The organism is Stenotrophomonas sp. 22LJNL06-5-1, assembly GCF_056861455.1.
In genome coordinates, this window is record NZ_JBSPUE010000003.1 from 169,784 (window position 1) to 282,302 (window position 112,519).

105 protein-coding genes and 2 tRNA genes (1 of these 107 only partly in view) are annotated in these 112,519 nt (G+C 66.6%); 52 read left to right on the plus strand and 55 right to left on the minus strand.

Features of this window, described 5'->3' with window-relative positions:
- From AC13GF_RS09040 to AC13GF_RS09060, 5 genes are all read left to right on the plus strand, one after another.
- Positions 1-90, plus strand: the final stretch of a protein-coding gene (locus tag AC13GF_RS09040; RefSeq protein ID WP_483004406.1) for a GNAT family N-acetyltransferase. The gene continues 807 nt to the left of window position 1, outside the view; the window shows 90 of its 897 coding nt (coding positions 808-897); its start codon lies beyond the left edge, outside the window; it ends in the stop codon at positions 88-90.
- Between the two features lie 186 nt (positions 91-276).
- Positions 277-3,108, plus strand: a complete 2,832-nt coding sequence (locus AC13GF_RS09045; RefSeq protein ID WP_126930598.1) for a 2-oxoglutarate dehydrogenase E1 component — start codon at positions 277-279, stop codon at positions 3,106-3,108.
- A 40-nt stretch (positions 3,109-3,148) separates the two neighbouring features.
- Positions 3,149-4,351, plus strand: coding sequence for a dihydrolipoyllysine-residue succinyltransferase (sucB, locus tag AC13GF_RS09050; protein ID WP_014037775.1), 1,203 nt, complete (start codon positions 3,149-3,151; stop codon positions 4,349-4,351).
- 63 nt (positions 4,352-4,414) lie between these two features.
- On the plus strand, positions 4,415-5,851 hold the full coding sequence (gene lpdA, locus AC13GF_RS09055) for a dihydrolipoyl dehydrogenase (protein ID WP_126927574.1): 1,437 nt from the start codon (positions 4,415-4,417) through the stop codon (positions 5,849-5,851).
- A gap of 158 nt (positions 5,852-6,009) precedes the next feature.
- Positions 6,010-6,438: a hypothetical protein gene (locus tag AC13GF_RS09060; RefSeq protein WP_483004407.1), complete on the plus strand. Its 429-nt coding sequence runs from the start codon at positions 6,010-6,012 to the stop codon at positions 6,436-6,438.
- On the opposite strand, the gene AC13GF_RS09065 is transcribed toward AC13GF_RS09060, so the two are convergent.
- Complete coding sequence (locus AC13GF_RS09065) at positions 6,439-7,326, minus strand: LysR family transcriptional regulator (protein ID WP_483004408.1); 888 nt, start codon at positions 7,324-7,326, stop codon at positions 6,439-6,441.
- Positions 7,327-7,449: 123 nt separating this feature from the next.
- On the opposite strand from AC13GF_RS09065, the gene gstA reads away from it, so the two are divergent.
- Positions 7,450-8,052, plus strand: a complete 603-nt coding sequence (gene gstA / locus AC13GF_RS09070) for a glutathione transferase GstA (protein WP_483004409.1) — start codon at positions 7,450-7,452, stop codon at positions 8,050-8,052.
- A gap of 25 nt (positions 8,053-8,077) precedes the next feature.
- On the opposite strand, the gene AC13GF_RS09075 is transcribed toward gstA, so the two are convergent.
- From AC13GF_RS09075 to AC13GF_RS09125, 11 genes are all read right to left on the minus strand, one after another.
- The gene (locus tag AC13GF_RS09075; protein ID WP_483004410.1) at positions 8,078-8,338 is read right to left on the minus strand and encodes a hypothetical protein; all 261 of its coding nucleotides are present in this window, start codon (positions 8,336-8,338) and stop codon (positions 8,078-8,080) included.
- Positions 8,335-8,547 carry a hypothetical protein gene (locus AC13GF_RS09080; RefSeq protein WP_005410275.1) on the minus strand — a complete coding sequence of 71 codons (213 nt, stop codon included), beginning with the start codon at positions 8,545-8,547 and terminating at the stop codon, positions 8,335-8,337. The genes AC13GF_RS09075 and AC13GF_RS09080 overlap by 4 nt, the downstream gene beginning before the upstream one ends.
- 168 nt (positions 8,548-8,715) lie before the next feature.
- On the minus strand, positions 8,716-10,305 hold the full coding sequence (locus AC13GF_RS09085; RefSeq protein WP_483004411.1) for an alkaline phosphatase D family protein: 1,590 nt from the start codon (positions 10,303-10,305) through the stop codon (positions 8,716-8,718).
- Positions 10,305-12,548, minus strand: coding sequence for a TonB-dependent receptor family protein (locus tag AC13GF_RS09090; protein ID WP_483004412.1), 2,244 nt, complete (start codon positions 12,546-12,548; stop codon positions 10,305-10,307). The genes AC13GF_RS09085 and AC13GF_RS09090 overlap by 1 nt, the downstream gene beginning before the upstream one ends.
- Before the next feature lie 173 nt (positions 12,549-12,721).
- Positions 12,722-14,152, minus strand: coding sequence for a replicative DNA helicase (locus AC13GF_RS09095; RefSeq protein ID WP_010486827.1), 1,431 nt, complete (start codon positions 14,150-14,152; stop codon positions 12,722-12,724).
- A 212-nt stretch (positions 14,153-14,364) separates the two neighbouring features.
- Positions 14,365-14,925 (minus strand): NADPH-dependent FMN reductase, encoded by a 561-nt coding sequence (locus tag AC13GF_RS09100; protein ID WP_483004413.1) that lies wholly within the window; start codon positions 14,923-14,925, stop codon positions 14,365-14,367.
- Positions 14,926-14,991: 66 nt separating this feature from the next.
- Positions 14,992-16,935, minus strand: a complete 1,944-nt coding sequence (gene asnB / locus AC13GF_RS09105) for an asparagine synthase (glutamine-hydrolyzing) (RefSeq protein ID WP_483004414.1) — start codon at positions 16,933-16,935, stop codon at positions 14,992-14,994.
- A 3-nt stretch (positions 16,936-16,938) separates the two neighbouring features.
- Positions 16,939-19,218 (minus strand): thiamine pyrophosphate-dependent enzyme, encoded by a 2,280-nt coding sequence (locus tag AC13GF_RS09110; protein ID WP_483004415.1) that lies wholly within the window; start codon positions 19,216-19,218, stop codon positions 16,939-16,941.
- Between the two features lie 77 nt (positions 19,219-19,295).
- Positions 19,296-19,952 (minus strand): glutathione S-transferase family protein, encoded by a 657-nt coding sequence (locus AC13GF_RS09115; RefSeq protein ID WP_483004532.1) that lies wholly within the window; start codon positions 19,950-19,952, stop codon positions 19,296-19,298.
- Between the two features lie 176 nt (positions 19,953-20,128).
- Positions 20,129-20,671: a GNAT family N-acetyltransferase gene (locus AC13GF_RS09120; protein ID WP_483004416.1), complete on the minus strand. Its 543-nt coding sequence runs from the start codon at positions 20,669-20,671 to the stop codon at positions 20,129-20,131.
- Positions 20,672-20,797: 126 nt separating this feature from the next.
- Positions 20,798-21,643 carry a glycine zipper 2TM domain-containing protein gene (locus AC13GF_RS09125; RefSeq protein ID WP_142806354.1) on the minus strand — a complete coding sequence of 282 codons (846 nt, stop codon included), beginning with the start codon at positions 21,641-21,643 and terminating at the stop codon, positions 20,798-20,800.
- A gap of 163 nt (positions 21,644-21,806) precedes the next feature.
- Between AC13GF_RS09125 and AC13GF_RS09130 the strand changes: the two genes are divergently transcribed.
- Positions 21,807-22,025 carry a DUF6116 family protein gene (locus tag AC13GF_RS09130; RefSeq protein ID WP_483004417.1) on the plus strand — a complete coding sequence of 73 codons (219 nt, stop codon included), beginning with the start codon at positions 21,807-21,809 and terminating at the stop codon, positions 22,023-22,025.
- Positions 22,022-22,795 (plus strand): TatD family hydrolase, encoded by a 774-nt coding sequence (locus AC13GF_RS09135; protein ID WP_483004418.1) that lies wholly within the window; start codon positions 22,022-22,024, stop codon positions 22,793-22,795. Before AC13GF_RS09130 ends, AC13GF_RS09135 begins: the two co-directional genes overlap by 4 nt.
- A 77-nt stretch (positions 22,796-22,872) precedes the next feature.
- Here AC13GF_RS09135 and AC13GF_RS09140 read toward each other — a convergent pair whose 3' ends face one another.
- The gene (locus tag AC13GF_RS09140; protein ID WP_483004419.1) at positions 22,873-23,700 is read right to left on the minus strand and encodes a tRNA threonylcarbamoyladenosine dehydratase; all 828 of its coding nucleotides are present in this window, start codon (positions 23,698-23,700) and stop codon (positions 22,873-22,875) included.
- An 80-nt stretch (positions 23,701-23,780) separates the two neighbouring features.
- Between AC13GF_RS09140 and AC13GF_RS09145 the strand changes: the two genes are divergently transcribed.
- Together AC13GF_RS09145 and AC13GF_RS09150 are read left to right on the plus strand one after the other, a co-directional pair.
- Entirely contained in the window at positions 23,781-24,215 is a 435-nt protein-coding gene (locus tag AC13GF_RS09145; RefSeq protein ID WP_483004420.1) for a hypothetical protein, read from the plus strand.
- Between the two features lie 136 nt (positions 24,216-24,351).
- Positions 24,352-24,846 (plus strand): glycine zipper 2TM domain-containing protein, encoded by a 495-nt coding sequence (locus AC13GF_RS09150; RefSeq protein WP_010486804.1) that lies wholly within the window; start codon positions 24,352-24,354, stop codon positions 24,844-24,846.
- Positions 24,847-24,918: 72 nt separating this feature from the next.
- Here the strand turns inward: AC13GF_RS09150 and AC13GF_RS09155 are convergent, their stop codons facing one another.
- Positions 24,919-25,128 (minus strand): cold-shock protein, encoded by a 210-nt coding sequence (locus AC13GF_RS09155; RefSeq protein ID WP_010486802.1) that lies wholly within the window; start codon positions 25,126-25,128, stop codon positions 24,919-24,921.
- A gap of 235 nt (positions 25,129-25,363) precedes the next feature.
- Between AC13GF_RS09155 and AC13GF_RS09160 the strand changes: the two genes are divergently transcribed.
- The 3 genes from AC13GF_RS09160 to arsC all read left to right on the plus strand — a co-directional run bounded on the left by AC13GF_RS09160 (position 25,364) and on the right by arsC (position 27,464).
- On the plus strand, positions 25,364-25,849 hold the full coding sequence (locus AC13GF_RS09160) for a DUF456 domain-containing protein (RefSeq protein WP_295557283.1): 486 nt from the start codon (positions 25,364-25,366) through the stop codon (positions 25,847-25,849).
- A 119-nt stretch (positions 25,850-25,968) separates the two neighbouring features.
- Complete coding sequence (locus tag AC13GF_RS09165) at positions 25,969-27,123, plus strand: phospholipase A (RefSeq protein ID WP_483004421.1); 1,155 nt, start codon at positions 25,969-25,971, stop codon at positions 27,121-27,123.
- Complete coding sequence (gene arsC, locus AC13GF_RS09170; RefSeq protein WP_483004422.1) at positions 27,123-27,464, plus strand: arsenate reductase (glutaredoxin); 342 nt, start codon at positions 27,123-27,125, stop codon at positions 27,462-27,464. Before AC13GF_RS09165 ends, arsC begins: the two co-directional genes overlap by 1 nt.
- A 70-nt stretch (positions 27,465-27,534) precedes the next feature.
- On the opposite strand, the gene AC13GF_RS09175 is transcribed toward arsC, so the two are convergent.
- The 4 genes from AC13GF_RS09175 to AC13GF_RS09190 all read right to left on the minus strand — a co-directional run bounded on the left by AC13GF_RS09175 (position 27,535) and on the right by AC13GF_RS09190 (position 30,670).
- Positions 27,535-28,170 (minus strand): glutathione S-transferase family protein, encoded by a 636-nt coding sequence (locus tag AC13GF_RS09175; protein WP_483004423.1) that lies wholly within the window; start codon positions 28,168-28,170, stop codon positions 27,535-27,537.
- 57 nt (positions 28,171-28,227) lie between these two features.
- Positions 28,228-28,563 carry a hypothetical protein gene (locus tag AC13GF_RS09180; RefSeq protein ID WP_483004424.1) on the minus strand — a complete coding sequence of 112 codons (336 nt, stop codon included), beginning with the start codon at positions 28,561-28,563 and terminating at the stop codon, positions 28,228-28,230.
- Between the two features lie 76 nt (positions 28,564-28,639).
- Positions 28,640-29,035, minus strand: coding sequence for a hypothetical protein (locus AC13GF_RS09185; RefSeq protein WP_483004425.1), 396 nt, complete (start codon positions 29,033-29,035; stop codon positions 28,640-28,642).
- A gap of 117 nt (positions 29,036-29,152) precedes the next feature.
- Positions 29,153-30,670 carry a fumarate hydratase gene (locus tag AC13GF_RS09190; protein ID WP_006377486.1) on the minus strand — a complete coding sequence of 506 codons (1,518 nt, stop codon included), beginning with the start codon at positions 30,668-30,670 and terminating at the stop codon, positions 29,153-29,155.
- A gap of 147 nt (positions 30,671-30,817) precedes the next feature.
- Here AC13GF_RS09190 and AC13GF_RS09195 point away from each other — a divergent pair, with 147 nt between their 5' ends.
- The 4 genes from AC13GF_RS09195 to AC13GF_RS09210 all read left to right on the plus strand — a co-directional run bounded on the left by AC13GF_RS09195 (position 30,818) and on the right by AC13GF_RS09210 (position 35,217).
- A complete protein-coding gene (locus AC13GF_RS09195) occupies positions 30,818-31,714 on the plus strand; it encodes an RNA polymerase sigma-70 factor (protein WP_483004426.1) in 897 nt (298 codons plus the stop codon).
- 36 nt (positions 31,715-31,750) lie between these two features.
- Positions 31,751-32,200 (plus strand): carboxymuconolactone decarboxylase family protein, encoded by a 450-nt coding sequence (locus AC13GF_RS09200; RefSeq protein WP_126927550.1) that lies wholly within the window; start codon positions 31,751-31,753, stop codon positions 32,198-32,200.
- A 285-nt stretch (positions 32,201-32,485) separates the two neighbouring features.
- Positions 32,486-34,357: an ABC transporter ATP-binding protein gene (locus tag AC13GF_RS09205; RefSeq protein WP_483004427.1), complete on the plus strand. Its 1,872-nt coding sequence runs from the start codon at positions 32,486-32,488 to the stop codon at positions 34,355-34,357.
- Positions 34,358-34,437: 80 nt separating this feature from the next.
- A complete protein-coding gene (locus AC13GF_RS09210; RefSeq protein WP_049434844.1) occupies positions 34,438-35,217 on the plus strand; it encodes a ferredoxin--NADP reductase in 780 nt (259 codons plus the stop codon).
- 81 nt (positions 35,218-35,298) lie between these two features.
- Here the strand turns inward: AC13GF_RS09210 and AC13GF_RS09215 are convergent, their stop codons facing one another.
- A complete protein-coding gene (locus AC13GF_RS09215) occupies positions 35,299-35,778 on the minus strand; it encodes a glutathione peroxidase (protein ID WP_483004428.1) in 480 nt (159 codons plus the stop codon).
- Positions 35,779-35,953: 175 nt separating this feature from the next.
- Between AC13GF_RS09215 and AC13GF_RS09220 the strand changes: the two genes are divergently transcribed.
- The gene (locus AC13GF_RS09220) at positions 35,954-38,122 is read left to right on the plus strand and encodes a M3 family metallopeptidase (protein ID WP_483004429.1); all 2,169 of its coding nucleotides are present in this window, start codon (positions 35,954-35,956) and stop codon (positions 38,120-38,122) included.
- Between the two features lie 173 nt (positions 38,123-38,295).
- Here the strand turns inward: AC13GF_RS09220 and cfa are convergent, their stop codons facing one another.
- Genes cfa through AC13GF_RS09235 form a run of 3 tightly spaced genes read right to left on the minus strand, consistent with a single transcriptional unit; the run spans position 38,296 to position 40,652 of the window.
- Positions 38,296-39,411, minus strand: a complete 1,116-nt coding sequence (gene cfa, locus AC13GF_RS09225; protein ID WP_483004430.1) for a cyclopropane fatty acyl phospholipid synthase — start codon at positions 39,409-39,411, stop codon at positions 38,296-38,298.
- Between the two features lie 19 nt (positions 39,412-39,430).
- Positions 39,431-40,312 (minus strand): DUF3298 and DUF4163 domain-containing protein, encoded by an 882-nt coding sequence (locus AC13GF_RS09230; protein ID WP_483004431.1) that lies wholly within the window; start codon positions 40,310-40,312, stop codon positions 39,431-39,433.
- 37 nt (positions 40,313-40,349) lie between these two features.
- Positions 40,350-40,652, minus strand: coding sequence for a GNAT family N-acetyltransferase (locus AC13GF_RS09235; protein ID WP_006455911.1), 303 nt, complete (start codon positions 40,650-40,652; stop codon positions 40,350-40,352).
- A gap of 209 nt (positions 40,653-40,861) precedes the next feature.
- Between AC13GF_RS09235 and AC13GF_RS09240 the strand changes: the two genes are divergently transcribed.
- Positions 40,862-41,023 (plus strand): hypothetical protein, encoded by a 162-nt coding sequence (locus AC13GF_RS09240; RefSeq protein WP_165929939.1) that lies wholly within the window; start codon positions 40,862-40,864, stop codon positions 41,021-41,023.
- Between the two features lie 43 nt (positions 41,024-41,066).
- On the opposite strand, the gene AC13GF_RS09245 is transcribed toward AC13GF_RS09240, so the two are convergent.
- Together AC13GF_RS09245 and AC13GF_RS09250 are read right to left on the minus strand one after the other, a co-directional pair.
- Positions 41,067-41,693, minus strand: a complete 627-nt coding sequence (locus AC13GF_RS09245) for a rhomboid family intramembrane serine protease (RefSeq protein WP_010486760.1) — start codon at positions 41,691-41,693, stop codon at positions 41,067-41,069.
- Between the two features lie 7 nt (positions 41,694-41,700).
- A complete protein-coding gene (locus tag AC13GF_RS09250; RefSeq protein ID WP_483004432.1) occupies positions 41,701-43,266 on the minus strand; it encodes a POT-type proton-dependent oligopeptide transporter in 1,566 nt (521 codons plus the stop codon).
- 163 nt (positions 43,267-43,429) lie between these two features.
- On the opposite strand from AC13GF_RS09250, the gene AC13GF_RS09255 reads away from it, so the two are divergent.
- On the plus strand, positions 43,430-44,278 hold the full coding sequence (locus tag AC13GF_RS09255) for an endonuclease/exonuclease/phosphatase family protein (RefSeq protein WP_483004433.1): 849 nt from the start codon (positions 43,430-43,432) through the stop codon (positions 44,276-44,278).
- 118 nt (positions 44,279-44,396) lie between these two features.
- Here the strand turns inward: AC13GF_RS09255 and AC13GF_RS09260 are convergent, their stop codons facing one another.
- A complete protein-coding gene (locus AC13GF_RS09260; protein ID WP_005410310.1) occupies positions 44,397-45,008 on the minus strand; it encodes a superoxide dismutase in 612 nt (203 codons plus the stop codon).
- 220 nt (positions 45,009-45,228) lie between these two features.
- Between AC13GF_RS09260 and AC13GF_RS09265 the strand changes: the two genes are divergently transcribed.
- Complete coding sequence (locus tag AC13GF_RS09265) at positions 45,229-45,681, plus strand: guanyl-specific ribonuclease (RefSeq protein ID WP_483004434.1); 453 nt, start codon at positions 45,229-45,231, stop codon at positions 45,679-45,681.
- Entirely contained in the window at positions 45,681-46,094 is a 414-nt protein-coding gene (locus tag AC13GF_RS09270; RefSeq protein ID WP_032129660.1) for a barstar family protein, read from the plus strand. Before AC13GF_RS09265 ends, AC13GF_RS09270 begins: the two co-directional genes overlap by 1 nt.
- Before the next feature lie 143 nt (positions 46,095-46,237).
- Here the strand turns inward: AC13GF_RS09270 and AC13GF_RS09275 are convergent, their stop codons facing one another.
- Both AC13GF_RS09275 and AC13GF_RS09280 read right to left on the minus strand, forming a co-directional pair.
- Positions 46,238-48,004: a hypothetical protein gene (locus tag AC13GF_RS09275; RefSeq protein ID WP_483004435.1), complete on the minus strand. Its 1,767-nt coding sequence runs from the start codon at positions 48,002-48,004 to the stop codon at positions 46,238-46,240.
- 10 nt (positions 48,005-48,014) lie between these two features.
- Positions 48,015-48,614, minus strand: coding sequence for an NfuA family Fe-S biogenesis protein (locus AC13GF_RS09280; RefSeq protein WP_010486746.1), 600 nt, complete (start codon positions 48,612-48,614; stop codon positions 48,015-48,017).
- A 90-nt stretch (positions 48,615-48,704) separates the two neighbouring features.
- On the opposite strand from AC13GF_RS09280, the gene AC13GF_RS09285 reads away from it, so the two are divergent.
- The 3 genes from AC13GF_RS09285 to zupT all read left to right on the plus strand — a co-directional run bounded on the left by AC13GF_RS09285 (position 48,705) and on the right by zupT (position 50,376).
- Entirely contained in the window at positions 48,705-49,055 is a 351-nt protein-coding gene (locus AC13GF_RS09285) for a 4a-hydroxytetrahydrobiopterin dehydratase (RefSeq protein WP_006377739.1), read from the plus strand.
- On the plus strand, positions 49,052-49,468 hold the full coding sequence (locus AC13GF_RS09290) for an energy transducer TonB (protein ID WP_126927539.1): 417 nt from the start codon (positions 49,052-49,054) through the stop codon (positions 49,466-49,468). The genes AC13GF_RS09285 and AC13GF_RS09290 overlap by 4 nt, the downstream gene beginning before the upstream one ends.
- Before the next feature lie 98 nt (positions 49,469-49,566).
- On the plus strand, positions 49,567-50,376 hold the full coding sequence (zupT, locus tag AC13GF_RS09295; protein WP_483004436.1) for a zinc transporter ZupT: 810 nt from the start codon (positions 49,567-49,569) through the stop codon (positions 50,374-50,376).
- An 84-nt stretch (positions 50,377-50,460) separates the two neighbouring features.
- Here the strand turns inward: zupT and AC13GF_RS09300 are convergent, their stop codons facing one another.
- The gene (locus AC13GF_RS09300; RefSeq protein WP_029550681.1) at positions 50,461-51,435 is read right to left on the minus strand and encodes an RluA family pseudouridine synthase; all 975 of its coding nucleotides are present in this window, start codon (positions 51,433-51,435) and stop codon (positions 50,461-50,463) included.
- 407 nt (positions 51,436-51,842) lie between these two features.
- Here AC13GF_RS09300 and AC13GF_RS09305 point away from each other — a divergent pair, with 407 nt between their 5' ends.
- Positions 51,843-55,124, plus strand: a complete 3,282-nt coding sequence (locus AC13GF_RS09305) for an Rne/Rng family ribonuclease (RefSeq protein ID WP_483004437.1) — start codon at positions 51,843-51,845, stop codon at positions 55,122-55,124.
- Between the two features lie 176 nt (positions 55,125-55,300).
- Here AC13GF_RS09305 and AC13GF_RS09310 read toward each other — a convergent pair whose 3' ends face one another.
- The 10 genes from AC13GF_RS09310 to AC13GF_RS09355 all read right to left on the minus strand — a co-directional run bounded on the left by AC13GF_RS09310 (position 55,301) and on the right by AC13GF_RS09355 (position 69,179).
- Positions 55,301-56,188: an endonuclease/exonuclease/phosphatase family protein gene (locus tag AC13GF_RS09310; protein ID WP_483004438.1), complete on the minus strand. Its 888-nt coding sequence runs from the start codon at positions 56,186-56,188 to the stop codon at positions 55,301-55,303.
- Between the two features lie 2 nt (positions 56,189-56,190).
- Positions 56,191-59,358, minus strand: a complete 3,168-nt coding sequence (locus tag AC13GF_RS09315) for a discoidin domain-containing protein (protein WP_483004439.1) — start codon at positions 59,356-59,358, stop codon at positions 56,191-56,193.
- On the minus strand, positions 59,355-60,191 hold the full coding sequence (locus tag AC13GF_RS09320; protein WP_006378064.1) for a carbohydrate ABC transporter permease: 837 nt from the start codon (positions 60,189-60,191) through the stop codon (positions 59,355-59,357). Before AC13GF_RS09320 ends, AC13GF_RS09315 begins: the two co-directional genes overlap by 4 nt.
- Entirely contained in the window at positions 60,188-61,069 is an 882-nt protein-coding gene (locus tag AC13GF_RS09325; protein ID WP_006378065.1) for a carbohydrate ABC transporter permease, read from the minus strand. The genes AC13GF_RS09320 and AC13GF_RS09325 overlap by 4 nt, the downstream gene beginning before the upstream one ends.
- Entirely contained in the window at positions 61,066-62,406 is a 1,341-nt protein-coding gene (locus tag AC13GF_RS09330) for a sugar ABC transporter substrate-binding protein (RefSeq protein ID WP_483004440.1), read from the minus strand. Before AC13GF_RS09330 ends, AC13GF_RS09325 begins: the two co-directional genes overlap by 4 nt.
- 4 nt (positions 62,407-62,410) lie before the next feature.
- A complete protein-coding gene (locus tag AC13GF_RS09335) occupies positions 62,411-64,015 on the minus strand; it encodes a glucoamylase family protein (protein WP_010486724.1) in 1,605 nt (534 codons plus the stop codon).
- 248 nt (positions 64,016-64,263) lie between these two features.
- Complete coding sequence (locus tag AC13GF_RS09340) at positions 64,264-67,344, minus strand: TonB-dependent receptor (RefSeq protein ID WP_483004441.1); 3,081 nt, start codon at positions 67,342-67,344, stop codon at positions 64,264-64,266.
- 76 nt (positions 67,345-67,420) lie between these two features.
- The gene (locus AC13GF_RS09345) at positions 67,421-68,458 is read right to left on the minus strand and encodes a LacI family DNA-binding transcriptional regulator (RefSeq protein ID WP_032129774.1); all 1,038 of its coding nucleotides are present in this window, start codon (positions 68,456-68,458) and stop codon (positions 67,421-67,423) included.
- Positions 68,459-68,607: 149 nt separating this feature from the next.
- Positions 68,608-68,883, minus strand: a complete 276-nt coding sequence (locus AC13GF_RS09350) for a BolA family protein (RefSeq protein ID WP_295557213.1) — start codon at positions 68,881-68,883, stop codon at positions 68,608-68,610.
- Positions 68,880-69,179, minus strand: coding sequence for a YciI family protein (locus tag AC13GF_RS09355; protein WP_483004533.1), 300 nt, complete (start codon positions 69,177-69,179; stop codon positions 68,880-68,882). Before AC13GF_RS09355 ends, AC13GF_RS09350 begins: the two co-directional genes overlap by 4 nt.
- Positions 69,180-69,554: 375 nt before the next feature.
- On the opposite strand from AC13GF_RS09355, the gene AC13GF_RS09360 reads away from it, so the two are divergent.
- Genes AC13GF_RS09360 through AC13GF_RS09370 form a run of 3 tightly spaced genes read left to right on the plus strand, consistent with a single transcriptional unit; the run spans position 69,555 to position 72,949 of the window.
- A complete protein-coding gene (locus AC13GF_RS09360) occupies positions 69,555-70,460 on the plus strand; it encodes a segregation and condensation protein A (protein WP_088026563.1) in 906 nt (301 codons plus the stop codon).
- A 13-nt stretch (positions 70,461-70,473) separates the two neighbouring features.
- Positions 70,474-71,349 (plus strand): SMC-Scp complex subunit ScpB, encoded by an 876-nt coding sequence (gene scpB, locus AC13GF_RS09365; protein ID WP_088026564.1) that lies wholly within the window; start codon positions 70,474-70,476, stop codon positions 71,347-71,349.
- Positions 71,342-72,949 carry a pseudouridine synthase gene (locus tag AC13GF_RS09370; RefSeq protein ID WP_483004442.1) on the plus strand — a complete coding sequence of 536 codons (1,608 nt, stop codon included), beginning with the start codon at positions 71,342-71,344 and terminating at the stop codon, positions 72,947-72,949. Before scpB ends, AC13GF_RS09370 begins: the two co-directional genes overlap by 8 nt.
- Positions 72,950-73,065: 116 nt before the next feature.
- Here the strand turns inward: AC13GF_RS09370 and AC13GF_RS09375 are convergent, their stop codons facing one another.
- Positions 73,066-73,854, minus strand: a complete 789-nt coding sequence (locus AC13GF_RS09375; RefSeq protein ID WP_197584967.1) for an AraC family transcriptional regulator — start codon at positions 73,852-73,854, stop codon at positions 73,066-73,068.
- A gap of 90 nt (positions 73,855-73,944) precedes the next feature.
- On the opposite strand from AC13GF_RS09375, the gene AC13GF_RS09380 reads away from it, so the two are divergent.
- Complete coding sequence (locus AC13GF_RS09380; RefSeq protein ID WP_483004443.1) at positions 73,945-75,072, plus strand: MFS transporter; 1,128 nt, start codon at positions 73,945-73,947, stop codon at positions 75,070-75,072.
- A 113-nt stretch (positions 75,073-75,185) separates the two neighbouring features.
- On the opposite strand, the gene AC13GF_RS09385 is transcribed toward AC13GF_RS09380, so the two are convergent.
- Positions 75,186-75,593 (minus strand): hypothetical protein, encoded by a 408-nt coding sequence (locus tag AC13GF_RS09385; RefSeq protein ID WP_010486702.1) that lies wholly within the window; start codon positions 75,591-75,593, stop codon positions 75,186-75,188.
- A 354-nt stretch (positions 75,594-75,947) separates the two neighbouring features.
- On the opposite strand from AC13GF_RS09385, the gene AC13GF_RS09390 reads away from it, so the two are divergent.
- A complete protein-coding gene (locus AC13GF_RS09390) occupies positions 75,948-76,241 on the plus strand; it encodes a hypothetical protein (RefSeq protein WP_483004444.1) in 294 nt (97 codons plus the stop codon).
- On the opposite strand, the gene AC13GF_RS09395 is transcribed toward AC13GF_RS09390, so the two are convergent.
- The 3 genes from AC13GF_RS09395 to AC13GF_RS09405 all read right to left on the minus strand — a co-directional run bounded on the left by AC13GF_RS09395 (position 76,228) and on the right by AC13GF_RS09405 (position 78,735).
- A complete protein-coding gene (locus tag AC13GF_RS09395; RefSeq protein ID WP_032129781.1) occupies positions 76,228-76,662 on the minus strand; it encodes a hypothetical protein in 435 nt (144 codons plus the stop codon). The genes AC13GF_RS09390 and AC13GF_RS09395 overlap by 14 nt on opposite strands.
- A 103-nt stretch (positions 76,663-76,765) precedes the next feature.
- The gene (locus tag AC13GF_RS09400; RefSeq protein ID WP_483004445.1) at positions 76,766-77,572 is read right to left on the minus strand and encodes an amidohydrolase; all 807 of its coding nucleotides are present in this window, start codon (positions 77,570-77,572) and stop codon (positions 76,766-76,768) included.
- A 14-nt stretch (positions 77,573-77,586) separates the two neighbouring features.
- Positions 77,587-78,735 (minus strand): pyridoxal phosphate-dependent aminotransferase, encoded by a 1,149-nt coding sequence (locus AC13GF_RS09405; protein WP_005410338.1) that lies wholly within the window; start codon positions 78,733-78,735, stop codon positions 77,587-77,589.
- A 187-nt stretch (positions 78,736-78,922) separates the two neighbouring features.
- Here AC13GF_RS09405 and ccmA point away from each other — a divergent pair, with 187 nt between their 5' ends.
- The 11 genes from ccmA to AC13GF_RS09460 all read left to right on the plus strand — a co-directional run bounded on the left by ccmA (position 78,923) and on the right by AC13GF_RS09460 (position 87,243).
- On the plus strand, positions 78,923-79,552 hold the full coding sequence (gene ccmA / locus AC13GF_RS09410; RefSeq protein ID WP_019336398.1) for a heme ABC exporter ATP-binding protein CcmA: 630 nt from the start codon (positions 78,923-78,925) through the stop codon (positions 79,550-79,552).
- Positions 79,549-80,244: a heme exporter protein CcmB gene (ccmB, locus tag AC13GF_RS09415; protein WP_006456616.1), complete on the plus strand. Its 696-nt coding sequence runs from the start codon at positions 79,549-79,551 to the stop codon at positions 80,242-80,244. Before ccmA ends, ccmB begins: the two co-directional genes overlap by 4 nt.
- Positions 80,245-80,287: 43 nt before the next feature.
- Complete coding sequence (gene ccmC / locus AC13GF_RS09420) at positions 80,288-81,058, plus strand: heme ABC transporter permease CcmC (protein ID WP_142806387.1); 771 nt, start codon at positions 80,288-80,290, stop codon at positions 81,056-81,058.
- Entirely contained in the window at positions 81,055-81,243 is a 189-nt protein-coding gene (locus AC13GF_RS09425) for a heme exporter protein CcmD (RefSeq protein ID WP_483004446.1), read from the plus strand. Before ccmC ends, AC13GF_RS09425 begins: the two co-directional genes overlap by 4 nt.
- Entirely contained in the window at positions 81,240-81,701 is a 462-nt protein-coding gene (gene ccmE, locus AC13GF_RS09430) for a cytochrome c maturation protein CcmE (RefSeq protein ID WP_459001436.1), read from the plus strand. Before AC13GF_RS09425 ends, ccmE begins: the two co-directional genes overlap by 4 nt.
- Positions 81,702-83,621 (plus strand): heme lyase CcmF/NrfE family subunit, encoded by a 1,920-nt coding sequence (locus tag AC13GF_RS09435; RefSeq protein WP_483004447.1) that lies wholly within the window; start codon positions 81,702-81,704, stop codon positions 83,619-83,621. It abuts the gene before it with no gap.
- An 8-nt stretch (positions 83,622-83,629) separates the two neighbouring features.
- Positions 83,630-84,247, plus strand: coding sequence for a DsbE family thiol:disulfide interchange protein (locus tag AC13GF_RS09440; RefSeq protein WP_107431713.1), 618 nt, complete (start codon positions 83,630-83,632; stop codon positions 84,245-84,247).
- Positions 84,248-84,251: 4 nt separating this feature from the next.
- Complete coding sequence (locus AC13GF_RS09445) at positions 84,252-84,701, plus strand: cytochrome c-type biogenesis protein (RefSeq protein ID WP_483004448.1); 450 nt, start codon at positions 84,252-84,254, stop codon at positions 84,699-84,701.
- Positions 84,695-85,684: a tetratricopeptide repeat protein gene (locus tag AC13GF_RS09450; RefSeq protein ID WP_483004449.1), complete on the plus strand. Its 990-nt coding sequence runs from the start codon at positions 84,695-84,697 to the stop codon at positions 85,682-85,684. The genes AC13GF_RS09445 and AC13GF_RS09450 overlap by 7 nt, the downstream gene beginning before the upstream one ends.
- Positions 85,685-85,785: 101 nt before the next feature.
- Entirely contained in the window at positions 85,786-86,898 is a 1,113-nt protein-coding gene (metX, locus tag AC13GF_RS09455) for a homoserine O-acetyltransferase MetX (RefSeq protein WP_483004450.1), read from the plus strand.
- Complete coding sequence (locus tag AC13GF_RS09460) at positions 86,899-87,243, plus strand: DUF1294 domain-containing protein (RefSeq protein ID WP_329761390.1); 345 nt, start codon at positions 86,899-86,901, stop codon at positions 87,241-87,243. It begins immediately after the preceding gene.
- A 91-nt stretch (positions 87,244-87,334) separates the two neighbouring features.
- Here the strand turns inward: AC13GF_RS09460 and cydC are convergent, their stop codons facing one another.
- Both cydC and cydD read right to left on the minus strand, forming a co-directional pair.
- A complete protein-coding gene (cydC, locus tag AC13GF_RS09465) occupies positions 87,335-89,008 on the minus strand; it encodes a thiol reductant ABC exporter subunit CydC (protein WP_483004451.1) in 1,674 nt (557 codons plus the stop codon).
- Positions 89,005-90,750: a thiol reductant ABC exporter subunit CydD gene (cydD, locus tag AC13GF_RS09470; protein WP_483004452.1), complete on the minus strand. Its 1,746-nt coding sequence runs from the start codon at positions 90,748-90,750 to the stop codon at positions 89,005-89,007. Before cydD ends, cydC begins: the two co-directional genes overlap by 4 nt.
- Positions 90,751-90,978: 228 nt before the next feature.
- On the opposite strand from cydD, the gene AC13GF_RS09475 reads away from it, so the two are divergent.
- The 10 genes from AC13GF_RS09475 to pgaD all read left to right on the plus strand — a co-directional run bounded on the left by AC13GF_RS09475 (position 90,979) and on the right by pgaD (position 101,703).
- Positions 90,979-92,562: a cytochrome ubiquinol oxidase subunit I gene (locus tag AC13GF_RS09475; protein WP_295557174.1), complete on the plus strand. Its 1,584-nt coding sequence runs from the start codon at positions 90,979-90,981 to the stop codon at positions 92,560-92,562.
- Positions 92,563-92,577: 15 nt separating this feature from the next.
- Positions 92,578-93,732: a cytochrome d ubiquinol oxidase subunit II gene (gene cydB, locus AC13GF_RS09480; RefSeq protein ID WP_049401140.1), complete on the plus strand. Its 1,155-nt coding sequence runs from the start codon at positions 92,578-92,580 to the stop codon at positions 93,730-93,732.
- Positions 93,733-93,827: 95 nt separating this feature from the next.
- Positions 93,828-93,941 carry a cytochrome bd-I oxidase subunit CydX gene (gene cydX, locus AC13GF_RS09485; protein WP_032129411.1) on the plus strand — a complete coding sequence of 38 codons (114 nt, stop codon included), beginning with the start codon at positions 93,828-93,830 and terminating at the stop codon, positions 93,939-93,941.
- A 56-nt stretch (positions 93,942-93,997) separates the two neighbouring features.
- A tRNA-Pro gene (locus AC13GF_RS09490) sits at positions 93,998-94,074 on the plus strand.
- 140 nt (positions 94,075-94,214) lie between these two features.
- Positions 94,215-94,291, plus strand: a tRNA-Pro gene (locus tag AC13GF_RS09495).
- A gap of 222 nt (positions 94,292-94,513) precedes the next feature.
- The gene (locus tag AC13GF_RS09500) at positions 94,514-95,719 is read left to right on the plus strand and encodes a CynX/NimT family MFS transporter (RefSeq protein WP_126927512.1); all 1,206 of its coding nucleotides are present in this window, start codon (positions 94,514-94,516) and stop codon (positions 95,717-95,719) included.
- A 343-nt stretch (positions 95,720-96,062) separates the two neighbouring features.
- Positions 96,063-98,090 carry a poly-beta-1,6 N-acetyl-D-glucosamine export porin PgaA gene (gene pgaA / locus AC13GF_RS09505; RefSeq protein ID WP_483004453.1) on the plus strand — a complete coding sequence of 676 codons (2,028 nt, stop codon included), beginning with the start codon at positions 96,063-96,065 and terminating at the stop codon, positions 98,088-98,090.
- A gap of 1 nt (position 98,091) precedes the next feature.
- Positions 98,092-99,978 carry a poly-beta-1,6-N-acetyl-D-glucosamine N-deacetylase PgaB gene (gene pgaB / locus AC13GF_RS09510; protein ID WP_483004454.1) on the plus strand — a complete coding sequence of 629 codons (1,887 nt, stop codon included), beginning with the start codon at positions 98,092-98,094 and terminating at the stop codon, positions 99,976-99,978.
- Between the two features lies 1 nt (position 99,979).
- Positions 99,980-101,236, plus strand: a complete 1,257-nt coding sequence (gene pgaC / locus AC13GF_RS09515) for a poly-beta-1,6-N-acetyl-D-glucosamine synthase (RefSeq protein WP_126927509.1) — start codon at positions 99,980-99,982, stop codon at positions 101,234-101,236.
- Positions 101,233-101,703, plus strand: coding sequence for a poly-beta-1,6-N-acetyl-D-glucosamine biosynthesis protein PgaD (gene pgaD / locus AC13GF_RS09520; protein WP_126927508.1), 471 nt, complete (start codon positions 101,233-101,235; stop codon positions 101,701-101,703). Before pgaC ends, pgaD begins: the two co-directional genes overlap by 4 nt.
- 75 nt (positions 101,704-101,778) lie before the next feature.
- Here the strand turns inward: pgaD and AC13GF_RS09525 are convergent, their stop codons facing one another.
- The 10 genes from AC13GF_RS09525 to AC13GF_RS09570 form a co-directional block, all read right to left on the minus strand.
- On the minus strand, positions 101,779-103,050 hold the full coding sequence (locus AC13GF_RS09525) for a glutamate-5-semialdehyde dehydrogenase (protein WP_483004455.1): 1,272 nt from the start codon (positions 103,048-103,050) through the stop codon (positions 101,779-101,781).
- Positions 103,047-104,204, minus strand: coding sequence for a glutamate 5-kinase (gene proB / locus AC13GF_RS09530; protein WP_054172184.1), 1,158 nt, complete (start codon positions 104,202-104,204; stop codon positions 103,047-103,049). The genes AC13GF_RS09525 and proB overlap by 4 nt, the downstream gene beginning before the upstream one ends.
- A gap of 11 nt (positions 104,205-104,215) precedes the next feature.
- The gene (locus tag AC13GF_RS09535; RefSeq protein ID WP_483004456.1) at positions 104,216-104,479 is read right to left on the minus strand and encodes a YciI family protein; all 264 of its coding nucleotides are present in this window, start codon (positions 104,477-104,479) and stop codon (positions 104,216-104,218) included.
- Complete coding sequence (argH, locus tag AC13GF_RS09540) at positions 104,479-105,774, minus strand: argininosuccinate lyase (protein WP_483004457.1); 1,296 nt, start codon at positions 105,772-105,774, stop codon at positions 104,479-104,481. The genes AC13GF_RS09535 and argH overlap by 1 nt, the downstream gene beginning before the upstream one ends.
- A 20-nt stretch (positions 105,775-105,794) precedes the next feature.
- Entirely contained in the window at positions 105,795-106,748 is a 954-nt protein-coding gene (gene argC, locus AC13GF_RS09545) for an N-acetyl-gamma-glutamyl-phosphate reductase (protein ID WP_483004458.1), read from the minus strand.
- The gene (locus tag AC13GF_RS09550) at positions 106,745-107,347 is read right to left on the minus strand and encodes a GNAT family N-acetyltransferase (protein ID WP_483004459.1); all 603 of its coding nucleotides are present in this window, start codon (positions 107,345-107,347) and stop codon (positions 106,745-106,747) included. The genes argC and AC13GF_RS09550 overlap by 4 nt, the downstream gene beginning before the upstream one ends.
- A 3-nt stretch (positions 107,348-107,350) precedes the next feature.
- Positions 107,351-108,679 carry an acetylglutamate kinase gene (locus AC13GF_RS09555; RefSeq protein ID WP_483004460.1) on the minus strand — a complete coding sequence of 443 codons (1,329 nt, stop codon included), beginning with the start codon at positions 108,677-108,679 and terminating at the stop codon, positions 107,351-107,353.
- Positions 108,680-108,704: 25 nt separating this feature from the next.
- Positions 108,705-109,793: an acetylornithine deacetylase gene (locus AC13GF_RS09560; protein WP_483004461.1), complete on the minus strand. Its 1,089-nt coding sequence runs from the start codon at positions 109,791-109,793 to the stop codon at positions 108,705-108,707.
- Between the two features lie 87 nt (positions 109,794-109,880).
- Positions 109,881-111,077: an argininosuccinate synthase gene (locus AC13GF_RS09565; RefSeq protein WP_483004462.1), complete on the minus strand. Its 1,197-nt coding sequence runs from the start codon at positions 111,075-111,077 to the stop codon at positions 109,881-109,883.
- Between the two features lie 119 nt (positions 111,078-111,196).
- Positions 111,197-112,207, minus strand: coding sequence for an N-acetylornithine carbamoyltransferase (locus tag AC13GF_RS09570; protein WP_014037861.1), 1,011 nt, complete (start codon positions 112,205-112,207; stop codon positions 111,197-111,199).
- Between the last annotated feature and the right edge of the window lie 312 nt (positions 112,208-112,519).

A 112,519-nucleotide genomic window follows, 5' to 3' on the forward strand; every position in this document is an offset into this window, starting at 1 on the left:
CCAGCACGTTCGCAGCCGTTCGAGCAGCAATTGCAGCGCGTCTGGGACCGTTCGCGCGATTGCAGCGAACTGCGCGCGCTCGGCATCTGAGCGCGCGCCACGGCGCCAACCTGTCTGGAAGCGGCACCGGGGGACGCGCGATGCCTCTGGTGGTGCCCCTTCGTGTCCGGTTGGGGGTACAATTTGGCTGTTTGAACGCGCCCGTGCATGGCTATTCATCTTCGTGCCGGGTCCTTCTGAAGCCATACCCCACAAAGCGAATCAGCACCCTCCATCGTGGACAATCAACTGAAGCAGTTTGCGCAATCTTCGCAACTCGCCGGCGGCAACGCCTCCTATGTCGAGGACCTGTACGAGCAGTACCTGGTCTCCCCGGATAGTGTCGATCCCAAATGGAAAACCTACTTCGACGGCTTCAAGGGCCGCGAAGCAGGTGACATCCCGCACTCGGCTGTCATCTCCCACATCGCGGACGCGGCCAAGGATGCGCTGAAAGCCGGCACCGGTGGCGGTGCGGGCGACGAGCGTGAGCGCAATGTCGGTCGCCTGATCACCGCCTACCGCTCGCGTGGTCACCTGGACGCCCGCCTCGATCCGCTGGGCCTGGCCGCACCGGTCAACACCCCGGACCTGGGCCTGCCGTTCCACAGCCTGTCCGATGGTGACCTCAACAGCGAGTTCAGCACCGGCGGCGTCGGTGGCCAGCCGCGCATGAAGCTGCGTGACCTGCTGGCGCGCCTGAAGGCGACCTACACCGGTTCGATCGGTGCGGAGTTCATGCACATCTCCGAGGTCGAGCAGCGCCAGTGGATCTACAAGAAGCTGGAACTGGCCGGTGGCAACTACCAGCTGGACGCTGACACCCAGCGCCGCACCCTGGAGCGCCTGACCGCCGCCGAAGGCCTGGAGCGCTACCTGCACACCAAGTACGTCGGCCAGAAGCGCTTCTCGCTGGAAGGCGGCGACTCGCTGATCCCGATGATGGACACCATCATCCGCAGCGCCGGCAAGGATGGCGTCAAGGACGTGGTGATCGGCATGGCCCACCGCGGCCGCCTGAACGTGCTGGTCAACACCCTGGGCAAGAACCCGCGCAAGCTGTTCGACGAGTTCGAAGGCAAGTTCGAGCACGACGAGCACGCCTCGGCCGGTGACGTGAAGTACCACATGGGCTTCTCCGCCGACGTGGCTACCGACGGCGGCCCGGTGCACCTGGCGCTGGCGTTCAACCCGTCGCACCTGGAAATCGCCGACCCGGTCGTGGCCGGTTCCGTGCGTTCGCGCCAGGAGCGCCGCAAGGACACCGCGCGCAAGCAGGTCATGCCGATCCTGATCCACGGCGACGCGGCCTTCTCCGGCCAGGGCGTGGTCATGGAACTGTTCCAGATGTCGCAGGCCCGCGGCTTCGCCGTCGGCGGCACCGTGCACATCGTGGTCAACAACCAGGTCGGCTTCACCACCTCCAACCCGCTGGATACGCGTTCCACGCGCTATGCCACCGACGTGGCGAAGATGATCGCCGCCCCGGTGCTGCACGTGAACGGCGATGATCCGGAAGCCGTGGTGTTCGCCGCGCAGCTGGCCTTCGAGTTCCGCCAGAAGTTCGCCAAGGACGTGGTCATCGACCTGATGTGCTACCGCCGTTGGGGCCACAACGAGGCCGACGAGCCGGCGATCACCCAGCCGCTGATGTACCAGGTGATCCGCAAGCACGCCACCACCCGCGAGATGTACGCCGAGCAGCTGGAAAAGGCGGGCGTGATCGCCGCCGGTGCCGGCAAGGCGATGGTCGATGCGTACCGCGAGAAGCTGGATGCCGGTGAAGTCACCACCGAGCTGGCCAAGGTCGAGAAGACCCCGCCGACCAGCCCGCTGTTCGTCGATTGGCCGAAGCTGCTGGAAGGCAAGCTGTCCGACCCGATCTCGACCAAGGTCGAGAAGAACAAGCTGGTCGAGCTGGCCAAGCTGATCAACACCATCCCGGACGAAGTGCAGCTGCATTCGCGCGTGGCCAAGGTCTACGACGACCGCCGCAAGATGGCCGCCGGCGAGATCCCGGGCGACTGGGGCTTTGCCGAGAACCTGGCCTACGCCACCCTGCTCGACGAAGGCAGTGCCCTGCGCCTGGTCGGCCAGGACGTGGGCCGCGGTACGTTCACGCACCGCCACGCGATCCTGCACGACCAGAAGACCGACAACTACTACATGCCGCTGCGGCAGCTGGTGGATTCGCCGGAGAAGGCCACGGTCATCGATTCGCTGCTGAGCGAAGAAGCGGTGATGGCCTACGAGTACGGCTTCTCCACCACCGATCCGAACACGCTGTGCATCTGGGAAGGCCAGTTCGGCGACTTCGCCAACGGTGCCCAGGTCGTCATCGACCAGTTCATCGCCGCCGGTGAAGCCAAGTGGGGCCGCATTTCCGGCCTGACCCTGCTGCTGCCGCATGGTTATGAAGGGCAAGGCCCGGAACACAGCTCGGCGCGCCTGGAGCGCTTCCTGCAGCTGTGCGCGCTGGAGAACATGCTGGTGGTGGTGCCGTCGACCCCGGCGCAGGCCTTCCACATGCTGCGTCGCCAGCAGCACCTGACCACCCGCAAGCCGCTGGTGGTGATGTCGCCCAAGTCGCTGCTGCGCCACAAGCTGGCCGTGTCGACCCTGGACGAGCTGGCCAACGGCGAGTTCCAGCACCTGATCGGCGACGCCAACGCGGATGCCAAGAAGGTCAAGCGTGTGGTGCTGTGCTCGGGCAAGGTCTACTACGACCTGCTGGAAGACCAGACCAAGCGTGGCCAGGACGACGTGGCGATCATCCGCGTGGAGCAGCTGTATCCGTTCCCGCGTGCGCTGCTGGCTGCCGAACTGAAGAAGTACGGCAAGGCCACCGACGTGGTGTGGACGCAGGAAGAACCGCAGAACCAGGGTGCGTGGTACCAGATCCGCCACCACCTGCAGTTCTGCCTGGCCGATGGCCAGAACCTGCACTACGCCGGTCGCGCACGTTCGGCTTCGCCGGCTGCCGGTCACATGGCTGACCACGTCCGCGAACAGCAGCAGCTGGTCGCCGATGCGCTGGTCAACCCGTTCAACGACACGTTCGCTGAATAATCCTCCCCCTATTTAGAAGACAAACCAGGAAGCTCCCGCAATGGCCACCGAAGTCAAAGCCCCGGTACTGCCCGAATCCGTCGCCGACGGCACCATCGCCACCTGGCACAAGAAGGTGGGCGACGCCGTCAAGCGCGACGAAAACCTGCTTGACCTGGAAACCGACAAGGTCGTCCTGGAAGTGCCGTCGCCGGTCGACGGCGTGCTCAAGGAAATCAAGTTCGCCGAAGGCTCGACCGTGACCTCCAGCCAGGTCGTGGCGATCATCGAAGAAGGCGCCGTGGCTGCTGCCCCGGCCCCGGCCGCTGAAGCCGCTCCGGCTGCAGCCGCTGCCCCGGCCGCCGCTGCGCCGGCCGCTGCCGCCGCTCCGGCCCCGGCTGCCAAGTCGGCCGCCGACGCGCTGCCGCCGGGCGCCCGCTTCACCGCCATCACCGAAGGCGTGAACCCGGCCGACGTCGACGGCACCGGCCGTCGCGGCGCGGTGACCAAGGAAGACATCGTCAACTTCGCCCGCAACGGCGGCGCCGGCAAGGCCGGTGGCGCACGTCCGGAAGAACGCGTGCCGATGACCCGCATCCGCAAGCGGATCGCCGAGCGCCTGATGGAGTCGAAGAACTCCACCGCCATGCTGACCACCTTCAACGAAGTCGACCTGTCCAAGGTCTCGGCGGCGCGCAAGGAACTGCAGGACGAGTTCGTCAAGGCACACGGCATCAAGCTGGGCTTCATGAGCTTCTTCGTGAAGGCCGCCGCCAACGCGCTGCAGCGCTTCCCGCTGGTCAACGCCTCGATCGACGGCGACGACATCATCTACCACGGCTACTCGGACATCTCGATCGCCGTGTCGACCGAGAAGGGCCTGGTCACGCCGGTCCTGCGCAACGTCGAGCGCATGTCGTTCGCCGACATCGAGAAGACCATCGCCGACTACGCCAAGAAGGCCCGTGACGGCAAGCTGAGCCTGGAAGAACTGCAGGGCGGCACCTTCACCGTGACCAACGGCGGCACCTTCGGTTCGCTGCTGTCGACCCCGATCATCAACCCGCCGCAGAGCGCCATCCTGGGCATGCACGCCATCAAGGAGCGTCCGATCGCCCAGAACGGCCAGGTCGTGATCGCGCCGATGATGTACCTGGCGCTGTCGTACGACCACCGCATCATCGACGGCAAGGATTCGGTGCAGTTCCTGGTGGACATCAAGAACCAGCTGGAAAACCCGGGCCGCATGCTGTTCGGCCTGTAAGAAACCTCCCGCCCCTCCGCGCCTGCGCGGAGGGGTTCTGGTAATGCATCAAGGAATAATTCAATGGCTGAACAATTCGACGTCGTCGTCATCGGTGCCGGCCCGGCCGGTTACCACGCTGCCATCCGCGCGGCCCAGCTGGGCCTGAAGACCGCCTGCATCGACGCAGCGCTGGGCAAGGACGGCAAGCCGGCCCTCGGCGGCACCTGCCTGCGCGTGGGCTGCATCCCGTCCAAGGCGCTGCTGGATTCCTCGCGCCAGTTCTGGAACATGGGCCACATCTTTGGCGACCACGGCATCAGCTTCAAGGATGCCAAGATCGACGTCGAGGCGATGGTTGGCCGCAAGGACAAGATCGTCAAGCAGTTCACCGGCGGCATCGGCATGCTGTTCAAGGCCAACAAGGTCGCTGCCTACTACGGCTTCGGCGAACTGCAGCCGGGCAACGTGGTCAAGGTCACCCAGCATGACGGTTCCATCGTCGAGCTGAAGGGCACCAACGTCATCATCGCCGCCGGTTCGGATTCGATCGAACTGCCGTTCGCCAAGTTCGACGGCGACACCATCGTCGACAACGTCGGCGGCCTGGACTTCACCGAAGTGCCGAACCGCCTGGCCGTGATCGGCGCCGGCGTGATCGGCCTGGAACTGGGCAGCGTGTGGAAGCGCCTGGGCGCTGAAGTCACCATCCTGGAAGCACTGCCGGAGTTCTTGGCCGTGGCCGACGCCGAAGTGGCCAAGACCGCTGCCAAGGAATTCAAGAAGCAGGGCCTGGACATCCGCCTCGGTGCCAAGGTCTCCAAGACCGAGATCACCGGCAAGGGCAAGAAGAAGGAAGTCGTTGTCACCTACACCGACAGCGAAGGCGAAAAGACCCTGACCGTGGACAAGCTGCTGGTGGCCGTTGGCCGTCGCGCCGCCACCAAGGGCCTGCTGGCCGAAGGCACCGGCGTCAAGATCAACGAGCGCGGCCAGATCGAAGTCGACGCGCACTGCCACACCGGCGTCAACGGCGTGTGGGCGGTCGGCGACTGCGTGCGCGGCCCGATGCTGGCGCACAAGGGCTTCGAGGAAGGCATCGCGGTGGCTGAGCTGATCGCCGGCCTGCCGGGCCACGTCAACTTCGACACCATCCCGTGGGTGATCTACACCGAGCCGGAACTGGCCTGGGTCGGCAAGACCGAAGCGCAGCTGAAGGCCGAAGGCATTCCGTACAAGGCCGGCAGCTTCCCGTTCGCCGCCAACGGCCGTGCCGTGGCGATGATCGAGCCGGCAGGCTTCGTGAAGATCCTGGCCCATGCCGAAACCGATCGCATCCTCGGCATGCACCTGGTCGGCGCCAACGTCTCCGAGCTGGTGCACGAAGGCGTGCTGACCATGGAGTTCAGCGGCTCGGCCGATGACCTGGCCCGCATCTGCCACGCCCACCCGTCGCTGTCGGAAGTGATCCACGACGCGGCGATGGCGGTCAGCAAGCGCGCCATCCACAAGGCGAACTGATCGACCTTCCGGGTGGGTGCCGACCGTTGGTCGGTACTCCCCTGCAAACAGAAAACCCCGCCTCGGCGGGGTTTTTTGTTGCCTGCAACGGCGCCGCGTGACTTGACGCTGCAATACTGCGGTTCAATGATCGCGGCATCTACCAAGGAAGGAACGCCATGCGATCGATCCCCCTCGCCCGCACATCGCGCACAGCCGCAATGGTGTTGATGGCCGCACTTGTTCCGCTGCTGGCCTGCGCCGCCGAACCTCTCGAAGGCGACTACCGCAGAGCCCCAGTCCAGCCGATCGAGGTGAGCCCGCTCGGCGCCAACCAGATCAGGATCCGCTACAGCATGCCGGGCGAAACCCTGTTCCACTCACCCGGGGTCGATTACCGCTCCGCCGACGGCACCCTGCAGGTCGCCATCCGCCGCTGCGGCGTCAAGGACAGCGGCTGTACCGCCATGGCCAAGGCCACCGCGCCCAAAGGCAACCCGTGGCGTCCGGAGGTCGTGCTGCCCTACCGCGGCGAGAAGATCATGATGATGTACAGCGATGGCCAGCAGCAGGTCGTCCCTGCCCCGCCGGTAGCGGGTTCACGCTGATCAGGACGCACGGCCGGCAACGGCCGTCGCCAGCTCCTGCATGAACACCTGCGTTGCACGCGAAGCGCGTCCCGCCTGCGAACTGACCAGGCCAAACACGCGGCGGATGGCCGGCTTCACCGGCAGCACGCGCAGGCCGTGCAGATCGTCCGGCAACGTCGATTCCGGCACCAGCGAGACGCCCAGGCCCTCGCGGGCCAGCACGCACGCGCTGGCCCAGTCGCGCACGGTCACCCGTACATCGCTCAGCTGCAGACCGGCGTCCGCCATCAGGCGCTGACCGTTCACCGCACAGCCCCCTGTTGCGAGGATGAAGGGCTCGGCCGCCAGCTCGCTCAGCGCCACCCCGCTCCTCGTAGCGCGCCGTGCCAGCGGATGGATCTGTGCAAGCACCGCCATCCACCCGTCGCTGCCCAGCATCAACGGGGCGCGATCGGCAGCGGGGTTCATCACCACGCCGGCGTCGACCGCGCCTGATTCGAGCCAGCACTCCACCTCCTCGTCAGTACCCTCCACCACCACCACCTCGATGCCCGGGTGACGGCGCTGGAAGTCACGCAACAGCGCAGGCAGCACGCTGGAAACGAGCGACGGGAAGCTCGCCAGGCGGATGCGTGCGCCACTGAGCCCCTGGCTGTCATCGGCCAACGCGCGGATCGCCTGCAGGCTGCCCAGCATGATGCGTGCGTGTTCAATCACCCGCTGCCCAAGCGCGGTGATCTCCACCTGACGCCGCTCGCGCACGAACACCGCGAATCCCAATGAGGATTCCAGCTGAGCCAGGGCCTGGCTGGCACCGGACTGGCTGATGCCGATGCGATCAGCGCCGCGCGAGATGGTTCCCTCGTCAGCCACCGCAACCAGCAGGCGCCAATGGGCAAGATTCATCATGACTGGCAGTAGCCCAGCTTATGGCAAGGAAATCGAAGAGTGATTTTACCGGATGCCGCGCGCACAGCAGACTGCCTCGCATCGACCGGCCCAGCCGTCCTTTCTCCCTCGAGACCGTCCATGAAGCTGTACTACGCGCCCTACACCTGCTCGCTGTCACCCCATATCGTGCTGCGAGAGCTCGGCCTGCCCTTTGAGCTGGTCAAAGTTGACAACATCACCAAACAGACCGCCGATGGCCGCGATTTCCGCACCATCAACCGCAAAGGCTACGTCGCGGCGCTGGAACTGGATGACGGGCAGGTGCTGACCGAAGGCCCGGCCATCGTCCAGTACCTGGCCGACCTGAAACCCGGATGCGTGCTGGCCCCGCCCGCCGGCAGCTGGGAGCGGGTGCGACTGCAGGAGTGGTTGAACTTCGTGACCAGCGAAATCCACGCCGGCTCGGCACCGCTGTTCAACGCCGATCTGCCGGACGCGGCCAAGGCCTTCTTCCGGCAGAAGCTGTTCAAGCGCCTCGACCTGCTGCAGGACACGCTGGCAACGCAGGACTTCCTGACGGGACCGGACTTCAGCGTTGCTGATGCCTATCTTTTCACGGTGCTTGGCTGGTGCCGCTTCTTCTCCATCGATCTGGCAGCGTGGCCGGCGCTGCCCGCCTACCTGCGCAGGATCAACGCGCGACCGGCCGTGCAGGCGGCGCTGCGTGCCGAGGCAGCGTGATGCGGAGCCGAGCATAGGCTCGGCCCTACACCTTTCCAGCGGGCTTCTTCGGCGGATCCTCACAGACCCTGTGCTGCACAACCGTATCGCCAACCTTCCATTCCTTGGCGACCCTGCAGCGCTCCTTGGCTTTCGGCACAGAGACCGCTGCAGCATTCGCCTCGTCAGCCGCAGCGGTCTGCTGGCGCTCGAGCCACACTGATGGCGGTGCTGGAGGTGAAGCCACGGCGGGCGCAGCGAGCAGTGCCAGTGCCAGTGCCAGTGCGGTCAACAGCATGACCCTCATGCGGCAACCGGCCCGCCGCCGAGCAACCGAGCCGGCAGCATGAACAGCGCACGCAGGAAGGCGAACAGCGCCGAGAAGGTGATGCCGACCAGGCGGAACGGCAGGCTCAGCAGCCAGACGAACGGCCAGGCGATCAGGGCGAGGATCGCCAGCGGCCAGCACAGCACGAACAGCAGGCACCACACACCGAGCGCGAACAGGGTCTTCATCACGATCTCCTTTTGGCGGCACCCTGCCGCCTGCGGACACCTTGGCGCCCTGCCCTTACCGCGCGCAAACGGTTTGCGACGAAACCGGGCTGGGGGCGATGAAACCGGTGGTGGGGAAACCGGAGATTCAGGAGGTTGCCGGCCAGCGGCCGGCACTACCGAACGGATTCACACCGGAACTGCGCCCGGGCGGCCGTGGCTCACCTGGAAGCGCGCCGCGGTGCGCACCGCGGCATCCGCGCGCAGCACGCTGTCGGCGAAGCGCAGTTCGGCGTCCACGGTCTGCCGGTTCAGCTGCAGCCTCCACCAGCCACGGCGGTCGCCGTCGAAATAGCGGATGTGCGGGTTCTGCGCTATCGACGGTCCATAGTACGGACCGTACGGCGTGTCATCGCCGCCACTGCTGATCGCCGGGGCGATGAATTCGGTGGCGACGACCGGCGCGCTGGCCGCGTCGAAATCCAGCTTCAGGTCGTTGACGAAGGTGGAATGCCAGTCACCACCGAGCACGATGGCATTGCCCTGCCCGCCCGCCTGCATCGCCTGCAGCAGGCGGTTGCGAGCCGCCGGATAGCCGTCCCAGGCGTCGTTCCAGAAGCGCTCGCGCGGCGTGCCACCATCCAGCCGCAGCTGCGCCATCAGCAGCTGCTGCACCACTACATTCCAGCGCGTGCCCTGCGCGGCGGCCATCGACTGCGTGAACCAAGTCTCCTGGCCCACGCCCAGCATGCTCATGCGTGGATCCAGTGCCGCCTCGCAGCGTGGTGACTCGCCCACACCGCAGGGATTGGCCGGGCGGAACTGGCGGCAGTCCAGCAGCGTCAGCTGCGCCAGATCGCCATAGCGCAGCCGTCGATGCACGCGCAGGCCACCATTGCCCGCAGGCATGCTGCGCATCGGCAGGTGTTCGTAGAACGCGCGATAGGCTGCCGCACGACGCACGATGAAGTCTTCGGTCGAGACGCCGGGCTTCTCCGGATGGATGCCGGAGTAATCGTTCTGCACCTCGTGGTCGTCCCAGATCACCGCGAACGCGTGGGCGGCGTGCGCGGCCTGCAGGTCTGGATCGAGCTTGTACAGCGCGTACTGGTCACGGTAGCGCTCCAGGCTCACCGTCTCGCCACTGAATCGCGCCGCATCCAGCATGCTGCCGCGCGCGTTCTGCAGCGGGCTGTACTCGTACAGGTAGTCACCGGCATGCAGCACCAGGTCGACATCACTCTTCGCGATATCGCGCAGCACCGGGTAGTAGCCACTGTTCCAGGCCTGGCAGGTGCACAGTGCCAGCCGCAGCTCCTGCAGCTGCGTGTCCAGCAGCGGCGCGGTGCGGAAATGGCCGACCGCACTTTCCTCATCGCCATCGCAGGCGAAGCGGTAATAGTAATCGCGGCCGGGACGCAGGCCGTTGACCTCCACGTGCACCGAATGGGCCAACTCGGGCACAGCGGCAGCGACACCCCGTTGCACCAGCCGGCGCATGCCTGGGTCTTCGGCCACGAACCAGCGCACCGGCACTGCCCGCGACGGCATGCCGCCGCCGTTGAGCGGGTCCGGCGCAAGTCGCGTCCACAGCACCGCACCCTGCGGATCCGGATCACCGGCGGCGACACCGAGGGTGAACGGATCACGCCCCAGCCGCGGCCGTGGGCCGGCCGTGGCCAGCCCCGGCATCGCCGCCAGTGCGATCGCCGCCCCCGTGCCCTGCCACGCCATGCGCAGCAGGCGACGGCGGCTTTCCGGATCCACAGGCCCGCGCATCAGAAGCGCACGGTGGCGGTGGCCATCACCTGCCGCGGCGCGCCGACCTGCATGGTCGCCAGGCTGCGGGTCGGATCGGCGGCGTAGGTGCCGTTGGTGTTGATCGAGGACAGATAACGCTTGTCGGTCAGGTTGGTCAGGTTCAGCGCCACGGTCAGGTTCTGCGCCGGGCCGAGCTTGCCGAAGTCATAGGCCACCGAGGCGTTGACCAGCCAGTAGCTCGGCACCGACACATCGTTGGTATAGGTCACGAACCGCTTGCCGACGTGGTTGGCCGACAGGCGCAGGTCCCACGCGCCCGGGGTCCAGGCCAGGGTGCTGGCGAACATCCATTCCGGGGTGTCGACGGTCTTCTTGCCGCGGGTCGGCACCACACCGTTGTTCACGTAGTCGTTGTCGTAGGTGCTGTCATTCCACGACAGCGCGTTGGACCAGGTCAGGTCCTGCATCGGCTTCAGCTGCAGGGTCGCCTCGGCGCCGCGGCTGGTCACCGAACCAACGTTGGAGAACAGCGCCGGGCAACCGAGGATGCCCACGCACTGCGCGATGGCCAGCAGGCGGTTGTCGAACTTGACGTCATACACCGCCACCGAGGCTTCATAGCCCTGGCCATAGCCGCGCCAGCCCAGTTCGATGGTGCGCGACTGTTCCGGCTTCAGGTTCTTCGCGCTGGAGTCGAAGGCCGCCTGCGGCACGTTGAACGGGCTGCCCACGCCCAGCGCGTAGGCGGCCACGTTCTTGGCGAACGAACCGAAGATCTCGTTGCCTTCGTTGAGCTTGAAGTTGAAACCGGCCTGCGGCAGCAGGCCCTTCTTCGAGGTCAGGCTGCTGTTGTTGGCGTAGCTGCCCAGCGGCGTGCGCACGCTGGTGCGGGTGTGCGGCGACTTCGCGCCGATGTCGATGGTCAGGCGGTCATCGAACAGGCGGAAGCGGTCCTGCACGTAGAACTGGCGGGTGATGGTGGTGTAGCGCTGGTGCCACACGCGCTGGTCCGGGTTGCGCAGGAAGAAGTCGTCGGTGATCGGGCCGTCGATGTAGTAGAAGTTGCGCTGCACGCTGTGGCCGTTGTCCTCGTACCAGAGGCCGGCTTCCAGTTCGTGGCCACCGACGTTCCAGGTGAACGCCGAGGTCACGCCGGTGCGGTCGATCGCGTACTCGGTGGTGCGGATCGAGATCGGGATCTCGCGGCTGGTGCCCGGGTTGGATGGATTGGACGGGCTGAACCAGTGACCCTGGCCGCGGTTGCTGTGGTTGTAGACATTCACCTTCAACCGCATCGAATCGTTCAGGCCGAAATCGCCGGCGATGCTGGACAGGTCATCGTTGCGCAGGCCGTGGCCAGAGTAGTACGCATCCCACGGGCTGTTGACGCCACCCGTGTATTTTCCGCGTGCCGCGGCAACCGCGCGATCCCAGTCCGGCGCGTAGTTGTCCCAGTCCCAGCCGAGGCGATCGATCATCTCCAGCGACAGGTCCTGGTAATCGGCCTCGACGCGGCGCGAGGCGTTGAACAGCGCCGTGATCCTGCTGTCCGTTCCGAAGTTGTAGGTGGCCTTGCCGTTGAACTGCTTCAGCTCCTGCGAGCCCTTGCCCTTCCACTTGTCACCTTCCGAGTACGCGCCGGACAGGTAGGCCGCAAAGCCCTGGTGGTCGCCGGTATCGAGGCGCGCATAGCTGCGGCGCGCGTTGTCGCTGCCGAAGCCCTGTGCCAGGACCACGCCGTATTCGGTGGACGGATCGATCGAGTAGAACTGGAACACGCCGCCAAGGTTGCTGGTGGACGGCGTACCCAGCGCGCCAATGCCGGTGGAGACCTCCGCACCGCCCAGGTTCTCGCTGATCACCGCGCGGCTGATGTGCAGGCCGTTGCTGTTGCCGTAGGCCATGTTGCCCAGCGGGATGCCATCGAGGGTGTAGCCCAGGCGGTTCTGGTTGAAGCCACGCAGGCTGATGCTGGTGGACCATTCGTAGGCGCCGGTGGCATCGGCCGATTCGAAGTGTACGCCCGGCTTGCTGGCCAGCAGCTTCAGCGGGTTGGCACCCGGCGGCAGGATCTTCATGTCCTCGGCGGTCACGCGCTGCACCTGGCGGGCTTCGCCGCGGCCGATCACCGAGATCGAATCGAGGGTGGTGGCCGACGGCGCGTCGGTCGCGGGGGCAGTTTCAGCGACAGCCAGCGACGGCAGCGAAGCACAGACCAGCAGGGCCAGCAGATTGCGGCGGAGCGGAGCGTGGGACGGCATGAGGGCGGATTCCTTGGGCACGCTGGACGCCGAAGGGCGGCGTCGAAGGGCAGCAGCGGCGGAATCGTAGAAGCGTCGCGTTACATGTCATTTACACGCCACATACGGACGTTTGGCGTTTCGAATGGTTTGCCGGCCTGGAGGTGGTTGCCGGCCAGCGGCCGGCACGCCCGTTACTCGAACGAGCCGACCGAATCATGGGCCAGGTTGTCGAAGCGGGTGTACTCGCCGAAGAACTTCAGCTTGCACGACCCGGTCGGGCCACCACGGTGCTTGCCGATGATGATCTCGGCCAGGCCCTTGTCCGGCGAATTTTCCTTGTTGTAGTAATCGTCGCGGTAGATGAAGACGATCATGTCCGCATCCTGCTCGATTGCGCCTGATTCGCGAAGGTCGGCCATCACCGGGCGCTTGTCGGTACGTGTTTCCAGCGAGCGGTTGAGCTGCGACAACGCGATCACCGGCACATGCAGTTCCTTGGCCAGGCCCTTCAGCGAACGCGAGATCTCCGAGATTTCGGTCGCGCGGTTTTCGCTGTTGCCCGGCACGCTCATCAGCTGCAGGTAGTCGATCACCACCAGGCCCAGGTCATGCTCGCGCTTGAGGCGACGGCACTTGGAGCGCAGCACTTCCGGCGACACGCCGGGCGTATCGTCGATGAAGATCTTGGTTTCCTTCAGCATCTTGATCGCGCTGGTGACGCGGCTCCAGTCCTCGTCTTCCAGCTGGCCGGTACGCAGGCGCTGCGCGTTGATGCGGCCGTTGGAGGAAATCAGGCGCATCGCCAGCTGCGATGCCGACATTTCCATCGAGAACACCGCCACGCCCTTCTTCGACTTGATCGCCGCGTACTCGGCGATGTTCAGTGCGAAAGTGGTCTTGCCCATGGCCGGGCGCGCGGCAAGGATGATCAGGTCGGTCGGCTGCAGGCCGGAGGTCATCGCATCGAAATCGTTGTAGCCGGTCGGCAGGCCGGTGATGTTGCCGCCGTTCTCGAAGCGGCTGCGCAGCTCTTCGAAGGCATCCTTCAGTGCACCGGGCATCGCCACGAAATCGGTACGGCCGCGTGCGCCCTGTTCGGCGATGGCGAACACGCTCTTTTCCGCCGATGCCAGCAGCTCGCTGCTCTCACGGCCCTCGGGCTGGAAACCGTCGTTGACGATGTCGGTACCCACCTGGATCAGCTGCCGCAGCACCGCCTTGTCACGCACGATCTCGGCGTAGGCCACGATGTTGGCCGCCGACGGCGTGGTACTGGCCAGCTCGATCAGATAGGCACCATCGCCCACCAGTTCCATCTTGCCCTGCGATTCGAACCACTCGCCCAGGGTCACCGCATCGAACGGCCGCTCGCGCTCGGACAGCTCGCGGATCGCGCGATAGATCATCTGGTGGTCGCGGCGGTAGAAATCGCCTTCGGTCAGCTGGTCATTGACCCGGTCATAGGCCTCCGGGGCCAGCATCAGGCCACCCAGCACCGCCTGCTCGGCTTCCACCGAATGTGGCGGTACCCGCAACTGGTCGATGCGCGACTCGTCGCGATCGCGATCGAAGCCATCACCGCGCTCTCTGCGGTTGGAACGGAAGCCGGGGCGAGCGGACATGCTGCGGTGTTTCCTGCAAAAGTGGGCCGGACGAGTGTAGGCATGCGCCGACCCCGGCGGCCATGGACAAGCCTGTGGATAAGCCGTGGAGAAACGGGGGATATCCGCCGGTGCCTGGCCAGATTGGCGTGGGGGCGTCGCACTGCCTGCGACGGGCGCCGTTGCGGCACCCGAGCGGGCATTATCGCAGATGGGGGTGGCAACCGCTGGCGTCAATCGCCCTTGACGTGAACCGCGATCAGCGCCAGGAACCGGTCCACATAGCCCTGCAGGAATTTCTGCGTGCCTTCGTTGTGGACCGTGCCGTCGGCATCGATCAGGCCGTCCTTGAAATGAATGAACGCCTCGGGCTGGCCGAGCACGTGCATGTCCAGGAAGGCCAGGCTGTTGCGCAGGTGCTGCTGGGCCACGGCGGTGCCGATCTGGCCGATGGAGGCGCCGATCACCGCCGCCGGCTTGCCGGCAAACGCGCTGTCGCCATACGGGCGCGAGCCGATATCGATGGCGTTCTTCAGCACGCCCGGCACCGACCGGTTGTATTCGGGGGTCACGAACAGCACCGCGTCGGCGGCACGGACCTGGTCCTTCAGCCGGGTACCCTGCGCCGGATAGTGGCCATCGAAGTCCTGGTCGTACAGCGGCAGATCACCGATCTGCACATACTGGAAGCGCGCGCGGTCGCCGGCGATCTTCTCCAGCGCATGGGCCAGTTTGCGGTTGCACGATTCCTTGCGCAGGCTGCCGACGAACACGGCGATGGTGGGTACGGACATGGGGACAGACTCCTCACGGTGCGGGAGGCCCAGCCTAGTCGCCGGGCCCTTGCAGGCCGGTGAAGATCAGCTGCCCGTCACGCCCGCACGCACCTGCCGCCAATGCGCCTGCCAGGCCTGGAACATCAGCACGTTCCACAGATGGGTATGCCACTTGCGCTGGCCGCCGAGGAACTGCTGCCACAGCGGCTGTACCGCGGCCGCCGACAGCACGCCCTCCTGCTCCAGCCGTGCGGGCTGCAGCAGGTCTTCGGCCCACGGCCGCAGGTCGCCCTTCAGCCAGTCGCTGACCGGCGCGCCGAAGCCACGCTTGGGCCGGTGCACCATCGACTGCGGCACATAACGGCCCAGCACGCGCTTGAGCAGCACCTTGCTGGTGGTTTCACTGCGCTTGAAGCCCAGCGGCAGCGACCAGGCGAACTCGGCCACGCGTGAATCCAACAGCGGCGCGCGTGCTTCCAGGCTGACCGCCATCGAGGTGCGGTCGACCTTGCACAGCAGGTCATCCGGCAGGTAGGTCACGTAATCGGCCAGCATCATCGCGTCAGCCGGTGTGCCGGCTCCGTGCAACGGGTCGGCCAGGTCATAGAAGCTGCCCGCGGCCTGCGCCCCGGGCACTGCCGCCGCCGGGTCGCGCCAGCGCGAGATGCGGTTGCGGTACACGTCGCCGATGCCACGCGCGCCGGACTCGGCCAACAGCGCGGCCAGGCCGCCGGTACGCGAGGCCTCGCCCTGCTGCTGGGCGCGCGCGCCCATCCAGCGCCGCAGCGGTCCCGGCACACGGCCCAGCATCTGCCAGTTGCGCAGCGCGCGCACATAGCGGGTATAGCCGAAGAACAGCTCGTCGCCACCGTCGCCGGACAGCGCCACGGTCACGCCCTGCCGCGCCAGCCGGGCGACCAGCGCGGTCGGCACCTGCGAGGCATCAGCGAAGGGTTCGTCGAACATCGCCGGCAACTGCGGCACCACCGCCAGTGCGTCGGCACCGCTGACGTAGAGTTCGGTGTGGTCACAGCCCAGATGCGCGGCCAGTTCCTTGGCCAGCGGCGCCTCGTCGTGGCCCGAACCGGTGAAGCCGATACTGAAGCTGTGCACCGGCTGACCGCTCTGTGCCTGCATCAGCGCGGCCACCAGCGACGAATCGGTGCCGCCAGACAGGAACACCCCCACCGGCACGTCGGCCACCATGCGCAGCGCGACCGCGTCGCGCAGCAGCCCATCCAGCTGCTCCTCGGCCTCCTCGATGCGGCCCTGGAACGGCGCGGCCAGCGCCGCCTGCATGCGTGCACGCGCATCCCAGTAGGGGCGCTGCGCCTGTTCCGGACGATGCGCCGATGCACCCGCCGCTACGGCTTCGGCATCCAGGCGCAGCACGCGGCCCGGCATCAGCTTGTAGCAGCGCTGGTGGATGCTGTGCGGGGCCGGAATGTAGTCCAACCGCAGCAACAGGGTCAGTGCGTCGCGGTCGATGTCGTTGTCGAAGGCCGGGTGCTGCCACAGCGCCTTCAGTTCGGAACCGAATACCAGGGTGTCACCCGCCCAGCCGTAGTACAGCGGCTTCTTGCCGACACGGTCGCGGGCCAGCCACAGGCACTGCTCCTGGCGGTCCCACAGCGCAATGGCGAACATGCCGTTGCAGCGCTGCAGGGTGTCTTCCATGCCCCATTGCAGGATCGCTGCCAGCAGCACCTCGGTGTCGGAGTGGCCACGGAAGGCGTGCCCCAGCGGCTCCAGTTCGGCACGCAGGGCGGCGAAGTTGTAGACCTCGCCGTTGTAGGCCATCACGTAGCGACCATCGGACGAGGCCATCGGCTGGTGGCCCAGCGGCGACAGGTCGAGAATGCTCAGCCGACGGTGCGCCAGCGCGACGCCTGCCCCGGCATCGGCCCAGCTGCCGCCATCATCCGGCCCGCGGTGATGCAGCGCCTCGCCCATGGCCAGCACCTGCGCCTGCAGCACCTCGGCCGACGCCACAGGCGCCGGCAACAACATTCCCGCCAATCCACACATGCATCAAGGTTCCTGCGCCAGTTCAAGGGCGGCGCCAATCACCGCATTGTCGCTTGGAAGCCCGAACATTGCTGCCCCCGCCAGCGGGGTATAGGTATCGGCACCGCAGACCCGGCGCAACGGCAGGTGGCCGAAACCGGCCTCGACCAGTGCGGTGACCACGCCCTCGCCCACCCCGCCACTGTGGCGGCCCTCGTCCAGCACCAGCACCCGCCGTGCACTGGCGGCCTGGCTGGCGATGAAACCGGCATCCAGCGGCACCAGCCAGCGCAGGTCGACCACCCGCACCTGCCAGCCCAGCTGCTGCTCGATCGCCCGCGTCGCGCGCAGCGCCATCGGCACGCCGTTGCCATAGGTGTAGACCACCAGGTCGCCTGCCTCCGGCGCATAGACCCGGCCCTCGCCCGGTACCAGCGCCTGGCCCTGGGCCGGGTAGTCGAACAGCCACTGGCCATCGCCCGGCTCATGCAGGTCCTTGCTCATGTACAGCGCGATCGGCTCCAGGAACACCGCCACACGTCCGTCCACCCGGGCCAGCGCCGCCAGCGTGCGCAGCATCATCACCGCATCGTCGCCGCGCGACGGGCAACCCACCACCAGGCCGGGAATGTCGCGCAGCGCGGTGATCGAATTGTCGTTGTGGAAGTGGCCACCGAAGCCCTTCTGGTACCCCAGCCCGGCCACCCGCAGCAGCATCGGGTTGCGGTACTGGTCGTTGGAGAAGAACTGCAGCGAACACGCTTCGCCGCGCACCTGGTCGATGGCGTTGTGCAGGTAGGCCAGGTACTGGATCTCCGGGATCGGCAGCATGCCCATGTTGGCCAGGCCCTGCGCCATGCCCAGGATCATGGTTTCGTCCAGCAGGGTGTTGAACACCCGGCGCGGGCCGAAGCGGCGCAGCAGATCCTTGGTGACGGTGTAGACACCGCCCTTCTGCGCGACGTCCTCGCCGAACAGCAGGCTCTGCGGATACTTCGCCAGCAACTCCTGCAGGCCGTGGTTGATCTGGATGGCGAGGTGTCGTGGTGCCTGCCGTTCGGGCAGGGTCTCCGCACCGCCATACAGCGCTTCGCGCGTCTCGGCGGGCACCTCGCGCCGCGCTTCGACCTGCACCGCCGCTGGTGTGTACGGCGCCAGCGGCGCCATCACTTCCTGCAGCGACTGCAGCGTCGGGCGGCCTTCGGCGTCGGCCGCCGCCGCCATGCAGCGCGCGCGCAGGGTCTCGTAGGCCACTTCGATGGCGGCCGCATCCATCCAGCCCGATTCCATCGCGATCTGCGCCGAGCGCAGCAGCGGATCCTGCGCCTCGGCCGCGCACAGCTCCGGCAACGCGCGCCATTCCACTTCAAAGTCGGTGCCGGCGTGGCCCATCAGGCGCGTGGTACGCAGATGCAGGAAGGTCGGCCGCCGCGTGCGCCGGCAGTGTTCCACCGCGGCCTGTACCTGGGCGTGTCCGGTGGCCAGATCCAGCCCATCGGCGAAGAAATAGTCGAGCCCCGGCTGGCGGCTGAAGCGCTCGGCAATCCAGCCTTCCGGGGTCTTCACCGAAATGCCCAGCCCGTTGTCCTCGCAGACGAACAGGATCGGCGCCGGCAGCTTCTGGTAGGCCGACCACATCGCGGTGTTGAATGCGGTCTGCGCGGTGGCATGGTTGGCCGAGGCATCACCGAACGAGCACAGCACGATGCTGTCGGTGGGAATCGGCAATGCCTGCCCCAGCCGTTTGCCACTCTCGATGGCCAGCGCGGTGCCCAGCGCCTTCGGCAGGTGCGAAGCAATCGTCGAGGTCTGCGGCAGCACCCACAATGGCTTGCTGCCCCACACCTTGTGGCGGCCACCGCTGGCCGGATCATCCGCGCTGGCGGCGAAGGACAGTGCCGCATCGCGCAGCGGATCGATACCCGGCACCTGGCGCGAACGCTCGGCCATGAAGGCACCGGAGCGATAGTGCAGGAAGGCTGGATCGGTATACCGGCAGGCCCGCGCCAGCAGCGCATTGCCTTCGTGGCCGGAAGAACCGATGGTGTAGAAGACCTTGTTCTGCACGCGCAGCACGCGTGCCATCAGGTCCAGCTGGCGGCTGGCCAGCTGCGAATCGAACAGTTCACCGAAGGCCGCAGCGCTGAGCGTGCTGCCCGGCAGGATCGGCGCATCCGGTGCCGGGCGCGGGCGCGGGGTGCCGCGCCAGCCACGCACCGCATCAAGGAAGTTGACGTCGCACACTTCGGCGCGGTTGAGCACGCGCATGCGTGCGGGAATCGGATCTGGAACCACAGCGAACATCGAACACCCTCCGTGTCGTTGTTGCATTCCGCCGGGCATGGCCCGGCGCTACCCTGTGGGGGTCACCTTGTTGAGAGTCACGCGGCCTCGAATCGCGAGCGCACTTCGGCGGTCACTGCCGGCATCGGCAGGAAGCGCGGCTGCTCACGCACGCGCTGCAGCCAGGCGCGAACTTCCGGGAAAGGCTCCAGGCTGATACCGCCCTCGCCCGCCACATCGGTATAGGCAAACAGGGCGATATCGGCGATGCCGTATCCGCTGCCGGTGAACCATTGCGCCTGGCGCAGGTGCTGCTCCATCACCGCCAGCGCGGTGGCGGCGCGCTCATACAGGCGCGGCAGTTCGGCGCGGCGCGACGAATCGGGCGCGGTCCAGCCGCGGATGAAGCGCGCCACTGCCACGCACGGCTCGTGCGTGTACTGCTCGAAGAACATCCAGCTCAACGCCTGCGCGCGCTCCCAACCATCGGTGGGCAGGTACGGCGTGCCTTCGGCCAGCCAGAACAGGATCGCGTTGGATTCGGTCAGCACGCGGCCATCGTCGCGGACGATCAGCGGCACCTTGGCATTCGGGTTGAGCGCCAGGAATTCGGGCGTATGGGTCTGGCCGTGGGCACTGTCCACCTCCACCCAGCGGTAACGGCTGCCGAGCTGCTCCAGCAGCAGGCGGACCTTGTGGCAATTGCCCGAGACCGACATGCCATGCACCGTCAGCGGGACGCGCTCTTCCACCATTGCCTGCTCCATCACATCCGGCCGGCGGCCGGCTGCGTGCAGTCTGGCAAGCACGCCGGTGAATGCCAAGCGCGAGTGCAGCATGGCGACCCGCTAGTGCCGGCCGCTGGCCGGCAACCGCATGAATCCTGCTGCAACGAGGTTGCCGGCCAGTGGCCGGCACTACCGGGCAACGCTCAGCGTGTGCGCTGCCGCCACTGCGCGCGCGACTGGCCCCAGATCTGCATCGGCTTGTCGTTGTACGGTGGCGGCAGTTCGCCCATGCGCAGCATCGTGCTGCCGAGCTTGCGCGCGACCGCCCGCGAGTTGTCGTTGTTCTCGGCGATGGTGTGGATCACCTCATCCCATCCGAGCGTGTCGAACGCCCAGTCGATCGCGGCGACCGCGGCTTCCGGCGCATAGCCCCTGCCCCAGCTGGCATGGCGGATGCCCCAGCCAACCTCGGTACCGGGCCAGTCCTGCGGTTGCCAGGGACCCATGCGCCCGATCCAGTCACCGCTGGATTTCTCTATCACGCTGAACATCGAGAAGCCGAACAGCTGCCAGGCGCCAGCCAGGCTGCAGAAGCCACGCCAGGCCACCGAAGGCGGCTGCACGCCACCGAGGGTGCGCATCGTTTCCTCGTTGGCGCAGAACGCCAGATAGGGTTCGTAGTCCTCGCGCAGCAGCGGGCGCAGGATCAGGCGCTCGGTTTCAATGCGCAGGTCGAAAATGCTCATGCCGGCTCCATGTCGAAGGAAGCGTCCATGATGGTGGATTCGCGCCCCGCGCGGATGAATTCCGCCGGTCGCAACGAAACGGGCCGGCATGAGCCGGCCCGTCGAGTACTGCATGCTGCACCTGGATTACTGGCGCGTGGTGGCCGCAGTGGCACCGGCGGCAGCGGTCTGCGTGACCAGCTGGCCATCGACCACCGGCAGGCGATCGCTGGCCGGCTTGTTGTCCATGCGCACGGTCTTCTCGGCGCCGTCGTAGCGGTAGGTCACGTTGTAGCCCTTCACCACATCATTGGTGCCCATGGCGATGCGGTTGCCCGGCTTGCTGGCCATGCGCATGGTGCCGGTGGTGCCGTCCTCGTTGCGATAGGTCACGTTGTAGCCGGTGACGCGGCTCGACTCGGAGGTTGCGGTCTCGGTGTGGCACTGGCGCTCGGTACGGTTGACCACGCGGCCACCCACATGGCGCTTGTCGATCTGGTTGCCGATGAAGCCACCGGCCACGGCACCGGCTGCGGTCGCGGCCTTCTTGCCATTGCCGCCGCCGACCTGGTTGCCCAGCAGGCCACCCACCACAGCACCGACCACGGTGCCGCCCACATTGCCATCACGTTCCGGCAGGCGCTCCTGCACCGTCACGTCCTGACAGACTTCATGCGGGGTCTGGGTGGTGGAGGTCTCGCGCACCGCATCGGTGCCGATCACGGTGGCGTAGGCCTTCTGCTTCTCGGTGATCGGGTCGACCTTCAGCACATCGGCATATTCCAGCCCACGCGGTGCCGACGGGTCGAGCGTGTCACCACGCGCGCCATCGTCAGTGGCGTTGCCATCGACCAGGCGCGATTCACCGTTGGGGGTTCCGGCGCTGATGGAATCGGGCGAGGTGCCGCCACTCTTCATGAAGGCGGCGGTGGCGATACCACCGACCAGCAGCGCGCCCGCTGCGACCAGGACAGTTGTAGTTGTGCTTTTCATGACCTGCTCCTTGCGGACCATCCGCAACGTTCTCGGACCAGATTGCAGCATGCGCTGCCTGAACGGAATCTCCACATTTCCTGCTCATTCCCGTAACCCATTCAGCATCGGGAAATGCTGGGCCCGTGGTAGCGTTTGCATATTCCCCAGGAGGACCCCCGCCATGGCCAACCCGATGCTGCTGCCGCTACTGCAATGGGCGCGCCGGCTGCGCTACCCCACCCTGTTCAAGCTCACCGCAGGCCTGTTCGTGCTGACCCTGTTCATCCCCGACCCGATCCCGTTCGTCGATGAACTGGTGCTCGGCTTCGGCACCCTGCTGCTGGCCAACTGGAAAAGCCGCAACGCCGCCACGGCGCCGCCGTCGCTGGAACAGCGTTGAGCCTGCTGGTCGACAGCCACTGCCACCTCGATGCCGGCGAGTTCGACAGTGACCGCGCTGCGGTGATCACGCGCGCGCAGGCCGCTGGCGTGCGCCTGCAGGTGGTGCCGGCGGTGACTGCCGCCAGCTGGCCGAAGCTGCGCGAAGTCTGCCAGCAGGCGTCGGGGCTGTACCCGGCCTACGGCCTGCACCCGATGTTCCTGGCCGAGCACCAGCCCGGTCACCTGCCGCTGCTGCGCGAGTGGATCGAGCGCGAACGCCCCTGCGCGATCGGCGAATGCGGCCTGGACTTCTTTGTCGAAGGCCTGGATGCAGAGACGCAGCAGGCGTACTTCATCGGCCAGCTGCAACTGGCCCGTGAATTCGACCTGCCGGTGATCGTGCATGCACGGCGCGCGGTGGATGCGGTGATCGCCGCGATCCGTCGCGTCGGCGGCCTGCGCGGCGTGGTACACAGCTTTTCCGGCAGTCCGGAACAGGCCGCGCAACTACACAGGCAGGGCTTCCTGCTGGGTCTTGGCGGCCCGTTGACCTACGAGCGGGCGCAGCGCCTGCAGCGGCTGGTGCGCGAGATGCCGCTGGAACAGCTGCTGCTGGAGACCGACGCGCCCGACCAGCCTGACGCCGGCATCCGCGGCCAGCGCAACGAACCGGCGCGGCTGGCGACCATTGCCCGCCACGTGGCCGCGCTGCGCGGGATGGAGCTGGACGCGGTGGCCCAGGCCACGACGGAGAATGCACGGCGCCTGTTCGCGCTGCCGGCGAACTGAGGGTAGTGCCGGCCGCTGGCCGGCAACTGCGGAATGATTCGATCAGCGCAGATGCCGGCCAGCGGCCGGCACTACCGTCACGCGTCGGCGTGATCCTCGACCACTTCGGCCTTCACCTTCTTCGGCTCCAGCAGCATTTCCAATGCCTTGCCCACCGCCGCGAAAGCGAAGGCGCCGGTGATATGGGTCGCCGCACCCAGGCCGGCGCCGCAGTCCAGCTTCAACGCTGCATCGGCACCGAGGTTCGGGCGGATGCCACAGACGCTGCCATCGGCCTGCGGATACTTCACGTTCTCCAGTGAGTACACCGCCGGCACGCCGAAGTAGCGCTTGGCGTTCTTCGGGAAGTTGAACTCGCTGCGCAGCTTCTTGCGGATCAGCGCCAGCATGGCGTCGTGCTCGGTGCGCGAGACGTCGCGGATGCGCACCAGGGTCGGATCGGTACGGCCACCGGCGGCACCGACGGTCAGCAGCGGCAGCTTGCGGCGACGGCACCAGGCAATCGTCTCGACCTTGACCCGGAAGCTGTCGCAGGCATCGATCACCAGATCGAACCCACGGTCCAGCAGTTCGGCCATGTTCGACACCGTCAGGAACGCCTGTACGGCATCGACCTCGGTGTCCGGGTTGATCGCGCGGCAGCGCTCGGCCATCGCCTCGGCCTTGTTGCGGCCGTAGTTGCCTTCCATCGCCGGCAGCTGCCGGTTGGTGTTGGACACGCAGATGTCATCGGCATCGATCAGGGTCAGGTGGCCGACCGCCGAGCGGGCCAGCGCCTCCACCACCCACGAGCCGACGCCGCCCATGCCCACCACCGCCACGCGGCTGCCCTGCAGGCGCTCGAGCGCACCCACGCCATACAGCCGTTCGATGCCGGCAAAGCGTTGTTTGACCTGTTCGTTCATCCGGCTATTTTAACGTGCAGGCGCCAGCGCCTACAGCGCGCCGGCATCGAACCCACCGTTGCACGCCCGGAGAGCCCGCCATGAACGCCAGCCCGCCCCGCCGCCCGTCCACCGCCTACCGCTACCTGTTCGTGCTCGGCCTGGGCCTGTTGATCGGCCTGATCGCCACGGTGATGGTGGGCCGCGCCCTGCAGGCCCGCCGCGACCCGTTCCCGGACAGCCTGATGCAGGTGATGCAACGGCAATCGCAGCTGCTGCTGCAGGCCCAGCAGCAGAACCGCTGCAGCCTGGCCGACAGCGTGCCACGGTTGCAGGCGATGCGCCTGCTGTCCAACGACCTGGACCTGGCTTTCCCCGGTTTGAAGGACAGCGCGCAGTTCCAGCAGCATGCCAGCCAGCTGCGCGGCAACCTCAACGCCGCTCTGGCCGCGCCGCCCAGCGACTGCACGGCCCTGGCCCAGGTGGTGGAAACCGTGCAGGCCGACTGCCGCGCCTGCCACCAGGACTTCCGCTGAGCCGCATTCATCCTGCAGCCGGACAAGGGTCGCGTGGTTGGCACCTTGTTCACGTTCAAAAGAGGACGATTCGTCCACCCTGCTGCATGACGCAGTACCACCCAACGCACCCGCCTTCACGGCCAGGAGACGCCCCATGAAGATCCAGCTCATCGCCGCCAGCGCCATCGCGACCCTCGCCCTGGCTGGCTGTGCCACCTCGCCCGGTTACGGCGGTGGTGGTTACAACAACGGCTACAACAATGGCGGCTACGGCAACAACGGCGGTTACAACCAGGGCCGCTGCGCCGACTGCGGCATCGTCACCCGCATCAACACCGTGCAGTCCGGCCGTACCGCGCCCAGCGCGACCGGCGCGATCCTCGGCGGCATCGTCGGCGCGGTGGCCGGCCACGAGATCTCCGACCACACCGGCGGCAGCCGTGGCAACAAGAACATCGCCGCCGCTGCAGGCGCGGTCGGTGGCGCGCTGGCCGGCAACCAGATCCAGAAGAACGTCACCAGCGACACCTACGACATCAGCGTGCGCATGGACGATGGCCGCACCATCGTGGTCAACCAGCGCGACCTCGGCGGCATCCGTGAAAACACCTACGTGCGCGTAGTCAACGGCAAGGTCATCCTGCGCTGATCCGCACCGGGCCATGCGCAAAGAAAAAGGCCCGCTTGCGCGGGCCTTTTTCATGCCGACAGGCGGCGGGTATTACACCGGCTGCACCTTGTCAGCCTGCAGACCCTTCTGGCCCTGCACGACTTCGAAGCTCACAGTCTGGCCTTCCTTGAGGCTCTTGAAGCCCTGGGTCTCGATGGCGCGGAAGTGCACGAACACATCCTCGCCATTCTGCCGGCTGATAAAGCCGAAGCCCTTCGCATCATTGAACCACTTTACGGTACCGGTCTCGCGATCAGCCATCTCACTAACTCCCTTTGACTCTCTCTTGTTGTTGGAAACGCCTGGTGGGCGGCTGACAAGCAAGGGGGAAGCGAGGTGCATCGATGCAGCGGATCGGGAAGATCTTGCTTCATCAGGCCACGATCCACGGTGACCTTGCCAAGCTCAGCGACTGCAACTTAACCCGCCCAAAACGAAAAATCAACTGGCAAAATCTTTCACTGTCAACCCCAAAACGGCCACCATACGGGACAGCATGGGACTCTCATTCATCTTATATCTGCTAGCGGTCATTTTTGTCCTGGTCGGCATCGCCGGGATCATCCTTCCGGCCCTGCCCGGCATCCCGCTGGTGTTCATCGGGCTGCTGCTGGCGGCGTGGGCCGACGGCTTCGTCCATGTGGGCTGGCCAACCCTGGTCGCGCTGGGTGTACTGACCGTGCTCTCGCTGGTGGCGGACGTGCTGGCCACAGTGGTGGGCGCACAACGGGTGGGCGCGAGCCGGAAGGCCCTGTGGGGCACGTTCGTCGGCAGCATCGTCGGCCTGTTCTTCATGCCGATCGGCCTGTTCGCCGGTCCGTTGATCGGTGCCCTGCTCGGCGAGTACTGGCACACCCGCGAGCTGGGCCGCTCGACCAAGGTCGGCCTGGCCACCTGGCTCGGCATCCTGCTCGGCCTGGCGTTGAAGCTGGCGGTGGTGATCGCGATGCTCGGCCTGTTCGCCTTCGCCTGGTTCCTGTGACTGGCGCAGCCTTCACGCCACGCGCACGTGGTGGCCGTGCATAAACCGTGGGGGCTGGCCGCGATCCGGTACAGCCGCCACACTGTGCGATTCCCGTATTCACCGAAGGGCCTGCTGGAATGACCCTCCCCCCGCTGCTTCCCCGCCTCGCGCCGCTGGCGCTGGCCCTGGCCAGTGCGCCGCTGGCCGCGCAGGAGTTCGTGCCCAGCACCGACACCTCGCCTGCTGCGTGTGCCGCCATCACCACCGACGCGGCGCGCCTGGCGTGCTATGACCGGCTGTTCGCACACACTCCGCAGGCCACAGCGGCGGCCGACGCTGCCGCCGAGGCAGCCGCGCAGGCCCGTCGCGAAGAACGACAGACCGCACGCGTGAGCCAGGGCGAAGAGAAACTGCGCGAACGGGTCAGCGACCTGTTCCGTCCGGCAGCACCGGACAACGCGCTGGCCAACGCCGGCCGCGGTTCGCTGCTGGACAGCCGCTGGGAACTGGCCGAGGACTCCAAGCTGGGCCCATTCCAGCTGCGTGCCTACAAGCCGGTGTACCTGCTGCCTGCGTTCTGGACCAGCGACCGCAACACCACACCGCATTCGCCGAATCCGGCCAACACGGTCACCACGCCGCAGGTGCTGGACAGTGCCGAACTGAAGTTCCAGATCAGCTTCAAGACCAAGATCGCCGAGAACCTGTTCGGCGACAACGGCGACATCTGGGCCGGCTATACCCAGAGCTCGCGCTGGCAGGCCTACAACAGCGAGGATTCGCGCCCCTTCCGCGAAACCAATTACGAACCGGAAGTGATGATGGTGTTCCGCAACGGCTACTCGATCGGCGGCTGGCGCGGGCGCATGACCGGCATCGCGCTGAACCACCAGTCCAACGGCCGCGCCGATCCGCTGTCGCGCAGCTGGAACCGGGTGATGCTCAACATCGGCCTGGACCGCGAGAACTGGGCGCTGGTGCTGCGCCCGTGGTACCGCATTCCCGAGACCCGCAGCGAGGACAACAACCCGGACATCGAGGATTACATGGGTCGCGGTGACGCGACCCTGACCTGGAACCGCAACGGCCATGAAGTCTCGCTGATGGCGCGCCATTCGCTTCGCACCGGCAGCCGTTCGCACGGTGCCCTGCAGCTGGACTACGGCTTCCCGATCAGCAACCTGCTGCGCGGCCATGTGCAGGTCTTCGACGGCTACGGCGAAAGCCTGATCGACTACAACCACAAGGCCACCTATGTGGGCGTGGGCGTGTCCCTGCTGGAGTGGTTCTGATGGACGTGACGATCTGGCACAACCCGGCCTGCAGCAACTCGCGCGGCGCACTGAAGCTGATCCGCGATGCGGGCTTTGATCCCGTGGTGATCGAGTACCTCGGCAATCCACCCGATGTGGCCACACTGCGCCAGGTGCTGGCCGAATCCGGCCTGGACGCGCAGGCGCTGGTGCGCAGCAAGGAAGCGCAGTTCGCCGAACTGGGCCTGGAAGGTGCGGACGAGGCCACGCTGCTGGCCGCGATGGCCGAACACCCGCGGCTGATCAACCGCCCCGTGGTGCGCACGCCCAAGGGCACCCGGCTGTGCCGCCCACCGGAAACGGTGCTGGAGATCCTGTAACAGAAAAGGGGACGGAGGGGATTAAGTCGTTTGTGCACAAACGACTTAATCCCCTCCGTCCCCTTTTCTGTTACCGCCAGTCGGTGATGCCTTCGCGGCGGTACACCTCGGCGAACGCCGGGCGCGCCTTCATCGACGTGGCATGCGCCTTCAGCACCGGCCAGGTGTCGCTGGGCTTCGGCATGTTGCGCGACCAGCGCATCAGCATCACCAGCATGTAGTCGACCACGCAGGGCGTGGTGCCCAGCAGGTAGGGGCCATGCACCTGCAGGTGCGTGGCCACATGCTGCCAGGCTGCTTCCAGGCGTTGCCGCGCCATCTCGCGGCTGGCCTCCATGTTTGCCTCGCCCGCCATTTCGTGCGGGTAGAACCAGGCACGATAGGCCGGCTGCAGCGTATTGGCGCACCAGAACATCCATCGGTAGGCATCGGCGCGCTGCGGCGTGCCCAGTGCAGGCAGCAGATTGGCGTCCGGATGGCGATCAGCCAGGTACAACGCAATGGCCGCCGCTTCGGTCAGTACCAAACCATCGATCAGCAGCGTCGGCACCACACCGGCCGGATTCAGCGCCAGGTACTCTTCTGACTTGTGCTCGCGCGCATCGAAATCCAGCAGCACCAGTTCGTGCTCGATGCCCAGCTCGATCAGCAGCCAGTGCACCACCAGCGCGGCGGTACTGGTTGAACCATACAGCGTGGTGCTCATGCGCGGCTCCTGTGTGGATGGATCGGCCGATTATGCGCCTGCACGGGCGGTCGTTGCTCAGCCGCAGCGGCTCATGCAGGTATCGCGGCCTTCGCTACAGGACATGATCGGCGTGCGTATCGCGCAGTCGTGCGTCTTCAGTTCACAGGAACGGCGCAGCTCGGGGTTGGCAACGTCCTTGCAGCGTTTGTCCGGCGCCGGCACCATCTGTTGTTCGCAGCTGAAGTCGTTGCTGCCGATACTGCCCCGCGCCATGCAGCTGCGATAGTCGGCCTGGCACTGCATTCGGCACTGCGAGGACGCGGAGAAATCCGCACCTTCGTAGGATGACGTTGTGCTGCAGCCGGCCAGGACCAGCAGGAACACAGCCGCGACGGATCGATGCAGGCGCATGGGCACATCCAGTGCAGGGGTGTGCCGACCCTAGCAGACTACGGTTGCTCGTGCAGGCACCGACACGCGCCCCTGATCAGTACACGGGAATACCAGTGTCGGTACGGACGTCATTGACGGTGCCGCCGCAGGAGAGCAGGCACTGGGCGTAAGGAGCACTGCATGAAGGAAGCGCCGGGTAACCGCAGTAGTTGCCGGCACCGTTGCCCCCTTCGCAGTTGTGCCGCTGCTTGTCGTCGGCAATACCACTACAACGGCTGATGACCCGGCTCTTCTCGCTTTCGCAGCTCTGCTGATCCGACTCGGCACGGGCGCGGTTGTGGAAGTCGCACGTCGCCTTCTGGCTCTCGCAGACCGACGCGCAGATCTTCCCCGCTTCGTGGGTTGGTGGCTCGACGAAGTAACGCGGACCACAGGCACTGCACGCCAGCGCAGTGACCAGCAACACGAAAACACGCGACCACTGCAGCACGATGGACTCCCTTCCAGTACGCCGACCAGTACGTTAGCAGAGCGGGCCGCGCGCGAGCAGGCTGCATACAACAACGGCGCCACAAGGGCGCCGTTGTCTCGACCGGAACGGGAGGAATTACTCCACCACCACCGGAATCTTGCCGATGCGGGCCTGCCATTCGCGCGGGCCGGTCTTGTGCACCGATTCGCCGGTGGAATCCACCGCCACGGTCACCGGCATGTCCTGCACGGTGAACTCGTAGATCGCCTCCATGCCCAGGTCGGCGAAACCGACGACCTTGGCCGCCTTGATCGCCTTGGACACCAGGTAGGCCGAACCGCCGACCGCCATCAGGTAGGCCGACTTGTTGTCACGGATCGCCTCGATGGCCGCCGGGCCACGCTCGGCCTTGCCGACCATGCCCAGCAGGCCGGTCTGTTCCAGTACCTGACGGGTGAACTTGTCCATGCGGGTGGCGGTGGTCGGGCCGGCCGGGCCCACCACTTCGTCGCGCACCGGATCGACCGGACCGACGTAGTAGATGAAGCGGCCCTTCAGATCGACCGGCAGTTCCTCGCCCTTGTTGAGCATGTCGACCATGCGCTTGTGCGCGGCGTCGCGACCGGTCAGCAGCTTGCCGTTGAGCAGCAGGGTCTGGCCCGGCTTCCAGCTGGCCACGTCTTCCGGCGTGATCGTGTCCAGGTCCACGCGGGTGCCCTTGGACGAATCGTAGGTCAGCTTCGGCCAGTCTTCCAGCGACGGCGGGTCCAGCATCACCGGGCCGCTGCCATCCAGGGTGAAGTGCGCATGGCGGGTGGCCGCGCAGTTCGGGATCATCGCCACCGGCAGGTTGGCCGCATGGGTCGGGTAGTCATTGATCTTGATGTCGAGCACGGTGGTCAGGCCACCCAGGCCCTGCGCACCGATGCCCAGCGCATTGACCTTCTCGTACAGCTCCAGACGCAGCTCTTCGATGCGGTTGGACGCACCACGGGCCTGCAGCTCGGTGATGTCGATCGGCTCCATCAGCGCTTCCTTGGCCAGCAGCATCGCCTTCTCGGCGGTGCCGCCGATGCCGATGCCGAGCATGCCCGGCGGGCACCAGCCGGCACCCATGGTCGGCACGGTCTTCAGCACCCAGTCGACGATCGAGTCGGACGGGTTGAGCATGGCGAACTTGGTCTTCGCTTCCGAACCACCGCCCTTGGCGGCGACGATGACGTCGACGGTGTTGCCCGGCACCACCTTGACGTTGACCACGCCCGGGGTGTTGTCCTTGGTATTGATGCGCTTGCCGGCCGGATCGGCCAGCACCGAGGCGCGCAGCTTGTTGTCCGGGTGCATGTAGGCGCGGCGCACGCCTTCATTGGCCATGTCTTCCACGCCCATCGTGGCGTCATCCCAACGCACGTCCATGCCGATTTCCAGGAACACGGTGACGATGCCGGTGTCCTGGCAGATCGGACGGTGGCCTTCGGCGCACATGCGCGAATTGATCAGGATCTGCGCCATCGCTTCCTTCGCGGCCGGCGACTCCTCGCGCTCGTAGGCGGCGGCAAGGTTCTTGATGTAATCGACCGGGTGGTAGTACGAGATGTACTGCAGCGCGTCGGCGATGGACTGGATGAGGTCTTCCTGCTTGATCGATGTCACGTCTTGCTCGCTTGCTCGAGGCTGGCGGGGGTAATCCGCCCATTTTACCCCCTCCCCCGGCCGCAGGGTGGTAGTGCCGGCCGCTGACCGGCAATATCCACGCAAGCCCTCTGTCACGCCACGCGCCACTGCGGCGTCCTTGCCCACATGAACGCCGAAACCGCTTTCCAGACCCACCGCCCGCGCCTGATGGCCCTGGCCTACCGCCTGCTCGGCAGCCGCGCCGACGCCGAAGACGTGGTCCAGGATGCCTGGCTGCGCTGGTCCGGTGCCGATCCGGCGGCCGTCCGCGACCCCGAAGCCTGGCTGGTCACCACCACCACCCGGCTCGGCCTGGACCGGCTGCGCGCGGCCAAGCGCGAGCGCGTGCACTACGTCGGCCCGTGGCTGGCCGAGCCGCTGGCGGTCACCCTGGAGCCCGACCCGGCGCCCGGCCCGGCCCAGCTGCACGCGCTGGCCGACGACGTCTCGGTCGCCTTCCTGACCCTGCTCGAACAGCTCGGCCCCGAGGAACGCGCAGCCTTCCTGCTGAAGGAGGCCTTTGACCACGACTACCGCGAAATCGCCGACCTGATCGGCCACAGCGAGGCCAACTGCCGGCAACTGGTGCATCGCGCCCGGCAGCGGTTGCAGGCCGGACGACCGCGCTTCAACGCCGATGCCAGCCAGCACCGGCAGCTGCTGGCGCGCTTCATGGATGCCTCGCAGCGCGGCGACAGCGGGGCGATCCAGGCCCTGCTGCACGCCAACGCGCTGCTGGTCTCCGACGGTGGCGGCGTGGTTACCGCAGCGATCCGCCCGCTGCTGGGCGCCGAGCGCATCGGCCGCCTGTTCTGGGCCATCGCCCGCCGTGGCGCGGCGCATCCGGCGCAGCTGGGCTATGTCAACGGCGAGCCGGCGATCCTGCGCTTCCAGGGCGATCGCCTGCACTCGATCACCACGATCGAAGTGGTCGATGGCCGCATCGCCAACGTGTACAGCGTGTTGAATCCGGAAAAGCTGCCGAACGTTGTCACGCACGGTGACGGTGCGGCGTCCTTGTAATGAAAGGCGGCCATCGTGGCCGCCGTGGAGCCCACGATGTCGAACCATGCCTCTCCCCGCGTTCCTTACACCCGCCTGGCCGCCGAGGCCTTCAAGGGCCTGCTGGCCACCAGCCAGGCGGTGCATGACAGCTCGATCGATCCGACCCTGATGGAACTGGTGTTCCTGCGCGTGTCGCAGCTCAATGGCTGCGGCTACTGCATGGACATGCACGGCACTGCGCTGCGCAAGGGCGGCATCGAGCCGCGCAAGCTCGATACCCTGCCCGCCTGGCACGAAAGCCGCTTCTTCGATGCCCGCGAACGTGCGGCGCTGGGCTGGGCCGAGGCGCTGACCCGGCTGACCGACGGTGCGCCGTCGCAGGCGGCGTTCGATGCACTGGCACCGCACTTTGATGAGAAGGGCATCAGTGACCTGAGCATGGGGATTGCGGTGATCAATGCCTGGAACCGGCTGGGTGCGGGCCTGCTGCCGCCGCTGCCGTAAAGGGGGGCTGGCCGGGCTGCCGCCCGGCACCCGCAGAGGCAACAGCCGAAACAGCAGCAACGTCAGAAGCTGGCTCTTCTGCGGGTTGGCAGGGTGGGTCAGGTCGCCCTCGACAGACTTCTACTGCTGTTGGTAGGTGTCGACCTTGGTCGACACGGCGGATCCACGCCATGCGTGGATGCGGGAGGGCCGGATCCCGTCGCTTTGCAAAGGGATCTGACCCCGATGCCGGCCACACGGCTGCACTGACCCCATCTGCACGTATCAGGCGCGCACAATACGCGCATGCCTGCTACCCCCACCGCTGGCGCTGCCGCCGCGAAGAAACCCAGCCTGCGCCAGCGCTTCAGGGCGATGCGCAACCTGCCGCCGTTCCTGCGCATGGTCTGGAAGACCAGTCCCGCGCTCACCCTGGCCAGCCTGGGGCTGCGCCTGATCCGTGCGCTGCTGCCGGTGGCGATGCTGTACGTCGGCAAGCTGATCATCGACAGCGCCCTGCACCTGAGCCAGCACGACGCCGGCTTCCCGCCGCTGGGCGAAGCGCTGTCCAGCGGCGTGCTGAATCCACTACTGGGCCTGCTGGCGCTGGAATTCGGCCTGGCCATCGCCTCGGACCTGCTCGGCCGGCTGGTCAGCTACGCCGATGCCCTGCTCTCGGAACTGTTCGCCAACGTCACCAGCATCCGGCTGATGGAGCACGCGGCGACGCTGGATCTGGAGGACTTCGAGGACCCGGACCTGCAGGACAAGCTGGACCGTGCGCGGCGCCAGACCATGGGCCGGATGAACCTGATGAGCCAGCTGTTCGGCCAGGTGCAGGACGCGATCACCGTGGCCAGCCTCGCCGTCGGCCTGCTGGTCTACGCGCCGTGGCTGATCCTGCTGCTGGCGCTGGCACTGGTGCCGGCCTTCATCGGCGAATCGCACTTCAACGCGGCCGGCTACAGCCTCAACTTCCAATGGACGCCCGAGCGCCGCCAGCTCGACTACCTGCGCCAGCTCGGTGCCAGCGTGGAAACGGCCAAGGAAGTGAAGATCTACAACCTGCACCGCTTCCTGGTGGAGCGCTACCGGCGCCTGTCGGTGGCGCTGTTCCAGGCCAACCGGGCGCTTGCACGGCGCCGCGCGTTCTGGGGCACGCTGCTGGCTGCACTGGGAACGCTGGGGTATTACACCGCCTACGCCTACATTGCCTGGCGCACGGTGCGCGGCGACTTTTCAATCGGCGACCTGACCTTCCTCGCCGGCAGCTTCCTGCGCCTGCGCCAGCTGTTGGAGGGCCTGCTGATCGGCTTCTCGCAGGTGGCCAGCCAGGCGCTGTACCTGGATGACCTGTTCTCGTTCTTCCAGATCCAGCCGGAAATCCACTCGCGCGAAGGTGCGGTGCGCGTGCCGCAGCCGATCCGCCAGGGCTTCGTGTTCGAGAACGTCGGCTTCCGCTATCCCGATGCAGAGCAATGGGCGGTGCGCCACCTTGATTTCCAGCTGCAGGCCGGCGAAGTACTGGCCCTGGTCGGTGAGAACGGCGCCGGCAAGACCACCCTGGTGAAACTGCTGGCGCGGCTGTACGAACCGGACGAAGGCCGCATCCTGCTCGATGGCCGCGACCTGCGCGACTACGATCTGGACGACCTGCGCGCCAACCTCGGGGTGATCTTCCAGGACTTCGTGCGCTACAACCTCAGCGCCGGCGAGAACATCGGCGTCGGCCAGGTCGAGGCGATGGATGACCAGGCACGCATCGCCGACGCCGCGCGGCGCGGCATGGCCGAGGAAGTGATCGACGACCTGCCCGGCGGCTACGACCAGCTGATCGGCCGCCGCTTCAAGCAGGGCGTGGACCTGTCCGGCGGCCAATGGCAGAAGATCGCCATCGCCCGCGCATGGATGCGCAATGCGCAGGTGATGATCCTGGATGAGCCAACAGCAGCGCTGGATGCGCGCAGTGAGTTCGAGGTGTTCCAGCGGTTCAGGGAACTGGCGGATAATCGCACCGCAGTATTGATTTCCCACCGTTTTTCCTCGGTACGCATGGCCGATCGCATCCTGGTGCTGGCCGATGGCCGGATCGAGGCCAGTGGCACCCATGAGCAACTGATGGCCGAAGGCGGCCGTTATGCCGAGCTGTTCGAGCTGCAGGCGGCCGGCTACCGCTGAGAACGCCTCTCGTTCCGCCTAATGAGAACCTGTCTCATTTGAGATAGAATTACCCCCGACGACTTTCGATAGATACGCCCATGTCCTCCGCTTTTGGCGCCGAAACGGTGCTTGAGGTCCGCCACTGGACCGATGCCTACTTCAGCTTCACCCTCACCCGCGACAGCGGTTTCCGCTTCGAGAACGGCCAGTTCGTGATGATCGGCCTGGAAACCGAGGCGCGGCCGCTGCTGCGTGCGTATTCCATCGCCAGCGCCAACTGGGAAGAGCATCTGGAGTTCTTCAGCATCAAGGTCCAGGACGGCCCGCTGACCTCGCGCCTGCAGCACATCAAGCCGGGCGACAAGGTGCTGGTCGGCAAGAAGCCCACCGGCACCCTGCTGATCAGCGACCTGCACCCGGGCAAGAACCTGTACCTGCTGGGCACCGGCACCGGCATGGCACCGTGGCTGTCGGTGATCAAGGACCCGGAAACCTACGAGCGCTTCGAGAAGGTGATCCTGTGCCACGGCGTGCGCTACGAAAAGGACCTGGCCTACCGCGATTACTTCGAGAAGGAACTGCGCGAGCATGAGTTCCTGGGCGAGATGATCGGCGACAAGCTGCTGTACTACCCGGCGGTCACCCGTGAGCCGTTCGCCAACCAGGGCCGCCTGACCCAGCTGATGGAAAGCGGCGAGATGCAGCGCACCCTCGGCCTGCCGGAGCTGAGCCCGGAAAACGACCGCGCGATGATCTGCGGCAGCCCGCAGATGCTGGCCGACCTGCGCACCGTGCTCGATGCCCGTGGCTTCCAGGTTTCGCCGCGCATCGGCCAGCCGGGCCACTACGTGTTCGAGCGCGCGTTCGTCGAGAAATGATCCAAAAAGGGGACGGAGGGGATTAAGTCGTTTGTGCCACAAACGACTTAATCCCCTCCGTCCCCTTTTTTGGGCACCACCTCACAGCAGCGCTTCGATCTCGTCGCGCAGCTGCTCCGGCCTGGTGGTGGGCGCATGCCGCGACACCACCCGCCCCTGGCGATCGACCAGGAACTTGCTGAAATTCCACTTGATGCGGGCGCTACCCAGCAGGCCGCGCTTCTCGCGTGACAGCCATGCCCACAACGGATCAGCCCCCTCGCCGTTGACCTCGATCTTCTCCGACAGCGGGAAGCTGACCGGATAATCCAGCGAACAGAACTGGCGGATCTGTGCGGCATCCCCGGGTTCCTGCGCACCGAACTGGTTGCACGGGAAGCCGATCACCACCAGGCCACGCTCGCGGTAGTCCTGCCACAGCTGTTCCAGCCCGGTGTACTGCGGGGTGAAGCCGCACTTGCTGGCCACGTTGACCAGCACCAGCGCCTTGCCGCGGTACTGCTCCAAGGCCTGCGGCTGGCCGTCCAGGTCGTTGAAGCTGAAATCGTAGGCGGTGGTCATGGAGGTGGCCCGGGGAGATGACACCGGCATGGTACCGGGGTAGCCACGTACCCGGCAGCCACCCATGGGGTGGCTCTACCGCCGTCGGCATTGCCAGCATGCCTTTTGACACAAGTGCGGGCGCGGCCAGCCGGGTTACCCTCGGGCCCTTGTTTGCCTTACCGGAGTTCCTACCTTGACCACTCGCCTTGCCCTTGCCGTGGCCATGTCCCTCGGCCTTGCCCTGCCCGCCTTCTCGGCCGGCGCCGCCACCCCGGCTGCCAGCACCAATGCCCAGCAGGCCAATCCGTTCTTCGCCGAAAGCCCGCTGCCGCTGCACTTCCCGCAGTTCGACAAGATCAAGGACAGTGACTTCGCCCCGGCCTTCGACGCCGGTATGGCGCAGCAGCTGAAGGAAGTGGAGGCCATCGCCAACACCAAGGCCAAGCCGACCTTCGACAACACCATCATCGCCCTGGAAAAGAGCGGTGACATCCTGGACCGTGCGACCACCGTGTTCTTCAGCCTGGTCGGCGCCGATACCAACGACACTCGCAAGAAGCTGCAGGCCGACTACTCGGCGAAGTTCGCCGCGCACAGCGATGCGATCGCGCTGAACGGCAAGCTGTTCGCGCGCATCCAGGCACTGTATGACAGCCGCACCACCCTGGGCCTGGACGCAGAAGGCGTGCGCCTGGTCGAGAAGTACTACGACAACTACGTGCGCGCCGGCGCCAAGCTGTCCGAGGCTGACAAGGCCACGCTGAAGGAGATGAACGCCGAGCTGGCCAACCTGGGCACCAAGTTCAGCCAGAACGTGCAGTCGGAAGTGAACGCCTCGGCGATCACCGTCGACGACGTCAAGGAGCTGGACGGCCTGTCCAAGGAACAGATCGCTGCCGCCGCCGAAGCCGCCAAGGCTCGTGGGCAGGAAGGCAAGTATGTGATCACCCTGCTCAACACCACCGGCCAGCCGCCGCTGACCAACCTGGCCAACCGCGCCCTGCGCCAGAAGATCTACGAAGCTTCGACCACCCGCGGCAGCCGCGGCGGTGAGTTCGACAACACCGCGCTGGTCTCGCGCATCATGCAGCTGCGTGCCGACAAGGCCAAGCTGATGGGCTTCCCGAACTTCGCCGCCTACAACCTGACCAACCAGACCGCCAAGACGCCAGAAGCGGTCAATGCGATGCTGGGCAAGCTGGCCCCGGCCGCCGTGGCCAACGCCAAGCGCGAAGCCGCCGACCTGCAGGCGATGATCGACAAGGAACAGAAGGCCGCACGCAAGCCGACCTTCCAGCTGGAACCGTGGGACTGGGCCTTCTACAGCGAGAAGGTGCGCCAGGCCAAGTACAACTTCGACGAGTCGCAGCTGAAGCCATACTTCGAAATGAAGAACGTGCTGGAGAACGGCGTGTTCTACGCCGCGGGCCAGGAATTCGGCCTGACCTTCAAGCAGCGCACCGACCTGCCGGTCTACCACGATGACGTCACCGTCTACGACGTGTTCGACGCCGACGGCAGCCAGCTGGCGATCTTCATCTTCGACCCGTATGCACGCGCCTCCAAGCGCGGTGGTGCGTGGATGAACTCCTACGTCTCGCAGTCCAAGCTGACCGGCTTCAAGCCGGTGGTCGCCAACCACCTGAACATCCCGAAGCCGCCGGCCGGCCAGCCGACCCTGCTGACCTGGGATGAGGTGAACACCACCTTCCACGAGTTCGGCCACGCCCTGCACGGCATGTTCTCCAACGTGAAGTACCCGTACTTCTCGGGCACCTCGGTGCCGCGTGACTTCGTCGAGTTCCCCTCGCAGGTCAACGAGATGTGGTCGGACAACCCGGTCATCCTGAAGAACTACGCCAAGCACTACCAGAACGGCTCGGCGATGCCGCAGGCGCTGCTGGACAAGGTGCTGGCGGCGGCCAAGTTCAACCAGGGCTTCGCCACCACCGAGTACCTGGGTGCGGCCATGCTTGATCAGCGCTGGCACCAGATCGGCGCCGACCAGGTGCCGGCTGCCAAGGACGTGATGGCCTTCGAGCGCGCGGCGCTGGAGAAGGACGGCATCTACTACGCGCCGGTTCCGCCGCGCTACAAGACCCCGTACTTCAGCCACATCATGGGCGGCTATTCGGCCGGCTACTACGCCTACATCTGGTCGGAAGTGCTCGACGCCAACACCCAGAAGTGGTTCAAGGACAACGGCGGCCTGAGCCGCAAGAACGGCGACCACTTCCGCGCCACCCTGCTGTCCAAGGGCGGCAGCGTGGATGCCATGCAGCTGTTCCGCGATTTCGCCGGCCATGAGCCGCAGATCGAACCGCTGCTGGAAAAGCGTGGCCTGACCGGCGCCGGCAACTGATCGCCCGCGCGGTAGCCTGAAACGAAAACTGCCCGGGAGACCGGGCGGTTTTTTGTTGGGTCATCCACGCATGGCGTGGATCTACTACTGGGAACCATCCACGCATCGCGTGGATCCACCATACGATTGCGTGATCGCAGTAGATCCACGCCATGCGTGGATGATCCTCCAGATCAACGCGGCGCCACGTACCCACCCGGCACGCCTTCCGGCGACAGCACCAGCTGCCACAACTGCGCATGCCGGCAACGGAAGGTCGCCATCGACCCGGCCAGGTAGAAACGCCACATGCGCCGGAAATGCTCGTCGTAACCCGCGTCCAGCCGTGGCCACGCCGCTTCCACGTTGCGCCGCCAGGCCTGCAGGGTCAGGTCGTAGTCGGTGCCGAAGTTGTGCCAGTCCTCCAGCACGAAACGGCCTTCGAACGCCTTGCTGATCTGCACCGCCGACGGCAGCATCGAGTTGGGGAAGATGTAGCGCGCGATCCACGGATCGGTGCGATGCCGCGAGATGTTGGTGCCGATGCTATGCAACAGCAGCAGGCCACGCGGCGACAGGCAGCGCCTGGCCACCTCGAAGAAACTGGCGTAGTTCTTGTCACCGACGTGCTCGAACATGCCGATCGAGAAGATCGTATCGAACGGTTCGTGCAGTTCGCGGTAGTCCTGCAGGCGGATCTCGATCGGCAGGCCGGCGCACAGTTCGCGTGCGAACTCGGCCTGTTCCTGCGAGATGGTCACGCCGACGCCGCTGACGCCGTAACGCTCGGCAGCGAACTTCAGGGCTTCGCCCCAGCCACAGCCGATGTCCAGTACGCGCTGTCCCGGGCGCAGGCCCAGCTTGCGGCAGACCAGGTCCAGCTTGGCTTCCTGCGCGGCGTCGAGATCATCGGCATTGCGCCAATAGCCGCAGCTGTAGACCAGGCGCCGGCCCAGCATGGCTTGGTAGAGATCATTGCCGAGGTCGTAGTGGCGGCGGCCCACCTCGTAGCTGCCCTGCCCCACCTGCAGGTTGAACAGGCGCGCCTTCAGTGCATCGGCCACTTCGCGCCAACCGTGCACCCGCTCGTCCAGGTGCGCCTGCATCAGGTGGACGAGGAATTCATCCAGGACGTTGGCATCCCACCAACCGTCCATGTAGCTTTCGCCGAGGCCAAGCGAGCCGTGCGCCATGACCCGCGCGAAGAAGCGCGGTTCATGCACCTGGATGTCCTGTGGCTGGGTGCCGCCGATGCGGACCCCGGCTTCGTGGAGCAGGCCGGCGACCCGCTCCTGCAACCCTGTATCCACGCCACCTCCTCGACTGCGGTCAACCGCGTGCGAACAGCTCCACGTAGTCCTTGGCCACGTGCGGCAACAGCACCGCCGCCGGGACATCGGCGGTCTGGGTGCCGTCCGAGTATGGACCCACCTGATACGGCGGGAAAACAAAGCGCAGCGCGGTGATCTGCCCCTTGTCGTCGGTCAGCGGCTGGAACTGGCTGAAATTGTCGGCCTGCGGGCCGGTACCGTCGGCGATCATGCGCGATGCGTTGCGCAGCGATTCCTGCAGCTGGGCCGGATCCATGTCCTCGCCGCTGAGGCGAGTGGCCACGCGTTCGCGCAGCTGGTCGGCTACAAAATCACTGATCGCCTTCCAGCCCTTGGCATCGGCCACCAGCTTGTCGGCACTGAGCATCTGCTGCTGCGCCGGCAGCCACACGAAGCGCGCGACCAGCGGTTCACCGTGGGCGCCACCTGTGTAGCGGCTGCCATCGGCACTGACCACCACCAGCTGCGGCGTTTCCAGCAGCTTCTCGAAGCTCAGCGACAGTTCGTAGGGCATGGTCGGCTTGTCATTGCCCAGCCCGTCCAGCGCCTGCTGCAGGTCGCCGCGTGCACTGGTGGCGTAGCTCTGCAGCGCGCGTGCCAGGCCCGGGTAACGGTCGATGCCGGCCGGGTAGCTGATGCCCACCACTTCGCGCTCGTTGTTTTCGATCACATCGCGCAGGTCCAGCGGCGCTTCCGTGGCCGGCGTTTCGCCTGCAGCAGTGGCCTCGGCGGCGGGTGCCGCGTCGGTCGCCGGTGCCGGCTCGCTTTCACGCTGGCAACCGGCCAGCAACAGCACGCCCACCACGCCGGCCAGCACGCTGCCGTGCAATGGCCGGTTGTTTCCAATCTTCATCGGGATCCCCTGTTCATGTTTGTACATCATCGCCTGCCATGGCTGAAGCGTGGCCCGCTGGTATTCAGCCAACGAGCAGGTCGTGGTACTCCTCATGCCGCTGCAGGAAGGCCTCGGCGTAGGAACACGCCGGCACCACCTTGTACTTCTGCTCACGGGCAAAACGCAGCGCCACACGGGTCAGTTCACCGGCGATGCCTCGGCCGGCGATCGGCTCGGGCACCTCGGTATGCGTGATGACCATGCGCCTGCGTTTGATCTGGTAATCCAGCACCGCCAGCTGTCCGCGCACACGGGCGGTGAAGCGATGGTTGGCCAGGTCGTGTTCGACCTCGTAGGCCAGACCGGGGGGCGTGACCGAAGCCATGGAACTGTCTCCTGCGGCGACTGCGTGGATGGTGCGCAGCCGGGCGCCATGATCGCGTGAAGCCTGAACAGGGGCAAGTCCGATCCATTCACGTCAGATTGCGGCCCTCAAGCTGGAGCGCTGGCGGCCGCTATCGCCTGTGGAGGGGTACAGCCAGGCTGGCACGACCCTTGCGACCGTTGATCATGCGCACCACCGCGGAGGCTCCGATGCACCCCAGCGATTCCCATTCAGATACCGACCGCGCCCTGCTGGAGGGCCTGCTGCAACTGGCGGTGGAAGGGCAGACCCAGGACCAGGATTTCCAGCGCATCGGCGAAGAAGTGTTCGCCCGCCTGCTGGATACCTACGGTCAGCAGCCCACGCTCTGAAACAGCGGGGGCGGATCGCTGCCGATCCGCCCCGCTCCCGTCATCAACCGCCGCCGAGGCGGAAGGTCGGGTTGGAGAGTTCGCGCAGGAAGTGAGTGAAGATGCTCGGCTGCATGGCCAGCATGAAGATCACGCCGAACGCCGCGCCCGCCAGGTGCGCGCTGTGGTTGATGCGGTCACCGCCGCGCTTGTCCATCCAGATGCTGTAGCCCACGTAGAACGCGGCATAGACAATCGCCGGCGCCGGGATGAAGAACACCAGGATGATCGACCACGGCTTGATCAGGATGAAGGCGAACAGCACCGCCGACACCGCCCCGGACGCACCCAGGCTGAGGTAGTTCGGGTTCTTCTGGTTCTTCAGGTAGCTGGGCAGGATCGAGACCAGCAGCGCACCGATGTAGAACGCCGGGTAGGTCAGGTAGCTGCCGGTCAGCTGCACCATCACGCTCTCGATGAATCCCCCGAAGAAGAACAGGGTGATCATGTTGAAGATCAGGTGCGACCAGTCGGCGTGGATGAAGCCATAGGTCACCAGCCGGTCGTACTGGCGGTGACGGTCGATGGCCGGCGGCCACAGGATCAGGCGATCGGCCAGCTTGCGGTTGTTGAACGCCATCCACGACAGGATGGCGGTGATGGCGATCAACAGCAGATTGACGGGGGTCATGTCAGGCTCAGGCGCTACGGTAGTTGTCGACCATACGATAGCGTTTCGCATACCAACCGAAGGCCAACGCCGCGACGAAGGCGAAACCGGCGAAGAAGAACATCAGGAATGCCGCTTCGCTCAGGCCCGTACTGGCGATCTTGTGGGTCACCGCATCGTTGCGCACGGCAGCGTTGGACAGCAGCACCCACAGGTTGCCGATGGTGGTGGTCAGGTTCCAGAAGCTCATCACCACGCCCTTCATCGCCTGCGGCGCCTGGCTGTAGGCGAACTCCAGGCCGGTGGCCGAGACCAGTACCTCACCGAAGGTCAGCAGCGCGTACGGCAGCATCTGCCAGAAGATCGACATGGCGTTGCCACCGTCCATCACCACCTGGATGCCGCCCACCACGATCCAGGCCAGGCCGCTGAAGGCGATGCCGGCGGTCATGCGGCGCAGCGCGGTCGGCTCGAAGCCGAAGCGGCGCAGGGCCGGGTACAGCACCAGGTTGTTGAACGGAATCAGGATCATCACCAGCAGCGGGTTCAATGCCTGCATCTGCGAGGCGGTGAACCAGCTCGGCATCTGCATCTGCTGGCCCTGCAGGACCCAGGTCGAGGCCTTCTGGTCGAACAGCGAGAAGAACGGCGTGGTCAGCGCGAAGATCACCAGCACGCGCAGCACCGAGCGCACACCCTCCACGGCTTCGGCCGGATGCTGGCCACGGGCGCGATCAAGCTGCAGCCAGGTGCCACCGCCGATGCCCGCCAGGATCGACACCAGCGCCAGGCACAGGCAGATGACGATGCCCAGCGAGCCGACCAGGCCGAACGAGGCCGCTGCCAGCACCAGGCCGAGCACGGCGATCACCAGGCCCGGACGGCCCTGGCCGGCCACGCGCGTGGTCAGTGCGGTACGCACCACGTTGGCGAACGAATGCGGATCCTTCGGCGGCAGCGGCACCAGCACGTAGCGCTTGCGGCCCAGCCAGAACACGAAAGTGGCGATGAACATCAGGATGCCCGGGATGCCGAACGCCCACTGCGGGCCCCAGTTCTTCAGCACCAGCGGGATCAGCAGCGAGGCGAACAGCGAGCCGAAGTTGATGATCCAGTAGAAGGCGTCGAAGACGATCTTGGCCAGGTGCTTGTTGCTCTGGTCGAACTGGTCGCCCATGAACGAGGCCACCAGCGGCTTGATGCCACCGGCACCCAGCGCGATCAGGCCCAGGCCGAGGAAGAAGCCCTCGCGGCTGTTCTCGAACAGCGCCAGGCACAGATGGCCGGCGCAGTAGACCAGGCTGAACCAGAGAATGGTGTGGTACTTGCCGAAGAACTTGTCGGCCAGCCAGCCACCGAGCAGCGGGAAGAAATACACGCCGATCATGAAGCTGTGCATGATGTCCTTGGCTTCACCGGCACGGCCTTCCGCAGTAATTTCCTGCAGCAGCAGCGAGGTGATCAGGAACTGCACCAGGATGTTGCGCATCCCGTAGAAACTGAACCGCTCGCAGGCCTCATTGCCGATGATGTACGGGATCTGGCGCGGCATCTTTCCCTGGCCGGCGATGGGGGCAACTGCGTCGTGGCTCATCCTGTAAGGCAATCCTGCAAAGCGAAAGGCGCAAGATTACCGGAAGCAGGGCTTGCGAAGCACGCTGCAGGGCTGCATGACAACGGTGCCAATCCATGGCAGGCAGCGACACTCCGTGCCGGAAGTCACGGCACCTGCACGACAAAAGCGTAAACTTATCGTTATGCGCCCCCTCGCCCCCGCCCGCCTCCTGCTCAGTTGCCTGGTGCTGCTGATGGCGCTGCAGGCACAGGCACGGCCGCAGGCACCGACCACGACGGCCAGCGAAAGCGAGCCCCGCCAGCTGACCGTGGCCGCGCTGGAGCTGCCCAGCCGCGATGATGCGCAGTGGAAGTTGCGCCGCGAGCAGGTCGCACAGTTGCTGACCGATCTGCAGCCAGACGTGATCTCGGTGCAGCAGGTGCTGCAGCAGCAGGGCCGCAACCCGGCCTGCTGGCTGGCCAGCCGGCTGCGCTACAGCTGCGACTTCGTTACCGCCGATCCGCCCAGCCAGCCGTTGCGGCATGGCAACGCGATGCTGACCCGGTTGCCGGTCAGCGAGGATGGCGTGACCCTGCTGCACCCACCCGGCACCTTCAGCGCCGCCGGCATGATGCGGCTGAAGCTGGGCGAGGCACTGGTCAACATCTATGTGGCACGGCTGCGCCCGGACCCGGACGAGGCCACCGCCCGCCAGCATCAGACCAGCGACCTGATGACCTGGATCGGCGCCACCGCCGAGGGCATGCCCAGCCTGATCGCCGGCGATTTCTCGGCAACCACCGTCGAGCTCGTGCGCAGCACCCCGGGGTTCCAGCCGGCCCGGCGCAATCCCGGCGGTCGCGTCGAGGCGCCTGCGGCCAGTGGCGGCGGCAGCAGCGGCCATGGCCTGGATGTGCTGTTCCAGGTCAAGCACTTCGGCGGCATCCGCCAGCAGCCGATCCTGCTGCCGGCCGACGGCGACCTGCCCGGCCTGCGCCTGGGCGTGATGGCCACCCTGCGCCTGCAGGGCGATACGGCCACCGCCGAATAGGTAGTGCCGGCCGCTGGCCGGCATTCCAGGGCTGCCGGCCAGCGGCCGGCACTACCAATGCGGAAAACAAAAAGGCCGGGGTCTCCCCCGGCCTTTTCAGTTCATCCCATTACCGCGATCAGGCGATCGCTTCCTGGTAACGGCGTTCGACTTCGTTCCAGTCGATGACGTTGAAGAACGCGCCGATGTATTCCGGACGACGGTTCTGGTACTTCAGGTAGTACGCGTGTTCCCACACGTCCAGGCCGAGGATGGGGGTGTTGCCTTCCATCAGCGGGCTGTCCTGGTTGCCGGTGCTCTCGACCACGACCTTCTTGTCCGGGGTCACGCTCAGCCATGCCCAGCCGCTGCCGAAACGGGTCAGCGCAGCCTTGGTGAAGGCATCCTTGAACTTGTCGAAGCCACCCAGGTCCTTGTCGATGGCCTTGGCCACGTCGCCCACCGGGTTGCCGCCAGCATTCGGAGCCATCACGGTCCAGAACAACGAGTGGTTGGCATGGCCGCCACCGTTGTTGCGCACCGGACCCTGCAGGTTCTCCGGCAGCGACTTGAGCTTCTTCACCAGTTCTTCGACCGGCAGGTCAGCGTACTCGGTGCCTTCCAGCGCCGCGTTGACGTTGTTGATGTAGGTCTGGTGATGCTTGGTGTGATGGATTTCCATCGTCGCCGCATCGATATGCGGTTCCAGCGCGTCGTAGGCGTAGGACAGCTTGGGCAGGGTATAGGCCATGATGCATCTCCTGATTGCGAGGGCACCCGACGGTGTCGGGCGTTGCGCGGTGAATGATGGGGACAGACCGCCAGATTACCAAGGGGGATGTAAAGGAAATTGCGTCCTGCCAGTGAGCACGACGGCAATTGTTACGCAGCAGTGACGCGATGCCATCCTCATGCACCGTGCAGCGCACAGGCGCTACAGTGCCTGCACCGCCCTCGCCCGCTCCTTGCCCATGCGCAACCCCCGGCTGCTGATTACCGCCATCGCCCTGCTGCTGCTCGGCCTGGTCGTCAACCATTTCATGCAGCGCCCGCCGGCGCCGCAGTTCGCGCCGGACCTGCAGGGTGCGCCTGCCGCGCGCGCACCGGCCACGGCCACGCCCGGCAAGGACAACGGTCTGCCCGCGTTCCTGCCCGCCGAAGCCCGGCAGACCATCGCGCTGATCCAGCGCGGCGGGCCGTTCCCGCACCGCCAAGATGGCAGCACCTTCGGCAACCGCGAACAGCAGCTGCCGCAGCGTCCGCGCGGCTACTACCGCGAATACACCGTGGACACCCCCGGCGCACGCACCCGTGGCACGCGCCGCATCGTCACCGGCGGCGATCCGCCGGAGGCGTGGTACTACACCGACGATCACTACGAATCGTTCCGCAGCTTCACCGTACCGGCCCAGGGAGCGCAGTGATGAGCCACGATGATTTCGGCCTCGGCCTGCATGACATCAACAATGCCGGCGTCTACGCCATCGACAGCGACGACATCGGCGCACTGGCCGCAGCGATGCGCGATGCCGGACTGAAGGTGATCCGCATCGATCTGGAAGGCGTGGCCGACAAGCGCACCCTGCTCGCGCGGCTGGCTGCACAACTGGATTTCCCTGCCGGCTTCGGCGGCAACTGGGATGCACTGTCGGACAACCTGCGCGACCTGCAGTGGCTGCCGGCCAACGGTTACGCGCTGTTCCTGGCCGACGTGGATACGTTGCGCGCCTCCACGCAGAAGGATTTCGACACGTTGCTGGACGTGATGGACGAAGCCAGCCGCGACTGGGTTGGCCGCGACGTGCCGTTCTGGGTGTTCCTGTCGCAGAGCGCGTGAGGTCGCTGCCCTGGTGGATGCCGCCCCTGGTCGGCATGCGCTGATGCCTTGGTAGAGGCCGACCTTGGTCGGCGCTTCTGTGCCAATCAAGGTTGGCACCTACCCAAGCGCGAGCCGGTCAGCGTGTGGCGCGCGCGCCTTGCCTAGCGGCTGCCGTTATCTTCCTGCAGGTCTTTCTTGAACGGAATGTCCGGCGGCGGCCGCGCCACCGCCGGCTGGTCCTGCATGTTCGGATTGGTCAGGCCGCAGCCACCACCGGCCTGCAGGATCGAGATCACGCAGGAGATCTTCGTACTGGTACCCGGCAACGGAATCTCCATTGCCTTGACCCCCTTGCGCACCCACTCGGCCAGCAGCGATTCCTGCGGGACCCAGTACTTGTCGAACGAAGTGGGCGTGTAGTCGTACGGCGGTCGCTTCAGCCAGGTGCCCGATTGCGCGATGCGTTCCTTGCTCCAGCCATCGTTGGCACCACCGGGTGCACCGCGCTCGGCACCACCCTCGCCTTCCTGGCCCGGCACGCGGACACTGCCATCGGCATTGAACAGACCACTGCCCTTGCCGGTGGTGCTGGCCTGGCGGGCGCCGTTGTCGGCGCCGTCATGGTTGCGGCTCGATGCACCCCAGTCGTCGCCCTTGGTGGGCGTGGCCCAGTTGCCCGGATTGGGGGCCGGGCGCGCTCCGGCCTGGGCCGGGGTCGTGCTGGATGCAGCAGGCCGCGCAGTGCTGCTGCTCGCCTGCGCCGCACTGCCATTGGCTGCCGGCGCGGGCGTTGCCGTGGATGAATTCCCACTGGAAGACGAAGGGGCTGCCGCCGCTGCCGAGGCCACTTCGCGCTCGCGCACCTGTACGTCACGCCCCACTGGCGCACGCACCGCCGGTTCACGACCGGCGACGGTTGCCATCCGCACCTGCGGATCGACCACCGCCTGCACTTCACGCTCGCGCACCTGCACGTCGCGCTGCGGCACGCGCACCTGCACATCGGCCGTGCGCAGCGGCTGCGACACCGCCGGTACATCGACCGTACTGACTTCGCGCTCCTGCACCGGGATGTCACGCAGCTGCGGTGTCCGCACCGTAATCTCCGGCGCACGCGGTGCGGTTGGGGTTGGCGGCGCCTGCACCGCCTGCACGCTGCGCTCGCGCACCGCGGGTGTGGTGTCACGCGGCACGATGCTGACCTCGGTGCGCGGCACGCTGACCGGCGGCACCACGAAATCCGTGCTGGCCTGCGCCACTTCGGTGGCCTGCACCGGCGACGGTGGCGGGGCCGCAAGCGGAGCCGGCTTGGCTTCGGCCGGCGGCGACGGCACGGCGGCTGTCGGTGCTGGGGCCGGTGCGGGCGCAGGCGACGGTGCGGCCGCAGGACGCGGCTCAGGTGCCGTCGCTGCCCCCGCTTCCTGGCCGGCGGCAACCTGCCCGGCCGGTGCAGCGGCAGCCGCTTCGGCACCGGGCTGATCACCCCCGCCTTCCTGGCTGGCGCGACCGACGAATTCCACCTGCACACGCTCGCCTTCGGCGCCCTCTGCTTCCGGTGCCGTGGTGCGGATCACCGCAACCCACAGCAGCAGCATGAAGAACAGCAGGTGCAGCAGCGCGCTGGCCAACGCCGAGGTCCAGCGCATCCAGCGCTGATCGCGCGGCGCAGCGTCCCAGTCCTGCCACAACAACCGGCGCAGCGCCTGCAATGGTGACAGACGGGGCAACTGGCCCGGCGGTCCAGGCAGCGGGCGTGGCAGCAATACCGCAATCACTTCGCGGGCGTGGAACGGCCGCGGCAGCGGGCCCAGCGAGCGCAGCCACAGCGCCCAGCCATAGGGCAGGCGCGTGGACTTCTCGAGGACGGCGCGTGGCTGCTGGCGGGCCAGCAGCAGATCAATGAGTTGCTCGGCCCGGGTCAGAGGCACGCGTCAGCGGTCAGGCGACGTTGCCGCGCGGGATGTACGGCGCGTGGCCGCTGTCGTGGTCGGTCGCGTCGCGCACGGCGGTCACGCCCGGCACGCGGCCCATCAGGGTCTTCTCGATACCCTGCTTGAGCGTCACGTCGGCCATGCCACAGCCCTGGCAGCCACCACCGAAGCGCAGCAGCACCACGCCGTCGGCCGAAACTTCCTGCACGGCCACCTTGCCGCCATGCGAGGCCAGCTGCGGATTGACTTCGTTCTCCACCACCCAGTGCACGCGCTCGACCAGCGACGCGGCATCGCCGGGGGCCTCGCCCTTGATGCGCGGTGCCTTGATGGTCAGCTGCTGGGTACCGGCGGTGCCGGCGACGATGTCGATCTCGGCGCCGTCGAGCCAGCCGACGCTGCTCGCATCGACGTAGAGGGTGAAGCCATCGCAGTCCACCGCCCACTCGTCACCGAGCAGGTCGGTCGGTTCGGCGAATTCCAGCCGGGCATCGGCGCGCGGGGTACCGGGGTCGACCGCGCTCAGGCGCACGCCCATGCCGGGCACGCCCTCGCGTTCGATCAGCTTGCGGAAATGGGTCTGGGCAGTGTCGGAGATCTGGATCATCAGGCTATTCTAGCCAAGTAAGCGTCAGCCGCTCATTCGGTTTATACACCGTCCGGCGCATTGTTCAGTCAACACGAGGTGGAGATTCCCATGGCCGACCTGATTCCACTGGCCCAGGCCCGTTGCGTGCCGCGCAAAGGCAGCGACCACAAGCTCGGCGAAGCCCGCCTGGCCGAACTGCTGCCGCAAGTTCCCGGCTGGGAGCTGAGCGAGGGTGGCCAGGCCCTGCTGCGCACCTTCCGCTTCAAGAATTACTACGCCACGATGGCCTTCGTGAACGCGCTGGCCTGGATCGCCCATCACGAGGACCACCATCCGGACCTGGGCGTGCACTACGACCGCGCGGTCGTGCGCTTCTCCACCCACGACGTGGGTGGCCTGAGCGAGAACGACTTCATCTGCGCGGCAAAGACTTCGGCCCTGACGGAGCAACTGCCATGAACGTACGATTGCTGAGCCTGTCCCTGATCGCTGCGACCGGCCTGGCCGGCTGCGGCACGTCGGAACCGCCGGCACCACCACCGCCGCCGCCGACCGAAGTGGCCGCGGTGAAGACGCCGCCGCCGCAGTACCCGCTCGAGCTGGCCTGCATGGGTGTAGGCGGCACCAGCACCTTCAAGGTGACCATCGGCACCGACGGCAAGCCAAGCGAGGTCGCCCTGTTGACCGGCGCCGGCAACGCGCAGCTGGACGAACTGGCCAAGACGGCCGTTCAGGGCTGGCAGTTCAAGGCCGCCACCCGCAACGGCGCTGCCGTGCCGGCCACCATCCAGGTGCCGGTCAGCTTCAACCCGCCGCAGCCGAAACCCGACCAGTGCTTCGCCATCGAAGAACGCCTGCGCCGCGGCGGCTGATCGCGCGCACCCCGACGAGGCCAGCCGACGCCCGCCTCGCCCTCCCCGCCCCGGGTTCATCCGGGGCGGCTGTCTGTTGACCAGGACCGCGTCGGTACATGCTGCAGATTCCCCCCGAAAATGTCTGGATCGCACTGGCGGTCACCCTCGCGGCCGGCCTGGCCACCGCCATCGGCAGCCTGCTGGTGCTGTTCTCGCGCCGCCCCAACCCGCGCCTGCTGGCCTTCGGCCTGGCTTTCGCCGGCGGTGCGATGGTCTATGTGTCGCTGTCGGAGATCCTCAACAAGTCCATTGCCTCGTTCGCCCTGGCCTATGGCGAGCGCACCGGCTTCACCTACGGCACCCTGGCCTTCCTGCTGGGTGTGATCGTGATCGTACTGATCGACCACTTCATTCCCAACCCGCATGACAGCCTGGACAAGCAGGATCCTGCGTTCCGCGAGAACAGCCGCGAGTACCTGAAACGGGTCGCGCTGCTGACTTCGATCGCCATCACCGCGCACAATTTCCCGGAAGGCCTGGCGACGTTCTTCGCGACGCTGGAAAGCCCTTCGGTAGGCATGCCGCTGGCCTTCGCCATCGCCATCCACAACATTCCCGAGGGCATCGCCATCGCGGTGCCGGTGTACTTCGCCACCCAGAACAAGCTCTACGCGTTCACCGCCAGCCTGCTGTCGGGCCTGGCCGAACCGGTCGGCGCGGCACTTGGCTACTGGCTGCTGTCCGGATCACTGTCGCACGCCACCTTCGGCTGGGTGTTCGGACTGATCGCCGGCGTGATGGTGTTCCTGGCGCTGGATGAACTGCTGCCGGCAGCCAAACGCTATGCCAAGGGCCACGAGACGGTGTATGGCCTGGTGGCAGGCATGGGCACGCTGGCGATCAGCCTGGTGCTGTTCAAGTGGTGAACGGCCCAGAAGGGCGCATCCACGCATGGCGTGGATCTACCGATCGGTCGGGTCACGCGGAAAGCCAGTCGAGCAAGCTCGACGCTACTTCAGGCGGTCCAGCGCCTCGACCAGCTCATCCGCCAGCGGCGCGTTCAGCACATACGGGCTCTTGCCGTCGTCCAGCGCGAACTCCAGCGAGGCCGCGTGCAGGAACAGGCGCTTCAGCCCGATCTGCTCACGAAGCCGCTTGTTGACCGCAGGATCGCCGTATTTGTCGTCACCGGCCACCGGATGCCCCAGATGCTGGGCATGCACGCGGATCTGGTGGGTGCGGCCGGTTTCGATGCGCACCTCGCAGTACGAGTGGCCACCGCGGCGCTCCAGCACCCGGAAGTGGCTGATCGATTCCTTGCCGATCGCATTGACCTGCACATGGCGCTCGCCGCCCTGGCGCAGGCCCACGTGCAACGGCGCATCGACCGTCATCACGCCGTCGGGCATGCGCCCGGCCAGCAGGGTCAGGTAGCGCTTGCGGATGCCGGCGCCGTGATCTTCACGCAGCAGCGCCTGCAGTTCACTCAGCGCAGAGCGCTTCTTGGCCACGATCAGCAGGCCCGAGGTGTCGCGATCCAAACGGTGGACCAGCTCGAGGGTCTGGCCCGGGCGGAGCGCGCGCAGGGTCTCGATGGCACCGAAGCTGATGCCGCTGCCGCCATGGCTGGCCACGCCGGTCGGCTTGTTCAGGGCCAGCAGGCGGGCATCCTCGAACACGATGGCCTGCTCCAGGCGGCGCATGAACGCCTCCGGCGGACCGGCCTTGTCTCCTTCTTCACTGAGACGGACCGGCGGTACACGCACCTCGTCGCCCGCCTCCAGCTTGCGCTCGGCCTTGGCGCGGCCGCCATTCACCCGTACCTGGCCGCTGCGCACCAGCTTGTAGACCAGGCTGCGCGGGGCACCCTTCAGCTGGCCGAGCAGGAAGTTGTCCAGGCGCTGGCCGGCGCGGTCGGCGGGAACGGTGATCATGCGCACGGAAGGCTTGTCGCCAGCGGGTTTGGTCGGGTCTTGGGCGGTCATCAGGCTGTTTATTCTGTTACACTCGGGGGGCGAGATAAGGGATTGATTTCGTTGGAAGTTACTCAGGGCCAGAAGCCCAGCTTCCGACGAATCCGGCACAGTGCGCGACCACCGCCCGCGGGGCGGCCATGTTAGCGGCTCACCGGCCTTCCCGGCCATCGCCGGATGCCTGACACGCAACCGTGCTGAACATGTCCCGCGTGGCGCTCCAGCCTGGCTGACAGCTGCCTGCGGCCTGTAACACCCCAAAACCCATAAGAGTGAAGCGCTCCCGCGGCCTGCCGTGGTGTCGTAGCGCTGGAAACCCAAGCCGCCCTCCCCGCGCTTGCGCGAATGGGCGGCGAACCGTGTCCAGAGGCGAAACCCCATGGCGTTCCGCGCGGTAGCCGCTTGCGAGGAACGCAACAATGAAGCGAATGCTGATCAACGCCACGCAGGCTGAAGAGCTGCGTGTTGCCATCGTGGATGGCCAGTCGTTGTATGACATCGACATCGAGCAGCCGTCGAAGGAACAGAAGAAGTCCAACATCTACAAGGGCCGGATCTTCCGCATCGAGCCCTCGCTGGAAGCAGCCTTCGTTGAATACGGTGGCGGCCGCCATGGCTTCCTGCCGCTGAAGGAAATCTCCCGCGACTACTTCCAGGCCGGTGTCGACCACAACAAGGCCGGCATCCGCGAACTGCTGAAGGAAGGCCAGGAGATCGTCGTCCAGGTCGACAAGGAAGAGCGTGGCAACAAGGGCGCCGCCCTGACCACGTTCATCTCGCTGGCCGGCCGCTACATGGTGCTGATGCCGAACTCGCCCAGCGCCGGCGGCGTGTCCCGTCGCATCGAGGGCGAAGACCGGGCCGCCCTGAAGGACGCCCTGGACAAGCTGAACATTCCCGACGACATGGGCGTGATCATCCGTACCGCCGGCGTCGGCCGCGATGCGGAAGAGCTGCAGTGGGATCTGGACTACCTGCTCAACGTCTGGCGCGCCATCGCCGAAGCCGCGCTGAGCAAGCCGGCTCCGTTCCTGATCTACCAGGAATCGCGCCTGATCGTGCGCGCCCTGCGTGACTACCTGCGCGCCGACATCGGCGAGATCCTGGTGGACACCGAGGAGATGTACGAGCACGCCCGCGAGTTCATGCAGCAGGTGATGCCGCAGACCCTGCGCAAGCTCAAGCACTACAAGGACGACATCCCGCTGTTCAACCGCTTCCAGATCGAGTCGCAGATCGAAGGCGCCTACGAGCGCAACGTGCGCCTGCCGTCGGGCGGCTCGATCGTGGTCGACCAGACCGAAGCGCTGACCGCGGTCGACGTCAACTCCTCGCGCGCCACCAAGGGCAGCGACATCGAGGACACCGCGTTCCAGACCAACCTGGAAGCGGCCGAGGAAGTGGCCCGCCAGCTGCGCCTGCGCGACCTGGGCGGCCTGGTGGTGATCGACTTCATCGACATGGCCTCCAACAAGCACCAGCGCGAGGTCGAGAACCGCCTGGCCAACGCGCTGAAGTACGACCGCGCCCGCGTCCAGGTCGGCCGCATCTCGCGCTTCGGCCTGCTGGAAATGAGCCGCCAGCGCCTGCGCCCGAGCCTGGGCGAGTCCAGCCAGATCGTCTGCCCGCGTTGCGACGGCCACGGCCGCATGCGCAGCGTCGAGTCGCTGTCGCTGTCGATCATCCGCGTCGCCGAAGAGCATGCGATGAAGGAGAACACCGGGCAGGTGCTGGTCCAGGCCCCGGTGGAGATCGCCAATTACCTGCTGAACGAGAAGCGCAGCGCCCTGCGCGAGATCGAGCAGCGCCACGAAGCGCCGATCGTGATCGTCGCTGACGAGCAGCTGCACACCCCGCACTACACCGTCACCCGCCTGCGCGAGAACGAGCTGGGTGAAGAGAGCAACAAGCCCAGCTACCAGCGCGGCACCCCGCGCAAGCTGCCGGTGCACGCCCTGACCAAGGGCCAGCTGAACATCCCGCCGCCGGCGGTGACCCAGGTCAAGCACACCTCCCCCGCCCCGGTGCGCGAGGAAGCGGAGCCGGCCGCAGCCGCTCCGGCCCCGGTCGTGGCAGCGCCGGTGGCGCCAGCCCCGAGCGGCGGCGTGATCGGTTGGCTCAAGCGCGTGTTCGGTGGCGAGCCGGCACCCGCTCCGGCGCCGGCCGCCCCGGCTGCGCGCCAGCAGCAGGACGGTGGCCGCAAGGACCGCAACAAGGATCGCAACAAGGACCGCAAGGACCGTCGCGACGACAATCGTGGCAATGGCAACGCGCAGCAGCAGAAGGACGGCGGCAACCGCAAGGACCGTGGTGAGCAGCGCAACAAGGACGGCCGCAACGGCAACAACGGCAATGCCCAGCAGCAGCCGCAGCAGGGCAAGCAGAAGGAGCCGCAGCAGAAGGATGGCCAGCAGCAGCCGCAGCAGCAGAACAAGCCGCGCAATGAGCAGCAGGGCCAGAACCAGAACCAGCAGCAGCCGAAGCTGAAGCAGCCGAAGCAGCCGCGCCAGCAGCAGGACGGTGACAAGCCGGCCGAGAAGCCGCAGCGCAGTGCCGCCGAAGCACCGGTCGACGCCGTGACCGCGGCAGCAGCCGTGGCCGCCACGGCCGTCGCCGCCAATGCGGTGGCCGCGCAGGAAGCGACCGCGCCGGTTGCTCCGGTTGCGCCGGTGGCCGCCGCTCCGGTGGACGCCGCAAGTCCGATCGAGGCCGCTGCCAACACTGCCAACACTGCCAGCGAGGCCGAGGGGGTTGCGGTTGCCGGTGAAGAGGCCGCAACCGACGCCAATGGCGAGCAGGCAGGCGAAGGCGCGACCCGCCGTCGTCGTGGCCGTCGTGGTGGCCGTCGTCGTCGTCGCGGTGGCGCCGAGAACGCCGCCGGCAGCGACGCCCTGGGTGATGACCAGGACGATGGTGATGACGGTGATGACGCCGACGGCGCGGAGCCGAACGTCGACAACACCGCCGGGACCGCTCTGGTCGCTGCTGCGCAGCCGGCCCGTTCGCAGCCGGAGTTCGACTTCGATGACGAAGCCGAACCGGCCACTGCCGACACCGCGAAGCCGGTCCGTGCTGCCGCCGCCGTTGCTGCCGCACCGGTGGCAATGGTGAGCAGCGCGGTGGTCGAAGCCGCCACCCCGGTCGTGGCTGAAGTACAGGCCCCGGTCGACGCTGCTGCGAAGACTGAAGTGGTGTCCTCGCCGGTGCAGACCAGCATGCTCGATGCCATTGACGCTGCGACCCCGGCCCAGCCGGTAGCCGCTGCCGCGCCGGTGACCGAAGCACAGCCGGTCGCGGTTGAAGCGGCGCCGGTGGTTGAAGCCAAGCCGGAGATTGTCGAAGCCACTCCGGTGATCGAAGCGAAGCCGGTGGCGGTCGAGGCTGCGCCGATTGTTGAAGCCAAGCCGGAGATCGTTGAAGTCGCTCCGGTGGTCGAAGCCAAGCCGGTGGCCGTTGAGGCTGCGCCGGTGGTTGAAGCCAAGCCGGTCGTCGAGCCCGTCGTGGTCGCCGAACAGCCGGTCGCTGCGGTAGCGGTGGAAGCCGCGCCGATCGAAGCCGCTGCCCCGGTCGCCGAAGCGGTGGTGACGCCGTCGATCGACCCGGTCGCCGATGGCCATGCCGACGCTGCAGCCCAGGCTGCAGAAGCCAAGGCCGACGAAGAAGACGAAGAGGCCGCCAAGCGTACGCCGCCGGCGAACTGATCGCTCTTTGATCGCGTGAAAACGAAACGGCGGGGATCAATGATCCCCGCCGTTTTCGTTTGTGTTTGGCGCTGGCTTCGCCTTGGTAGAGGCCAACCTTGGTTGGCGCCGTTGATTGAGTGCACGCGGACACGCCCGTGCCAACCAAGGTTGGCACCTACCGGAGCGCGTCTGCGTCAGGGCTTCGGCGCGAACTGCAACCGGGTCCACACGCCGTAGTGGTCCGAGGCCCAGCGACCGCTGTCGTCAGGCTGGTCGAACAGAAGCTTCGCCTCGCGCGCGACCATTTCGTCCTGCTGGAAGAAGATGTGGTCGATCCGCGAAGGCGCCTGATAATAGTGGCGGTTGAGCGTACTGACCCCGGACAGGTCGGTATTGACGTGCACGCTGCCGTAGCTGTCGCCGTAGTGACTTCGCAGCTCGCTCAGGTCGCCGGCATCCACCAGCGCATTGAAGTCGCCAGCGATCACCACCGGTGCGCCGGCCGACGTTGCAGCGATGAAGCGCAGCAGGTCCTCGACCTGGCTGCGGCGGATGCGCTGCCCACTGTCGTCGTTGCGCTCGTTCAGATGCGTGGCGTAGACATTCACCGGCGTGCCGTCGACGTCGATGCGCAGGTGAGCAACAGTGCGGTAGTCGTCCAACGGCAGCAGCAGATGATCCCCCTGGGCGAGGATCGGCCGCCGGGTCAGCAGCGCATTGCCGTAGCGCTTGGGTGCCCCCACCGGATCGGTGGACACGAACACGTACTTGTAGCCGAGTTGGCTGGCCAGCCATTGCGCCTGGTTTCGCACGTTGCGGCGCTGGATCACCTCCTGCAGGGCAACCGCATCCGGCTGCAGGCGCTTGAGCTCGGCCAGGATGGTGCGGCGCCGGCTCGGCCAGTCTTCGCGGTCATGATGCAGGTTGAAGGTGACCATGCTCATGCCCGGCGCGCTGGCAACGTCGGCCGCCGCGGTCGTGGCAACCGGTTCGGCCGCCATCATCACGCCCGGCAATGCCATTGCAATGGCCAGCCCCAGGGCACGCACCGACGTGCGCACCCTCGCCCCCTGCTGCTTCATCGTTACTGTCCCTTGCGCTCGGCGCGGCGCACCGCACTCGGTACTTCGATCTCGATCCGCGCCGGCAGCTGGTGCACGTGCAGTTCCTTGTTGACCCACTCGGCCGCTTCACCGTTGATGCTCGCCTCACCCGGTTCACCGGCGTATGGCCACGGCAGCACCACGCCTCCCACCGGTGGCACCAGGCCCGGCTGCACCTCCAGCACCAGCTGCTTGTCGCTACGCTGCAGGCGGTAGTTGAGCTGGCCCTGCGGCGTACGCAGGCCCTGCACGACGATGCCCTCGCCCTGCAGCCACGCGCTCGGTACGCCGGCAGCCAGCACCAGCGCATCGTCCATGTCGCGGTTGTAGGCGAACATGTCCAGTGCCGAGCGCACGAAGTCCGAGGCCACCCAGGCATGCGGCAGGTCACCGACGAAGAACGGCTTGCGCGGCGTGCGCGAGACCACTTCGGCCCACTGGTTCCAGGCCTGCGGTGCGCGGTCCCTGAAGAAGAACTCGGTGGCCTGCCAGGCGCGGTCGCGCCAGCCCAGGCGCACGAACGCCGCCACGTTGCGCCACTCGTACGGGGTGTAGTCCTTCCACTCGCGCTTGCCATCGCGACGGGCGACGAACTCGTTCCAGTAGCGTTCGAAGGTCGCCTCCAGCGCCTGCTGCGGCAGCCTGCCCTGCTCCCCGCCCGGGGCCAGTGCGATGGTGGTCGACGTCGCATCGAAGTCGCCCAGCTCGGCCGAGCCCGGCAGGTAGTCGATGTTGTGCTGCTGCATCGCCGACAGCAACGAGGCCTGCAGGTCATCCCGGAACTGGTCGCGCGATTCGGCGATCTGCATCGCCTCGACCTTGCCCAGCTGGGTCGCCAGCAGCGCAGCGTCCTTGTAGCCGCGCAACGCCCAGAAGTTGTCCCAGTACGAGTGCATCGGCTTGGCCGAATAACCTTCGTGGCTGATCGAGGCCGGCATCATGCCGTAGAAGGCCGGGTTGCGTGCGCGGTTCTCTTCGGTGCGCTCGCTGGCGCGCAACTGCTCCATATAACTGTAGGCGCCCTGCACATGCGGCCACATCAGCTCGACGAAGGTGCTGTCGCCGGTGTAGCGCCCGTACTCGGCAATGCTGTAGATCAGCTCGCCATGGCTGTCATTCTCCGGCACCGGATCGCTGCCGCGTGCGTCGACGCAGCACGGCACCTTGCCGTTCTCGAACTGATACGGCGCATACCAGTTGATGTAGTCGCGCACCGCATCGCTGCGGCCCATGCGCAGCAGGCCCTCGGAGATCATCGCGCCATCGCGGATCCAGCTGCGCGCATACGACCGCGTGCCCGGCTGCAGGCGTGGGCCGACGCGCGAGATCAGCATGTGCGCGACCGCGGTACGCAGGGTATCGACCAGCGCCTGGCCAGCGGCCGGCACCTGCAGCGAGACCACGCCCAGCTTCTTCCGCCATTGCTCGGCCACCTGCGCCTGCGCCTTGGCCACGTCCAGCGCCTGCGGCGCCCAGCCACCGGTCTGTGGCAGCACCACCGCCACTTCACGGCTCTGGCCCGGTTCCAGCTTGATCGTGTACATCAGCGCACCCGACGCCATGCCGGTGCTGTCCTTCACTGCGGTCGTAGCCGGGTACTTCCCGCTTTCCAGATGCATCGCATCGAGCTTGCCGTCGAACGTACTGGCAAAGCGCGCGTCCGGCACCTGCAGCGGATAGATGCGCGGCTCACCGTTGACCCGCACCAGCTGCTCGCCCACATCCAGTGCATCGATGCGGCTGAAACCACCGACAGTGTTGAGGAACTGGGTGGGCGGATTGACCTGCCACGGACGAATCGCCAGCGCCAGGGTGTACTCGTGCGCGACCTTGTCCGGATTACTCAGCCGGTAGCGGCCGATCAGCTGCGCGCGCTCTGGCGTGCCCTGCACGAAGCTGGTCACCGCCAGGCCGGCCTTCTCATGCACCCAGTCGACGTTGGCGATCGGCAGGTAGTGATCCTGCAGCGACTGGGTGATGGCCACCTTCGACCAGTCCAGCAGCTTGCCGTCGAGGCGGATGAACGGTTCGATGCTGAAGCTGCCCTTGGCCGGCTCCAGTGCGCCGTCCTCGCTGATCAGCGCCTGTTCCTGGCCGCCATCGAGGCCGAGCAGGGTCCAGTACGGCTGCTCGCCCACGTAGGCACGTGGCAGCGAGCCGCGTGGCAGGTCGGCGGCGACCGAGGACAGGAACGCGTTCGGGGTGGAAGCAAAGGCCAGCGGCTTGAGCGCGATGTCACGGATGCCGTAGCGCCAGTTCGGGCCATCCTGCAGATCGAAGCGCACGTAGCGCGCATCGGTATCCGGCAGGGCAAGCCAGTCGCGGCCACCGGCACCGCTGGTCACTTCGCGCACGGTGCGCCAGTCACGGCCGTCCTCGGAAGTGCGCACGGTGTAACGGCGCGCCTCCAGGTTCGGCAGCCAGTCGATCACCGCACCGCCGATCTCGCGGCTCTTGTGCAGATCCAGGCTGATGGTCTGCTGCTTGACGCCACCGCTGATCCAGAACGTATCGCTCTTGCCGTCGATCATGCGGTCCTGCAGCGCGGTGGCGGTGTCGGCAATCACCGACGGCACCAGCGCCGAGTCATCCTGGGCTGGCAGGCCCTGCAGGGTCAGCTTGTCGAAGCACACCGTGCCGCGGCCGCCGACCTTGCTGTAGATCGTGAACTCGACCGCAGCGCTGCGCGCCATCTCCTTCTCGGGCGAGGGACCCCACGCCTTGTCGATCTGGCGGCGGCGGTACTCGACCGGCGTCCACGCCTTGGGGAAGCTGTAGCCGGGACGATTGACCCACCAGACGTTGTCGCCGCTGGCATCGATCAGCTTGAACTGCAGGTCGTTGCCCGGCGATTCGCCGCGCAGCTGGAAACCGAAGCGGTAATTGACCGGATACTCGATGTTCAGCGCGCGACGGATGCCGACGTAGCCGGAGACATCGTGGAAGTCATAGTCCAGGCACAGCGCGCGGCCTCCACCGGCGCCGCTGACCGGCCGCAGCGAACCGCTGACCTGGTCGGACAGCACCAGCTTCCAGGCCGCGATGTCGTCGAAATCGTCCAGCACCTTCGGTGCCGGCAGCGCCGGTGGTGCGGCGATCGCCAGGGAGGTCCACAACAGGCCCAGTCCAACGGCGATCGCTCGCTTCATCCCTTGACGCTCCCCAGCAACAGACCTTGGATGTAGTACCGCTGCAGCACCAGGAACAGCGCCAGCACCGGAACCACGGTGACCACCGCGCCGGCCATCATCATTTCCACGTCCATGATGTGCTCGCGCGAGAGGGTGGCCAGCGCCACCGGCAAAGTGTAGTGCTCCTGGTCGGTCAACACGATCAACGGCCACATGAAATCGTTCCATGCGCCCATGAAGGTGAAGATCGCCAGGGTCACCAGCACCGGCTTGAGCATCGGCAGCACGATCTGGAAGAAGATGCGCAGCTCCCCTGCCCCATCGATACGGGCCGCTTCCAGCAGTTCGTCCGGAATCGAACGCGCGTACTGGCGCACCAGGAAGATGCCGAACACGCTGGCCAGCGCCGGCACGATCACGCCGCCGAAGCTGTTGACCAGGCCCAGCTGCTTCATCAGCAGGAACAGCGGCAGCATCGCCACCTGCGCCGGAATCACCAGCGCCGCCATCAGCACCTGGAACAGGCGCTCGCGGCCAACGAAGTTCAGCTTGGCGAAGGCATAGCCGGCCATCGTGTTGAGCAGCAGCGAACCCAGGGTGATGCCGACCGACACCAGCAGGCTGTTGGCGAAGTTGCCGCCCATGCCGGTGCGCGCGAACAACTCATGGTAGTTGCGCGTGGTGATGCTCGATGGCAGCAGCGGCGGTGGGAAGTGGGTCGCCTCGCCCTGCGGCATGAACGAGACCGAGAGCATCCACAGCAGCGGTGCCAGGCTGACCAGGGCCAGCACCAGCAACGCACCATTGATCAACCACGGGTACCAGCGCGACTGGCCGATTTCACGACTCATACCAACTGCCTCTTGCGGCCGAAACGCAGCATCACGGTGGTCACCGCCAGGATGATCAGGAACAGCAGGAACGCCACTGCGGAGGCGCGTCCCAGGTTCCACCACTTGAAGCCTTCCTCGAACATGAAATACAGCACGCTGACGGTGCTCTGCAGTGGGTCGCCGCGGGTCATCACGTACGGTTCGGCGAACAGCTGGAAGTAGCCGGACACGGTGATCACGCCGACCACCAGCAGCACCGGGCCGAGCATCGGCAGAGTGATGTGCAGGAACTGCTTCCAGCGCGAGGCGCCATCGATGCGCGCGGCCTCGTACAGGTCATGCGGGATCGCCTGCAGGCCGGCCAGGAAGATCACCATGTTGTAGCCGAAGTTCTTCCACACCGCGAACAGCATGATGGTCGGCATCGCCCAGTTGGGATCACCCAGCCAGTCGATCGGACTGATACCCAGATGGCCCAGGCCGTAGTTCACCAGGCCGTAGCTGGTATGGAACAGGTAGCGCCAGATCACCGCCACCGCCACCAGCGTGGTCACCACCGGCGCGAACAGCGCGGTGCGGAACAGCGCCTTGAAGCGCGCGGCCGGTGCATTCAGCAGCATCGCCGCACCCAGCGACACGCCGATCGACAACGGCACGCCGATCAACACGAAGTAGGTGGTATTCCACAGCGACTTCCAGAACATCGGTGTCTGCAGCAGATCGATGTAGTTGCCGAGGCCAACGAACCGCAGGTTGCTGCTGTCGGCCAAGGCATACAGGTCGAAGTCGGTCACGCTCAGCGCCAGCGCCGAAGCCACCGGCAGGCCGAAGAACATGCCCAGCACGATCAGCGAGGGACCGGCGAAAATCCAGCCGGCAAGCGAAGTACGTTTCATTGCGCGCTCCCGGCGGCCACGGCACTGCTCGATTGCGGCGACGGCACGCGCTGCTGCAGGCGTTGTTGTTCATGCATCCAGCGGCGCTTGGCCAGCACCTTGTCCACGCGCTGGTCCAGCTCTTCCACGGCCTTGTCCTGCGCCAGGCCACCACGCACTACTTTCTCGGTGACGATGCGCATTTCCTGCACGATGCGCTCCCACTCAAGCACCTTCGGGGTCGGCTTGACCCGCTCCAGCTGGTCACGGAACGCAGCGGCCAGCGGATCGTTGGCCAGCGACGGCGCGTTCCAGGTACTGCGGCGCGGCGGCAGGTCGCCGATGATCGAATGGAAGCGCGCCTGGATTTCCGGTCGCGACAGGAACTCGATCAGCTTCCACGACGCTTCCTTCTGCTGCGACTTGCGGAAGATCACCAGGCTGGTGCCTCCGGCAATACCGGCACCCGGGCCGTCCGGACCCGGCAGCGCGGCCGTGCCCCACTGCCCTTCCAGTTCCTTGGGCTGCAGCTTCTTGAACTCGCGGATGTTCCAGGGGCCGGAGATGTAGAACACGTTGAAGCCACGGAAGAACTCATCCCAGACGTTGGAGATCTGCGTCTCGGACATCTTCGGCGCCCAGCCCTGCTCGAACATGTTGGCGTAGAAGGCCAGCGTGCGACGGAACCCCGGGCTGGCGAAATTGCCGCGCGTGTCGTCGTCGCGCAGCAGCGGATCGGGCTGCTGCAGCGCCAGCGACAGCTGCTGCTCGAACTCGTTGATCGGCATCAGCACCGCATAGCGGTTCGGGCCCTGCATGCGCTTGATCGCCGCCATCTGCTCGTCCCACTCGGCCCACGTGCGCGGCGGGTGGTCATAGCCGGCCCTGGCCAGCAGATCCTTGCGGTAGTAGATCAGGCGCGTATCGACATACCACGGCACGCCTACCAGCTCACCATGGATCACGTTGGTATCCCAGATACCCTGGAAGTAGTCCTTCGGGTCGACCACGGCCGAGCGCTGCACGAACGGCTGCAGCGGCGTCAGCGCGTCCAGTTCGGCGAACTCCGGCACCCAGGTGTTGCCCAGCTGGCACACGTCCGGCAGGCCGTCGGCAGCGAACGCGGTCAGCAGCTTCTCGTGCGCGGCCGTCCACGGGATGTTCTGCACATCGACCTTGATGCCCGGATTCTCGGCCTCGAACTCGTGGATCAGCTCGCTGACCACCTCCGCCTCGCGGCCCATCGCCCAGAAGCGCACGGTGGTGGTGCCCGGTTCGGTACGGGTGCAGCCGACCACGGCCAATGCGGCCAGGGCAGGCAGCGCCCAGCGGCGCAGGCGGTCGATCCAGTTCGGCATCGGGTTACTTGCCCTGGCCTGTGGTGCGGTTGGCATTGTTCTTCTGTTCCTGCGCGGCAGCCGCGCGTGATTCGGCGATACCCACCGCGCGTGCCGCCGCGGCCTTTTCGTCTTTCTGCAGTTCCAGCGGCTGGAACGAACCTTCCGGTGCCAGCCAGCCACCACTGAACCCGGCCCGTTCCAGGCCCTTGCGGATGTACGGGTTCTTCTTCATCACTTCCCAGACGAAATCATCGCGGTAGTTGGCGATCATGGTCAGGATCGGGCCCTGGTCGATGGCGATGTAATCGCTGGCGACCCAGCCGCGATCTGGCACCAGGCGGCCGGTCTTGATCGGGATGTCGTAGTTGAAGCTGGGGTTGAATGAATCCAGGAAGCCGTAGCTGGAGTAGATGTAATCGCCAAAGCGCTTGTGCATCTCCAGCGTGGCCGGGATCACCTGTTCCGGCGCGAACACCACCGAGGCAATCGCAGCGGTCGGAGCGATGGTGCCGTCATCGAAGTTCTCGCGCAGGCCTGCACCGCGCGAAGAGTAGTGGCGGAACTGGCGCTGCTCGCCACGATAGTCCTGGGTGGTGTTCTGCGGCCCATCACTGGCGGTCAGGCCCCACACATTTTCGCCGTACTCCTTCCATTGCATCGGATTGGCGATGGCGTACTCGCGCTGGGCCAGGGCAGCCGAGCGGCTGTTGAGGAAGTAGGTGCTGCCGCGCTCGCGCATGTACGCGTCCTGGATGTCGCGGAAGTCGATCCAGACGTGGCTGTACTGGTGACCGAACAGCGGGCCGAAGGACAGGTATTCCTGGCCCTGGTAGACGCCCCAGTCGTTGTCATAGGTGCGCGTCCACACGGTCCACGCATCCGGGCTGACCGGGTGCGTCGGCGAACCCAGGGCAAGGATGTAGACCATCATCGCCTCGTTGTAGCCCATCCAGTCGTGGTCGATGAAGCCGCTCTCCGGGAACCAGCCCATCGAGATCAGCGGCGCACGCTGCTGCAGCCACGGCCAGTCGACCTTCTTGTACAACGTGTCGGCGATCTGGCGGATTTCCTTCTCGCGCGGATCGTCGCCGTCGTAGTACGACTGCGCGAACAGTACGCCCATCATCAGCAGCGCGGTATCGACCGAGGACAGTTCAACCCAGCTGTCGTAGCGACGCCCTTCCTGCATGTCCAGGAAGTGGTAGTAGAAGCCCTTGTAGCCGGCCTTGCCGGTGCGCTGCGGGCCCATCGGCACGTCGCGGAAGAACTTCAGCGTGGTCAGGGTGCGGTCGATCGCCTGGTTGCGGCTGACCCAGCCGTTCTCGATGCCGATCGGGTACGCGGTCAGTGCGAAGCCGACCGAGGCGATGCTGGCGAACGGCCGCGATGGATAGCGGTCCGGGGTCAGGCCATTGATCTCGTTGGTGGTATCCCAGAAGAACTGGAAGGTACGCCGCTCGATGTCATCGAACAGCGGCGGCAGCACCGGCTTCATCGGCCGCGGCGGTGCGTCGGCCTCGATCAGGATCACCGGCGGCCGCGGCTTGGCAGGTTCCTGCTGGGCCGGCTGGCAGGCGGCCACGGCCAGGCTCAACGCTGCGGCGGACAACAGATGGCGTGCCTGCATGGCGCGATTTCTCCGGTGGTCTGATCGATGGGAAAGCATACCGTCCAATGATCTGAAATCGTTTACAAGATGCGTTCTGAAAAAACCACGAAAAACGTGGTTTGACACCGCGATCATTGCCCATGCCGCTGCCGCCTGGCCGGCAGCGGCATGGGCAATGGACCGGCACAGGGCCGGCCATTGCCGTTTTCACGCAGCCGATGCCGCCGGCGGAGCGGCGGCAACGGGTCGTGCATCTACATCCGGGCTTAGAAGCGGAAGCCCACTTCGGCCTTGATCTGGCGCGGAGTACCAATGATGTCGCCGGTCTCGTTGTAGCTGACCAGCAGCTTGCCGTCGCTCTTCACGTAGTTCAGCTTGGAGAAGTTGTCGAAGTTGAGCACGTTGATGATGTCGATGCGAGCATACAGCTCGGTATCGCCGGCCAGCTTGAAGGTCTTGGTCGCCTGCAGGTCCAGCGAGCGGTAGCCGAAGATCTTGCCGCCGAGCAGGAAGTGGCCATTGCCCGACGGTGTGCCAGCAGCCGGGGTCGGCATGCAGTTCGAATTGCCGGCCTGCGCGATGCAGGACCAGTCATTACCCGGGGTCGGCGTGGCCAGGGTCAGCTTGCCACCAAAAGTGATGCCCCAGAAGCCGTCATACGAGCCGGTGACCACCAGGCGGTGACGCGGCGCACCGTTGGACTTGATGGTCGGGTATTCACCGATGGTGCCGCGATCGAACGAATAGTGCTCGTTGATGTTGCGGTTGTGGCGCGCATTGGTCCAGGTATAGGCAATCGAGGTGCCCCAGCCGCTCTCCTTGCTATACGGCTTCTGCGCCGACAGCAGGATCTGGGTGGAGCGGGTCTTGATGCCCTGCTGGCCGATGATCAGGCTGCCGAAGCCCGGGATGCTGCAGCCCCACGGCTGACCGTAGGTCGGCTCGTCAGCGCCGCACAGCATCTGGTTGTCGAAGAAATTGCCGTTGTTGAAGCGGTTGCCCAGCGTGTAAGCGAAGCCATCGTAGGTCAGCGTGCGTGAAATCGTGGCATCGGTCAGCCACTCGCCGATCTGGTTGCTCATGCCGAGGCTGAACTGGTCGGAGTACGGCACCTTCATGTTGTTGTTCAGCAGATCGACTTCCATGCCTTCATTGCTGGTGGAACCCAGCAGTGCCTGCACGTTCTCGATGCCGTTCATCAGGCTCGGATTCCAGTCAAAGCACGGGGTCTGTCCGTACATGCAGCTGCCGGTGGCCGGGTTGCGGAAGAACACGGTCGGCTGCGGCAGTGCCAGCTTCGTGGTTTCCAGTGCCAGGTTGTCGAACAGGTCGCGATCATAGGACCGGCCGGCGCCACCATGGAACACGTGCTGCTCATCGGCGTTTACGTCATACGAGAAGCCCAGGCGCGGCTGCCAGGCATTCTTGAAATTCTTGCGATTGTGGCCGGTGCTGATGTAGTCGTTGACGTTCAAGCCACTGAGCGCCAGCGTCTGCGCATAGGTCTGGCCCGGAGGCGCATGCCTGTCCTGCGAGAACAATGCGTTCACAACCTCCGGCGGGGTCACGAAATCGGTATAGACCGGGTTCTTTTCGTAATCCCAGCGCAGGCCGATGTTCAGCTGCAGATGATCGTTGACCTGCCAGTCATCCTGGATGAACAGACCAATCTGCTTGACCTTGGCGCGCACCTCGGACTGCACGCCGGTGACACCAGTACTGGCCTTGGTGAACTGAGCCTTGTAAGGGGTACCGGAGGGGAAGGCAGGGTTGTCGATGGTGTAGAAGAACTGCGGATTGATCTGCGCCGCATCCGAAGCGTACAGATCAATCTGCTTGTACTTGGCGCCCATCTTGATGGTGTGGTCGCCGGCCCACTGCAGGCCGTCCAGGGTCAGGTTGTCCTCGATCGCCCAGCCCTTCTGGCCCTTCACCTGAGAGGCGAACGCATCGGCTGCGCCGATCTGGACGAGGGTCTTTTCCTGCGGGGTGTTCCGGTTCTTGTCACCAAAGTCCGGCGCGGTGTAGACGATACCGTTGCCGTAGGTCAGCGGCAGCGGATTATTGAACGCCTCTTCATGGGTGACCATCAGCTCGTTGTAGAACCGCTCGCCGCTGTGGTTCCAGCGCAGGGCGTAGCGGCGGTCGGTGTTGTCCACCACCTTGCCGTGCACCTTGGCGGTCTGGTCACTGAACTGCTGCTGGGTTTCGTCGCGGTCCTGGAAGGTCAGTTCGATACGATCGTTGTCGGTCGGCTCGAAGTCGATCTTGGCGAAGATCAGGTCCTGCTGGAACGGCTGGCTGGCCGGGCCGAGACCCGCGAGACCCTCGGCGGGCAGTTTGGCGGCCGCCGGGCTCACCGCACCATCCGGCGCGATGGTCACCGGCAGGTCGAAGCGCTTGGCTTCATAGGTGACGAAGAAGTGGGCCTTGTCCTTGATGATCGGGCCACCCAGCGCGAAGCCGTACTCCTTCTCGGCCGAGTCTTCCTTGCGCTTGCCCGGCTGGCGTTCGGCCGGGGTCATCGCACGCATGCTCTCGTTGGTATAACGGTAGAAGGTCTCACCCTTGAACTCGTTGGTACCGGACTTGGTCGCAGCGGTGATCGCGGCGCTGGACACCTGGCCGTACTCGGCCTTGTAGTTGCCGGTAATGACCTTGTACTCACCGATGGCCAGCTGCGGGAACGGATTGCCCGCGCTGCCGGACTGGCCGGAAATGCCGCCGCCCTTGACGTAGCTCTTCTGGCCCACGCCATCGATGTAGACGTTGGTGCCGTCGGAGTTGGTGGCACCGCCACGCAGCGAGGTGTTGCCCTTGGCATCGCGGGTGAAGATCATGCCCGGCACCGCGTCGGCGAACTCCAGGAAGTTGCGCGAGACCTGCGGGGTGGTCTGGATCTGCTGCAGGCTGACGGTCTTGCCGACTTCGGACGTGCGCACTTCCTGCAGCAGGGTCGGCGCGACAACGTTGACGGTGTCCAGGTTGGTGGCCGCGGTCGAACCCGGGGTGCTGCTGGCAGCGCCGGCAAAGTTCAGCGTAGCGGTCGAGGCCACGGTGACGGTGACCTTCTGCGACTGGCCGTTGGCGACCACGTCATAGGTGCCCGGATCCAGGCCCATCAGCGAGTAGCTGCCGTCGGCGCGGACGGTGCCGCGACGGACGGTGCCGGTGGCGACGTTGGTGGCGGTCACTTCGGCGCCGGCCTGGGCGCCGGAAACCTGGCCGCGCAGGCTGGCATTGGCCGACTGCGCCATGACGTTCGGAGCGGCGGCCAGCATCAGGCAGCTGACCAGTGCGGTGCTCAGCAGCCGGCGCGCCGGCGTGCGGAAGGTGGTGTGCATCATCAACTCAATCTCCGGGTGGCGGTAACCGCTCGCGCGGTACCTGCGATCAATCAAAAAAGAAGGAACGCCTCTGGCTTCAATGGCCCGATGGCGGAGTGGTGGAATCGCGAACTATCAAGCGGGGAACCAGGGTCTGCTTGTCCCCTGTCCCGTCCGTGGAGGTGCCGTCCATCAACTGCAGCAGGCGCGTCATGGCCCGGTCGCCGAGCTCGGCGATGCTGACCTGCATGGTGGTCAGCGACGGGTGGACGAAACGCGCCAGTGGAATGTCATCGAAACCCGCCAGGGCGACATCGGTCGGAACACGGACACCGGCCTGCGTGAATGCATACAGGCATCCCAGGGCCATCATGTCGTTGGCGGCGAACACGGCATCAGGCAGCGCTCCGGCTGCCAGCAACTCCTGACCGGCGCGATGACCGGAAGCTTCGTCGAAATCACCGGGCAGCTCGATGCCCTCGGCGCCACCGCCAAAAGCCGCCAGCGCGTCACGGAAGCCGCGCAGGCGCTCGCGCGCGTCGAAGTTGAGATCCGGGCCAGAAATGAAAGCGATGCGACGGTGGCCGGCGTCGAGCAGATGGCGGGTCATCGCCATCGCACCGGCATGGTCGTCGATGCTCAGCACCGGGTGGTCCTGCCCGGGCAGATAGGTGTTGATCAACACCGTCGGCAACGACTGTGGCAGGTTGTCGGTCAGGAAACCGGGGCTCTCGGCATAGGGTGAGAGCACCAGCAGGCCGTCGACGCGGCCGCGCATGGCGCGCAGGGCCGCGCCCTGCTGCTCCTGGTCACCGTGGTAGCTGGACACCAGCAGGTGCTGGCGGCGGCTACGGGCGACGTTGTCGATGCCACGCATCAGCTCGGAGAAGAATTCGCCGTACAGGTCCGGCAGCACCACGCCCACCGTATTGGTGCGGCGGCTGCTCAGGCTGCGGGCGGCGGCGTGCGGGGTGTAACGCAGCCGTGCGGCCACCTCCAGCACAAGCTGGCGGACCGGTTCGGCGACATTTTCATGCCCGTTGAGCGCGCGGGAAACCGTGGCCACGGAGACCCGGGCTTCGCGAGCGACGTCTTTGATTGTGATAGCTGCTTTGTTCACGAAGCCGCCCTCCACGGCTTGGACCTACCAGCATTGGCGCGGAATGTAAGCGTTTCCATCTGGGCTTGTAAACAGTCCGTTAGGCGAATGTCCCGAAATGGACATGGAAATCTGTCTGCAGCGAGCCCCCGCAGGGACCCGCCAGGACAGCGTGGGACAAGGGCTCAGCCCTGTTCTGACGGGGTCTGCGCGCGGATGGACAACGCGTGGATATCGGTCTCCATCATCGCCCCCAGCGCGGCGTACACCGCGCGATGCCGGGCCAGCGGGCCCAATCCGGCGAAGCGTTCACTGACCACATGCACGTTGAAATGGCCGCGGCCATCGCGCGCACCGGCATGACCGGCGTGGCGATGGCTGTCGTCTTCGATCTCGAGCACGCTCGGCGCCAGTGCATGCTGCAGCGCATCACGCATTCGCGAGATCCGTTCCGCGTTCACGGCAACACCTTGCGGAACGGTCGCACCTGCACGCGGGTGTAGACGCCGGCGGCCACGTACGGGTCGGCGTCGGCCCAGGCCTGGGCCTGCAGCAGCGACTCGAACTGCGCGATCACCACCGAACCGCTGAAACCGGCCGGGCCCGGGTCTTCACTGTCCACCGCCGGGCACGGGCCGGCCATCAGCAGGCGTCCCTCGTCGCGCAGCGCGTGCAACCGCGCCAGGTGTTCCGGCCGCGCCTGCAGCCGCTGCGCCAGCACATCCTGGCCGTCATACCCTTCGATCACATACCACACCGGCATTTCCTCGCTTGCGTTGTCGGGTCCGCAGATTCTAGCCAATGCGGCCCCTGCCCCGGCCCGGCTGGACACTGGCGCAACAAAGGCTTACCCTAGACTCCATTGCACGTGGCTGGATGCAGCAGCCCGTCGGTTTTTGCGGCCAACGCAGCCCCCGACGACCGTCCCGCTGCTTCAAACCGGTCCACCTGGCCGGGCCACGTAGACGACCTCCCCGTAGTTCCGTCGCTGCCGTTTCCTGCGGCGCGTCCTGCTGTTTGATATGTGTGGAATCGCGCCGATCCCGGCGTGTCTGGTGCCCTGGGGCTCCGTGGCGTTGGCCCGGCGAACCCGGTGCCGCGACTGGTCCGTTGCAATCCTGATGTCCATTAGATGACTTCCGAACTCGCGCTCGACGCGAACCCGCCAACCCGGCCGCCCGCCCCACAGCAGCAGGAAATGCCGCTGGCCGTGGTGCATGGGCAACCGGTCCTGCAGATTCCGCAGGACCTGTACATTCCGCCGGACGCGCTGGAAGTCATCCTGGATGCCTTCGAAGGCCCGCTGGACCTGCTGCTGTACCTGATCCGCCGCCAGAACCTGGATGTCCTGGACATTCCCGTTGCCGAGATCACCCGGCAGTACGTGGAATACATCACCGTGATGCGCGAGCTGCGTTTCGAACTGGCCGCCGAGTACCTGGTGATGGCCGCGATCCTGGCCGAGGTGAAGTCGCGCATGCTGCTGCCGCGCCCGGTCAGCGAGGAAGGCGATGAGGCCGACCCGCGCGCCGAGCTGGTGCGCCGGCTGCAGGAGTACGAACGCTTCAAGCAGGCCGCCGAGGACATCGACGCCCTGCCCCGCCAGGACCGCGACACCAGCCTGGCCCACGCCTTCATGCCCGAACGCGCTGCGGTGAAGCTGCCGCCGCCGGTGGACCTGAAGGAGATGCTGCTGGCGCTGCACGACGTGCTCAAGCGCGCCGAGCTGTTCAGCGGTCACGCCATCAAGCGTGAGGCACTGAGCGTGCGGCAACGCATGGGCGAAGTGCTGGGACGCCTGGAAGATGGCAAGTTCTATCGTTTTGAAGGGTTGTTCACGGCGGAAGAAGGCAAGCTGGGTGTGCTGGTCACGTTCCTGGCGGTGCTGGAGCTGGCCAAGGAACAGCTGCTGGACATCGTCCAGGAAGAACCGCTGGCGCCGATCTACGTGAAATCGCTGGCCGCCGGCAACACCAATGCCCCGCTGCAGTTCAGCAGCGAATTCGACGACAACGACGCCGCCAATGCAGACGAGTGAGCGCTGACTGCCGATGGATCAATTGCTGATCAACCGCATTGTCGAGGGTGCCCTGCTGGCCTCCAGCCAGCCGCTCACCCTGGCCCAGCTGAAGGACCTGTTCCCGGAAGAGGAACCGGCACCGCCGGGCAGTATCGAACGCGCACTGGAACGCCTGCGCGAAGCCTGCGAAGGGCGCGGCGTGGAACTGGTCGAGGTCGCCTCCGGCTTCCGCTACCAGGTCACCGGCGAAGTGCATGGCTGGATCAGCCGGCTGTGGACCGAACGCAAGACCCGTTACACCCGCGCCACCCTGGAAACCCTGGCGCTGATCGCCTACCGGCAGCCGATCACCCGCGGCGAGATCGAGCAGGTGCGCGGCGTAGCGGTCAGCAGCAACATCATCCAGGCGCTGGAAGAACGCGAATGGATCCGCGTGGTCGGCCACCGCGATGTGCCCGGCAAGCCGGCGCTGTTTGGCACCACCAAGGGCTTTCTGGATTATTTCGGCCTGAAGCGATTGGATGAGCTGCCACCATTGTCGGAACTGAAGGACCTGGGCGAGCTGGAACCCCAGCTGTCCCTGGACCGCGATGCACCGGCAGCGGCAAGCGCCGACGGTCCTGACATCTCGGCCGGCGACGAAGGCGCTGCCGCGAACGATGACGCCGGCCTGGCCGGCAGTGACACCCCCGATTCCGCCGATGCAGCCCCTGCGTCGGCCTCCGATGAGCAAGCACCTTCGCCCCTCGATGATGGGCACCCCGATTCCGCGCCGGGCGAGCGCGCGGTGCCAGTGAACGAACGCGAAGACAACGCCGTCGCGATGACGACCGTGGCTGTTGACCAAGCCGATTCCGAACCAGAGGCCGACCTCGAAACCGTCGGCCGGAGCAAAACTGATGAGTGACACCCCCCGTAACAAGCTCTCGCTGAAGCGCGAAGCCACCTCCGAACAGTTCAAGCTGGAAGAGCGCCTGCACAAGGTGCTGGCCCAGGCCGGCCTCGGCTCGCGCCGCGCGCTGGAACAGCGCATCGCCGAAGGCCTGGTCAAGGTCAACGGTGAAGTCGCGCAGACCGGCATGTCGGTCAAGAGCGGCGACAAGATCGAGCTGGACGGCCGCGGCTTCGTCGCCACCGCCCTGGCCGAGCCTTCGCGCGTGCTGGTCTACAACAAGCCGGAAGGCGAAGTGACCACCCGCGATGATCCGGAAGGCCGCCCGACCGTGTTCGAGTCGCTGCCGCCGCTGAAGGGCGCGCGCTGGATCGCGATCGGCCGCCTGGACATCAACACCACCGGCCTGCTGCTGGCCACCACCGACGGTGAGCTGGCCAACGCCATGATGCACCCGTCGTTCGAGGTCGAGCGCGAATACGTGGTGCGCGTGCGTGCGCCGGAAGGCGAGGAAAAGGTTTCCGACGCCATCGTCGACCGCCTCACCCGTGGCGTCGCGCTGGAAGACGGCCCGGCCAAGTTCGACGAGATCGAACGCATCGGCGGCACCGATTCGCACGACTGGTTCCGCGTCGTGGTGAAGGAAGGCCGCAACCGCGAAGTGCGCCGCCTGTGGGAATCGCAGGGCTGCCAGGTCAGCCGCCTGAAGCGCACCCGCTATGGCAAGGTGAGCCTGCCGCGCGAACTGGCCCGTGGCCACTCGGTGGAACTGGGCACCACGCAGGTTGAAGCCCTGCGCGCGCAGCTGAAGCTGGAAGAAGGCGCACCGTCGGCACTGACGCTGCAGCCGGTGATCGGCCAGCGCCGCGCCGCCAAGACCACCGTGCGCGTGCGCGAAGGTGGCCGCGGCAACGCCTACGTCAACGGCCACAACACCGCTGACGAAGGCCGCGAGCTGCGTCGCTTCGACAACGTGCGCGAAGACCGCGGCCGTGGCCGCGGTGGCAAGGGCGGCGGCTTCAAGGGTGGCCTGACGGTCAGCGGTGAAGCGGCAGCCAAGCAGTCGCAGAAGCCGTTCAAGCAGCGCGCCCAGAAGAACGATCGTTCGCTGCCGGAAGGCAACCCGGCCGCATTCCGTACCTGGTACGTGCCGGATGGCGTGAGCACCGGCCCGAGCGGCCATCGCAATGCCGGTCCGGGGGCACGTGGCCCGGGTGCCCGTGGTCCGGGTGCAGGCGGCCAGGGCCGTCCGTACGGCAAGCCGAAGGGTCCGGGTGCTGGCGCCGGTGGCGGCCAGGGCCGTGGCGGTTTCGGCGGTGAAGGCCGTGGTGGCGCAGGCGGCCAGGGTCGTCCGGCCGGTGCGGGCAACCGCTCGCAGGGCCAGGGCAACAAGCATCCGTACGGCCATCCGGGCAATGCCCCGAGCTTCCCGTCCGACCACGCCACTCCGGGCTTCAACCCGTATGGCAGCCCGAAGCCGGCGCAGGGTGCCCGTCCGGGCGGTCGCGGTCCGGGCGGTGGCAACCGTGGTCCGGGTGGCAACCGTGGCCCAGGTGGCCCCGGCGGCAACCGCGGTCCGGGTGGCCCGCGCCGCAGCGGCCCGCGCGGCGGCTGATCAGCGGCCCGACTGAAATGAAAAACCCCGGCTCCGGCCGGGGTTTTTCTTTAGAAAGGGGACGGAGGGGATTAAGTCGTTTTTGCCACGGTTTGTATCGAAGGGGCGAAAGCGACTTAATCCCCTCCGTCCCCTTTTGCGTGGCGCTGGAAAGCGGCGGGTGTGGTGCCGGTCATGCTGCGGAAGAAGGCGATGAACGGGCTCTCGGCGGAGAAGCCGGTGTCCTGCGCCACATGCGCGACGCGATGGCCCAGCAGCAGCAACTCCATGGCCCGCATCAGGCGCCATTGCTGGCGCCAGGCCTGATAGCTCATGCCGGTATCACGTTGCATCAACCGGCCGACGGTACGCGCGCTCAGGCCCGTGCGCGCGGCCAGCTCCCCCAGTTCAGGCGGCAGCTGTTCGGCCAGCGGCAGGCAACGTGCGATCCGCGGATCACGCGGCAGAGGCAGGTCCATCGGCGCCACCGGTGCAGCGGCGATTTCCAGCACGCACAACGCCAGTTGATGGTGTGCGCGCGGCGACTGCCAGTCATGGTCGAACGGCGCCTGCGCGATCGGCTCCAGCAAGGCCTGCAGCAGCGGGCCTACGCCAATGATCGCCGGCTGCCGGGGCAGCTGGGCCGACAGGGTGGCGTCGAAGTACAACGAACGGTAGTCGACCGCCTGCCGCATCTGCGCGCGATGGCGCAGCCCACCCGGAATCCACGCGGCGCGCGCGGGCGGCAGCAGGCTGATGCGATCACCGTAGGTCAGGCGCGTACAGCCCTGCCGGGTGTACAGCAGCTGCGCGCGTGCGTGCTGGTGCCAACCCGAGTCGTGATCCGCCAGTGAGGCCGCGATCCCCAGCACCGGAGCGCTCCAGGCATCGGCGTCGAAGTGCGCATCCGGCTGCAACCAGGCCATGTCTGATTTCATATATTTGATGACAGGATAGACAGGGTGCGCCATTGCGGACGCGACCACAATGCGCGGCCCTGTTCCTGGAGCGCCCGCATGTCGCGCCGCCTGTTGCTGCTCACCATTGCACTGCTGATGTTTCCGCAGTTGGCACAGACCCTGTACAGCCCGGCCCTGGCCGATCTGGCCGAACGCTTCGCCCTGCCGCCGAGTGCCGCCAGCCAGGCCATGAGCCTGTACCTGTTCGGCTTCGCTGCAGGCGTGCTGCTGTGGGGGCGCCTGGCCGATCGTACCGGTCGTCGCCCCGCCCTTCTCTGTGGCCTCGGCGTCTTCGCAGTGGCTGCACTGGGCGGGCTGATGGCTGGCAGCTTCGGCCAGGTGCTGCTGGCCCAGGCGTTGGCCGCAGTCGGCGCCGCCGCCGCTTCGGTGGTGACCCAGACCGTGCTGCGCGACCATCTGCAGGGGCCAGCGTTGGCCCAGGCATTCTCCTGGATCGGCATGGCCCTGGCCCTGAGCCCGGCCATCGGTCTTGCACTGGGCACGCTGCTGGTCGCCGCCAATGGCTATGCCGGCGTACAGTCCGGCCTGCTGCTGATAGCTGCCCTGCTGGCAGTGGCATGCCTGGCTGGGCTGCGCGAAAGCCGCCCTGCACAGATCCCGCACACGCCCATGCTGCCGCTGCTGCGGGAACTGCTGCGCGATCGCTGGATCTGGTCACACGCGTTGCTGGTGATGGCCTTCAACGTGGCGATGTACAGCTGGTATGCACTCGGCCCCTTCGTGTTTGCGCGCCTGCACTGGCCAGCCACCTGGTTCGGCGCCAGCGGCGCGGTGCTGGCACTGGGCTCGGCACTGGGCGCGTGGGGCAATGGCCGCCTGCTGCGTGCAGGCGTTGCCGCAACCACGCGCACCCGCATCGCCGCAGGACTGGTCCTGACGGGAGGCCTGCTGGCCGCGCTGCTGCATGATCACCCTGCCCTGGTCGCGGCGATGGTGCCGGTGGTGACGGGCTTCGGCCTTGCCATTCCCAATGTGCTCGGCCAGGCCCTGCGCGGCTATCCACACTGTCTCGGCAGCGCAGGCGCGCTGTTCGGCTTGCTCTACTACCTGTTGATCGGCGCGGCAATGGCGTTGGTCGGCGCAGTGCAGCTGCTGGCACCGACCCTCATCGTGTGTGGCCTGCTGGCCTTGTGGCTGCAGCGGCAGCGGGACCCGGTCAGCTGAAGAGAGGGAAGACCGGGTCGTGGATCACGGCGAAGATGGCCCGCTTCCTGCTGCCAAGTGGGCAGCGGGGCCCCGGGGTCCCTGCCCCGGGGCCTGGATCAGCGATCAGCCGGTTACTGGACGTTGATCACTTCGTCCATCGGCGCGAGGAAGTTGCCAGGACTGTTGCGCGACGCCGAGATCACATAGGTCCCGGGTGTTGCGATGGTCGCGGTGCAATGGCGGATGGGCGTGGTGTTGCCACCGTCGTAATTGTCATTGGTACGGCACAGGAACTGACCATTGGCATAGACCGAGAAATTACTCGTTCCATCCACCTGGCCGCCGCCTGTGATGTAGATTTCCGACGGCGAGCCAGCCACACGCGGCAGGGTGCCGATCTCGAATCTGGCCGTCACCGGATGCGGCAACAGGCTGGGACACGGCACAACGAGTCCGCTGTCAGACAGGCAGACCTCGGCGTGGGCGATGGCGGGCGTGGCGATGAGGGCCACGAGCAGCACGGACGTTCTGAACTCCATTCCAGCGTCTCCAATGATCCCAGCAGAATCGCTGGGACGTCCCTGTTAGGCATTGCGGGGTTACTGCAGAGTCAAGGAAACGTAAATGCACTGCGCGCCCACAGCGTCGGATAGCTGCAGGACCCGCTCTGGGCGGTGCGTTGCACCGCCTCCACTGCGGTTGGCCCCTATCCCTTCCCGATGACTTCATGTCGATGCAGGATGCTCACCGGCGCGCGGCACTTTTCCTGTGCGTCTCGACGTTCACAGCTCATGTTAGGAATTGCTGCAAACACGGAGCATTGTGCGCCACGCCAGGAATTCACATCAGGGCGCTGGCTATCGTGCGCGCTCTCCCGCACAACGCAGATGCCCATGATCACCATCACCGCCGAACAGGCCCGCGCCAACGCCGATGCCGCCAAGCGCCCGATCGAACTGTTCTACCGCGACCTCGACAACGCCATCCAGATCGGCTCGGAAAATGGCCGCCGCTACATCGTGTTCGGCTTCAGCCAGGTGATGGCCAGCGAGCAGCTCGTCGAAGACGTGGTCGCACAGCTGCAGAAGAATGGTTTCGGTGTCGAACGGTTGTTGAGCGATTCCGAACAGCACTACATCCGCATCAGCTGGGGAACTGCCGCGCCGTCGCGCCTCAGCGCCGGCTGAGGGTGAACGCGGTGCCGTCCACGCCCAGATCCCAGCCCTTGCCGGTACCGGACAGGGCCAGCGAGATGTCGCCCTTGGTCATCACCTGCGCGTTGCTGGACTTCACCGCACCGGCATGCGCGCCGACCGAGGCGTACGTACCCAGCAGTTCATTGACGCTGACAGCGCCGGTGAAACTGCCCCGTCCGTTGGTGATCTTCGACTTGCCGACGGTCAGACCGCCGCCCTTCATCTGGATGCGCACCGGCATGCTGGCGCCGTTGCTGCAGGTGACCGTGCCATTGCCGGATGCGGTCTTGTAGATCAGCGACCAGCCGGAGAGGTTGTAGCGCAGCTCGCAATCGAGGTTGCCAGCGGCGTGCGCGGCCGGGGCCAAGGACGCGGCGGACAGGGCCAGCAGCAGGGCGAAGGACGTGTTCATGGCGGGACTTCCAGTTCGGTCGGACTGGCGGCGAATCTAGCAGCGCGCGCGTGCACGTTGAATGCAGGCGCGCGTGCTGGTGCGGCGGCGTTCAGGCCGTCGCTCAGGCCTGCTCGTCCAGGTGGAAGGCATCGGCATCAAGCATGGCCGGGAAACGCGCGCGGTGCGCGGCCAGCGCCTCGGCCGAAATGGTGGTGGTGACCACCTGTTCGCGTTCGCGGATCTCCACCTGCGGCTGGCCGAGGAAATCCAGCACCGCGCTGTCGCCGGCGTAATGCAGCTGGTTGCCATCGACGCCCACGCGATTCACTGCGGCCACGAAGCACAGGTTCTCGATCGCACGCGCGCGCAGCAGTGTCTTCCACGCATAGGCGCGTGCCGACGGCCAGTTGGCAACGAAGATCTGCAGGTCGAAATCCAGCTGCAGCGGACGCTCCACGTTGTAGCGGTTGCGGCAGAACACCGGGAAACGCAGGTCGTAGCAGACCTGCGGATTGATCCGCCAGCCCTTCCATTCCACGCTCAGGCGGTCGCGACCGGCAGCATAGCGCTCGTGCTCGCCGCCGTAACGGAACAGGTGGCGCTTGTCGTAGTACTCCAGGTTGCCATCGGGCGTGGCGAACAGCAGGCGGTTGTAGACGCCTTCGCCATCACGCAACTGCACGCTGCCGATCACCGCTGCGTTCAAGGCCCTGGCCTGTTCGCGCACCCAGGCCACGGTCGGGCCATCCATGCCTTCGGCCTGGGCGATGGCGTCGTTGGAGAAGCCACTGGTGAAGGTCTCCGGCAGGATCACCAGGTCGGTGGTGCCGGCCAGCGGTGCCAGCAACGCACCGTAGTAGGCGCGGTTGCCCGCCGGGTCATGCCAGCGGGTGTCGCCCTGGACAAGGGAAATGCGCAGGTCCTGCATGTCCGTGCCTCCGCTCAGAGCAGGCGCAGGCGTTCGATCGCCGCGTCCATGGTCGCTTCGTTCTTGGCAAAGCACAGCCGCACCAGGCGCTGGCCGGCCGGCGGGTTCTCGTAGAACGGCGACAGCGGGATGGCGGTGACGCCCTTCTCGATGGTCAGCCACTTCACGAACTCATGGTCCGGCAGGTCACTGATGGCCGAGTAGTCGACCAGCTGGAAGTAACCGCCCGGCACCGGCAGCGCCTTCAGGCGGGTGCCTGCCAGCTGCTCGCGGAAGCGGTCGCGCTTGGCCTGGTAGAACGCGCCCAGCTCCAGGTGGTGTTCGGGCTCGTCGCGGATCATCGCGGCGAAGCCGTACTGTGCCGGGCCGAAGCTGGTGAAGGTGTTGTACTGGTGCACCTTGCGGAACTCGGCGGTCAGCGCCGGCGGGGCGATCGCATAACCGATCTTCCAGCCGGTGCAGTGGTAGGTCTTGCCGAAGCTGGAGATGACGAACGCGCGCTCGCGCAGTTCCGGGTAGCGCAGCGCCGATTCGTGGCGACGGCCGTCGTAGATGATGTGTTCGTACACCTCATCGGAAATCAGGTAGATCTGCGTGCCACGCAGCAGCTCGGCCAGTGCCTGCATGTCCTGCGCCGACAGCATCGCGCCGGACGGGTTGTGCGGGGTGTTGACGATCAGCATGCGGGTGCGCGGGGTGATCGCTGCACGCACGCGGTCCCAGTCGACCGCGAAGGTCTGCGGATCCAGCGACACATGCACGGCCTTGGCGCCGGCCAGGTCGATCGCCGGTTCGTAGCAGTCATACGCCGGGTCGAGCACGATCACTTCCTCACCGGCACGCACCACGGCGTGGATGGCGTTGAAGATGGCCTCGGTGCCGCCGCTGGTGACGGTGATCTCGCTGTCCGCATCGACCTGCGCGCCGTAGCAGTCCAGCGCCTTCTGTGCGATGGCCTGGCGCAGCGGCGCCACGCCGGTCATCGGCGGGTACTGGTTCAGCCCGGCGGCCATCGCCCTGGCGGTCTCGTCGATCAGGCGCTGCGGCGCCGAAAAGTCCGGGAAACCCTGGCCCAGGTTGACTGCGCCGTGTTCGGCGGCGAGCTGGGACATCACGGTGAAGATCGTGGTACCGACCTTGGGCAGCTTGGTGTTCGGTTGCATCGGCCTGGGCTGTGGGGGAACAGACCTGCGAGTTTACGCAATCCGCGCGTCGGTAGTGCCGGCCGCTGGCCGGCACCCCTGGGACGATCTGCGACGCCGGGTCGCATCTGCCGGCCAGCGGCCGGCACTACCATCGGCATTCACCGCTACAATTGCCATCGCACTCCGGCATGAAGACCCCTGCCCCTTGAACACCCCTGCATTGCTGGCCGCCAGCGGCCTGAGCTTTTCCCGCAATGACGAGCCGGTGTTCGGCCCGCTGGACTTCCATGTGGACGCCGGCGAAGCCCTGCTGGTGCAGGGCGGCAACGGCGCCGGCAAGACCACGCTGCTGCGCGTGTTGGCGGGCCTGGCCCGGCCGGGTGCCGGGCAGGTGCAGATCGATGGCCGGCCGGCCGGCAATGCCGAGCGCGCGCGCTACGTCGCCTATCTCAGCCATCTGCCCGCATTGAAGCCCGATCTGGACACGCTGGAGAACCTGCACTTCCTGTGTGGCCTGCATGGACGGCGTGCGCGGCAGATGCCCGGCAACGCGCTGGCCATCGTCGGCCTGGCCGGTTATGAGGACACCCTCGTTCGGCATCTGTCCGCCGGGCAGAAGCGGCGGCTGGCACTGGCACGCATCTGGCTGTCGCCAGCGCCGCTGTGGCTGCTCGACGAACCCTACGCCAACCTCGACCTGGAGGGCATCACCCTGGTCAACCGGATGATTTCCGCGCACCTGCGCGCCGGTGGCGCAGCGCTGGTCACCACCCATGGCGCCTATGCCGCGCCGCCGGTGCGCACCCGCCAGCTCGACCTCGGCGGTGCCGCATGATCGCGCCAGGCACCGAACCGGGCCTGTGGCAGACCGCTGGCGCCCTGCTCAAGCGTGACCTGCGCCTGCTCTGGCGCCGCCGTGGCGATGCGCTGCAGCCGCTGCTGTTCGCGGTGCTGGTGGTGGTGCTGTTCGCGCTGGCCCAAGGCCGCGAGCCGCAACTTCTGGCCGCCACCGCAGGCGCGGTGCTGTGGCTTGCGGTGCTGCTGGCCGGGCAACTGTCGCTGGATTCGCTGTTCCGCTCCGATGCCGAAGACGGCTCGCTGGAACAATGGCTGCTGGCGCCGGTGCCGCTGGCCTGGCTGGTGCTGGTGCGCGTGCTGCTGCACTGGGCCACCACTGCCCTGCCGTTGATCGTGGTCAGCCCGCTGCTGGCCGAAATGCTGCATCTGCCGCATGACCAGCTGCCGATGTTGCTGGCATCGTTGCTGCTGGGAACGCCGTTGCTGAGCCTGATCGGTGGCGTGGTCGCCGCGCTGACCGTAGGCATCCGACGCTCTGGTATTCTCGTGGCGTTGCTGTCGCTGCCGCTGTACGTGCCGGTGCTGGTATTCGGCGCAGGCAGCCTGGCGGCAGCCGGACGCGGACAGGATCCGGTCGGTGCGCTGCTGATGCTGGGCGCCGGCCTGCTGGTCGCGCTGGTGCTGGCGCCGTTGGCCACCGCCGCTGCAATACGAATTTCTCTGAGTTGACCGAGCTGAGAGCCAATCCACCCCTGCTGGATAGCCGCCACGCATGAATCCGATTGTCCGCTGGTTCCACCAACTCGGTTCGCCCCCCACGTTCGACCGATTCGCTGCCCGCTGGTCGCGGGTGTTCTACCTCGCGGCGGTGCCGGTGCTGCTGGTCGGCATGTGGCAGGCGCTGCTGGTGGTGCCGCCGGAGGCCAAGCAGCTGGACAGCTTCCGCATCCTCTACATCCACGTGCCCAGTGCCTGGATGAGCCTGTTCGTGTTCGCGCTGATGGCGCTGTACGCCGCCATCGCGCTGATCTGGCGGATCAAGGTCTGCGAGATCCTGGCCATGGCCTGCGCACCGATGGGTGCCGGCTTCACCCTGATCACCCTGCTGACCGGCAGCATCTGGGGCAAGGGCACCTGGGGTACCTGGTGGGACTGGGACCCGCGCATGACCAGTGAACTGGTGCTGCTGTTCCTGTACCTGGGCGTGATCGGCCTGTACCACGCCATCGAGGACCGCCGCAGCGCGGCACGCGCGGCCGGCCTGCTGGCCATCGTCGGTGTCAGCCTGCTGCCGGTGATCCGTTATTCGGTGGACTGGTGGGGCGGCCTGCACCAGCGCCAGTCGATCAACGTGTTCGGTGAATCGGCGATCAGCAGCGCGATGATCGCGCCACTGTGGTGGATGGTGATCGGCACCAAGTTCTGGTTCGCCGGTTCGGTGCTGGCCAAGGCCCGCGCCGACAATCTCGACCGCGAGGCCGGCAAGGCCTGGGTCGGTGGCCGGGTCGATGCCGCACGCGCAGCCGGGGAGGCCCGATCATGACCCACCTTCCCTATGTGATTGGCGCCTACGCCGTGTTCGTACTGGTGCTCAGCGCCGATGCCATCGGTTCGTGGCTGCGACTGCGCGTGGCACGCCGGCTGGCACTGGCGCGCCAGCAGCGGCAGCAAACCCGCGCCGTCAAACAGGATGCTGCGGCGCCGCTGTCGACGGAGCTGGAACGATGACGCCGGTACAACGCCGCCGCCTGGCCTGGGTACTGCTGGCCCTGCTCGCCTCCGGGCTGGCCACCGCACTGGTGGCGATGGCGCTGGAGCGCAACATCGCCTATCTGTACACGCCTTCGGAAGTGCTGCGCGGGGATGTCGATGCGCAGTCGCGGTTCCGCCTGGGCGGCATGGTGGTGAAAGGCTCCTTCAACCGCCCGGTCGGTTCGCTGGAAGCACGTTTCGAAGTGACCGACGGCGATGCCCAGCTGGCGGTGACCACGTCGCGGATCCTGCCGGACATGTTCGCAGAAGGCACCGCGGTGGTCGCCAGTGGCCGCCTGCAGGACGACGTGTTCGTCGCCGACGAGGTGCTGGCCAAGCACGATGAGAAGTACGTGCCGAAGGAAGTGGCCGACAAGATGGGCGACGCCCATCGCAAGCATGACGTGCCGGTGACGGCACCCGAGGTGCGCTGAGTGTTGCCCGAACTGGGTCAGATCCTGTTGTTGTGCGCGTTGCTGGCCTCGCTGCTGCAGGCCGGCCTGCCGCTGGTCGGCGCGCATCGCAGCAACACGGCATGGATGGCGGTGGCACGGCCAGCCGCCTTCGCACAGCTGCTGCTGCTCGCCGGCGCCTTTGCGGTGCTCACCGCCGCGTTCGTGCAGCAGGACTTCTCGGTGCGCTACGTGGCCGAGAACTCCAATTCGCTGCTGCCGATGATCTACCGCTACTCGGCGGTCTGGGGTGCGCACGAGGGCTCGCTGCTGATGTGGGCGCTGGTGCTGGCGCTGTGGACCGGCGCGGTGGCGCTGTTCTCGCGGCACCTGCCGGCACCGGTTCAGGCGCGCGTGCTGGCGGTGATGGGCGTGATCAGCGTCGGCTTCCTCGCCTTCCTGATCTTCACCTCCAATCCGTTCCTGCGCCTGAACCCGGCGCCGCTGGAAGGGCGCGACCTCAACCCGCTGCTGCAGGACCCGGGGCTGATCATCCATCCGCCGATGCTGTACATCGGATACGTGGGCTTCGCCGTTCCGTTCGCGTTCGCGGTGGCGGCCCTGCTGGAGGGCCGTATCGATGCACGCTGGCTGCGCTGGACGCGGCCGTGGACCAACGTCGCCTGGGGCTTCCTGACCCTGGGCATCGCGCTGGGCAGCTGGTGGGCCTATTACGAGCTGGGCTGGGGCGGCTGGTGGTTCTGGGACCCGGTGGAGAATGCCAGCTTCATGCCGTGGCTGGTCGGTGCGGCATTGATCCATTCGCAGGCCGTCACTGAAAAACGCGGCACCTTCGGCAGCTGGACCCTGCTGCTGGCGATCGCGGCCTTCGCGCTGTCGCTGCTCGGCACCTTCCTGGTGCGCTCCGGTGTGCTGACCAGCGTGCATTCGTTCGCTGCAGATCCGTCGCGCGGCCTGTTCATCCTGGTGTTCCTGTCGGTGCTGGTCGGCGGCAGCCTGCTGCTGTACGCGCTGCGCGCCAGCCAGCTGAGCGTGGACGCCGACGATCCGCGCCGTGGCTTCACCGCCACCTCGCGCGAGACCCTGCTGCTGGCCAACAACCTGCTGCTGGCCACCGCCTGCGCGATGGTGCTGCTCGGCACGCTGTATCCGTTGCTGGCCGATGCACTGTCGCTGGGCAAGATCTCGGTCGGCCCGCCCTACTTCGGCAGCCTGTTCCTGCTGCTGATGGCGCCGATGATCCTGCTGCTGCCGTTCGGCCCGCTGGTGAAGTGGCAACGCGACCAGCCGTCGCGCTCGTTCGCGCTGCTGGCACCCTGGCTGGGGCTGGCGGTGCTGCTGGGCGCGCTGGCCTGGTGGCAGGCGCCGCAGAACGGCTGGAAGGCCGGTCTCGGTGTCGCCGCCGCGGTCTGGGTCGGGCTGGGTACCGCACGCTTCGTCTGGCAGCGACTGCGCGGCAACGGCCGCTTCACCGCCGAAATGCTCGGCATGATCGTTGCCCACGCTGGCATCGCCGTATTCCTGGCCGGTGCGCTGCTGGTGGAAGCCCTGAACGTACAGCGTGAAGTGGCGCTGGCACCGGGCCAGCAGGTGGTGGTCGGCCGTCACGAGGTGCGCTTCGAGGGCGTGGACCATCGCGAAGGTCCCAATTTCATCGCCGACCGCGGTCACCTGCGGGTGTTCCGCAACGGCCGCGAACTGGCGCTGCTGCATCCGGAGAAGCGCCAGTACGCCAGCGGCGGCCAGGTGATGACCGAGGCCGGCATCGATGCACGCTTCGACGGCGATGTCTACGTGGCATTGGGCGAGCCGCTGGGCAACAATGCATGGGCGGTCCGGGTGCACATCAAGCCGTTCGTGCGCTGGATCTGGCTGGGCGCGCTGTTGATGGCCCTGGGCGGATTCATCGCCGCCGCCGACCGCCGTTTCCGTCGTCCGTAGGAGTTTCCATGTCCGAGTCCCCCGCCCCGCGCCCCTCCCGCCCGCTGCCGCCGGTAGCCATCGTGATCGGCGTGCTGTTCTTCTTCGGCCTGCTCGGGCTGATGATCTACGGGGTGATGAAATCGGGTGATCCGCAGCGCGACGTGCTGCCCTCTGCATTGATCGACAAACCGGCGCCAGCGTTCGCGCTGCCGGTGCTGCACGACCCTGAAATGATCGTGCACAGCGACGACCTGCGCGGTGCGCCCTATCTGCTGAATGTGTGGGGTAGCTGGTGCGCGGCCTGCCGCGAGGAACACCCGGTGCTGACCCGTTTCGCCGAAAGCAAGCGTGTGCGCGTGATCGGCTACAACTGGAAGGACGAACCGACCGATGCCCTGCATTGGCTGGAACAGCTGGGCAACCCGTTCATGGTCGTGCTCAGCGACGTGGAAGGCCGCACCGCCATCGACTGGGGCGTGACCGCCGCACCGGAGACCTTCCTTGTCGACGGCAGCGGCATCGTGCGCTGGAAGTACAGCGGTGCGATGACCCAGCGCGTGGTCGACGAGAAGCTGATCCCGGCACTGGAAAAGATCGAGAAGGCCCAGGGCAATGCCGGCAGCACGCTGCACACGGCGCCCTGAGCCCATGCGCTGGCTGCTGGCGCTGCTGCTTCTGATGCTGCCGCTGTCCGCGGTGGCACAGCAGCCGCTGCACGATCCGCAGCCGCTGCAGTTCCGCGATGGCGCCGAAGAACGCCGCTTCCATGACCTGGCCGCGCAGCTGCGCTGCGTGCAGTGCCAGAACCAGTCGCTGGCCGATTCCAACGCGCAGATCGCGCAGGACCTGCGCCGCGAGGTGCTGCAGCTGATGCAGCAGGGCCATGACGACGCGCAGATCAAGCAGTTCCTGGTCGCCCGCTACGGTGAGTTCGTGCTCTATCAACCACCGTTGCAGCCGGGCACCTGGCTGCTGTGGGGCGGTCCCCTGCTGATGCTCGGCGCCGGCGCACTGGTGGTGCTGGGCATTGTCCGCCGCCGTGGCCGTACCGTTGGCGCCGCACCGGCCGGCAAGGCCGAAGAAGGAGACGGATGGTGAGCCATTGGCTGCCGGTGCTGGCCGGTCTGGTTGCTGCGTTGATGGCAGCACTGGTGCTGTGGCCGCTGCGCCACTCTGGCCGCCGCGGTTTCGTGGTCGGCGTGTTCGCACTGGGCGTGGCCGGTGCCTGCCTGTACCTGCTGGTCGGTGATCCGCGTGCAGCACAGGTACAACCGACGCCGTCGGTAGCCACCCTGCGCGATGGCGTGCAGGCCCTGCAGGATGCACTGAAGCGCGACCCACAGCGGGCCGATGGCTGGGCGCTGCTGGGCCGGTCGCAGGCCGAACTGGGCAACGCCGCAGCCGCGGCGGATGCCTTCGCACGTGCCGCCGCTCTCGCCCCGGAAGACCCCGGCGTGCTGGTGGAAGCGGCGCAGGCACGTGCGCAGGCCGATGCCGGCAAGCAGTTCGATGACACCGCAATGGCCTGGTTGCAGCAGGCGCGTGCACAGGCACCCGATGCCGAGCGTGCCAGCTGGCTGCTGGGTATCGCCCTGCGCCAGCGCGGAAAGAATGCCGAGGCCGCGGATGTGTGGAGCGGCCTGCTGCCACGGCTTGAGCCCGGCGCCGCGCAGGCGCTGCAGGCGCAGATCGCCATCGCCCGCGAAGCGGCCGGCCTGGCACCCGATGCCGCCCCTGCGGCACCAGAGGCGCTGCTGCAGGTGCGCGTGCAGCTGCCTGCACTGAAGAACGCCGCGTGGCCGGCCAGCACCCAGGTATTCGTGCTGGCCCGCGCCGTGGGTGGACCGCCGATGCCGGTGGCCGCACGCAAGCTGCCCCTGGCCGGATTCCCGGCCACGGTCGGGCTGGGCGACGCTGACAGTCAGATGCCGACCGCGCCATTGTCCGCACATCGCGAAGTGGAAGTGCTGGCACGCATCTCGCGCACCGGCAGCGCCAACCGCAGTGAGGACGACCTGCAGAGCGTACCGGTGAAGGTGAGCCTGCCCCACGACGGTGTTGTGGAGCTGCGCTTCCCGTAACGCGCCGCCCGGTAGTGCCGGCCGCTGGCCGGCACTACCTGCATCGCCGATGGAAACCAGCGTGTCGCCAGCTCCACATGCGGCCCCGCTAGAATGCCTGCATGACCGAATTCATCCCGCCCGGCACCCGCTTCCACGCCCTGCCCTCGCCCTTCCCGTTCAAGCGAGGCGGCGCCCTGCACGGCGCGCGCGTGGCCTATGAAACCTGGGGAACACTGGCGGCCGACGCCAGCAACGCGATCCTGATCGTGACCGGCCTCTCACCGGATGCACATGCGGCAGCCAACGACACCAACCCGGCCCCGGGCTGGTGGGAAGGCATGGTCGGCCCCGGCAAGGCGATCGATACCGACCGCTGGTTCGTGGTCTGTGTGAACTCGCTGGGCAGCTGCAAGGGCTCGACCGGTCCGGCCTCGCTCAACCCGGCCACGGGCCAACCGTATCGTCTCGACTTCCCCGAGCTGTCGATCGAAGACGGCGCGCGCGCCGCGATCGAAGTCGTGCGCGCCCTGGGCATCGAACAGCTGGCCTGCGTGGTCGGCAATTCGATGGGCGGCATGACCGCGTTGGCCGTGCTGATGCTGCAGCCGGGCATCGCGCGCAGCCACGTCAACATTTCCGGCAGTGCGCAGGCGCTCCCCTTCTCGATCGCGATCCGTTCGCTGCAGCGCGAGGCGATCCGTCTTGATCCGCGCTGGAATGGTGGCCACTACGACGATGCCGAATACCCCGAGTCCGGCATGCGCATGGCGCGCAAGCTGGGCGTGATCACCTACCGTTCGGCACTGGAATGGGATGGCCGCTTCGGCCGTGTGCGGCTGGATTCGGACCAGACTGACGACGATCCGTTCGGCCTGGAATTCCAGGTGGAAAGCTATCTGGAAGGCCACGCGCGGCGCTTCGTGCGTTTCTTCGATCCCAACTGCTATCTGTACCTCAGCCGCTCGATGGACTGGTTCGACCTGGCTGAGTATGCCGACGGCGACGTGCTGGCCGGGCTGGCGAAGATCCGGGTGGAGAAGGCGCTGGCGATCGGCGCCAACACCGACATCCTGTTCCCGGTGCAACAGCAGCAACAGGTCGCCGACGGCCTGCGTGCCGGCGGCGCCGATGCGCGCTTCATCGGCCTGGAATCGCCACAGGGCCACGACGCCTTCCTCGTCGATTTCGAGCGTTTCGGCCCGGCCGTGCGCGGCTTCCTCGACGCGCTGTAAGTGGCATGGCGGCGTAATCTCGCGCTGGCCGCGTTCGGCGCGTTGGTCGCGCTGATGATCAGCGGCGTGCTGCCACTGTGGCTGGGTGGCTGGTGCCTGCTGGCCAGCGCGGTGTCGTTCGGCCTGTACGGCCACGACAAGCGCGCGGCGCAGCGAAAGCAGTGGCGCATTCCCGAGCGCACATTGCAGTTGCTGGCCTTTGCCGGCGGTTGGCCCGGCGCGCTGCTGGGCCAGGCGATGTTCCGCCACAAGCACCGCAAGGCCGCATTCCAGTGGGTGTTCTGGCTGTGCGTGCTGGCCAACGTGGCCTCGATCGCGGTGATGCTGCGCGAGTTCTCGCGGTAGCCATTCGCTGAGGTAGTGCCGGCCGCTGGCCGGCAATTCCGTATCCGTATCAAGCGCCATGAGGTTGCCGGCCAGCGGCCGGCACTACCATTCACGCTTCGCGCACCAACACCCCATCGCGTAACCGGTACTGCGCATCGACCACGCCTTCGGGCAGGTCGTCGTGAGTGATCATCAACAGGCTGCGCCCGTCCAGCAACCCGGAAAGGTCCTGCAGCAACGCACGTGCGGTATCCACGTCCAGGCCTTCGGTCGGTTCGTCCAGCAGCAGGATCGGCGCATTGCGCAGCAGCGCACGCGCCAGCGCCAGGCGTCGTGCCTGGCCGGCCGACATCGTCGCGCCGTTCTCGCCCACCCAGGCCTGCAGGCCGCCGTTGCGCTCGGCCCATTCGCCCAGGCGCACGCGACGCAGCACCGCCCACAACGCTGCGTCGCTGGCATCGGGATCACCCAACCGCAGGTTTTCCGCCACGCTGCCGGCAAACACCGGCGCGTTCTGCGGCAGCCACGCCAGCTGCCGGTGCCAGTCGGCCTGGCCGAAATCACGCAGATCGCGGCCACCGTAGGTCAGCCGTCCCTGCTGCGGATCCCATAGCCGCAGCAGCAGGCTCGACAGCGTGGTCTTGCCGCTGCCGCTGTCGCCGCGAATCGCGATGCGCTCGCCCGGCGCCAGGGTCAGCTGCAGGCCGGACAACACCGGCCGCGCTGCACCCGGCCACTGGAAATGCACGTCATCCCAATGCACGCGCGCGGCCTGCGGCATCGCCTGCGGCGCCTGCGGATCCTCCACCGTCGGCGGTTGCTCGACGATGGCCTGCAGGCGATCGGCGGCGATGCGCCCGGACTGCAGCGACTGCCAGGCCAGGCCCATGCCGGCCCACAGTTCGATCAGTGCCACGGTGAGGAACACCAGGCCCGCCGCCATTTCCGGCGGGATGCGCTGCTGTTCGGCCGCATGCAGGGCCAGTGCCAGCATCGCCACCAGGCCCAGCCCGGCGACCAGGCCATGCAGGGTCGAGGCCGCGATCAGGCGCCAGCGCCGACGGCGATCCCGCGAGGCCAGCTGCTTGGCGGCCACGCGCACCTTCAACTGCCACGCCGCATCGGCGTGCAACGCGGCCAGGTCACCCGCGCCTTCCAGTCCTTCGAAGGCCGCGGTACGCAGGGCAGCGCGATGCGCGGCACGGTCGGCCTCCTCATCGTCGCGACCACGCACGCCCAGCCACGGCACACCGAAGGCGATCAGCAGCGCCAGCGCCGCCAGCAGTACCGCCGCCGACGGCAGGATCACAGCGGCCGAGGCGATCGCCACCAGCGTCAACGCACCCAGCGCCACCAGCGGCCCGATCGCACGCACCAGCAGGCCATCCACCTCATTGATGTCACCCAGCAGGCGTGCCAGCAGTTCGCCGGTGCGCGTAGCCCCCAACCGTGCCGGGGCAAGTGGCAACGCGCGGCGGAAGAACCACACGCGCAGATCGCGGGCGATGCGCAGCGTGGCATCGTGGCCGACCAGCTTTTCGAAGTAACGCGACACGATGCGCGCCATGGTCAGGCCGCGGATGCCGGCCGACGGCGAAAAGAAGTTGAAGCCCTGCGCCAGCCCGGCCGCACCGGCCAGCGCAGCGGCGGTCAGGAAGCCGCCGGACAGGCCCAACAGGGCGGTGCCGGCCAGCATCGTGATCCACAGCAGCAGCACGGTCAGCAGCAGGCGCGGCCGATGGCGCAGGAACACCGCGCGCAGCGAATCGGGCGAACGGCTCATGCGCGCACCGCCTGTGCCGGTTCCACCAGGCGGCCTTCCGGCAACAGCAGGCAGCGGTCGGCCCAGGCGATCACCGCCGGGCTGTGGGTGGCGACCACCACGCTGCGGCCGCGTGCATAGGCGGCCAGGCTGCGCAGCAGCGCGGCTTCGGTATCGGCATCGAGGAACGCAGTGGGTTCGTCCAGCAGCAGCACCTGCGGGTCGCGCAGCAGCAGGCGGGCCAGGCCGATGCGGCGTGCTTCGCCACCGGACAGGCCGAACCCGCGCTCACCGATCACCGTATCCAGTCCCTGCGGCAGGCGCTGCGCGAACTGCAGCACCTGCGAGGCCTCGGCCACTGCGCGCAACCGCGCATCGCTGGCACCGGGATCGGCCAGGCGCAGGTTGTCGGCGATGCTGCCATGGAACAGGTACGGCCGCTGGCTGGCATAGGCCACCTGCACGCCGGGCCGCAGCTGCAGCTTGCCGGCACGTGGCGGCAACCAACCCGCCAGGGCTTCCAGCAGCGTGCTCTTGCCGGATCCGCTGGGGCCGACCAGGGCCAGCCGTTGGCCCGGTTCCAGCAGTACATCCAGATCCTGCAGCACATCGTGCGGCGCGCCCAACGGACGCAGCACCAGGCCCTGCGCCTGCAGCGGCGGCAACGCGGCCTCAGCCGGCTCCACCGCCAGTGGCGCACTCTTGTTTTCGATCAGGCCCTGCTCTTCCGGCAACGACTGCAACAGACGCTCAACCTCGGCCGCCGCTGCCAGTGCATTGGCGCGGTCGTGGTAGTGCGCAGCCAACCGCCGCAGCGGCGCGTAGAACTCCGGCGCCAGCAGCAGGCAGAACAGGCCAGCGCCCAGCGTCGGAACTGCTGCATGCAGCGTCATCAGGCCCAGATAACTCAGGCCCAGGTACAGCGCGACCATCGCCACGCTCACCGAGGCGAAGAATTCCAGCACCGTGGACGACAGGAAGGCGATGCGCAGCACCTTCATCGTACGCACGCGCACGCCTTCAGCGGCCGCCTCGATGCCTTCCAGTTCGGCCTCGCCGCGGCCATACAGGCGCAGCAGGCCCAGGCCCTTGATGCGGTCGGCGAAGTGGCCGCTCATCCGCGCCAGTTCGCCCAGCTGCGCACGGCCGGCGGCTTCGGCGCCCCAGCCCACCAGCATCATGAAGAACGGCACCAGTGGCGCGGTGAACAGCAGGATCAGCGCCACCACCCAGTCCACCCAGGCCACCGCGGCCAGGATCAGCAGCGGCACCACCACCACTTCGGTGCGCACCGGCAGGAAGCCGCTGTAATAGCTTTCAATCGCGTCGCCGTGATGCAGCATCAGTTCGCCCAGCTCGCCGGTGCGGCGCTGGCGCAGCCACAGCGGCCCATGCCCCAGCAGGCGCGCGAACACGCGTTCACGCAGGGCCAACCGCGCGGCATCGGCCACATCACCGGCAGCCGCCTGGGTGGCACTGCCCAGCAGCGTGCGCAGCACCAGGATCACCGCCAGTCCAGCGAGCACCGGCAGGCCCGACGCCAGTGGTGCGCGTTCCACCAGTACCTGCTGCACCAGCCAGGCGATGGCGGCGGCCTGGCCGATCAGCAGCGCGCCAGACAGGCTGATGCACAGCGCCGCCAACCGCTGGCGACCTCGAGCGGAGCGCGCAAGATCGGCCAGCCATGCGGTGCGGGCACGCCGCTGGCGGGTCGTTTCGGCTTCCGGGGAAAGGCCGTCAGGGGTCGTTTCGGCAGCGCTCAAGGGGTCTTCACGGGCAACAGGGGAGACACGGCATTGTAGGCGCAGGCAACAGCCTCCCCCTGCGGCCGGCGGTCGCAGTCTTCATCGGGTTGGCATACGATCCTCCTGAATACCCATTCATACATTGATCTGGATCAAGGCTGTTTGAAGTAGTCGGTCACATCATTCACCCCGTAGACCACCCTTCCCGCCACCTGCAACGGCACTATCCAACGAGGTAGCCAGGCCATGATTGATCAGACAGTCGTAGAACTGTCGCGGCTGCAATTCGCTCTGACCGCGATGTACCACTTCCTATTCGTCCCGCTCACGCTTGGCCTGTCCTTCATGGTGGCCATCATGGAGAGCGTGTACGTCATGACCCGCAAGCAGGTCTGGCGGCAGATGACCCTGTTCTGGGGCACCCTGTTCGGCATCAACTTCGCCATCGGCGTGGCCACCGGCCTGGTGATGGAATTCCAGTTCGGCATGAACTGGTCGTACTACAGCCACTACGTGGGCGACATCTTCGGTGCGCCGCTGGCCATCGAAGGCCTGATGGCGTTCTTCCTGGAAGCGACCTTCATCGGCCTGTTCTTCTTCGGCTGGAAGCGCCTGAGCCCGGTCAAGCACCTCACCGTGACCTGGCTGATGGCGTTGGGTACCAACCTGTCGGCGGTGTGGATCCTGATCGCCAACGGCTGGATGCAGAACCCCACCGGTGCGGTGTTCAACCCGGAAACGATGCGCATGGAAGTGGTCGACTTCGCTGCGGTGCTGCTGAACCCGGTGGCCCAGGCCAAGTTCGTGCACACCGTCAGTGCCGGCTACGTGACCGGTGCGATCTTCGTGATGTCGATCAGCGCCCTGTACCTGCTGCGCAACAAGCATCGGGACATGGCCCGCCGTTCGTTCGCGGTGGCCGCAGCCTTCGGCCTGCTGTCCTCGCTGTCGGTGGTGGTGCTGGGTGACGAGAGCGGTTACGCCGCCAGCGAACACCAGAAGATGAAGCTGGCCGCGATCGAAGCGATGTGGGAAACCGAGCGTGCGCCGGCCGACTTCACCGCCTTCGGCATTCCCAATCAGGACACCCACCAGAACGACTACGCGGTGAAGATCCCGTACCTGATGGGCCTGATCGCCACCCGTTCGCTGGACCAGCCGATCCCGGGCATCCTGGAACTGGTGGAGCGTGCCGAGCACCGCATCCGCGGTGGCCAGATCGCCTATGGCGCACTGGAACGCGTGAAGAAGGACCGCAACGACCTCGAAGCACGCGAGATGTTCGACCGCCACTGGCAGGATCTCGGCCATGGCCTGCTGCTGAAGCGCTACCGCGAAGACATCCTCAACGCGACGCCGGAGGAAATCTCCAAGGCCGCGATGGATACCGTGCCGCGCGTGGCCCCGCTGTTCTGGACCTTCCGCATCATGGCCGGCCTGGGCTTCTACCTGATCGCCTTCTTCGCACTGGCGTTCTACTTCTCGTGCCGCAACAACTTCCAGGACAAGCGCTGGTTCCTGAAGCTGGCCGTGTGGTCGCTGCCGGCACCGTGGATCGCGATCGAATGCGGTTGGTTCGTCGCCGAGTACGGCCGTCAGCCGTGGGCGGTGGATGGCGTGCTGCCCACCTTCTACGCGGCATCGGGCCTGGCACTGCATGAAATCCTGACCACGCTGGCGGTGTTCACCAGCTTGTACACGGTGCTGCTGATCATCGAGATCAAGCTGATGCTGAAGGCGGTCCGCAAGGGTCCGGACGACATCCTGCCCTCGCTGCAGGCCGATATCCGCCCCGCTTCCCCCAATGCAGTCGCCCCCGGCCAGGCCTGAGGCAGGAGAATCCAGATGGAATTCATTGCACTTGATTACACCACGCTCCGCGTGATCTGGTGGCTGCTGCTCGGCATCCTGCTGATCGGCTGGGCCGTGATGGATGGTTTCGATCTTGGTGTCGGCACCCTGCTGCCGTTCGTGGCCAAGACCGATGAAGAACGCCGGCTGGTGATCAATACCGTCGGCCCGGTGTGGGAAGGCAACCAGGTCTGGCTGGTGCTGGGTGGCGGCGCGATCTTCGCCGCATGGCCGCCGCTGTATGCGGTCAGCTTCTCCGGCTTCTACCTGGCGGTGTTTGCGATGCTGTTCGGGCTGATCCTGCGCCCGGTCGGCTTCAAGTACCGCAGCAAGCTGCCGTCCAAGCGCTGGCGCGACAACTGGGACCGCGTGCTGTTCATCGGCGGCCTGCTGCCGGGCCTGATTGCCGGCGTCGCCGTGGGCAACGTGCTGCTGGGTGTGCCGTTCCACTTCGATGACACCCTGCGCGTGACCTACACCGGTTCGTTCTTCGGCCTGCTCACCCCGTTCGCGCTCATCGCCGGCCTGATCAGCGTGGCCATGCTGGTATCGCATGGTGCGGCCATGCTGGTGATCAAGACCGACGGCCCGGTGGCCGAACGTGCCGCACGTTATGGCAGCGTCGCCGCCATCATCAGCTTCGTGCTGTTCGCCGTCGCCGGTGCCTGGGTGGCCTTCGGCCTGCCGGGCTACCAGATCACCTCGCAGGTGGTCACCGATGGCCCGACCAATCCGCTGCTGAAGACCGCCGAACTGGGCACGGCCGCCGGTGGCTGGCTGCGCAACTACAGCTCCATGCCGGCCACCCTGGTGTTCCCGGTGCTGGGCCTGCTGGGCGCACTGGCCAGCGCGGTCCTCCTGCGCGCACGTCGTGGTGGCCTGGCCTTCATCGCCTCGGGCGCATCGATTGCCGGCATCATCCTGACCGTCGGCTTTGCGATCTTCCCGTTCCTGCTGCCGTCCTCCAGCCAGCCCACCTCCAGCCTGACTGTCTGGGACAGCTCGTCCAGCCACCTGACGCTGTGGGTCATGCTGCTGGCCACGGCCATCTTCCTGCCGATCATCATCGCCTACACCACCTGGGTGTACCGCGTACTGAAGGGCAAGACGACGGTCGAGGAAATGGGCGACAACCCGAACGCGTATTGATGGATTGCATCCGTGCCGACCAACGGTCGGCACCCACCAAGAGCAACAGGTGCTGACCAACGGTCGGCACCTACCCGGAATGAAGGAGAGTAAGCATGTGGTATTTCGCCTGGATTCTCGGTGCCGGACTGGCCTCGGTCGTGGCCATCCTCAACGGGATGTGGTTCGAAGCGCGAGAAAGCGCCCGCACCGACAACGACGTGCATTGAAACTGTAAAAAAGGGTTGCCGACAGGGCCTTCACACGGTATCTTAGGCGGCTCCTTCGGGGTGTAGCTCAGTCTGGTAGAGCGCTACGTTCGGGACGTAGAGGTCGCAGGTTCGAATCCTGTCTCCCCGACCACTCAAGTGGTCGCATTGAAGCCTGGTGAAGTCGTCCAGGCTTTTTTGTTCCCTGAAGTGGCACTGCTTCGGCAGTGTGAAGAAAACAGCATTCACCCCTTGCCGCCATCGGGGTGAATCGCTAGAATAGGCGGCTCCCTTCGGGGTGTAGCTCAGTCTGGTAGAGCGCTACGTTCGGGACGTAGAGGTCGCAGGTTCGAATCCTGTCTCCCCGACCACTTCGGTGGTCACCAAGAAGCCTGGAAGACATCACTGTCCTCCGGGTTTTTTTGTACCAAGCGCCAGGCCACCCGCATGACGGGACCTTGCCAGGCAGCGCACGTACAATGGCCGCGCTGCCGGCCTGCCTGCAGCCCCCACCCCCACCTGCCGCTTCGGCGTAGACCGATGCCGGCGCTGCATGCCGTTGCTGCGGCGTGCGACACCTGCAAGGACCACCGATGAGTTCCTCCACTTCCGATTCGCCGTCGCTGCTGCACGGTCGTGTCCTCGCGTTTGCCGCGATCCTGCTGGCAGCGGTCAACCTGCGCACTGCGGTCACCTCGATCACCCCGCTGCTGGACGTGCTCGGCCAGCAGTTCGGCTTCGGTACCACCATGACCGGCGTGCTGGGCATGCTGCCGACCGCCTCGTTCGCGCTGTTCGGCGTGGCCACGCCGGCATTGGCGCGGCGCCTGGGCCTGGAACGCACCACACTGCTGGCGATGGTGATGGCGATGGCCGGCCTGCTGCTGCGCTCCAGCGCCGGCAACGTCGGCACGCTACTGCTCGGTTCGGTGGTGGCACTGGCCGGCATGGGCATCGGCAACGTGGTGGTGCCGCCGCTGGTGAAGCGCTATTTCGCCAACAAGGTCGGCACCATGAGCACGCTGTACATCAGCGTGCTGCAGCTGGGCACGATGCTGCCGGCACTGCTGGCGGTACCGGTGGCCAATGCTGCGGGCTGGCGCGTGTCGCTGGGCATGTGGGCGCTGCTGGCGCTCGCCGCCGCACTGCCGTGGCTGCTGCTGGCCAGGCGCGCGCCGAAGCCGCTGGCCGACGCCACCGACCCCACCGCACAGCCGCATGGCAAGGTCTGGCGCACGTCGCTGGGCTGGAGCATGACGCTCATGTTCGGCATGACCTCGCTGATGACCTATTCGATGTTCACCTGGCTGCCGCGCATCGTGGTCGAGGCCGGGGGCACGCCCGCGTTCGGCGGCGTGATGGTGGCCGTGTTCTCGGCACTGGGCCTGCTGCCGTCGCTGGTCATCCCCTCGATGGCGGTGCGCCTGCAGAACCCGTTCCCGCTGGTGCTGATCGGCTTCTTTTCGTTCGTGATCGCCTTCACCGGCCTGCTGCTGGCCCCCATGAAGGCGCCGCTGCTGTGGGCCTGCCTGCTCGGCGTCGGTCCGTCCACCTTCCCGCTGGCGCTGACCCTGATCAACCTGCGCACCCGCACCCCCACCGGCTCGGCGGCGCTGTCCGGGTTCATGCAGGGCGTGGGCTACAGCTTCAGCTGCCTGGGGCCGTTCCTGGTCGGCTGGCTGCACACCGTCAGCGACGGCTGGACGATCCCATTCAGCTTCCTGTTCGGCTGCGCCACCCTGATGCTGTGCGCCTCATGGGTGGCCTGCAAGCCGCGCAAGCTGGAAGACCTCTGGTAAGCCACGTGGGGCCTCGCAACCGGCCCCACCTACCGCTCGTCAGCCCGTTTGCGCATTTTGACGCCGGGCTGACAATTCCGGGCGGATAGTGCCCACGAATGCCCATCCTTGCCGCGTGCCGGCATCGGGCATGGGGGCGGCAGCGCCGCCCAGGCCACCACTCGGTGTGCGGGGGACTCTCGTTTCAGACAAGACATTGCAGGTCGCTATCCTGGTTCCGCCCATCCCTGCTGGATGGGAGTTCGCGAGGGGAGTGACGCAGGCCACGGCCATCCCAAAATCTGGCATGTGATGTGCGTCACATTTTTCAGGTTGTCTGGTTCGGAAGCCAAGGGGGTCCCCAATGGTTGTCCACCGCCGGCTGGCGCTCTGCGTCGGCCTTGCCTGTACCGCCCTGGCCTGGGCCAGCAGCGCTGCCCCGCCCGACCGCGAGGCGGCCCTGGCCGAGATCGGCCGCTACCGCGACCAGGCCCGCTGGCTGGATGCCCTCGGCGCGATCGAGCGCGCCAGCCAGCAGCAGCCCAACGACGACCTGCTGTTCAAGCTGCGCGTACTGACCCTGGGCGACATCGGCAATGCCTGGCGCGCCTGGGAGCTGTACCAGCAGCGCCCGCAGCTGTTCGACGCAGCACAGAAGCAACGCATCGAAGGCGACTACCTGGCCAAGCTGGTGGTCTGGAGCCTGGCCTACAGCAGCAGCGAAGACAGTCGCCTGGAAGAAGCCGAATCGACCCTGGCGCGCATGCAGCGCTACCTGGGCAGCGAAGGCACCCCACCGGCGCAGGCGCCACTGCGCATCCGCATGGACCGGCTGATCCTGCTCAACCGGCTGGGCCGCCATGCGCAGGTGCGCGAGGAAGCCCGCGCACTGCAGGCCGAAGGCCATGCCCTGCCCGACTATGTGCTGCCTGCGGTCGGCGATTCGCTGATGGGCACCCTGCATCCGGAAGAAGCCATTCCGGTGCTGCAGGCGGCCGTCGCCGGCGATCCAACGCGCGACGCCTCGCACTCGGAACTGGCTTACGCCTACCTGGAAAGCGAGCAGCAGGAAAAAGCCATCGACCTGCTGCAGGCGTGGCGCGACAAGGAACCTGCCTGGCGCTGGAGCAACGGGAAGTCGCCGTATCCAAACTGGTCGCGCTACGAGGCCGACCTCAACCTGGCGATGGTGCGCGCCTACAGCGGTGACCTGCCCACCGCGCAGCGCGATCTGGAATCGATGGTCGACATCGCACCGGGCAACGGCGGCCTGCAGAGCGCGCTGGGCAGCGTCTACATGATGCGCGGCTGGCCACGCAGGGCGCTGCAACGGCAACAGATGGCGCATGCGCTGGACCCGCGCGACATCGAGCCACGGCTGGGCATGCAGGAAGCCTACGTCGCCCTGCAGCGCGATGACCTGGCGCGACCGCTGCACGACGATCTGCTCGCACGCTACCCCACCCAGCCCGCCGTCGAACGCATGGACCAGGCATGGCGCGCGCATCGCGGCTGGCAGCTGAAGGCATGGACCGACATCGGACGCAGTTCCGGCGGTGGTGGCACCTCGCCGCTGGGCAACGACGACCGCCGCTATGGCGTGGAAGTCCAGACACCCGTACTCGACGATCGCTGGCGGCTGTTCGCCTTCGCCGACCGGCGCTCGGTCGATTTCCAGGACCAGCGCATCGATCCGCTGTGGCTCGGCGCGGGCGTGCGCTACCGCTTCGGCCGGCTGGATGCGGAAGCAGCGGTATTGCGCGCCAACGACCATATTGGCGATACCGGCCTGCGCGTCGGCGTGGGCTGGCAGTTCAACGACTACTGGCATGCCGGACTGATCGCCGCACGCAATGATCCGGAGGCATCGATGCAGGCGCGCGTGGCCGGCATCACCGCCGACAGCGTCAGCGCGCAGGTCGACTATCGGCGCAGCGAACGCACGCACTGGATGTTCGGCGCCAGCCGCTTCCGTTACGACGATGGCAACCATCGCGAACTGTTCAGCACCAGCGTCGAGCAGCGGCTGCTGACACGCCCACGGTGGCTGATCGATGGCCTGGCCAGTGCCTACACCAGTCGAGGCAGCCGCGACGATGCCCCCTACTTCAACCCGAAGCGCGATCGCATGGTCGAGGTCGGCCTGCGCATCGACCAGCAGTTGTGGCGGCATTACGAGCGCCACTTCCGGCACCGGCTGACCGTCTCGCTGGGCGACTACTGGCAGGACGGCTTCGGCAGTGCACTGGTGCCGTCGGTGTCCTACATGCACGAGTGGCAGCTGGGCCAGGGCCGTGTGTTCGAGTATGGCGTGCGCTGGTCGCGGCCGGTCTACGACGGCCATCGCGAACGCCATATCGGCTTCGAAGCCGCACTGCGCTGGGGAGACTGACATGACCCGCATCCTGCGCCTGATCGTGCTCCTGCTGCTGTCGGCTGCACCGCCGGCCTTCGCGCAGCAGGCCCTGCATCTCGATGCGATCGACAACGGCCTGCTGATCCTCAGCTACCACGACATCCGCGACCAGGTCGCAGCCAAGGGGGATGCCGATACCTATGCGGTGAGCACGCAGAACTTCGCCGCCCATCTGGACTGGCTGGGGGCACACGGCTACCACCCGGTGTCGCTGTCGCAGGTGATCGACGCCTCCCAGGGACGCGCCACGCTGCCACCAAAACCGGTACTGCTGACCTTCGATGATGGCCTGCGCAGCGTCTACGACAAGGCCTTCCCGCTGCTGCAGGTCTACCGCTATCCGGCGCTGGTGGCGGTGATCACCGACTACGTGGACATGGCCCCTGGCCGCACCATCGACTATGGCTACCGGCCGTTCGGCCGCGACGACTTCATCACCTGGGCACAGCTGAAGCAGATGCACGACAGCGGCCTGATCGAGGTGGCCAGCCATACCGACGACCTGCACCACGGAGTGCTTGCCAACCCACAGGGGAACTCCACCCCCGCTGTCGTGACCCGCGTTTACAACCCTGCCACGCGCAGCTACGAGAGCGAGGCGCAGTACGCGCAACGCCTGCGTGCCGATCTCTCGCGCAGCGTGCAGCGCATCGAGCAGCACCTGGGCGTGCGCCCGCGCGCCATCGTCTGGCCGTACGCCGCCTACAACCAGTTGAGCAACGACATCGCCGAACAGCTGGGCATGCCGGTGTCCTTCGATCTGGAGGGCCGCAGCACGCCGGTGGCCAACGACCTGCATGGCCTGGCGCGCTTCCTGGTCAGCGACAACCCGACCGTGGAAGGCCTGGCCTATGAACTGCGCCGTGATGTCGCGCTCGATGGCATCCGTGCCCTGCAGATCGACCTGGATGATGTGTACGACCCCGACCCCGCACAGCAGGCGCGCAATCTGGATGCGCTGATCGAGCGGGTCAAGCGCATCGCACCGACGCACGTCTACCTGCAGGCGTTCGCCGATCCGGACGGCAACAACACCGCCGATGCACTGTACTTCCCCAACCGCCACATGCCGATGCGCGCGGATCTGTTCAGCCGCGTTGCCTGGCAGCTGAAATCGCGCGCGGGGGTGAAGGTCTACGCATGGCTGCCGGTGCTCGGCTTCGAGCTGCCCGACCCGGTGCAGCGCAAGGCGCTGGCGATCCGCAACGGCGATGCCGATGGCATGTACCGGCTGGATTTCACCAACCCGGAAGCACGCCAGATCATGCTCGACATCTACGAGGACCTGGCGGTCAACTCGTACTTCGAGGGCCTGCTGTTCCATGACGATGGCTATCTGCGCGACACCGAACTACCCACGCTGGCGGCCGGTGGCGGGGGCAGCGCACGCACGCAGGCATTGATCGACTTCACCCTGGCACTGCGCAACAGCGCGCAGCGCTGGCGACCGAAGCTGGCCACGGTGCGCAACCTGTACGCGGAGCCGGTGCTGCGCCCGCAGAGCGAAGCCTGGTTCGCGCAGCGCCTGGACCTGTTCAACGAGGCCTACGACCAGACCGCACTGATGGCGATGCCGTGGATGGAAGGCAGCAAGCATCCGGAACGCTGGCTCGGCCAGCTGCTGGCCGCGGTGCGTGCACATGACCCACAGCTGCAGCACACCCTGTTCGAACTGCAGACCGTCGATTGGCGCAGCGGGCAACCGATTCCCGCCGAGCGCCTGCGCGCACAGATCCGCCAGCTGCAGGCGCAGGGCGTTCACCACTTCGCCTGGTACCCGGACGACTTCATCGCCGACCAGCCCTCCACCCGCGATGCCCGCGCGGCGATGTCCGCCGGCAACTTCCCGTACCCGGAGAAGTGACATGGACATGCATCCGTTGCTGCAGGTCCTGTTCCAGTTCGCCTTCTACTACCCGATGGTGATGGCGTTCTTCTGGATGTCGGGCGGCCTGTATTACTACTTCCGGCGCGAACGCCATTCGCGCCCACGCAACGACCCGCCGCTGATGGTCGATCCACCGTTCGCGAGCCTGTTGATTCCCTGCCACAACGAGTCCGCGAACCTCGACGACACGCTCGGCGCGGCGCTGGCACAGCGCTATCCGGCCGACTACGAAGTGATCGCCATCGATGATGGCAGCAGCGACGACACCGGTGCGCGGCTGGATGCGTTGGCGGCAAAGCACCCACGGCTGCGCGTGCTGCACCTGGACCGCAACCTGGGCAAGGCCAATGCGCTGCGCATGGGGGCACTCGCCGCGCGCTCGGAATACCTGGTGTGCATCGACGGCGACGCGATGCTGGAAGAGCACGCACTGCACTGGATGATCTGGCACCTGGTGAGCGGCAGCCGGGTCGGCGCGGTGACCGGCAACCCGCGCATCCGCAACCGCTCCACCCTGCTCGGACGCCTGCAGGTAGCCGAGTTCTCCTCGATCATCGGCATGATCAAACGCGCGCAGCGGGTGTACGGGCGCATTTTCACCATCTCCGGCGTGATCGCCGGCTTCCGCCGTACCGCCCTGCACCAGGTCGGCTGGTGGTCGGACGACATGGTGACCGAAGACATCGACATCAGCTGGCGCCTGCAGCGCGCGCACTGGGACATCCGCTACGAACCCAACGCGCTGTGCTTCATCCTGATGCCGGAAACGCTGAAGGGGCTGTGGCGGCAGCGGCTGCGCTGGGCCCAGGGTGGCGTGGAGGTGATGCTGCGCCACGCTCGCTCGCTGCTGCACTGGAAGGAGCGGCGCATGTGGGGCGTACTGCTGGAGTACGTGCTGAGCGTGATCTGGGCCTACACCATGTTGTTCATCGTGGTGCTGTGGGCGCTGGGCAAGTTCATCGAACTGCCCCCGCAACTGCATATCGCCAGCCTTTTGCCGGAGTGGCATGGCGTGATCCTGGCCCTGGTCTGCCTGCTGCAGTTCGCCAGCAGCCTGATCATCGACCGTCGTTACGAAACACAGATTGGACGCAACTACTTCTGGGTCATCTGGTACCCGATGGCGTACTGGTTGATCAGCCTTTCCACCACCCTGGTGGCGTTGCCGAAAACCCTGCTGCGCCGTCGCAGCAAGCGCGCCACCTGGACCAGTCCCGATCGGGGGATCCGATGAACGCACAACGCCCGTCCAACCGCTTCGACTCGCGGATGATCCGCAAGCCGCATCGCCAACCACGCTTCCAGCGCACCGCCTGGGGCTTCGTCACCCTCGCGTTCTGGGGGTTCTACTTCTACCTGTGGGCGCCACTGGTGACCCTGGTGTCGTGGCTGATCGGCGGACAGCTGGCCTGGCAGCAGCTGTACGAACGGCAAAGCCAGTTCGACCCCTATGTGCTGGTGGCGCTGCCGCTGATGCTGCTGTGTGCCAGCGTGCTGCTGATCGGCTGGGCCGAGTACAACCGCGCGCGCTTCCGCGGCCACGACCGGCGCCTGCCGCGGCCGCTGGCCAGCCTCAACGAAGTGGCCGCCGACCTGGGGGCCAGCACCGGGCTGGCCGAGCGCCTGCTCGGCTGCAAGGCCGCCACACTGCACATGGACGATCACGCGCGGCCGATCGGCATCCGCCGCGAGGTGGTGTAGCCCGATAACCCGGTGGGTGCCGACCCTGGTCGGCACCGGGGTCTACCGCGAAGAGCATCCACGCATGGCGTGGATCTACTTGCGCGTCTGCCCTTCACCGCGCACGACAAATCGTTCGACGGTGAGTGCTTCCAGGCCCATTGGGCCGTACGCATGCAGGCGCGTAGTGGAAATGCCGATCTCGCTGCCGAGGCCCAGCTGGCCACCGTCGGAGAAGCGTGACGAGGCGTTGACCATCACCACCGCCGAGCGCAGTGCGTTGACGAAGCGTTCGGCATGGCCTGCGTCTTCGGTGGCGATCACTTCGGTATGGTCGGAGGTATAGCGGCGGATGTGCGCGATGGCCGCATCGAGGTCGTCGACCACGCGCACGGCCAGCACCAGGTCGAGGAACTCGGCAGCGTAATCCTCCTCGGTCGCCGCCGTGCTGCCCGGCAGCAGCACCTGCGCCTGCGCATCGGCGCGCAGTTGCACGCCGCGCTCGCCGAGCGCCTGCGCCACGCGTGGCAGGAACGCTTCGGCCACATCGCGGTGCACCAGCAGGGTCTCCAGCGAATTGCAGGCCGACGGACGACTGCACTTGCCGTCCACCAGCAGATCGATGGCTTTGCCGAGGTCGGCGCTGGCATCCACGAACAGGTGGCAGACCCCCTTGTAGTGCTTGATCACCGGCACCCGCGCATGCTCGGCAACGAAGCGGATCAGGCCTTCGCCGCCGCGCGGAATCGCCAGGTCGATCAGTTCATGCAACTGCAGCAGTTCCAGCATCGCTTCGCGGCGCAGGTCGGTCAGCACGGTCACCGCCGCCGCCGGTACGCCATTGGCCTGCAGGGCGCCGGCCAGCGCCTGGGCGATGGCGGTGTTGGAGTGGATCGCTTCGGAACCACCGCGCAGGATCACGCCATTGCCGGCCTTCAGGCACAGCGCGGCTGCTTCGGCGGTCACGTTCGGGCGTGCCTCGTAGATCATCGCGATCACGCCCAGCGGCACGCGCACCTTCTGCACGCGGATGCCGTTTGGACGCACATCGTCGCGGGTGATCTGGCCGACCGGATCGGCCAACGCGGCGACCTCACGCACGGCTTCGGCCATCGCGAACAGGCGTGCCGGGTCCAGCGCCAGGCGGTCGAGCATGGCACTGCCAATGCCTTTCTCGCGCGCAGCGGCAAGGTCGCGCGCATTACCGGCCAGGATCAGCCCGGCATTCACTTCCAGTGCCTGGGCCATTGCCAGCAGCAGCGTGCGGCGCGCCGCACTATCGAGGCCGGCAACGATCTGGGCCGCGTCACGGCAGGCACGCGCCTGCGCTTCGATTTCGCTCATCGGGGAGTCCTTCAAACCGGTCATGGCAGCACCAGATCGTCGCGATGGACGACACTGCCACCGTAGTTGTAGCCCAGCACGGCCTCGATGTCGCGCGAATGGCGGCCGGCGATCCGGCGCACATCATCGGCCGCGTACTGGCTGACGCCGCGCGCCACGCAGACACGGCCCTGTGGCGCGTTCCAGCACACCTGCACCATGTCACCGCGGCGGAACACGCCCTCTGCACCGGTGATGCCACCGGGCAGCAGCGAGGCGCCCTTCTCGCGCATGGCCTGCGCCGCGCCGGCATCGATCACGATCGCACCCTCGACCAGCGGCGCGTGCCGCAGCCAGTGCTTGCGGGCCGCCTCACGGCTGCGCGCGGCGTGGATACGGGTACCGAACAGGCGGTCCTGGGCCAGCGCGCGTACCACGTCACCGCTGCGGCCATTGAACAGATAGGTTTCGATGCCGAGACGACCCGCCTTCGCTGCCGCTTCCAGCTTGGTGCGCATGCCGCCGGTACCGGCGCGCGAGCCAGCGCCGCCGGCCATCGCCAGCACCTCGTCACTCAGTTCCGGCACGTCGTGCAGCGGCCGCGCGTCGGCCACGGTGCGCGGGTCCGCGCTGTACAGGCCATCGATATCGGTAGCGATGAACAGCGCATCGGCATCGACCAGCGCCGCCACGGTGGCGGCCAGGTTGTCGTTGTCGCCGAGCTTGAGCTCGTCCACCGACACGGTGTCGTTCTCGTTGACCACCGGCAATGCGCCCAGGCGCAGCAGTTCACTCAGCGTGGCGCGTGCATTGAGGTAGCGGCGGCGGTTGCGCAGGTCGTCATGGGTCAGCAGCACCTGCGCCACCGGGCGCTCGAAGAAGCGCTGCCAGAGCCCGATCAGCTGGGCCTGGCCGAGCGCAGCCAGGGCCTGCCGCGCCGCCATCGCCGCGCCAGGCTCATCGGCCCGCGGCAGGATCGCGCGCCCGGCAGCGACCGCGCCGGACGACACGATCACCACCTCGCGCCCGGCCAGGACATTGGCCGAGACGAACTGCGCCAGGCCCAGCGCGTGGCGTGGCGACAGGCCGCCGCCATCGGCGGCCAGCAGGCTGCTGCCGACCTTCAGCACCGCACGCCGCCATGGCGGCAGCGCTTGTTCGGGGAACGGCGAGGCGACGTGGGCAGCGTGCTGGATCATCGGTCAGGCTCTCAGCGGGTGTTCCATTCGTGCACGGTCAGGTCGGAGGCCTGCATCGTCACCAGCGGATCAGTGGCGACGATGGCCTGCGCCTGCGCCAGGCTGTCCACGTTGCACAGCACATAGGCGCCACCGCTGCCGTCGGCGAAACCACCGGTCAGCTGCAGCTTGCCCTGCGCCTGCAACGCATCGAGAAAATCGCGGTGCGGCTGCACCGCCGCATCGTTGAAGTCCGGCCGGCGCATCGCCATCACCAGGTAGACAGTGCCCGCCATCAGGACAGCGCCTGCCAGCGTGCGCGCAGTTCATCCAGGCGCAGATCAGCGGCCGAACCCGGCGACACGCGCGCGGCGAGGCTGCCTTCCGGGGTACGCCCCTGCCCTGCGCTGTCGGCACCGGCCGCAGCGGCCTTGTAAGCCTCACGGAACGGCACACCGGCCACGGCCGCTTCCACCGCCACGTCGGTGGCATACATGCCCGAATCGATGGCCGCACGCAGCCTGTCGTCACGCCATTCCAGATTGGCCAGCAGCGCCGGCAGCAGCTCCAGCGCGGCCAGGCCGCGGCCGAAGCCATGGAAGATGGCGCCCTTGGACGACTGCAGGTCACGGTGGTAGCCCGAAGGCAGCGACAGCAGCTGCTCGATCTCGGTGCGCGCGGCGGCGACGCTGGCGTGGGTGGCACGCATCAGCTCGATCACGTCCGGGTTGCGCTTGTTGGGCATGATCGAACTGCCGGTGGTGTACTGCGCCGGCAGCGCGACGAAGCCGAACTCGGCACTGGTGAACAGCGACAGGTCCCAGGCAATGCGGCGCAGGTCCAGCGTGGCGCCACCGAGTGCTTCCAGCGCGGCCAGCTCGAACTTGCCGCGCGACAGCTGTGCGTAGATCGGTGAGATCTGCATGCGCGCGAAACCGAGCGCGGCCGTGGTGTGCTCGCGGTCCAGCGGCAGGTTCACGCCATAGCCGGCAGCGGTGCCCAGCGGATTGGCGTCAACCAGTGCATGGGTATCGCGCGCGCGGACGGCGTTGTCGATGAAGGCCTCGGCCCAGCCAGCCCACCACATGCCGGCCGAGGACACCACGGCACGCTGGATGTGGGTGTAGCCGGGAATCGGCAGGTCCTTCTCGGCCTGTGCGCGGTCCAGCGCGACCTTGGCCACCTCGGCGCTGAGCTGCGCCACGCGCTGCAGCTTCTCCTTCAGCCACAGGCGGGTGGCGACCAGGATCTGGTCGTTGCGGCTGCGGCCGGTGTGGATCTTGCGGCCGGCATCGCCCAGGCGTTCGGTCAGGCGCGCTTCGATCGCCGAGTGGCCATCTTCGTACTGCGTATCCAGCACGAAGCGGCCTTCGCGGAAGTCCTGCGCCAGGATCTCCAGTTCGCGCAGAAGTCCGGCAAGCTCATCGGCGCTGAGGATGCCGATGTGCTGCAGGCCTTGTGCATGCGCGGCGCTGGCGGCGATGTCATGCAGGAAAAACTCGCGGTCGAGGATCACGTCATCGCCGGCGAGGAAGGTCTGGATCTGGGCGTCGACAGCGACGCCGGGCTTCTGCCAAAGAAGGTCTGCCATGGGGGCTCCGGAATGCGTGTTCAGTGCGGGATCGACGTCAGTTCGTCGATGCCCAGCGCGAGGTTGAGGTTCTGCATGGCCTGGGTGGCCGCGCCCTTGAGCAGGTTGTCCAGGGTCGCCACCACGACGACCCGCTTGCCGCCCGGGGCCAGGGTGAAGCCACCGACCTGGGCGCCGTGTCGGCCGGCGATGCGGCTGACCCACGGTGCTTCATCCACCACCTCGATCAGGGGTTCGCCGGCATAGGCCTGCTGGAAGCGCTCGGCGATCTGCTCGCGGGTCTGCACGCGGTTCAGCCACAGGTTGGCGGTGAGCGTGATGCCACGGAAATGCGGCGCGACATGCGGCATGAACTCGACAGCCACGCCCAGCTGCACCGACACCTCGCGCTCGTGCACGTGGTTGGTCAGCGCATATGGCATCAGGTTGCCGGCCAGCAGTTCGACGTTGTTCTTGTCCGACGGCGTGGTACCGGCGCCGGAGTAGCCGGAGACACCGAAGCACTGCGGCGGGCCAGCCAGCAGGTCCAGCAGCGGATGCACCGCCAGTTGCATTGCCGTGGCATAGCAACCCGGGTTGCTGATGTGCTTCTGGCCGTTGTAGCGGCCGCGGGTCAGCTCCGGCAGGCCGTAGTACCAGCTGTTGTCGAAACGGTAGTCGGCCGAGAGATCAACGATGACGGTGTCCGGCTTCGCCGCTCCCAGCGCAGCCACGAACGGTGCGGCCAGGCCATTGGGCAGGGCCAGGATCACCGCATCCACGCCCTTGGCCGCCACCGCGTCGGCATCCAGGTTTTCGTACTGCAGGTCACCCTGGAATTCCGGATGGTGGTCGGACAGGCGCTGCCCGGCGCGCTCGCGCGAGGAGACGAAAGCCAGTTGCAGCCGCGGGTGGGCGGCCACCAGCTTGATCAGCTCGGCGCCGGTATGGCCGCGGGCACCGACGATGCCCAGGGTGAAAGTCGAATCGTTCATGCGTGACTGTCCAGGCGGTACTGCAGGTGGCGCTTCACGCCCTGCCATTCCGCATCGATGATGGAGAAGATGACGGTGTCGCGCGGCGTGCCGTCGGCATGCCGCTTGTGGTTGCGCAGCACGCCATCCTGCTTGGCGCCGAGGCGCGCGATGGCGGTGCGCGAGGTGAAGTTGAACCAGCTGGTTTCCAGCACCACGCTGATGCAGCCCATGGCCTCGAAGGCATGCTGCAGCAGCAACAGCTTGGCTTCGGTGTTGGCGCCGGTGCGCTGCACGCGCGGCGCATACCAGGTGTAGCCGAGGCTGAGCTTGGGCACGCCGGCATCCATGTCGTAGAAGCGCGTGCTGCCGATGATCTCACCGGTGGCATCGCGGATCACGAACGGCAGCACCCTGCCTTCGGCCTGCGCCTGCAGTGCGGCCTGAACATAGTGCTCGACCCGCTGCGGTGACGGCACCTGGGTGTACCAGAGCTGGTCCAGGCCACTGCCTTCCAGCGCAGCACGCAGGCCGGGCACGTGCTCCATCTGCAGCGGCTGCAGGGTCACGTGCTGGCCGCATAGGGTGGGAACGGTGGTCCAGGCGTCCGGGTTGCTCATCGCTCAGCCCTGCAGGCTCGGGGTGCGCTTGGCGCAGTGGTCGACATAGGTGCGGATGCGATCAATGCCATCGGCACCGAACCAGAACACTTTCCAGTGGTCCTGCTTGTAGCAGCCGTCGGATTCAGCGTAATAGAAGTGGTTGATCGGGTTGCCGTGGCGCGAACGCCAGAACAGCTGCGGGGTTTCCTCCAGCATCACGTTCCAGACCGCACGGCCCAGGCCTTCGCCCTGCGCGTCGTCGAGCACGGCGAACTTGTCCAGGTACACGCCTTCGGCCTCGTCGGTGAGGATCACCGCGGTGCGGTAATTCTCGCTGACGTAGGCACGCAACAGCTTGGTCTTCTGGAAATAGTCCGGCACCAGCGTGCGGCCGAAGCTGGATTCGATCAGGCCCTTCAGGCGTGGCAGGTCCAGCTCGCTCCAGGCGGTGGCGCGCAGCACTTTTTCGCCCTTGCGCACCAGCGTGCCCGAACCCTTGTGGGTGAACAGTTCCTTGGCCAGGTCGGCCGGGCGGGTGATCGACACCGACGATTCCAGCGGCAGGCGGTCGAGCAGATCCTTGATCTGTTCGATCTTCACCTTCATGCCGCCGTGGATCCACGGCTGCGCGATCAGGTGGTCGTACTCGGTGGACAGGTTGATCGAATCGATCACGTTGCCCTGCTCGTCCAGCAGGCCGCCGGTGCCGGTCAGGAAGATGATCTTGTACGGCTGCAGTTCCTGCACCAGCTCATTGGCGGCGAAGTCGGCGTTGACGTTGAGGATCTGGCCGCCGGCGGTTTCGCCCAGGCTGGTGATGACCGGGATCGAGCCGGCGCGCAGGCTGGCCTCGATCGGCGCCAGGTTGACCTTCTTCACCTCGCCGACCAGGCCGTAGGTATCCACGTCCAGGTACTCGGCTTCGAACACGCCGCCGGTGATCGAGGTGGCGCGCGCGCCGTTCTGCTGCAGCGCCTCGACCAGGCGCAGGTTGGACTGCTGGAACACCCGGCGCACGATCGCCAGCGCTTCCGGCGAAGTCACGCGCAGGCCATTGACGGTCTGCTTCTCGATGCCGGCGGCCGACAGTTCGGCATCCAGCTGCGGGCCGGCGCCGTGCAGCACGATCGGGGTCAGCCCGACTTCCTGCAGGAACGACAGCGAGGAGGTCAGCGCGTCGAGGTCGTCGCGCAGCACCGCGCCGCCGACCTTGACCACGGCGAAGCGCTTGGCATCCAGCTGCGAAAAGCGCTTGAGGTACTGGCTGATCTCCTTCGCGCTGGCCATGCTGGAAAGCAGGCGCACGATGGTCTGGCGGGTCTGGCGGTGGGGCTGGAGGGCAGGAGACATTTCGGTTTCGTCGGAAAGGGAAGAATCAGGCGCCGGCGGCGATGATGCGGTGCACGGCGTCGGTGTAGCGCTGCAGCTGCTCCAGCGTCACGAACTCATCGGCGGTGTGGGCCTGGGCGATATCCCCCGGGCCGAACACCAGCGTGGTGTAACCACCGGCCGAGAACAGCGAGGCTTCGGTCCAGAAGTCCACCGCGTTGCCGATCGGCAGGTCCAGTGCATCGGCCACGTCGCGCGCCAGCAGGCGGCGGTTCTCGGCCTCGGCGATGTCACCGGCCGGCAGGCTGGGGCCACGGAAGGTTTCGGTGAATACCGCCGCTTCCGGCTCGGCGAAACCGGCGAAGGTCGCCAGCAGCCCATCAATGTCCATCGACGGCAGCGGGCGGAACCCGAACCGTACTTCGGCAGCCGGTGCGATCATGTTGGCCTTGATCCCACCTTCGACGCGTCCGATGTTGAAGCGCAGGCCGGTCAGCCCACCGAAGCGTGCCGACGCCAGCGATTCCACATGGTCCAGCGCGCGGTTGCCCCAGCGCATGGCCTGGTGCAGCGCGCTGGCGGCGGCATCCTGCTTGCCGGAGGCGTGCCCGGCACGGCCGGCGAACTGCATTAGCACCGAGCTGATGCCACGGTGTGCCAGCACGGCCTCGCTCATGGTCGGCTCGGCCACCAGCACGGCTTCGTACGGCAGGCCACGGGCCAGGAACGCGGCGATGCAGCGCGGATCGTTGGCTTCCTCGTCGCTGGAGAACAGGAACGCGGCATCACCCTCACTGGCGTTCGCGGCCGCCACCAGTGCAGCGGCCGCGCCCTTGATGTCACACACGCCCAGGCCGACCACGCGGTCGTCCAGGCGGCGCATCACGTGCGGGTCGGCACTCCAGTGCGGTGAGTCGGGCACGGTATCCAGGTGCACGTTGAACAGGTACTTCGGCGTCCCGCGCACCGCGTACAGGCTGACCGCACCTGCACCGTGGTCGATCACCTCGACGTTGAAGCCGGGCAGGTTCGCACGCAGGTAATCGAAGATGCCACCGGTGGTGATCGCACGCGGCGGGTTGCGGGTGTCGAAGGACACCAGCGCCTGCAGGTGATCGAGCGTCTGTTCAAGCATGAATCAACAATCCTGGTAGTGCCGGCCGCTGGCCGGCAACGATGTCGGTGGTGAGTGCCGGCCAGCGGCCGACACCCCCGTCAAAGGTCAACCGCGATTGACCTGCGCATAGACAGTGGAGCTCATGCCGAACAGCTTGATGAAGCCCTCGGCCTCCTCCACGCCCCAGTCGGCCGACTGCGCGTAGGTGGCGCCCTTGGTGTTGAGCAGGTGCGGCGACTTCACCGCCACTGCATCGACGCGGCCACCGCGGGTTTCCAGCACCACTTCACCGTTGACCTTGGCCTGCGAGGACTTCAGGAAGGCTTCGATATCGGTCTTCAGCGGGTCGTGGTAGAAGCCTTCGTACACCAGCTCCACCCACTTGCGCGCCACGTCCGGCTTGAAGCGGTTCTGCTGCTTGGTCAGCACCGCATCTTCCAGCGCGCGGTGTGCGGCCAGCAGCGAAACCAGGCCCGGGGCCTCGAACACGATGCGGCCCTTCAGGCCGATCACGGTGTCGCCGGTGTACACGCCGCGGCCCACGCCGTACGGGGCGAACAGCTTGTTGAGCTGGGCCAGGATCTGGTCGCCCGGCAGCGCCTTGCCGTTCAGTTCAACCGCTTCACCTTCGACGAACTTCAGGGTCACGCTCAGCGCCTGTTCCGGCCACTCGCTGCGCGGCGCGCACCAGCCACGGGCGCCTTCGCCCGGGGCTTCCCAACGGTCGATCTCGCCGCCGGACATGGTCAGGCCCAGCAGGTTCTCGTTGATGGTGTAGGCCTGCTGCTTGGCGCGCACGCCGAAGCCGCGCTCTTCCAGGTACTTCTGCTCGTAGGCGCGGGTCTGGGTGTGTTCCTTCTGGATCTCGCGGATCGGCGCGATGATCTGGTAATCGCCCAGCGCCTTCACGGCCAGGTCGAAGCGGACCTGGTCGTTGCCCATGCCGGTGCAGCCGTGGGCGATGATGTTGGTGCCCAGCTCGGCGGCACGCTTCAGCGCGGCATCGACGATCAGGTAGCGGTCCGAGACCAGCAGCGGGTACTGGCCCTGGTAGCCTTCGCCGGCCCACACGAACGGCTTGACGAAGCCTTCCCAGATGGCCGGGCCACCGTTGACGGTGACGTGGCTGGTCACGCCCAGCTCGGCGGCGCGCTTTTCGATGAAATCGCGCTCTTCATCATCGACGCCGCCGGTGTCGGCGAACACGGTGTGCACGTTGTAGCCGCGCTCCTGCAGGTACGGCACGCAGAAGCTGGTATCCAGGCCGCCGGAGAAGGCGAGAACGACGTCTTTGTTGCTCATGGGGGTCAGGTCCACTTGGGGGATGAGAATTCGGTAGAGCCGACCATTGGTCGGCTGGAATGTTGGATGCGCCGCTGCGGGAGCAGCCGACCAACGGTCGGCTCCCCCCCTTGTCCGATCTAGCGCCCGGCAACCGCCGCCATGATCGCCTTCTGCACGTGCAGTCGGTTCTCGGCTTCATTGATGGCGATGCACTGCGGCGAATCCATCACCGCGTCGGTCGCCTTCACGTTGCGGCGCAGCGGCAGGCAGTGGCTGAACACACCGTTGTTGGTCAGCGCCATCTTCCGCTCGTCCACGATGAAGTGCTTGAACTGGTCGCGGATCGGCTTTTCCGGTTCCCAGTTGCCGAAGAACGGCAGCGCACCCCAGCTCTTGGCGTAGACCACGTCGGCGCCGGCGTAGGCGCTGTCGATGTCATGGCTGATCTTCAGCGAGCCGCCGCTCTCGGCCACGTTCTGCTCGGCCCAGCCCATGTAGCGGTCGTCGAGGATGTAGTCGGCGGTCGGGCACAGCAGGGTCACGTCCATGCCCATGCGGGTGGCGATGGTCAGCGCCGAGTTGGCCACTGCGGTGTTCAGCGGCTTGGGGTGGTAGGTCCAGGTCAGCACGTACTTCTTGCCACGCAGGTCCTGGGTACCGAAGTGCTCCTGCAGGGCCATGATGTGGGCCAGTTCCTGGCACGGGTGGGTGATGGTCTCCATGTTGATGACCGGCACCGGCGAATACTTGGCGAAGCTGTTGAGGACGATGTCCTGGCGGTCGTAGGCCCAGTCGATGAACTTGGGAAACGCACGCACGGCGATGATGTCGCAGTAACGGCCCAGCACCTTGGCCACTTCAGCAATGTGTTCTTCGGTATCGCCGTCCATCACCGTGCCGAGGTTGAACTCGATCGGCCACGCATCCTTGCCCGGCTGCAGCACCACCGCGTGGGCGCCGAGCTGGAACGCGCCCAGTTCAAAGCTGGTGCGGGTGCGCATGGACGGATTGAAGAACACCAGCGCGATCGACTTGCCCTTGAGCTGGTCGCCGAGCTTGTTGCGCTTGAACAGCGCGGCCTGGGTCAGCAGCGCGTCAAGATCGCTGCGGCTCCAGTCCTGGGTGTTCAGGAAGTGCTTGGGGGACATCATCTTTCCTTGCGTGGCGGCGCCGGGTTCGACGCGGTGGAAGGGAAAACAGGAAGCAAAGGTGGAACGAAAAGGTTGCAGTTGCAGCTTTCAGAACGCAGAAACGAAAAAACCCAGCCGGGCGGCTGGGTTTTTTTCGGACGAACAGCAAAAAGCTCCGGTTACCCAGCGAGGATGTGGGGTTCCGGTCGACGCGCACGCGAGGTCATGCCCGACGCCTGTCGGGCTGCGCTGCTGTCGTGCTGGAAGTCGGTGAGCTTCATGGTCAACCATCTTTGCATGCGGCCGGGGCCGGCGCAAGGGGCCGGGGTC

Excerpts from the sequence above, each read along its gene's own strand:
- AC13GF_RS09180 (WP_483004424.1), bottom strand. The coding sequence starts at position 28,563 with ATGCGCCTGCATCGATCCGTCGCGGCTGTGTTCCTGCTGGTCCTGGCC.
- asnB (WP_483004414.1), bottom strand. The coding sequence starts at position 16,935 with ATGTGTGGATTGGCGGGAATGTTGTTGCCGGCGCCTGTGGCGTCGGCC.
- AC13GF_RS09500 (WP_126927512.1), top strand. The coding sequence starts at position 94,514 with ATGAGTTCCTCCACTTCCGATTCGCCGTCGCTGCTGCACGGTCGTGTC.
- ccmE (WP_459001436.1), top strand. The coding sequence starts at position 81,240 with ATGACGCCGGTACAACGCCGCCGCCTGGCCTGGGTACTGCTGGCCCTG.
- AC13GF_RS09205 (WP_483004427.1), top strand. The coding sequence starts at position 32,486 with ATGCCTGCTACCCCCACCGCTGGCGCTGCCGCCGCGAAGAAACCCAGC.
- cydC (WP_483004451.1), bottom strand. The coding sequence starts at position 89,008 with ATGAGCCGTTCGCCCGATTCGCTGCGCGCGGTGTTCCTGCGCCATCGG.
- AC13GF_RS09310 (WP_483004438.1), bottom strand. The coding sequence starts at position 56,188 with ATGAAGCAGCAGGGGGCGAGGGTGCGCACGTCGGTGCGTGCCCTGGGG.
- AC13GF_RS09335 (WP_010486724.1), bottom strand. The coding sequence starts at position 64,015 with ATGCAGGCACGCCATCTGTTGTCCGCCGCAGCGTTGAGCCTGGCCGTG.
- AC13GF_RS09210 (WP_049434844.1), top strand. The coding sequence starts at position 34,438 with ATGTCCTCCGCTTTTGGCGCCGAAACGGTGCTTGAGGTCCGCCACTGG.
- AC13GF_RS09245 (WP_010486760.1), bottom strand. The coding sequence starts at position 41,693 with ATGACCCCCGTCAATCTGCTGTTGATCGCCATCACCGCCATCCTGTCG.
- AC13GF_RS09535 (WP_483004456.1), bottom strand. The coding sequence starts at position 104,479 with ATGGCGGGCACTGTCTACCTGGTGATGGCGATGCGCCGGCCGGACTTC.
- lpdA (WP_126927574.1), top strand. The coding sequence starts at position 4,415 with ATGGCTGAACAATTCGACGTCGTCGTCATCGGTGCCGGCCCGGCCGGT.
- AC13GF_RS09255 (WP_483004433.1), top strand. The coding sequence starts at position 43,430 with ATGCGCCCCCTCGCCCCCGCCCGCCTCCTGCTCAGTTGCCTGGTGCTG.
- AC13GF_RS09405 (WP_005410338.1), bottom strand. The coding sequence starts at position 78,735 with ATGCAACCGAACACCAAGCTGCCCAAGGTCGGTACCACGATCTTCACC.
- AC13GF_RS09375 (WP_197584967.1), bottom strand. The coding sequence starts at position 73,854 with ATGGCCTGGTTGCAGCCGGATGCGCACTTCGACGCCGATGCCTGGAGC.
- AC13GF_RS09110 (WP_483004415.1), bottom strand. The coding sequence starts at position 19,218 with ATGTTCGCTGTGGTTCCAGATCCGATTCCCGCACGCATGCGCGTGCTC.
- AC13GF_RS09115 (WP_483004532.1), bottom strand. The coding sequence starts at position 19,952 with ATGGTGGAAGAGCGCGTCCCGCTGACGGTGCATGGCATGTCGGTCTCG.
- ccmB (WP_006456616.1), top strand. The coding sequence starts at position 79,549 with ATGATCGCGCCAGGCACCGAACCGGGCCTGTGGCAGACCGCTGGCGCC.
- AC13GF_RS09160 (WP_295557283.1), top strand. The coding sequence starts at position 25,364 with ATGGGACTCTCATTCATCTTATATCTGCTAGCGGTCATTTTTGTCCTG.
- AC13GF_RS09165 (WP_483004421.1), top strand. The coding sequence starts at position 25,969 with ATGACCCTCCCCCCGCTGCTTCCCCGCCTCGCGCCGCTGGCGCTGGCC.
- pgaB (WP_483004454.1), top strand. The coding sequence starts at position 98,092 with ATGACCCGCATCCTGCGCCTGATCGTGCTCCTGCTGCTGTCGGCTGCA.
- proB (WP_054172184.1), bottom strand. The coding sequence starts at position 104,204 with ATGATCCAGCACGCTGCCCACGTCGCCTCGCCGTTCCCCGAACAAGCG.
- AC13GF_RS09390 (WP_483004444.1), top strand. The coding sequence starts at position 75,948 with ATGATCACCATCACCGCCGAACAGGCCCGCGCCAACGCCGATGCCGCC.
- AC13GF_RS09080 (WP_005410275.1), bottom strand. The coding sequence starts at position 8,547 with ATGAAGACCCTGTTCGCGCTCGGTGTGTGGTGCCTGCTGTTCGTGCTG.
- AC13GF_RS09060 (WP_483004407.1), top strand. The coding sequence starts at position 6,010 with ATGCGATCGATCCCCCTCGCCCGCACATCGCGCACAGCCGCAATGGTG.
- AC13GF_RS09385 (WP_010486702.1), bottom strand. The coding sequence starts at position 75,593 with ATGGAGTTCAGAACGTCCGTGCTGCTCGTGGCCCTCATCGCCACGCCC.
- AC13GF_RS09120 (WP_483004416.1), bottom strand. The coding sequence starts at position 20,671 with ATGAGCATTTTCGACCTGCGCATTGAAACCGAGCGCCTGATCCTGCGC.
- AC13GF_RS09370 (WP_483004442.1), top strand. The coding sequence starts at position 71,342 with ATGAGTGACACCCCCCGTAACAAGCTCTCGCTGAAGCGCGAAGCCACC.
- AC13GF_RS09145 (WP_483004420.1), top strand. The coding sequence starts at position 23,781 with ATGAACGCCAGCCCGCCCCGCCGCCCGTCCACCGCCTACCGCTACCTG.
- AC13GF_RS09565 (WP_483004462.1), bottom strand. The coding sequence starts at position 111,077 with ATGAGCAACAAAGACGTCGTTCTCGCCTTCTCCGGCGGCCTGGATACC.
- AC13GF_RS09570 (WP_014037861.1), bottom strand. The coding sequence starts at position 112,207 with ATGTCCCCCAAGCACTTCCTGAACACCCAGGACTGGAGCCGCAGCGAT.
- AC13GF_RS09400 (WP_483004445.1), bottom strand. The coding sequence starts at position 77,572 with ATGCAGGACCTGCGCATTTCCCTTGTCCAGGGCGACACCCGCTGGCAT.
- AC13GF_RS09200 (WP_126927550.1), top strand. The coding sequence starts at position 31,751 with ATGTCGAACCATGCCTCTCCCCGCGTTCCTTACACCCGCCTGGCCGCC.
- AC13GF_RS09140 (WP_483004419.1), bottom strand. The coding sequence starts at position 23,700 with ATGAACGAACAGGTCAAACAACGCTTTGCCGGCATCGAACGGCTGTAT.
- AC13GF_RS09270 (WP_032129660.1), top strand. The coding sequence starts at position 45,681 with ATGAGCCACGATGATTTCGGCCTCGGCCTGCATGACATCAACAATGCC.
- AC13GF_RS09305 (WP_483004437.1), top strand. The coding sequence starts at position 51,843 with ATGAAGCGAATGCTGATCAACGCCACGCAGGCTGAAGAGCTGCGTGTT.
- AC13GF_RS09215 (WP_483004428.1), bottom strand. The coding sequence starts at position 35,778 with ATGACCACCGCCTACGATTTCAGCTTCAACGACCTGGACGGCCAGCCG.
- pgaD (WP_126927508.1), top strand. The coding sequence starts at position 101,233 with ATGAACGCACAACGCCCGTCCAACCGCTTCGACTCGCGGATGATCCGC.
- AC13GF_RS09265 (WP_483004434.1), top strand. The coding sequence starts at position 45,229 with ATGCGCAACCCCCGGCTGCTGATTACCGCCATCGCCCTGCTGCTGCTC.
- AC13GF_RS09300 (WP_029550681.1), bottom strand. The coding sequence starts at position 51,435 with ATGACCGCCCAAGACCCGACCAAACCCGCTGGCGACAAGCCTTCCGTG.
- gstA (WP_483004409.1), top strand. The coding sequence starts at position 7,450 with ATGAAGCTGTACTACGCGCCCTACACCTGCTCGCTGTCACCCCATATC.
- AC13GF_RS09425 (WP_483004446.1), top strand. The coding sequence starts at position 81,055 with ATGACCCACCTTCCCTATGTGATTGGCGCCTACGCCGTGTTCGTACTG.
- cydB (WP_049401140.1), top strand. The coding sequence starts at position 92,578 with ATGGAATTCATTGCACTTGATTACACCACGCTCCGCGTGATCTGGTGG.
- AC13GF_RS09290 (WP_126927539.1), top strand. The coding sequence starts at position 49,052 with ATGAACGTACGATTGCTGAGCCTGTCCCTGATCGCTGCGACCGGCCTG.
- AC13GF_RS09395 (WP_032129781.1), bottom strand. The coding sequence starts at position 76,662 with ATGAACACGTCCTTCGCCCTGCTGCTGGCCCTGTCCGCCGCGTCCTTG.
- AC13GF_RS09095 (WP_010486827.1), bottom strand. The coding sequence starts at position 14,152 with ATGTCCGCTCGCCCCGGCTTCCGTTCCAACCGCAGAGAGCGCGGTGAT.
- AC13GF_RS09075 (WP_483004410.1), bottom strand. The coding sequence starts at position 8,338 with ATGAGGGTCATGCTGTTGACCGCACTGGCACTGGCACTGGCACTGCTC.
- argH (WP_483004457.1), bottom strand. The coding sequence starts at position 105,774 with ATGGCAGACCTTCTTTGGCAGAAGCCCGGCGTCGCTGTCGACGCCCAG.
- AC13GF_RS09260 (WP_005410310.1), bottom strand. The coding sequence starts at position 45,008 with ATGGCCTATACCCTGCCCAAGCTGTCCTACGCCTACGACGCGCTGGAA.
- AC13GF_RS09325 (WP_006378065.1), bottom strand. The coding sequence starts at position 61,069 with ATGAAACGTACTTCGCTTGCCGGCTGGATTTTCGCCGGTCCCTCGCTG.
- AC13GF_RS09475 (WP_295557174.1), top strand. The coding sequence starts at position 90,979 with ATGATTGATCAGACAGTCGTAGAACTGTCGCGGCTGCAATTCGCTCTG.
- AC13GF_RS09330 (WP_483004440.1), bottom strand. The coding sequence starts at position 62,406 with ATGCCGAACTGGATCGACCGCCTGCGCCGCTGGGCGCTGCCTGCCCTG.
- AC13GF_RS09250 (WP_483004432.1), bottom strand. The coding sequence starts at position 43,266 with ATGAGCCACGACGCAGTTGCCCCCATCGCCGGCCAGGGAAAGATGCCG.
- scpB (WP_088026564.1), top strand. The coding sequence starts at position 70,474 with ATGGATCAATTGCTGATCAACCGCATTGTCGAGGGTGCCCTGCTGGCC.
- AC13GF_RS09175 (WP_483004423.1), bottom strand. The coding sequence starts at position 28,170 with ATGAGCACCACGCTGTATGGTTCAACCAGTACCGCCGCGCTGGTGGTG.
- AC13GF_RS09100 (WP_483004413.1), bottom strand. The coding sequence starts at position 14,925 with ATGTCCGTACCCACCATCGCCGTGTTCGTCGGCAGCCTGCGCAAGGAA.
- AC13GF_RS09235 (WP_006455911.1), bottom strand. The coding sequence starts at position 40,652 with ATGGCTTCGGTCACGCCCCCCGGTCTGGCCTACGAGGTCGAACACGAC.
- AC13GF_RS09340 (WP_483004441.1), bottom strand. The coding sequence starts at position 67,344 with ATGATGCACACCACCTTCCGCACGCCGGCGCGCCGGCTGCTGAGCACC.
- zupT (WP_483004436.1), top strand. The coding sequence starts at position 49,567 with ATGCTGCAGATTCCCCCCGAAAATGTCTGGATCGCACTGGCGGTCACC.
- AC13GF_RS09085 (WP_483004411.1), bottom strand. The coding sequence starts at position 10,305 with ATGCGCGGGCCTGTGGATCCGGAAAGCCGCCGTCGCCTGCTGCGCATG.
- AC13GF_RS09450 (WP_483004449.1), top strand. The coding sequence starts at position 84,695 with ATGGTGAGCCATTGGCTGCCGGTGCTGGCCGGTCTGGTTGCTGCGTTG.
- AC13GF_RS09155 (WP_010486802.1), bottom strand. The coding sequence starts at position 25,128 with ATGGCTGATCGCGAGACCGGTACCGTAAAGTGGTTCAATGATGCGAAG.
- AC13GF_RS09550 (WP_483004459.1), bottom strand. The coding sequence starts at position 107,347 with ATGAGCAACCCGGACGCCTGGACCACCGTTCCCACCCTATGCGGCCAG.
- AC13GF_RS09230 (WP_483004431.1), bottom strand. The coding sequence starts at position 40,312 with ATGTACAAACATGAACAGGGGATCCCGATGAAGATTGGAAACAACCGG.
- AC13GF_RS09280 (WP_010486746.1), bottom strand. The coding sequence starts at position 48,614 with ATGATCCAGATCTCCGACACTGCCCAGACCCATTTCCGCAAGCTGATC.
- AC13GF_RS09195 (WP_483004426.1), top strand. The coding sequence starts at position 30,818 with ATGAACGCCGAAACCGCTTTCCAGACCCACCGCCCGCGCCTGATGGCC.
- AC13GF_RS09125 (WP_142806354.1), bottom strand. The coding sequence starts at position 21,643 with ATGAAAAGCACAACTACAACTGTCCTGGTCGCAGCGGGCGCGCTGCTG.
- metX (WP_483004450.1), top strand. The coding sequence starts at position 85,786 with ATGACCGAATTCATCCCGCCCGGCACCCGCTTCCACGCCCTGCCCTCG.
- AC13GF_RS09315 (WP_483004439.1), bottom strand. The coding sequence starts at position 59,358 with ATGAAGCGAGCGATCGCCGTTGGACTGGGCCTGTTGTGGACCTCCCTG.
- AC13GF_RS09380 (WP_483004443.1), top strand. The coding sequence starts at position 73,945 with ATGTCGCGCCGCCTGTTGCTGCTCACCATTGCACTGCTGATGTTTCCG.
- AC13GF_RS09130 (WP_483004417.1), top strand. The coding sequence starts at position 21,807 with ATGGCCAACCCGATGCTGCTGCCGCTACTGCAATGGGCGCGCCGGCTG.
- cydX (WP_032129411.1), top strand. The coding sequence starts at position 93,828 with ATGTGGTATTTCGCCTGGATTCTCGGTGCCGGACTGGCCTCGGTCGTG.
- AC13GF_RS09150 (WP_010486804.1), top strand. The coding sequence starts at position 24,352 with ATGAAGATCCAGCTCATCGCCGCCAGCGCCATCGCGACCCTCGCCCTG.
- AC13GF_RS09560 (WP_483004461.1), bottom strand. The coding sequence starts at position 109,793 with ATGCTTGAACAGACGCTCGATCACCTGCAGGCGCTGGTGTCCTTCGAC.
- pgaC (WP_126927509.1), top strand. The coding sequence starts at position 99,980 with ATGGACATGCATCCGTTGCTGCAGGTCCTGTTCCAGTTCGCCTTCTAC.
- AC13GF_RS09360 (WP_088026563.1), top strand. The coding sequence starts at position 69,555 with ATGACTTCCGAACTCGCGCTCGACGCGAACCCGCCAACCCGGCCGCCC.
- AC13GF_RS09555 (WP_483004460.1), bottom strand. The coding sequence starts at position 108,679 with ATGTCTCCTGCCCTCCAGCCCCACCGCCAGACCCGCCAGACCATCGTG.
- pgaA (WP_483004453.1), top strand. The coding sequence starts at position 96,063 with ATGGTTGTCCACCGCCGGCTGGCGCTCTGCGTCGGCCTTGCCTGTACC.
- AC13GF_RS09525 (WP_483004455.1), bottom strand. The coding sequence starts at position 103,050 with ATGACCGGTTTGAAGGACTCCCCGATGAGCGAAATCGAAGCGCAGGCG.
- argC (WP_483004458.1), bottom strand. The coding sequence starts at position 106,748 with ATGAACGATTCGACTTTCACCCTGGGCATCGTCGGTGCCCGCGGCCAT.
- arsC (WP_483004422.1), top strand. The coding sequence starts at position 27,123 with ATGGACGTGACGATCTGGCACAACCCGGCCTGCAGCAACTCGCGCGGC.
- sucB (WP_014037775.1), top strand. The coding sequence starts at position 3,149 with ATGGCCACCGAAGTCAAAGCCCCGGTACTGCCCGAATCCGTCGCCGAC.
- AC13GF_RS09240 (WP_165929939.1), top strand. The coding sequence starts at position 40,862 with ATGCACCCCAGCGATTCCCATTCAGATACCGACCGCGCCCTGCTGGAG.
- AC13GF_RS09090 (WP_483004412.1), bottom strand. The coding sequence starts at position 12,548 with ATGCCGTCCCACGCTCCGCTCCGCCGCAATCTGCTGGCCCTGCTGGTC.
- AC13GF_RS09440 (WP_107431713.1), top strand. The coding sequence starts at position 83,630 with ATGTCCGAGTCCCCCGCCCCGCGCCCCTCCCGCCCGCTGCCGCCGGTA.
- AC13GF_RS09445 (WP_483004448.1), top strand. The coding sequence starts at position 84,252 with ATGCGCTGGCTGCTGGCGCTGCTGCTTCTGATGCTGCCGCTGTCCGCG.
- ccmC (WP_142806387.1), top strand. The coding sequence starts at position 80,288 with ATGAATCCGATTGTCCGCTGGTTCCACCAACTCGGTTCGCCCCCCACG.
- AC13GF_RS09285 (WP_006377739.1), top strand. The coding sequence starts at position 48,705 with ATGGCCGACCTGATTCCACTGGCCCAGGCCCGTTGCGTGCCGCGCAAA.
- AC13GF_RS09320 (WP_006378064.1), bottom strand. The coding sequence starts at position 60,191 with ATGAGTCGTGAAATCGGCCAGTCGCGCTGGTACCCGTGGTTGATCAAT.
- AC13GF_RS09065 (WP_483004408.1), bottom strand. The coding sequence starts at position 7,326 with ATGAATCTTGCCCATTGGCGCCTGCTGGTTGCGGTGGCTGACGAGGGA.